The 111,090-nt window shown below is 68.3% G+C and carries 116 protein-coding genes, 2 tRNA genes and 6 pseudogenes (2 of these 124 only partly in view); 62 read left to right on the top strand and 62 right to left on the bottom strand.

What is annotated here, in order from left to right:
• The 3 genes in view from SROS_RS01385 to SROS_RS01375 are tightly spaced (at most 26 nt apart) and all read left to right on the top strand, a layout consistent with a single transcriptional unit that may run on beyond the window.
• Positions 1–552 carry the end of an ABC transporter substrate-binding protein gene (locus SROS_RS01385; RefSeq protein ID WP_012887074.1) on the top strand. 768 nt of this gene lie to the left of the window's left edge, so the window shows 552 of its 1,320 coding nt (coding positions 769–1,320); its start codon lies off the left edge, out of view; the stop codon is at positions 550–552.
• 26 nt (positions 553–578) lie between these two features.
• On the top strand, positions 579–1,481 hold the full coding sequence (locus SROS_RS01380) for a carbohydrate ABC transporter permease (protein WP_012887073.1): 903 nt from the start codon (positions 579–581) through the stop codon (positions 1,479–1,481).
• The gene (locus SROS_RS01375; RefSeq protein ID WP_012887072.1) at positions 1,475–2,311 is read left to right on the top strand and encodes a carbohydrate ABC transporter permease; all 837 of its coding nucleotides are present in this window, start codon (positions 1,475–1,477) and stop codon (positions 2,309–2,311) included. Before SROS_RS01380 ends, SROS_RS01375 begins: the two co-directional genes overlap by 7 nt.
• A gap of 54 nt (positions 2,312–2,365) precedes the next feature.
• On the opposite strand, the gene SROS_RS01370 is transcribed toward SROS_RS01375, so the two are convergent.
• Complete coding sequence (locus tag SROS_RS01370; protein WP_012887071.1) at positions 2,366–3,004, bottom strand: DedA family protein; 639 nt, start codon at positions 3,002–3,004, stop codon at positions 2,366–2,368.
• Between the two features lie 96 nt (positions 3,005–3,100).
• Between SROS_RS01370 and SROS_RS01365 the strand changes: the two genes are divergently transcribed.
• Both SROS_RS01365 and SROS_RS01360 read left to right on the top strand, forming a co-directional pair.
• Complete coding sequence (locus SROS_RS01365) at positions 3,101–3,973, top strand: enoyl-CoA hydratase/isomerase family protein (RefSeq protein WP_012887070.1); 873 nt, start codon at positions 3,101–3,103, stop codon at positions 3,971–3,973.
• 3 nt (positions 3,974–3,976) lie between these two features.
• A complete protein-coding gene (locus tag SROS_RS01360; RefSeq protein WP_012887069.1) occupies positions 3,977–4,615 on the top strand; it encodes a TetR family transcriptional regulator in 639 nt (212 codons plus the stop codon).
• Here SROS_RS01360 and SROS_RS01355 read toward each other — a convergent pair.
• Positions 4,573–5,037: a winged helix-turn-helix transcriptional regulator gene (locus tag SROS_RS01355; protein ID WP_012887068.1), complete on the bottom strand. Its 465-nt coding sequence runs from the start codon at positions 5,035–5,037 to the stop codon at positions 4,573–4,575. The two genes, SROS_RS01360 and SROS_RS01355, sit on opposite strands and share 43 nt — an antisense overlap.
• A 95-nt stretch (positions 5,038–5,132) precedes the next feature.
• Here SROS_RS01355 and SROS_RS01350 point away from each other — a divergent pair, with 95 nt between their 5' ends.
• Positions 5,133–6,014 (top strand): NAD(P)-dependent oxidoreductase, encoded by an 882-nt coding sequence (locus SROS_RS01350; RefSeq protein WP_012887067.1) that lies wholly within the window; start codon positions 5,133–5,135, stop codon positions 6,012–6,014.
• Between the two features lie 68 nt (positions 6,015–6,082).
• On the opposite strand, the gene SROS_RS01345 is transcribed toward SROS_RS01350, so the two are convergent.
• The 3 genes from SROS_RS01345 to SROS_RS01335 all read right to left on the bottom strand — a co-directional run bounded on the left by SROS_RS01345 (position 6,083) and on the right by SROS_RS01335 (position 7,865).
• A complete protein-coding gene (locus SROS_RS01345) occupies positions 6,083–6,520 on the bottom strand; it encodes a hypothetical protein (protein ID WP_012887066.1) in 438 nt (145 codons plus the stop codon).
• Between the two features lie 10 nt (positions 6,521–6,530).
• Complete coding sequence (locus tag SROS_RS01340; protein ID WP_043651113.1) at positions 6,531–7,613, bottom strand: DUF6745 domain-containing protein; 1,083 nt, start codon at positions 7,611–7,613, stop codon at positions 6,531–6,533.
• A 69-nt stretch (positions 7,614–7,682) separates the two neighbouring features.
• Positions 7,683–7,865, bottom strand: coding sequence for a hypothetical protein (locus SROS_RS01335; protein ID WP_012887064.1), 183 nt, complete (start codon positions 7,863–7,865; stop codon positions 7,683–7,685).
• Between the two features lie 387 nt (positions 7,866–8,252).
• Between SROS_RS01335 and SROS_RS01330 the strand changes: the two genes are divergently transcribed.
• A complete protein-coding gene (locus SROS_RS01330) occupies positions 8,253–9,266 on the top strand; it encodes a TerC/Alx family metal homeostasis membrane protein (protein ID WP_012887063.1) in 1,014 nt (337 codons plus the stop codon).
• A 97-nt stretch (positions 9,267–9,363) separates the two neighbouring features.
• Here SROS_RS01330 and SROS_RS01325 read toward each other — a convergent pair whose 3' ends face one another.
• The 4 genes from SROS_RS01325 to SROS_RS01310 all read right to left on the bottom strand — a co-directional run bounded on the left by SROS_RS01325 (position 9,364) and on the right by SROS_RS01310 (position 12,754).
• Positions 9,364–9,735, bottom strand: coding sequence for a DUF4267 domain-containing protein (locus SROS_RS01325; RefSeq protein ID WP_012887062.1), 372 nt, complete (start codon positions 9,733–9,735; stop codon positions 9,364–9,366).
• A 322-nt stretch (positions 9,736–10,057) separates the two neighbouring features.
• Positions 10,058–10,813: a lytic polysaccharide monooxygenase gene (locus SROS_RS01320; protein ID WP_012887061.1), complete on the bottom strand. Its 756-nt coding sequence runs from the start codon at positions 10,811–10,813 to the stop codon at positions 10,058–10,060.
• A gap of 205 nt (positions 10,814–11,018) precedes the next feature.
• Positions 11,019–12,233, bottom strand: coding sequence for a TolB family protein (locus SROS_RS01315; RefSeq protein ID WP_012887060.1), 1,215 nt, complete (start codon positions 12,231–12,233; stop codon positions 11,019–11,021).
• The gene (locus SROS_RS01310) at positions 12,230–12,754 is read right to left on the bottom strand and encodes a SigE family RNA polymerase sigma factor (protein WP_012887059.1); all 525 of its coding nucleotides are present in this window, start codon (positions 12,752–12,754) and stop codon (positions 12,230–12,232) included. The genes SROS_RS01315 and SROS_RS01310 overlap by 4 nt, the downstream gene beginning before the upstream one ends.
• Positions 12,755–12,931: 177 nt before the next feature.
• On the opposite strand from SROS_RS01310, the gene macS reads away from it, so the two are divergent.
• Positions 12,932–14,080: a MacS family sensor histidine kinase gene (gene macS, locus SROS_RS01305; protein ID WP_012887058.1), complete on the top strand. Its 1,149-nt coding sequence runs from the start codon at positions 12,932–12,934 to the stop codon at positions 14,078–14,080.
• A 31-nt stretch (positions 14,081–14,111) separates the two neighbouring features.
• Entirely contained in the window at positions 14,112–14,762 is a 651-nt protein-coding gene (locus tag SROS_RS01300; protein ID WP_012887057.1) for a response regulator, read from the top strand.
• A gap of 19 nt (positions 14,763–14,781) precedes the next feature.
• Here SROS_RS01300 and SROS_RS01295 read toward each other — a convergent pair whose 3' ends face one another.
• From SROS_RS01295 to SROS_RS01270, 6 genes are all read right to left on the bottom strand, one after another.
• Positions 14,782–15,072 carry a YiaA/YiaB family inner membrane protein gene (locus SROS_RS01295; RefSeq protein WP_012887056.1) on the bottom strand — a complete coding sequence of 97 codons (291 nt, stop codon included), beginning with the start codon at positions 15,070–15,072 and terminating at the stop codon, positions 14,782–14,784.
• Positions 15,073–15,155: 83 nt separating this feature from the next.
• Complete coding sequence (locus tag SROS_RS01290; RefSeq protein WP_012887055.1) at positions 15,156–15,800, bottom strand: response regulator; 645 nt, start codon at positions 15,798–15,800, stop codon at positions 15,156–15,158.
• Positions 15,793–16,956, bottom strand: a complete 1,164-nt coding sequence (locus tag SROS_RS01285) for a sensor histidine kinase (protein WP_012887054.1) — start codon at positions 16,954–16,956, stop codon at positions 15,793–15,795. The genes SROS_RS01290 and SROS_RS01285 overlap by 8 nt, the downstream gene beginning before the upstream one ends.
• Positions 16,957–16,959: 3 nt before the next feature.
• Positions 16,960–17,655: an ABC transporter permease gene (locus SROS_RS01280; RefSeq protein ID WP_012887053.1), complete on the bottom strand. Its 696-nt coding sequence runs from the start codon at positions 17,653–17,655 to the stop codon at positions 16,960–16,962.
• 11 nt (positions 17,656–17,666) lie between these two features.
• Positions 17,667–18,578, bottom strand: coding sequence for an ABC transporter ATP-binding protein (locus tag SROS_RS01275; protein ID WP_012887052.1), 912 nt, complete (start codon positions 18,576–18,578; stop codon positions 17,667–17,669).
• A gap of 312 nt (positions 18,579–18,890) precedes the next feature.
• Positions 18,891–19,565 (bottom strand): macro domain-containing protein, encoded by a 675-nt coding sequence (locus tag SROS_RS01270; protein WP_012887051.1) that lies wholly within the window; start codon positions 19,563–19,565, stop codon positions 18,891–18,893.
• 317 nt (positions 19,566–19,882) lie between these two features.
• On the opposite strand from SROS_RS01270, the gene SROS_RS01265 reads away from it, so the two are divergent.
• The 5 genes from SROS_RS01265 to SROS_RS01245 all read left to right on the top strand — a co-directional run bounded on the left by SROS_RS01265 (position 19,883) and on the right by SROS_RS01245 (position 26,207).
• Complete coding sequence (locus tag SROS_RS01265) at positions 19,883–21,496, top strand: ADP-ribosyltransferase domain-containing protein (RefSeq protein ID WP_012887050.1); 1,614 nt, start codon at positions 19,883–19,885, stop codon at positions 21,494–21,496.
• 220 nt (positions 21,497–21,716) lie between these two features.
• The gene (locus SROS_RS01260) at positions 21,717–21,962 is read left to right on the top strand and encodes a hypothetical protein (RefSeq protein WP_012887049.1); all 246 of its coding nucleotides are present in this window, start codon (positions 21,717–21,719) and stop codon (positions 21,960–21,962) included.
• On the top strand, positions 21,959–22,690 hold the full coding sequence (locus tag SROS_RS01255) for an ABC transporter ATP-binding protein (protein ID WP_012887048.1): 732 nt from the start codon (positions 21,959–21,961) through the stop codon (positions 22,688–22,690). The genes SROS_RS01260 and SROS_RS01255 overlap by 4 nt, the downstream gene beginning before the upstream one ends.
• On the top strand, positions 22,687–25,158 hold the full coding sequence (locus SROS_RS01250; RefSeq protein WP_012887047.1) for an FtsX-like permease family protein: 2,472 nt from the start codon (positions 22,687–22,689) through the stop codon (positions 25,156–25,158). Before SROS_RS01255 ends, SROS_RS01250 begins: the two co-directional genes overlap by 4 nt.
• Before the next feature lie 167 nt (positions 25,159–25,325).
• Positions 25,326–26,207 carry a hypothetical protein gene (locus tag SROS_RS01245; protein ID WP_012887046.1) on the top strand — a complete coding sequence of 294 codons (882 nt, stop codon included), beginning with the start codon at positions 25,326–25,328 and terminating at the stop codon, positions 26,205–26,207.
• A gap of 68 nt (positions 26,208–26,275) precedes the next feature.
• Here SROS_RS01245 and SROS_RS01240 read toward each other — a convergent pair whose 3' ends face one another.
• The gene (locus tag SROS_RS01240) at positions 26,276–27,502 is read right to left on the bottom strand and encodes a 5'-nucleotidase C-terminal domain-containing protein (protein ID WP_043651103.1); all 1,227 of its coding nucleotides are present in this window, start codon (positions 27,500–27,502) and stop codon (positions 26,276–26,278) included.
• Between the two features lie 803 nt (positions 27,503–28,305).
• Here SROS_RS01240 and SROS_RS49075 point away from each other — a divergent pair.
• A complete protein-coding gene (locus SROS_RS49075) occupies positions 28,306–28,578 on the top strand; it encodes a hypothetical protein (RefSeq protein WP_148268912.1) in 273 nt (90 codons plus the stop codon).
• A 218-nt stretch (positions 28,579–28,796) separates the two neighbouring features.
• On the opposite strand, the gene SROS_RS01235 is transcribed toward SROS_RS49075, so the two are convergent.
• On the bottom strand, positions 28,797–29,117 hold the full coding sequence (locus tag SROS_RS01235) for a GYD domain-containing protein (protein WP_012887044.1): 321 nt from the start codon (positions 29,115–29,117) through the stop codon (positions 28,797–28,799).
• Positions 29,118–29,694: 577 nt separating this feature from the next.
• On the opposite strand from SROS_RS01235, the gene SROS_RS45570 reads away from it, so the two are divergent.
• Positions 29,695–30,318 (top strand): hypothetical protein, encoded by a 624-nt coding sequence (locus SROS_RS45570; protein ID WP_052316841.1) that lies wholly within the window; start codon positions 29,695–29,697, stop codon positions 30,316–30,318.
• A 62-nt stretch (positions 30,319–30,380) separates the two neighbouring features.
• Here SROS_RS45570 and SROS_RS52600 read toward each other — a convergent pair whose 3' ends face one another.
• Together SROS_RS52600 and SROS_RS45565 are read right to left on the bottom strand one after the other, a co-directional pair.
• Positions 30,381–30,554: a hypothetical protein gene (locus tag SROS_RS52600; RefSeq protein WP_012887042.1), complete on the bottom strand. Its 174-nt coding sequence runs from the start codon at positions 30,552–30,554 to the stop codon at positions 30,381–30,383.
• Between the two features lie 283 nt (positions 30,555–30,837).
• Complete coding sequence (locus SROS_RS45565) at positions 30,838–31,341, bottom strand: hypothetical protein (protein ID WP_012887041.1); 504 nt, start codon at positions 31,339–31,341, stop codon at positions 30,838–30,840.
• Between the two features lie 138 nt (positions 31,342–31,479).
• Between SROS_RS45565 and SROS_RS01220 the strand changes: the two genes are divergently transcribed.
• The 7 genes from SROS_RS01220 to SROS_RS01190 all read left to right on the top strand — a co-directional run bounded on the left by SROS_RS01220 (position 31,480) and on the right by SROS_RS01190 (position 38,016).
• Positions 31,480–32,154: a response regulator transcription factor gene (locus tag SROS_RS01220; protein ID WP_012887040.1), complete on the top strand. Its 675-nt coding sequence runs from the start codon at positions 31,480–31,482 to the stop codon at positions 32,152–32,154.
• A complete protein-coding gene (locus SROS_RS01215) occupies positions 32,151–33,533 on the top strand; it encodes a sensor histidine kinase (protein WP_012887039.1) in 1,383 nt (460 codons plus the stop codon). The genes SROS_RS01220 and SROS_RS01215 overlap by 4 nt, the downstream gene beginning before the upstream one ends.
• Positions 33,534–33,555: 22 nt before the next feature.
• Positions 33,556–34,038, top strand: a complete 483-nt coding sequence (locus SROS_RS01210; RefSeq protein WP_012887038.1) for a GerMN domain-containing protein — start codon at positions 33,556–33,558, stop codon at positions 34,036–34,038.
• A gap of 407 nt (positions 34,039–34,445) precedes the next feature.
• On the top strand, positions 34,446–34,760 hold the full coding sequence (locus SROS_RS01205; RefSeq protein ID WP_081453000.1) for an integrase core domain-containing protein: 315 nt from the start codon (positions 34,446–34,448) through the stop codon (positions 34,758–34,760).
• Between the two features lie 302 nt (positions 34,761–35,062).
• On the top strand, positions 35,063–35,470 hold the full coding sequence (locus SROS_RS01200) for a hypothetical protein (RefSeq protein ID WP_148268911.1): 408 nt from the start codon (positions 35,063–35,065) through the stop codon (positions 35,468–35,470).
• A gap of 510 nt (positions 35,471–35,980) precedes the next feature.
• On the top strand, positions 35,981–36,778 hold the full coding sequence (locus tag SROS_RS01195) for a hypothetical protein (RefSeq protein ID WP_012887036.1): 798 nt from the start codon (positions 35,981–35,983) through the stop codon (positions 36,776–36,778).
• Positions 36,779–37,017: 239 nt separating this feature from the next.
• Positions 37,018–38,016 (top strand): outer membrane protein assembly factor BamB family protein, encoded by a 999-nt coding sequence (locus SROS_RS01190; protein WP_043651099.1) that lies wholly within the window; start codon positions 37,018–37,020, stop codon positions 38,014–38,016.
• Positions 38,017–38,797: 781 nt separating this feature from the next.
• Here SROS_RS01190 and SROS_RS47060 read toward each other — a convergent pair.
• Positions 38,798–39,636 (bottom strand): annotated as a pseudogene (locus SROS_RS47060) (IS5 family transposase).
• A 352-nt stretch (positions 39,637–39,988) separates the two neighbouring features.
• On the opposite strand from SROS_RS47060, the gene SROS_RS01175 reads away from it, so the two are divergent.
• Together SROS_RS01175 and SROS_RS01165 are read left to right on the top strand one after the other, a co-directional pair.
• Positions 39,989–41,125: an MFS transporter gene (locus SROS_RS01175; RefSeq protein WP_218919797.1), complete on the top strand. Its 1,137-nt coding sequence runs from the start codon at positions 39,989–39,991 to the stop codon at positions 41,123–41,125.
• A 401-nt stretch (positions 41,126–41,526) separates the two neighbouring features.
• On the top strand, positions 41,527–42,660 hold the full coding sequence (locus SROS_RS01165; RefSeq protein ID WP_218919796.1) for a PP2C family protein-serine/threonine phosphatase: 1,134 nt from the start codon (positions 41,527–41,529) through the stop codon (positions 42,658–42,660).
• A 284-nt stretch (positions 42,661–42,944) separates the two neighbouring features.
• Here SROS_RS01165 and SROS_RS50660 read toward each other — a convergent pair whose 3' ends face one another.
• The 4 genes and pseudogenes from SROS_RS50660 to SROS_RS51900 all read right to left on the bottom strand — a co-directional run bounded on the left by SROS_RS50660 (position 42,945) and on the right by SROS_RS51900 (position 45,885).
• Positions 42,945–43,121 carry a hypothetical protein gene (locus SROS_RS50660; RefSeq protein ID WP_169369218.1) on the bottom strand — a complete coding sequence of 59 codons (177 nt, stop codon included), beginning with the start codon at positions 43,119–43,121 and terminating at the stop codon, positions 42,945–42,947.
• Positions 43,122–43,618: 497 nt separating this feature from the next.
• Positions 43,619–45,121 (bottom strand): carboxylesterase/lipase family protein, encoded by a 1,503-nt coding sequence (locus SROS_RS01160; protein ID WP_281048020.1) that lies wholly within the window; start codon positions 45,119–45,121, stop codon positions 43,619–43,621.
• A 221-nt stretch (positions 45,122–45,342) separates the two neighbouring features.
• Positions 45,343–45,582 (bottom strand): annotated as a pseudogene (locus SROS_RS51905) (helix-turn-helix domain-containing protein); the annotation flags it as partial.
• 150 nt (positions 45,583–45,732) lie between these two features.
• Positions 45,733–45,885: a hypothetical protein gene (locus SROS_RS51900; RefSeq protein ID WP_218919794.1), complete on the bottom strand. Its 153-nt coding sequence runs from the start codon at positions 45,883–45,885 to the stop codon at positions 45,733–45,735.
• Positions 45,886–46,336: 451 nt separating this feature from the next.
• Between SROS_RS51900 and SROS_RS01150 the strand changes: the two genes are divergently transcribed.
• Positions 46,337–47,164, top strand: coding sequence for a hypothetical protein (locus SROS_RS01150; RefSeq protein WP_012887028.1), 828 nt, complete (start codon positions 46,337–46,339; stop codon positions 47,162–47,164).
• Positions 47,165–47,876: 712 nt separating this feature from the next.
• On the opposite strand, the gene SROS_RS01145 is transcribed toward SROS_RS01150, so the two are convergent.
• The 9 genes and pseudogenes from SROS_RS01145 to SROS_RS01100 form a co-directional block, all read right to left on the bottom strand.
• Positions 47,877–48,545, bottom strand: a complete 669-nt coding sequence (locus SROS_RS01145; RefSeq protein ID WP_012887027.1) for a hypothetical protein — start codon at positions 48,543–48,545, stop codon at positions 47,877–47,879.
• Between the two features lie 449 nt (positions 48,546–48,994).
• Positions 48,995–49,654 (bottom strand): peptide chain release factor H, encoded by a 660-nt coding sequence (gene prfH / locus SROS_RS01140; RefSeq protein WP_012887026.1) that lies wholly within the window; start codon positions 49,652–49,654, stop codon positions 48,995–48,997.
• On the bottom strand, positions 49,651–50,841 hold the full coding sequence (locus SROS_RS01135) for an RNA ligase RtcB family protein (protein WP_012887025.1): 1,191 nt from the start codon (positions 50,839–50,841) through the stop codon (positions 49,651–49,653). Before SROS_RS01135 ends, prfH begins: the two co-directional genes overlap by 4 nt.
• A gap of 335 nt (positions 50,842–51,176) precedes the next feature.
• Positions 51,177–51,731: a transposase gene (locus SROS_RS01130; RefSeq protein WP_012887024.1), complete on the bottom strand. Its 555-nt coding sequence runs from the start codon at positions 51,729–51,731 to the stop codon at positions 51,177–51,179.
• Positions 51,728–52,309 (bottom strand): helix-turn-helix domain-containing protein, encoded by a 582-nt coding sequence (locus SROS_RS01125; RefSeq protein ID WP_012887023.1) that lies wholly within the window; start codon positions 52,307–52,309, stop codon positions 51,728–51,730. Before SROS_RS01125 ends, SROS_RS01130 begins: the two co-directional genes overlap by 4 nt.
• A gap of 99 nt (positions 52,310–52,408) precedes the next feature.
• Positions 52,409–53,425, bottom strand: a pseudogene (locus tag SROS_RS47055) (IS5 family transposase).
• A gap of 128 nt (positions 53,426–53,553) precedes the next feature.
• Entirely contained in the window at positions 53,554–53,940 is a 387-nt protein-coding gene (locus SROS_RS01110; protein WP_012887021.1) for a hypothetical protein, read from the bottom strand.
• 154 nt (positions 53,941–54,094) lie between these two features.
• Positions 54,095–54,167: transfer RNA gene (locus SROS_RS01105), tRNA-Arg, on the bottom strand.
• A gap of 784 nt (positions 54,168–54,951) precedes the next feature.
• Positions 54,952–55,542, bottom strand: coding sequence for a hypothetical protein (locus SROS_RS01100; RefSeq protein WP_012887020.1), 591 nt, complete (start codon positions 55,540–55,542; stop codon positions 54,952–54,954).
• A gap of 143 nt (positions 55,543–55,685) precedes the next feature.
• Here SROS_RS01100 and SROS_RS01095 point away from each other — a divergent pair, with 143 nt between their 5' ends.
• Both SROS_RS01095 and SROS_RS01090 read left to right on the top strand, forming a co-directional pair.
• Complete coding sequence (locus tag SROS_RS01095) at positions 55,686–56,816, top strand: sensor histidine kinase (RefSeq protein WP_148268910.1); 1,131 nt, start codon at positions 55,686–55,688, stop codon at positions 56,814–56,816.
• The gene (locus tag SROS_RS01090; protein WP_012887018.1) at positions 56,813–57,454 is read left to right on the top strand and encodes a response regulator; all 642 of its coding nucleotides are present in this window, start codon (positions 56,813–56,815) and stop codon (positions 57,452–57,454) included. Before SROS_RS01095 ends, SROS_RS01090 begins: the two co-directional genes overlap by 4 nt.
• Here the strand turns inward: SROS_RS01090 and SROS_RS01085 are convergent.
• The 3 genes from SROS_RS01085 to SROS_RS01075 are packed head-to-tail and all read right to left on the bottom strand — an operon-like array spanning position 57,424 to position 59,823.
• A complete protein-coding gene (locus tag SROS_RS01085; RefSeq protein ID WP_012887017.1) occupies positions 57,424–57,894 on the bottom strand; it encodes a MaoC family dehydratase in 471 nt (156 codons plus the stop codon). The two genes, SROS_RS01090 and SROS_RS01085, sit on opposite strands and share 31 nt — an antisense overlap.
• A 10-nt stretch (positions 57,895–57,904) precedes the next feature.
• On the bottom strand, positions 57,905–59,347 hold the full coding sequence (locus SROS_RS01080; protein ID WP_012887016.1) for a hypothetical protein: 1,443 nt from the start codon (positions 59,345–59,347) through the stop codon (positions 57,905–57,907).
• The gene (locus tag SROS_RS01075) at positions 59,347–59,823 is read right to left on the bottom strand and encodes a SigE family RNA polymerase sigma factor (protein ID WP_245564533.1); all 477 of its coding nucleotides are present in this window, start codon (positions 59,821–59,823) and stop codon (positions 59,347–59,349) included. The genes SROS_RS01080 and SROS_RS01075 overlap by 1 nt, the downstream gene beginning before the upstream one ends.
• Positions 59,824–60,088: 265 nt before the next feature.
• Here SROS_RS01075 and SROS_RS01070 point away from each other — a divergent pair, with 265 nt between their 5' ends.
• Positions 60,089–61,273: an esterase-like activity of phytase family protein gene (locus tag SROS_RS01070; protein WP_148268909.1), complete on the top strand. Its 1,185-nt coding sequence runs from the start codon at positions 60,089–60,091 to the stop codon at positions 61,271–61,273.
• Positions 61,274–62,176: 903 nt separating this feature from the next.
• Positions 62,177–62,398, top strand: a complete 222-nt coding sequence (locus SROS_RS50655; protein ID WP_052316838.1) for a hypothetical protein — start codon at positions 62,177–62,179, stop codon at positions 62,396–62,398.
• Positions 62,399–62,428: 30 nt separating this feature from the next.
• On the opposite strand, the gene SROS_RS49065 is transcribed toward SROS_RS50655, so the two are convergent.
• Positions 62,429–62,812 carry a VOC family protein gene (locus tag SROS_RS49065; RefSeq protein ID WP_012887012.1) on the bottom strand — a complete coding sequence of 128 codons (384 nt, stop codon included), beginning with the start codon at positions 62,810–62,812 and terminating at the stop codon, positions 62,429–62,431.
• A gap of 100 nt (positions 62,813–62,912) precedes the next feature.
• Between SROS_RS49065 and SROS_RS01055 the strand changes: the two genes are divergently transcribed.
• From SROS_RS01055 to SROS_RS01045, 3 genes are all read left to right on the top strand, one after another.
• Positions 62,913–63,689: a MerR family transcriptional regulator gene (locus SROS_RS01055; protein WP_043654423.1), complete on the top strand. Its 777-nt coding sequence runs from the start codon at positions 62,913–62,915 to the stop codon at positions 63,687–63,689.
• Positions 63,686–64,198 carry a GyrI-like domain-containing protein gene (locus SROS_RS01050; RefSeq protein ID WP_012887010.1) on the top strand — a complete coding sequence of 171 codons (513 nt, stop codon included), beginning with the start codon at positions 63,686–63,688 and terminating at the stop codon, positions 64,196–64,198. Before SROS_RS01055 ends, SROS_RS01050 begins: the two co-directional genes overlap by 4 nt.
• Positions 64,199–64,534: 336 nt before the next feature.
• Positions 64,535–65,026 carry a GNAT family N-acetyltransferase gene (locus tag SROS_RS01045; protein WP_012887009.1) on the top strand — a complete coding sequence of 164 codons (492 nt, stop codon included), beginning with the start codon at positions 64,535–64,537 and terminating at the stop codon, positions 65,024–65,026.
• A gap of 155 nt (positions 65,027–65,181) precedes the next feature.
• On the opposite strand, the gene SROS_RS01040 is transcribed toward SROS_RS01045, so the two are convergent.
• Together SROS_RS01040 and SROS_RS45555 are read right to left on the bottom strand one after the other, a co-directional pair.
• Entirely contained in the window at positions 65,182–65,718 is a 537-nt protein-coding gene (locus SROS_RS01040) for a hypothetical protein (protein ID WP_043651081.1), read from the bottom strand.
• A 69-nt stretch (positions 65,719–65,787) separates the two neighbouring features.
• The gene (locus SROS_RS45555) at positions 65,788–66,513 is read right to left on the bottom strand and encodes a helix-turn-helix transcriptional regulator (protein ID WP_012887007.1); all 726 of its coding nucleotides are present in this window, start codon (positions 66,511–66,513) and stop codon (positions 65,788–65,790) included.
• A gap of 709 nt (positions 66,514–67,222) precedes the next feature.
• Between SROS_RS45555 and SROS_RS01030 the strand changes: the two genes are divergently transcribed.
• Together SROS_RS01030 and SROS_RS49060 are read left to right on the top strand one after the other, a co-directional pair.
• Positions 67,223–67,696: a GNAT family N-acetyltransferase gene (locus SROS_RS01030; protein ID WP_012887005.1), complete on the top strand. Its 474-nt coding sequence runs from the start codon at positions 67,223–67,225 to the stop codon at positions 67,694–67,696.
• 128 nt (positions 67,697–67,824) lie between these two features.
• Positions 67,825–68,454 (top strand): Tn3 family transposase, encoded by a 630-nt coding sequence (locus SROS_RS49060; protein ID WP_012887004.1) that lies wholly within the window; start codon positions 67,825–67,827, stop codon positions 68,452–68,454.
• Between the two features lie 277 nt (positions 68,455–68,731).
• Here the strand turns inward: SROS_RS49060 and SROS_RS54320 are convergent.
• Positions 68,732–68,953 (bottom strand): annotated as a pseudogene (locus SROS_RS54320) (helix-turn-helix domain-containing protein); the annotation flags it as partial.
• A 222-nt stretch (positions 68,954–69,175) separates the two neighbouring features.
• Here SROS_RS54320 and SROS_RS01020 point away from each other — a divergent pair.
• The 5 genes from SROS_RS01020 to SROS_RS01000 all read left to right on the top strand — a co-directional run bounded on the left by SROS_RS01020 (position 69,176) and on the right by SROS_RS01000 (position 73,350).
• A complete protein-coding gene (locus SROS_RS01020; RefSeq protein ID WP_012887003.1) occupies positions 69,176–69,847 on the top strand; it encodes a DUF4097 family beta strand repeat-containing protein in 672 nt (223 codons plus the stop codon).
• 25 nt (positions 69,848–69,872) lie between these two features.
• Positions 69,873–70,811: a daunorubicin resistance protein DrrA family ABC transporter ATP-binding protein gene (locus tag SROS_RS01015; protein ID WP_012887002.1), complete on the top strand. Its 939-nt coding sequence runs from the start codon at positions 69,873–69,875 to the stop codon at positions 70,809–70,811.
• Complete coding sequence (locus tag SROS_RS01010) at positions 70,808–71,581, top strand: ABC transporter permease (RefSeq protein ID WP_012887001.1); 774 nt, start codon at positions 70,808–70,810, stop codon at positions 71,579–71,581. Before SROS_RS01015 ends, SROS_RS01010 begins: the two co-directional genes overlap by 4 nt.
• A 766-nt stretch (positions 71,582–72,347) precedes the next feature.
• Positions 72,348–72,953 carry a S8 family peptidase gene (locus tag SROS_RS01005; protein WP_043651077.1) on the top strand — a complete coding sequence of 202 codons (606 nt, stop codon included), beginning with the start codon at positions 72,348–72,350 and terminating at the stop codon, positions 72,951–72,953.
• Positions 72,954–73,002: 49 nt separating this feature from the next.
• The gene (locus tag SROS_RS01000; RefSeq protein WP_043651074.1) at positions 73,003–73,350 is read left to right on the top strand and encodes a hypothetical protein; all 348 of its coding nucleotides are present in this window, start codon (positions 73,003–73,005) and stop codon (positions 73,348–73,350) included.
• 16 nt (positions 73,351–73,366) lie between these two features.
• Here SROS_RS01000 and SROS_RS47040 read toward each other — a convergent pair whose 3' ends face one another.
• Positions 73,367–73,507, bottom strand: a complete 141-nt coding sequence (locus SROS_RS47040) for a hypothetical protein (protein WP_081452998.1) — start codon at positions 73,505–73,507, stop codon at positions 73,367–73,369.
• Between SROS_RS47040 and SROS_RS49055 the strand changes: the two genes are divergently transcribed.
• Entirely contained in the window at positions 73,495–73,677 is a 183-nt protein-coding gene (locus SROS_RS49055; RefSeq protein WP_043651070.1) for a hypothetical protein, read from the top strand. The genes SROS_RS47040 and SROS_RS49055 overlap by 13 nt on opposite strands.
• A 519-nt stretch (positions 73,678–74,196) precedes the next feature.
• Here the strand turns inward: SROS_RS49055 and SROS_RS00990 are convergent.
• From SROS_RS00990 to SROS_RS49045, 5 genes and pseudogenes are all read right to left on the bottom strand, one after another.
• Positions 74,197–75,990, bottom strand: coding sequence for a hypothetical protein (locus SROS_RS00990; RefSeq protein ID WP_012886999.1), 1,794 nt, complete (start codon positions 75,988–75,990; stop codon positions 74,197–74,199).
• A gap of 889 nt (positions 75,991–76,879) precedes the next feature.
• The gene (locus tag SROS_RS00980) at positions 76,880–77,203 is read right to left on the bottom strand and encodes a hypothetical protein (protein WP_043651062.1); all 324 of its coding nucleotides are present in this window, start codon (positions 77,201–77,203) and stop codon (positions 76,880–76,882) included.
• 281 nt (positions 77,204–77,484) lie between these two features.
• Positions 77,485–77,970: a hypothetical protein gene (locus SROS_RS00975; protein WP_012886998.1), complete on the bottom strand. Its 486-nt coding sequence runs from the start codon at positions 77,968–77,970 to the stop codon at positions 77,485–77,487.
• Between the two features lie 1,525 nt (positions 77,971–79,495).
• A pseudogene (locus SROS_RS48505) lies at positions 79,496–80,456 on the bottom strand (IS5 family transposase); the annotation flags it as partial.
• 9 nt (positions 80,457–80,465) lie between these two features.
• Positions 80,466–80,714 carry a hypothetical protein gene (locus SROS_RS49045; protein ID WP_012886997.1) on the bottom strand — a complete coding sequence of 83 codons (249 nt, stop codon included), beginning with the start codon at positions 80,712–80,714 and terminating at the stop codon, positions 80,466–80,468.
• Positions 80,715–80,742: 28 nt separating this feature from the next.
• On the opposite strand from SROS_RS49045, the gene SROS_RS50650 reads away from it, so the two are divergent.
• The 4 genes from SROS_RS50650 (at position 80,743) to SROS_RS00950 (ending at position 84,418) form a co-directional block, all read left to right on the top strand.
• Entirely contained in the window at positions 80,743–81,720 is a 978-nt protein-coding gene (locus tag SROS_RS50650; RefSeq protein ID WP_012886996.1) for a hypothetical protein, read from the top strand.
• 8 nt (positions 81,721–81,728) lie between these two features.
• Complete coding sequence (locus SROS_RS50645; RefSeq protein ID WP_169369214.1) at positions 81,729–82,994, top strand: sensor histidine kinase; 1,266 nt, start codon at positions 81,729–81,731, stop codon at positions 82,992–82,994.
• Positions 82,991–83,632: a response regulator transcription factor gene (locus SROS_RS00955; RefSeq protein ID WP_012886994.1), complete on the top strand. Its 642-nt coding sequence runs from the start codon at positions 82,991–82,993 to the stop codon at positions 83,630–83,632. Before SROS_RS50645 ends, SROS_RS00955 begins: the two co-directional genes overlap by 4 nt.
• Positions 83,633–83,833: 201 nt before the next feature.
• Complete coding sequence (locus tag SROS_RS00950; RefSeq protein WP_012886993.1) at positions 83,834–84,418, top strand: SMI1/KNR4 family protein; 585 nt, start codon at positions 83,834–83,836, stop codon at positions 84,416–84,418.
• Positions 84,419–84,454: 36 nt separating this feature from the next.
• Here the strand turns inward: SROS_RS00950 and SROS_RS51805 are convergent, their stop codons facing one another.
• Positions 84,455–84,904 carry a transposase gene (locus tag SROS_RS51805; RefSeq protein WP_218919793.1) on the bottom strand — a complete coding sequence of 150 codons (450 nt, stop codon included), beginning with the start codon at positions 84,902–84,904 and terminating at the stop codon, positions 84,455–84,457.
• Positions 84,901–85,224, bottom strand: coding sequence for a hypothetical protein (locus SROS_RS52585; protein ID WP_245564807.1), 324 nt, complete (start codon positions 85,222–85,224; stop codon positions 84,901–84,903). The genes SROS_RS51805 and SROS_RS52585 overlap by 4 nt, the downstream gene beginning before the upstream one ends.
• Here SROS_RS52585 and SROS_RS54315 point away from each other — a divergent pair.
• Entirely contained in the window at positions 85,189–85,323 is a 135-nt protein-coding gene (locus tag SROS_RS54315) for a hypothetical protein (protein WP_362964092.1), read from the top strand. The two genes, SROS_RS52585 and SROS_RS54315, sit on opposite strands and share 36 nt — an antisense overlap.
• 89 nt (positions 85,324–85,412) lie before the next feature.
• On the opposite strand, the gene SROS_RS00935 is transcribed toward SROS_RS54315, so the two are convergent.
• Together SROS_RS00935 and SROS_RS00930 are read right to left on the bottom strand one after the other, a co-directional pair.
• Positions 85,413–85,502, bottom strand: a tRNA-Ser gene (locus SROS_RS00935).
• A 267-nt stretch (positions 85,503–85,769) separates the two neighbouring features.
• Positions 85,770–86,333, bottom strand: a complete 564-nt coding sequence (locus SROS_RS00930; protein WP_012886991.1) for a YceI family protein — start codon at positions 86,331–86,333, stop codon at positions 85,770–85,772.
• A 101-nt stretch (positions 86,334–86,434) separates the two neighbouring features.
• Here SROS_RS00930 and SROS_RS00925 point away from each other — a divergent pair, with 101 nt between their 5' ends.
• A complete protein-coding gene (locus SROS_RS00925) occupies positions 86,435–86,914 on the top strand; it encodes a MarR family winged helix-turn-helix transcriptional regulator (RefSeq protein WP_245564532.1) in 480 nt (159 codons plus the stop codon).
• Between the two features lie 76 nt (positions 86,915–86,990).
• Here the strand turns inward: SROS_RS00925 and SROS_RS00920 are convergent, their stop codons facing one another.
• The gene (locus SROS_RS00920; protein ID WP_012886989.1) at positions 86,991–87,560 is read right to left on the bottom strand and encodes a SigE family RNA polymerase sigma factor; all 570 of its coding nucleotides are present in this window, start codon (positions 87,558–87,560) and stop codon (positions 86,991–86,993) included.
• 248 nt (positions 87,561–87,808) lie between these two features.
• Here SROS_RS00920 and SROS_RS00915 point away from each other — a divergent pair, with 248 nt between their 5' ends.
• Positions 87,809–88,759, top strand: a complete 951-nt coding sequence (locus SROS_RS00915) for a hypothetical protein (RefSeq protein ID WP_012886988.1) — start codon at positions 87,809–87,811, stop codon at positions 88,757–88,759.
• A 5-nt stretch (positions 88,760–88,764) separates the two neighbouring features.
• A complete protein-coding gene (locus SROS_RS00910) occupies positions 88,765–89,604 on the top strand; it encodes a MauE/DoxX family redox-associated membrane protein (RefSeq protein WP_012886987.1) in 840 nt (279 codons plus the stop codon).
• A 121-nt stretch (positions 89,605–89,725) separates the two neighbouring features.
• On the opposite strand, the gene SROS_RS00905 is transcribed toward SROS_RS00910, so the two are convergent.
• A complete protein-coding gene (locus tag SROS_RS00905) occupies positions 89,726–90,907 on the bottom strand; it encodes an ATP-binding protein (protein ID WP_012886986.1) in 1,182 nt (393 codons plus the stop codon).
• 685 nt (positions 90,908–91,592) lie between these two features.
• Here SROS_RS00905 and SROS_RS00900 point away from each other — a divergent pair.
• The 4 genes from SROS_RS00900 (at position 91,593) to SROS_RS00885 (ending at position 95,401) form a co-directional block, all read left to right on the top strand.
• Complete coding sequence (locus SROS_RS00900; protein WP_012886985.1) at positions 91,593–92,321, top strand: M15 family metallopeptidase; 729 nt, start codon at positions 91,593–91,595, stop codon at positions 92,319–92,321.
• 242 nt (positions 92,322–92,563) lie between these two features.
• Complete coding sequence (locus SROS_RS00895) at positions 92,564–93,427, top strand: NUDIX hydrolase (RefSeq protein ID WP_012886984.1); 864 nt, start codon at positions 92,564–92,566, stop codon at positions 93,425–93,427.
• Positions 93,428–93,470: 43 nt separating this feature from the next.
• The gene (locus tag SROS_RS00890; protein ID WP_012886983.1) at positions 93,471–94,502 is read left to right on the top strand and encodes a permease; all 1,032 of its coding nucleotides are present in this window, start codon (positions 93,471–93,473) and stop codon (positions 94,500–94,502) included.
• Positions 94,503–94,507: 5 nt separating this feature from the next.
• Entirely contained in the window at positions 94,508–95,401 is an 894-nt protein-coding gene (locus SROS_RS00885; protein WP_169369212.1) for a TIGR03943 family putative permease subunit, read from the top strand.
• Positions 95,402–95,530: 129 nt separating this feature from the next.
• On the opposite strand, the gene SROS_RS00880 is transcribed toward SROS_RS00885, so the two are convergent.
• Entirely contained in the window at positions 95,531–96,340 is an 810-nt protein-coding gene (locus SROS_RS00880; RefSeq protein WP_012886981.1) for a PrsW family glutamic-type intramembrane protease, read from the bottom strand.
• A 52-nt stretch (positions 96,341–96,392) separates the two neighbouring features.
• Positions 96,393–96,962: a cadmium resistance transporter gene (locus SROS_RS00875; protein WP_012886980.1), complete on the bottom strand. Its 570-nt coding sequence runs from the start codon at positions 96,960–96,962 to the stop codon at positions 96,393–96,395.
• A 183-nt stretch (positions 96,963–97,145) separates the two neighbouring features.
• On the opposite strand from SROS_RS00875, the gene SROS_RS51800 reads away from it, so the two are divergent.
• Entirely contained in the window at positions 97,146–97,871 is a 726-nt protein-coding gene (locus SROS_RS51800; RefSeq protein ID WP_012886979.1) for a chromosomal replication initiator protein DnaA, read from the top strand.
• A gap of 168 nt (positions 97,872–98,039) precedes the next feature.
• On the opposite strand, the gene SROS_RS00865 is transcribed toward SROS_RS51800, so the two are convergent.
• Complete coding sequence (locus tag SROS_RS00865) at positions 98,040–98,657, bottom strand: LysE family translocator (RefSeq protein WP_012886978.1); 618 nt, start codon at positions 98,655–98,657, stop codon at positions 98,040–98,042.
• A 137-nt stretch (positions 98,658–98,794) separates the two neighbouring features.
• Between SROS_RS00865 and SROS_RS00860 the strand changes: the two genes are divergently transcribed.
• The 3 genes from SROS_RS00860 to SROS_RS00855 all read left to right on the top strand — a co-directional run bounded on the left by SROS_RS00860 (position 98,795) and on the right by SROS_RS00855 (position 100,395).
• A complete protein-coding gene (locus SROS_RS00860; RefSeq protein WP_012886977.1) occupies positions 98,795–99,247 on the top strand; it encodes an Lrp/AsnC family transcriptional regulator in 453 nt (150 codons plus the stop codon).
• Between the two features lie 335 nt (positions 99,248–99,582).
• Positions 99,583–100,005 carry a hypothetical protein gene (locus tag SROS_RS49030; RefSeq protein ID WP_148268907.1) on the top strand — a complete coding sequence of 141 codons (423 nt, stop codon included), beginning with the start codon at positions 99,583–99,585 and terminating at the stop codon, positions 100,003–100,005.
• A 3-nt stretch (positions 100,006–100,008) separates the two neighbouring features.
• Positions 100,009–100,395: a hypothetical protein gene (locus SROS_RS00855; protein WP_012886975.1), complete on the top strand. Its 387-nt coding sequence runs from the start codon at positions 100,009–100,011 to the stop codon at positions 100,393–100,395.
• Positions 100,396–100,492: 97 nt separating this feature from the next.
• On the opposite strand, the gene SROS_RS00850 is transcribed toward SROS_RS00855, so the two are convergent.
• Positions 100,493–100,816, bottom strand: a complete 324-nt coding sequence (locus tag SROS_RS00850) for a hypothetical protein (RefSeq protein WP_012886974.1) — start codon at positions 100,814–100,816, stop codon at positions 100,493–100,495.
• A gap of 336 nt (positions 100,817–101,152) precedes the next feature.
• Between SROS_RS00850 and SROS_RS00845 the strand changes: the two genes are divergently transcribed.
• Positions 101,153–102,013, top strand: coding sequence for a hypothetical protein (locus tag SROS_RS00845; protein WP_012886972.1), 861 nt, complete (start codon positions 101,153–101,155; stop codon positions 102,011–102,013).
• 119 nt (positions 102,014–102,132) lie between these two features.
• On the opposite strand, the gene SROS_RS00840 is transcribed toward SROS_RS00845, so the two are convergent.
• Positions 102,133–102,378, bottom strand: a complete 246-nt coding sequence (locus tag SROS_RS00840) for a hypothetical protein (RefSeq protein ID WP_043651052.1) — start codon at positions 102,376–102,378, stop codon at positions 102,133–102,135.
• A gap of 151 nt (positions 102,379–102,529) precedes the next feature.
• On the opposite strand from SROS_RS00840, the gene SROS_RS00835 reads away from it, so the two are divergent.
• Positions 102,530–103,183: a class I SAM-dependent DNA methyltransferase gene (locus tag SROS_RS00835; protein WP_012886971.1), complete on the top strand. Its 654-nt coding sequence runs from the start codon at positions 102,530–102,532 to the stop codon at positions 103,181–103,183.
• Positions 103,184–103,330: 147 nt separating this feature from the next.
• Here the strand turns inward: SROS_RS00835 and SROS_RS00830 are convergent, their stop codons facing one another.
• Entirely contained in the window at positions 103,331–103,723 is a 393-nt protein-coding gene (locus SROS_RS00830) for a Cpe/LpqF family protein (RefSeq protein WP_012886970.1), read from the bottom strand.
• Positions 103,724–104,302: 579 nt separating this feature from the next.
• Between SROS_RS00830 and SROS_RS00825 the strand changes: the two genes are divergently transcribed.
• From SROS_RS00825 to SROS_RS53665, 3 genes and pseudogenes are all read left to right on the top strand, one after another.
• On the top strand, positions 104,303–104,875 hold the full coding sequence (locus SROS_RS00825; protein WP_012886969.1) for a YceI family protein: 573 nt from the start codon (positions 104,303–104,305) through the stop codon (positions 104,873–104,875).
• Between the two features lie 40 nt (positions 104,876–104,915).
• Entirely contained in the window at positions 104,916–106,118 is a 1,203-nt protein-coding gene (locus SROS_RS00820; protein ID WP_012886968.1) for a hypothetical protein, read from the top strand.
• A 62-nt stretch (positions 106,119–106,180) separates the two neighbouring features.
• A pseudogene (locus SROS_RS53665) lies at positions 106,181–106,462 on the top strand (hypothetical protein); the annotation flags it as partial.
• On the opposite strand, the gene SROS_RS00815 reads toward SROS_RS53665, so the two are convergent.
• The 4 genes in view from SROS_RS00815 to SROS_RS00800 are tightly spaced (each overlapping or abutting the next) and all read right to left on the bottom strand, a layout consistent with a single transcriptional unit that may run on beyond the window.
• The gene (locus SROS_RS00815) at positions 106,424–106,822 is read right to left on the bottom strand and encodes a hypothetical protein (protein WP_012886967.1); all 399 of its coding nucleotides are present in this window, start codon (positions 106,820–106,822) and stop codon (positions 106,424–106,426) included. The pseudogene SROS_RS53665 and the gene SROS_RS00815 sit on opposite strands and share 39 nt — an antisense overlap.
• Positions 106,819–108,900, bottom strand: a complete 2,082-nt coding sequence (locus tag SROS_RS00810; protein ID WP_012886966.1) for a hypothetical protein — start codon at positions 108,898–108,900, stop codon at positions 106,819–106,821. Before SROS_RS00810 ends, SROS_RS00815 begins: the two co-directional genes overlap by 4 nt.
• Positions 108,897–110,786 (bottom strand): hypothetical protein, encoded by a 1,890-nt coding sequence (locus tag SROS_RS00805; RefSeq protein WP_012886965.1) that lies wholly within the window; start codon positions 110,784–110,786, stop codon positions 108,897–108,899. The genes SROS_RS00810 and SROS_RS00805 overlap by 4 nt, the downstream gene beginning before the upstream one ends.
• Positions 110,783–111,090 carry the 3' portion of a tyrosine-type recombinase/integrase gene (locus SROS_RS00800; RefSeq protein WP_012886964.1) on the bottom strand. The gene runs 1,117 nt beyond the window's last position, so only the last 308 of its 1,425 coding nucleotides appear in the window; the start codon falls outside the window, past its right edge — the gene reads right to left on this strand; its stop codon occupies positions 110,783–110,785. Before SROS_RS00800 ends, SROS_RS00805 begins: the two co-directional genes overlap by 4 nt.

Genomic DNA, 111,090 nt, shown 5'->3' with positions numbered 1-111,090 from the left:
ACCGACACCGGCGACGGCACCAACGGCGTGCTCTACACCTCGGCGCAGGAGGCGTTCTCCAGGGGCAAGGCGGCGATGTACTACCAGGAGGTCCTGGAGTTCGACAACGCGACCGCCGGGCGGGGGCTCTCCCCCGACGACTTCGGCATCTTCCCGCTGCCCGTCCCCGGGGGCGCCGGCGGCAACCCCAAGGCGATCGAGGGGGCACCCGAGGGATACCTCGTCAACGCCCGGTCGCCGCGCGCGGCACTCGCCGTCGACTTCATGAAGTTCGTCACGGGATCTGAGAACGCGGAGAAGCTCTCCTCGCCCCCGTACGGCCAGCCCAGCACGGTCATCGGCGCCGTCACGCCCAAGACCTCCAGCAAGGCCGTGTTCGAGGGCATCGAGATGGTCAACCGCGCGCCGCAGCTGGCCAGCTGGCTCGACATGGTGACGGTGCCCGAGGTCGCCGACGCGTGGCTGGCCGGCGGGGAGGCCGTCATCAGCGGTGACACGACCCCCGAGAAGGTGCTCGAAAGCGTGCGCCGGGCCTCGGCGTCGGCCAAGTAGCCCGCACGGCGAAGGAGAGCATGCCGGTGCGCACCATCTTCCGAAGGGCACCCTTCCAAAGGGCACTCGGGCTCGCGTGGGTCATCCCCGCCCTCGCGCTGGTCGGGGTGTTCGTCTACCTGCCGCTCGTGCAGAACTTCGGGTTCAGCACGCTCAAGTGGGACATCTACAGCGGCAGCCAGGAGTACGTCGGGCTCGGGAACTACCGCAAGCTCGTCGACGACCCGGTCTTCTGGTCGTCGTTCGGCAACAACCTGCTGTACGCGGTGGTCTCGATCGCGTTCCAGGTGTTCGGCGCGCTCCTGCTGGCCGCGCTCGTCGAGAGCATCCGCAGCGAGCGGTGGCGGCGCGGCCTGCGGGCGATCTACTTCATCCCCTCGGCGATCTCGCTGACCGTCGCGGGCCTGCTCTTCTACTTCGTCTACGAGCCCAACCTGGGCCTGCTCAACCACGCGCTCGAAGCGGTGGGGCTGGGGCGGTTCGGCCAGTCCTGGCTGGGCCAGGGGGACACCGCGATGTTCGCGATCATCGCGATGAGCCAGTGGCAGGGTTTCGGGTACTCCACCCTGCTGTTCGCCGTCGCGATCCAGCGCATCCCCTCCGAGATCTACGGCGCCGCGGCCATCGACGGCACCGGGCCGATCCGCCGCTTCGTCCACGTGACGGTCCCCCTGGTGCGCGAGATGACCGGCCTCATGATGATGGTCACCATCTCGGGCGCGTTCCAGGTGTTCAACGAGGTCATGGTGATGACCGGCGGCGGTCCCGACAACTCGACCCAGGTGCTGGGGACCTGGCTGTACCGCAGCGGTTTCGTACGCAACAACTTCGGCTATGCCGCCGCGATCGCGACAGTACTCTTCGTGATCACGCTCGGCATCGCCATGGCGCAGCTGTGGGTCACCCGCAGGAGAAGGGTGGAATGGTGAGTCGCCTGGGCTTCCTCGGCGTGATCGCGCGCCTGTTCATGTGGGTCTTCCTCCTCGGCCTCGCGGTGGTCGTGCTCTACCCGCTGCTGTGGATGGCGCTCAACGGGTTCAAGACCAACGCCGAACTCTTCGGCAACCCCTTCGCCCTCCCCGTCGACTGGAGTTTCGAGAACTACCGGAAAGCGTGGAACCGGGGGGTGAGCGACTACCTCACCACCAGCGTGCTCGTCACGGTGACGTCGACAATCGCCACCGTGTTCGTCAGCGCCTGGGCCGCCTACGGCCTCACCCGTGTGAACATCCCGTTCAGCAAGGCGATCACCGCGGTGATCCTCGGCGGGCTCATGCTCGCCCCCACCGTGGCGCTCGTGCCCCTGGTGAAGATGTTCCAGGCGATGGGCCTGTACAACAGCTTCTGGGCACTGCTCATCCTGTACACGGCCTTCCGCGTCCCCTTCACCACCTTCCTCATCCGCGCCTACATGCTCGATCTGCCGCGCGAGATCGACGAGGCCGCCGACGTGGACGGCGCCGGCCGCTGGACGGCCTTCTGGCGGATCATCCTGCCCATGTGCAAGCCGATCATCACCTCGACGGTCCTGCTGCACATCCTCTTCGCCTGGAACGAGTATCTCTTCGCGATGGTCTTCACCAGCGGCAGCGGCGTGCAGACCCTCCCGGTGGGCCTGACGAGCCTGATGAGCAAGCACGGCACCGACTTCCCCGTCGTCTTCGCCGGCATGGTGATCGCGGCCGTCCCGGTGGTGCTGCTGTTCTTCTTCGGCCAGCGTTACATCGTCAAAGGCCTCGCCGACGGAATCGGAAAGTGACCGCCGCCCACCTCGCGCGGCGGGCACCGCCCGCCCCGGGTGGTGGTGCCGCCCTCAGTCCTCCGGGACCGCACGATCGTCCCCGCCGCCGGACGCCCCCGGGCGGCGTTGTGCGTACCGGGCGACCTCGCCGATCGTGATCACTACGGCCACGAGGGCGAGGGCGACGAGCAGTCCCTTCGCCGGCGAGTCCTGGAAGGCGGCGCCGGCGAAGTAGCCCAGGAGCGCGCCCGAGACACCCCACATCAGTGCGCCGACCGCGTCGAAGAGCGCGAAGGCGCGCAGCGGGTAGGCGGTCGCTCCGGCGGTCAGCGTGGTGATCGACCGCATGCCGGGGAGGAACCGGCCGACGACGACGATGACGCCACCGCGACGGCCGAGCAGTTCGGACAGCCACCTGGCGGCGGTGTGGCGTTTCGTGCCGGGACGCAGGCGGCGCAGGACGGGCGGCCCGAGGCGTCGCCCGATCAGGTAGCAGATGTGGTCGCCGGCGAGGGCGCCGGAGGCCGCGGCGAGGGCCACCAGCACGATGTCGGGACGTCCGGTGGCGGCGAACGCTCCCGCCAGCAGCAGCACGCCTTCGCTGGGCAGGAGGGGCAGGAACCCGTCCAGCAGCGCACACAGGAACACCACCAGGTAGAGCCAGGGAGAGCCCGCCAGGCCACCGGCCAGGTCGAGTACGTCGTCAGTCAAGCTTCCTCCATACTGATACTAGTCTCAAATGAGACTAGTATCAGTATGGAGATGACGGAGACCGCGACGAGCGGTCCGATCAGTCAGGAGCAGCGCATGCCGGAACGACTGTCGCCGTGGGACGGCCGCGTCAAGCCGACGCCGTTCGAGGAGTACTCCAGGAAGTACGAGGAGTTCTTCGTGATGACTCGCCGGGAGGGGATCATCGAGCTGCGGATGCACACCGACGGCGGGCCGTTCAGGCACAGCTGGATCGGCCACAACGCCTGGCACCAGGCGTGGGCCGAGGTCGGCAACGACCCGGAGAACGAGGTCCTGATCATCACCGGGACCGGTGATCGGTGGCACACCGGCGATCCGGCCGAACTGTGGCACACGCCGTTCCCGCAGTGGAGCACCGACAGCCAGCTCAAGATGTACGGCGACATGGTCAAGCTGCTGGAGAACTTCGTGTCCGCCCTGGACATCCCCACCATCGCCGCGGTCAACGGACCGGGCACGCACTGCGAGTTCGCCACCGCGTGCGACATCACCCTCTGCGTGGAGGACGCCGACTTCTTCGACCCGCACTTCCTGGGCGGCGGAGTGCCGGGAGACGGGATGGGCCTGACCCTGCAGCACACGATCGGCACCAAGCGCGCGTCGTACTACATGTACACCGGCGAACCGATCGACGGGCCGACCGCGCTCCGGCTCGGCCTGGTCAACGAGGTGCTGCCACGCGAGCGCCTGCTGCCGAGGGCGTGGGAGATCGCTGAGATGATGATGGCGCGACCGCGCGCCTCACGACTGCTCACCCACGCGATCGCCAGCAGGCCGTGGAAGCGCGCGTTCCTCGACGACCTCGGCTTCCACGCCGCCCACCAGCTCTGGGGGATGGCCATCGGTGAAGCGGGACAGCTCGACAGACTACGACAGATGACCGAACGGTTCCGCGGCCCGCAGGCGGGCGAATCCAGCCGGGAGTGAACGATGGCAAGACGACGGTCGGCTGACGAGACCAGCCACATACCGCTGCGGGAGCGCAAGAAGGCCAGAGCCCAGGCCTCGATCCAGCGCGAGGCGATGCGCCTGTTCGCCGAGAACGGCTACGAGGCCACCACGGTCGACGAGATCTCCGAAGCCGCGGAGGTCTCACGGGCGACGTTCTTCCGCTACTTCCCGACCAAGGCCGACCTCGTCCTGCATGACATCGCCGATCTGATGGTGATCGACGCGCTCCCCGAGCATCTCGACGGAACCAACCTCATCGGTGCGTTGCGCGGTGCCGTCACCACCCTCGTCGACACGGCCACCGCCGAACAGCACGAGCTCAACCGGCAACGTGAAGAACTGCTGTGCAGCGTCCCCGACCTGCGGGCCCGGGTCCCCGGCCACATCGCCGCGGCGCTGCCGCTCCTGACCGAAGCCCTCGCCCGGCGGCTCGGCCGCCCCACCGACGACCTCCATCTCCTCACCGTCTCGGGCGCGGTCATCGGGGTCGCCATCGCCGCCTGGAACGCCGCCGCGAACGATCTGTCAGAGGGCTTCGCCCAACGCCGGCGGCGGCTGCTCGACGACGCGCTGGCTCACCTCGAATCCGGCCTGCCCCCCTGGAGCACCAGAGGATGAGCCGCTCCCCCGGCGTACTCGCCCCTGTTCTCCGCGACCCCGTCCGGTGACGCGGGGGAGAATCCCTGGCGGCGGACATGCCGGGCGTCCTCGACACCGCCGATCACGTGCTCCCGCCCCCATGCGCCGAGCGGCGCGAGCGCCTCGTTGAGCAGGACACCGAGCGGGGTCAGCGAGTATTCGACGCGGGGCGGCACCTCGTCGTACACCTCGCGGTGCACGATGCCGTCCTCCTCCAGCTCCCGGAGGTGGGAGGCGAGCACCTTCTCGGTCACTCCCGACACCTGCCTGCGCAGCTCGCCGAAGCGGCACGTCCGTTCGTCGAGCGCCCAGAGGATCAGCACCTTCCACTTCCCGCCGATCACGTCCATCGCCGCGTCGATCCCGCAGTGGTACGCCCCCGGTCTCCTCACGGTCGCCATGTCCCCTCCTCCTGGCTGCTCACTCACCTCAGGGTAACCGCCCACTTCAAGGTGCGTACTTGATCGTTTCGAGATCTACGACAAGCCTGGTCGGCATGGATGACAACACTTTTGGGAAAACTCGGCTCACTCTCCTCGGGCTCGGCGCCATGGGTACCGCGCTCGCCCGTACCTGGCTCGCCGCCGGGCATCCGCTGACCGTCTGGAACCGCACCCCCAGCCGGGCCGATCCGCTCGCCGCCGAGGGCGCGACGGTCGCCGGGACGGCCGCCGAGGCGGTCGCCGCGAGCGATCTCGTGGTGCTCTGCCTGCTCGACGACGCCTCGGTCGGCGAGGCCCTGGCCGATGCCGACCTGACGGGCAAGGACCTGGTCAACCTCACCACCGGTACTCCCGCCCAGGCCCGCGCCCGCGCCGAGTGGGCCGAGGAGCGCGGCGCCCGCTTCCTGGACGGTGGGATCATGGCCGTCCCGCCGATGATCGGCGTGCCGGAGACCGGCGGCTACGTCTTCTACAGCGGCTCTCGCACCCTCTTCGACGCCCACCTCAGCACGTTGGCCGTACCGGCCGGCACCACGTACGTCGGTGAGGACCCCGGCTTCGCCGCCCTCCACGACGTGGCGCTGCTGAGCGCGATGACCGGGATGTTCGCCGGGCTCTCGCACGCCTTCGCGCTGATCCGCAAGGAGGACGTCGCGCCGGGGGACCTCGCCCCCCTGCTCGTCAACTGGCTCACCGCCATGGCCCCCTCCGCGTACGAGCTCGCCGACCAGCTGGAGAGCGGTGACTACACCAAGGGCGTGGTCTCCAACCTCGCCATGATGGTCGAGGGCAACTCGACGATGCTGCGCACGGCCGAGGATCAGAGGGTCAGCGCCGAGCTGCTGACCCCGTTCATGGCCCTGATGGAGCGCCGCCTCGCCGACGGCCACGGCGACGAGGGCACCGCGGGCGTGGTCGACCTGCTCACCCGCTGAGCGGCGACGGATGACGGCAGGCGGGCGAGCGGGACCTGCCACCGTCCCGGCGTCCGCGCGCTCCGGGATCAGTCCGCGACGAGGCGCGCCCTGTGCCCTTCGCGCTCGCGCTGCCGCCGGATGACGTAGGCACCCGGCGTGCATCCCGTGGCCCCGTGCTCGGGATGGAGCAGATAGGCGACGGCCGAGGTCTCGAAGATGCCGATCGCCAGTCCGTCGGAGTCCGACACGTCGGTCGTCCACCGGCAGGTGCCCGGATCGGCGACGAGCGTGTGCGGGTTGCCCCCGGCCGCGCCGCGGAGCAGTTCGACCCCCTCGACGGGCACGTCCGTCCAGCCGGCCCCGGGCCGGGGCCGCACGGACGGCGCGACGACGGGGAGCGGGATGACGATGAGGTCGCCCTGGGCCTGGAGGCCGTCGACGACGGGGATGCTCACCGACTGCTCAAGGTGGTCGAGCACGGCGAGTCCGGTCTGCTGGGAGAGCGAAGCGAGGGTCACAGTCATGGAAGTCACCTCAGGTTCGGCGGACGAGAAGGGAGTACTGCTCGGCGGACAGCCCGTAGGTCCAGCCGGCGGCGGCGATCGGATCGTCGAGGGAGCCCGGCACGGTCAGGCCGTACTGACGGCGGCGCCCGTCGCGTTCGACGGACCCGTTGACCGCGAGGAGCACTCTGGTCTCCCCGCGCATGTCGAAGAGCCGCAGCTCCGAGCCGGGGTTGCCGGGGTCCGGCGCGGCGGCGACCAGCCGCAGCCCGGCCCGGTCGATGTAGGACGCCCAGCCGATGTGCTCGATCGCGCACCGCCTGACCTCGACGTTGGCCTCCCCCGCGATCCGCGGAACGCTCGGATCCGTGATCACCCAGGAGGGCACCCGCGTCCCGTGCCAGGCGTACGCCTCCCACCCGTCCGTGTAGCGCACCGCCGGACCGTCCGCACGGTGCAGCCGTACCTCGCCGTCGTCGCCCCACACCTCCGTGTGCATGGCGACGGGCCGCTCGGACAGGACGCACACGCCGTCGTGAGGCCACCACGAGCCGCACGACCGGGCCGCTGCCGCCCACAGCTCGAACCGCCGGGTCTGCTCGGGGGTGAAGACCACGCCGGCCACTCGGCGGAGGGCGTCGTAATGGGCGACCCAGGAGACGCACTGCGTCCCGTACCAGGCGTCTCCCGGGCGGTGCCGCGAGTCGTGCGCCGCCCGGAGCGGTATGAGGAGCGAACCGGTGGTGGATTGCGAGAGCGAGCCGCGGACCACCTGGCGAATCATCTGGTCCATCGGCTGATGGACCCATCTGACCTGGGCGTCGAGCTCGCGGCACAGCTCCCTCATGAGCGAGGAGAACCGAGGTGGCAGAGCCCATTCGGAGATGCGGTCGCCGGCCTCCGAAGAGGCCAGACGCACCCCCGGCGGGACGGTCGCCAGGGCCGCGACCGGCGAGGAGACCCAGTGGAAACGCGGTGGGGGGAGCCCGATCAGGCGGTACAGCCCGGAGATGGCGGCCTCTGCGGCCGGACGGTCGGCGGGCAGCGTCGACAACGCACGGCCCAGCCATTCTTCGCGGATTTCAGCAGCTTCCCGCTGCACAAGAACGCTCACCGGATGAAGGTGGCGTCATCCTTTCCAACGATCATGTCGGAAATAGTGACAGATCGGCGCGGCGCGTGTCTACCGCCCGGCCATGTTCCGGCGCCTCCCGCCGGTCACCGGCGGACGGCGCGGAGGAGGTGGTTCGGGAGCGGACGGCAGCCGGGGCCGTGGTCTCCCCGGCCACAGGACGGCGGCGGTGACGATCGCGGAGATCGTCAGCAGGACGCCCAGCAGAAGTTCGGCAAGCGCGGCGGTCGACATCGAACCCTCCTTCGACCTCGCTGTGGACATGTGGCCACGAGGACGAAGGTCTCCCCACACCCCCCATGTCGCAGGAGGGCCACCCCGCCGGATCTCCCTGTGCCGGGGACCGTGATGACGATCGGGGTGTCGGACGGTGGGTACTCCCCTCCGCACTGATTCCACTATCCGCGCAGCTCAGAGCCTAGTCAAATGCCCGCGACCGCTCCCGGCCACCACCCCGGGGGTGGAACACCGCCCGGGGACTGACCTACCCTGGGACGACGAGGGGAGTACTTCCCAAGAGCCGACCCGGTCAGTACGGACGTTCAGAACGTCCCCGGGCGGCCGCCCGCACGGCGCGGGTGAAGGAGACCTCGAACAGCCAAGCGCGTTCGAGGAGGTTTCATGCCCACTGAGGCAACCCTGTCGATGGCCAATCTTGAAACGATCGGTTCACCGAAACTGTGGACGATCACCGTGGCCGGCCTGCTGCTGCTGCTGGCCGTGGACTTCATGCTGACGCGGCGCCCGCACGATGTGCGGATGCGCGAGGCGGTGGGCTGGTCGATCTTCTACCTGGCACTTCCCCTGATCTTCGGCGCCTACCTGTGGGGGGCCTTCGGGACCGGCGTGGCAGTGGAGTTCTTCACCGGCTACGTGGTGGAGAAGTCGCTGTCGGTGGACAACCTGTTCGTGTTCATGCTCCTGCTGGCCGCCTTCGCAGTCCCGACCGCGCTGGCCCAGCGGGTCCTGCTGTACGGCATCATCGGGGCACTGGTGCTGCGCGCGATCTTCATCGCGCTGGGGGCGGCCGTCCTGCAGAGCGGGACCTGGGCGTTCCTGCTGTTCGGCGGGATACTGATCGTCACCGCTGGGAAGATCCTCAAGGACGCGCTGAGCGGGGAGGAGCAGAAGGTCGACATCTCCTCCATGCGCACGATCCGCCTGCTGCGGCGTTTCATACCGGTCACCGAGGACTACCGCGGCTCCCACCTGGTCGTTCGCGAGGGCGGCCGCCGCGCCCTGACCCCGCTGGCGCTGGCCACCGTGGCCGTCTTCGCCACCGACATCGTCTTCGCCGTCGACTCGGTGCCCGCGGTGTACGGCGTGACGGAAGACCCCTTCCTCGTCTTCGCCACCAACGCCTTCGCGCTGCTGGGCCTGCGGGCGCTCTACTTCGTGCTCCAGGGCGTCCTGGCGAAGCTGCGGCACCTGAACCACGGACTCGGCATCATCCTGGCCTTCATCGGGATCAAGCTCGTCCTGCACTGGGCGCACGGCATCTGGACCTGGGTCCCGGAGATTCCCACCCTGCTCTCGCTGGGGGTCATCATCGTGGTCCTGGCCACCGTCACGATCACGAGCGTGTACGCCAACCGCCGCGACGCGGAGCCCGCCTCCTCACCCACCGAACGCTGACCCCGCTCACAGCCGGCGCCGGGTTGATCCCGGACGGAGCCCGGACAGGTCCCGGCCGTCAGCGCGGGGTCAGCCGGGCCCGTGAGCGCCGGGACTCTCAGACGGCGAACAGGAGGGCGGCATTGATGAGCACGATCACGGCGGTGGCGAAGTGGATGCCGAAGGCGGTCGCCTTGGTGCCGCCGTGGCGCAGGACGATGACGGTGTCGCCGAGGGGGACGAGGGCGACGGCCAGCATGTACCAGGCCTCGGCCTGGGGGCCCACGAAGGCGAGGAGGGCGAGGCCGACGACGCCGTAGCTGAAGTCGCGCAGACCCTTGATGGCCAGATAGGCGGCGTCCCCGTCCTTCTTGGCGGGGACGCCGTAGCCGGCGGCCGCGGCGTGGGGCACCAGGAGGAACCGGAGGCCGATGAAGATGATGAAGAGGTTGAGCAGGATGGCCAGTCCGTAGGCAATGGGGGAGAGCATGATCTTTTCCTTTTGCTAGCAGCGCTAGAACCAAGAGCGAAACTAACATATCTTCGACAGGAGTGCTAGCGCCGCTAGCATGCCGGGCTGCGCCGGCCCACGAGGTTGTGGTCGCCGCCACTGCCGGCTCCGGTGCGGCCCGTCGGGGGATGCGCGACAGGCGCGGCACCCCGCACCGCTTTCCGTCCAGCTCTTTCCGGGACAGGATCGGCCCGCTTGCGACCGGCGCCTCCTGCGCGACCTCACCGGAGTGGATCAAACGAAAACCCGTGCTCCTCCGGGAAGGAGCACGGGTGCTTCACTACCGCCGGACGTCACCGGCTCACTGGCGCCGCCAGAGGGCCGGGACGTAGGGCGGCTCCCAGCCGGGCAGTGCGGTGTGCTGCTGGAGGCACTGGTAGGTGACGCCGTTGTAGATCGCCTGAGCACCGGCCGCGTAGGCGGTGCCCGCGGTCCAGGGGCCGGCGGGTCCCTGAGTGGGCGAAGCGGTGGGAGTCGGCGTGGGCGAGACGGTGGGAGTCGGCGTGGGGGTCGGGGTCGGCGTGGGAGTCGGGGTCGGGTCCGGGCCGCCGCCGACCTTGACGTCGACGCAGTTGTAGAAGGCCATCGCGGTGTCGGCGATGTTCCAGATGGCGAGCACCTTGAGGCGGCCGGTCCGGCCTCCCAGGTTCACCGCGTGCGAGACCGTGGCGCCCGGCAGCTTGCCTCGGTCGTCGAACACCGCGATGCGGGTGCCGCCGACGAAGTACTCCCACGTGCTGGTGGCGTGACGGGCCTCGATCCGCCAGTTGAAGGTGACCGAGTCACCGACGTTGGTGACCGGCCACGCCTTGCTGTCGTCGTCGAGCGGGGCCCAGCGAGCATCGCCGCCGCTGCAGTTCCGCTGCCCCTTGGGGCCCTCGACGCTGGCCGGCTCCCAGATGATCTGGCCGCAGTTGGCGACCTTCCCCTGGGCGCAGAGGGCCTGCCTGCTCGGAGGGGAGGTGATGTAACCGTGTGCCAGGGCGGGTGAGGCGACGACCACCACGGACGCGACCGCGATGATCGTCGCCGCTAAGACTGTGATCAATTTGCGCATGTCATGCTTCCTTTGCTGGGGGGTTGGACCAAATATAAAGGAAACTTTACTAACAGTAAATATCCATCCAACCCCGCCGCATCCGGCCTGTCAGGGGGGACGCGACCCCGGCACGGTCGGCCCGCTCGCCGCCGGCATGAGCCGGCGCCCCGCCGATCCGTCGAAGGGACCCGCGAGCCGTGGCGCGTCACCCCCGTCGCCGCGGCTACGGGATCCTGGACAGGTCGATCACGTAGCGATCGTTCTTGAGCCGGTAGGTCATGAGCCGGCCGGCTCGGTCCGCGACGGGAACCTCGCCGCGGGTCGCCGCCTCCTCCCGGATGCCCAGGTCGGCGAAGGTACCGGTGGTCAGGTCGTAGAGCCCGAGCCCCGGACCGTCGCTCTTGAGGTTGCGCACGTGGAAACGGCTCTGCGTCGGTGGTTCCGGGATCAGGTAGCCGACGGGAATGTCCTTCTGCTGTGAGCCGTCACGCAGCCGGGTGAAGGCTCTGCCGTCGGCCGTCATCCCCGTACAGGACCGCACGCCGCAGGCGTACACCTGCTCGCCCTGGTGGACGGCGGCCGTACTGGTCTGCCCGGTCTCCAGGTTGACCAGCTTGCTGAAGGGCGGCCGGCCGGGCGGGCCGCCGGTGCCCGGCGAACCGGCCCACGGCCAGGACAGCAGGTGCAGACCGGCACCTGCCTGGACCGGCGTCACCGGCCCCCCGGCCAGCGGAACGCTGAACACCCCGCCCGCCGACAGGGAGAACACGACATTGCCGTCCGCCACGCCGAGGCCGTCGAGAGGGGAGACGTCGTCGCCCTCGGTTTTCCGGTCGGCCACCAGCCGAGCCTCTCCGCCGTCCAGCGGGGCGGCCCAGATGTGCGTGACGCCCTTCGTGGTGGTCCACCAGGCCACCTGCCCGTCGCCGAAGCTGAAGTCCGAGGCGAACCGCACGGTCCCCTTCGGCGCCGGCACGTCCGCGATCTTCCGCAGGTTCCGGCCGGCCAGATCGTAGGCGTAGACCACCTCGGTCCTGTCGAAGGTGCGCCAGGCCTTGACCAGCAGCGTCCGGTCGTCGATCAGCGCGACCGGCTGCAGCTCCCGGCCGTCCGCCCCCTTCGCGGGCATCTTCCACACGGCCTGTGGCCACACCTTCTCGATCGGCTCGGGCGCGGCCTCCGGGAGGGTGACCACCACGGAAGGGACGTCGGACGGGTTGACGGCCGGCGGCGCCGCCCCCCCACCACCCGCACGCAGACCCACCCCGGCCCCTCCCGCGACCACTACCACGGCCGCCGCCGCGAGCAGCGCCTGGAAGCGCCGCCTGCGCCGCCGGTAACCGATCTCCAGTTGCCCCGCCGCCGCGCCGGGCAGCCGAGGCGCCCGTTCCGCCGCGTGCCCCAAGGACCTGCGCAACGCGTCCTCGAAATCGCTCATCGCCGCCCCCCGTGCTCCGACCTGACACCTTCAGAAATGCCGTGACTGCCCGCCGGTACGGCGGAGCGAAGCTTGTCGAGCGCCCGTGACGCCTGGCTCCGCACGGTTCCCCGGGAGATCCCCAGGGTCGCCGCGATCTCCGCGTCGCTGAACCCTTCGTAGTACCGCAACACCACCACCACCCGCTGCTTGCGCGGCAGCCCGGCCAGCGCCTCCCACATCGCCTGCTCGTCACCGCTGGGCAGCGCGTCGTGGTAGCCGTGTTCGGGCAACTCCCAGCTGAGCAGCTCGCGACGCCGCAACCGCCAGGTGGCCGTGTGCAGCCTGGCCATGATGGTCCGCACGTAGCTTTCGGGATTCTCTTTGGCCAGGAGCCTCGGCCAGGCGGCGCGGAGCTTCAGCAGCGCCTCCTGCACCAAGTCCGCAGCGTCATGCGGGTTTCCGGCCAGCACGTAGCCGTATCGCAGCAGCGCATCACCTCGCTCGGCGACGAACTCCGCGAACCGCGGATCTGCTTCCAACTGCCTCCGCCTTCCGTCGTCTCTGTCACCTCCCAGATGGAATTACCGGGCAAAGTGTTGCATCCCACGACGAAAGGCCTGAGGAAGGCGGGCCCACGCGGCGCGACGCGCATCCGGCGCGGGTCACCTTATAGTCGGGTCACCAGGAACAGCGCCGATCGAGCGTGATGGGGCCACATGGGGATCGAGGGGTCGTTCTGGCGTGCCATCGCGGTCTACCGCATCGCCTCCCTGGGCTACGCCGCACTGTTGCTGGCAGGCGCCGGCGGCTACCAGCGCCCCGTCGCGGGCTGGCTCGTCCTCGGCGTGATGACGGTCTGGACCGCGGCCACCACCGTCGCGTACTCGACCGCGAGAAGCCGCCCTCTGCTGGTCCTGGACGTTCTTGTCACTCTCGGCTGCATGCTGGCTTCGCCGTACGTCCAGGGACCTGATGCCGGGCCGGCAGGCGTGATGCCGGTCACGGCGACCTGGATCGGGGGGCCTGTCCTCGCCTGGGCCGTGTACGGCGGGCGGCGGGCGGGCGGGGTCGCAGCGGTCGTGCTGTCGCTCGGCGACCTGTGGCTGCGCGGTCTGCATGGATTCGATCTCTCCGTCCCCGTCAACGGAGTCGTGCTGCTGATCCTCGCCGGAACCGTCGTCGGCCACGTGGCCCGGCTCACCGGACAGGCGGAGGAACGACTGCAACGGGCCGTCGAGATAGAGGCGGCCGGCCGGGAACGCGAGCGGCTCGCTCGCGGCATCCACGACTCCGTTCTTCAGGTGCTGGCGCTGGTGCAGCGCCGCGGGCTGGAGATCGGCGGGGAGGCCGCCGAACTGGGGCGGCTCGCCGGAGAGCAGGAAGCGGCACTGCGCGAGATGATCCGTAGCGGGCCGGCCATGGCGGAGCAGGACGGCGCAGGCCTCGTCGATGTGGGGGCCCGTCTACGCCGGTACACCACGGCGACGGTGACCGTGTCGACACCCGCGACCCCTCTGCCGCTCCCCGCCGGTCAGGCTCACGAGGTCGTCGCGGCCGTGGGCGCGGCGCTCGACAACGTCCGGCGGCACTGCGGCGAAGACGCGAGGGCCTGGGTCTTCGCCGAGAACGACGACGTCTCCATGACCGTCACGGTGCGCGACGAGGGTCCGGGCATCCCCGCGGGACGCCTTCCGGAGGCGGAGGCGGAGGGCAGGCTCGGCATCGCGCAGTCCATCCGGGGCCGGATCGCCGGCCTTGGCGGCACCGCCGGCTTCACATCCGTGCCCGGCCAGGGAACCGAGGTCGAGCTGATCATCCCCGTCCCCGCACGGCCCGCTGCCCACGAGCAGGCCCGTACCGCCTAGGCGGGAACGCGGGCCGGTTTACAGTTACGGCATGACCAGCGCTCTGCGGGTGATGGTGGTGGACGACCACCCGATGTGGCGGGACGCGGTCGCCCGCGACCTGGAGAACGCCATGTACGAGGTGGTGGCGGCCGTGGGCGAGGGCCGCCAGGCGCTCCGCGTCGCCGCCGCCGTACGCCCCGATGTGGTCATCCTCGACCTGCGGCTACCCGACCTGCCCGGCGTGGAGGTGGCCAGAGGGCTGGCCGCGTCCTCCCATCCGCCCCGCGTGCTGGTGCTGTCGGCGAGCGGCGAGCACGAGGACGTGCTCGAGGCGGTCAAGGCCGGGGCCTCCGGCTACCTGGTCAAGTCGGCGAGCCGGGAGGAGTTCCTCGACGCCGTCCGGCGCACGGCCGAAGGGGAACCGGTCTTCACCCCCGGCCTGGCCGGACTGGTGCTCGGCGAGTACCGCCGCCTCGCCACGCAGAGACCTGCCGACGACGGGCCGCGCCTCACCGACCGGGAGACCGAGGTGCTGCGCCTCGTCGCCAAGGGACTGTCCTACAGACAGGTCGCCGAACGGCTGGTGCTCAGCCACCGGACCGTGCAGAACCACGTGCAGAACACCTTGAACAAGCTCCAGCTCCACAACCGGGCCGAGCTCGTCCGTTACGCGATCGAGCGAGGACTCGACGAGGCGTAGGGCGGGCCGGAGGGGCGGCTCAGAGACCGTCGACCTTGTAGGGGTCGTGCTCGGAGAGCAGTTTGTCGAGGCGCGCCTGGTCGACGCGGCTCGACACGCTGACGACTTCCTGCCGGTCGCGCACGCACTTGGCCAGGCCGAAGGCCGACGTCACCGTGTACAGCACGGCGACCGCGAGGAACGCGCGGAGCCAGGGGTCGATCGGCAGGAAGACGATGCCGAGCGCCACGCTGCCGAGCGCCACGCCGAAGGAGATGACGGACTGCGCGTAATAGGCGGCGGTCATGACGGGCTGGAGTGGTTTGCTCATGCCGTCAAGGGTCGGGCACCAGCCGGCCGGGCGCCTGAGTACGCGTACCCACCCTGTCTGAGTACGTGAACCGGGGTGATCCGTCAGCCGTCGTTCCCCAGATCGAGCAGCCCGCGCCGGAAGGCGACGGCGACGGCCGCCGCGCGGTCGTTGACGCCGAGTTTCGTGTAGATGTGCAGCAGGTGGCTCTTGACCGTGGCCTCGCTGATGAACAGGCGCGCGGCCACTTCGCGGTTGGTGGTGCCCTGAGCGATGAGTTCCAGGACCTCCAGTTCCCGCGCGCTCAGCGGGTCGGCGGGAGCGCGCACCTGCCCGAGGAGGCGGGTGGCGACCGACGGGGAGAGCACGGCTTCGCCCCGCGCCGCCGTACGGACGGCCCGGATGAGATCGTCGCGCTGGGTGTCCTTGAGGAGGTAGCCGGTGGCCCCGGCCTCGACGGCGGGCAGGACGTCCTTGTCGGTGTCGTAGGTGGTCAGGACGAGCACGCGTGCCGCGACCCCGAGCCTGGCGAGTTCCTTGATGGCCATGACGCCGTCCATCTTCGGCATGCGGAGGTCCATGAGGATCACGTCCGGGTTCAGTGCCCGTGCGAGCTCGACGGCCTGCGCGCCGTCCCCGGCCTCGGCCAGCACCTCGAAGCCCGGGTCACCGGCGAACATGCCGCGGATGCCGTCGCGGACGATGGGATGATCGTCGGCGATCAGCAGCCGGATCGGGGCCTCAGCCACGTGCCACCGCCGGAACGCTGGCGGAGACCGCGGTGCCGCCGCCGGGTTCCGACTCGATCTCCAGGGTGCCCGCCAGACGGCTGACGCGCTTGCCCATCGACGTCAGGCCGAAGCCGCCGCCGTCTCGGACGCGCTCGGGATCGAATCCGGCACCGTCGTCGCGCACGTCCAGGGTGACCACGTCCTCCATGTAGGAGAGGGTCAGCCCGACTCGGGACGCGCCCGCGTGCTTGGCCGCGTTGGCCAGGGCCTCCTGCGCTGTGCGGAGCAAGGTCTCCTCCACCTCCGGATGCATGGGACGGACCGTACCAGTCGTGGTGAAGTCGGCACGCACCCCGTTGAACTCGCTCCACCGGGCCACGACCTCCCGCAGCGCCTCGGGCAGCGGCGCCGCCTCCAGCTGGCCGGGTCCGACCGCGTGGACGGAGCGGCGGGCTTCGGCGAGGCTCTCCCGTGCCAGCCGTACGGCATTGTCCATGTGGCGCCGCCAGTCCTCGGCCTGCTGTGCCGCCTGGAGCTGGGTGATGATGCCGGTCAGGCCCTGGGCGAGGGTGTCGTGGATCTCGGCCGCCATGCGCTGCCGCTCGTCCAGCACACCCGCCTCCCGCGCCTGTACCAGCAGCTGAGCGTGGAGACCGGCGTTCTCCCGCATCGCCTTCTCAAGCTGCGCCACCATCCGCTTCCGCTCGGCGCTGCGCTCGGTCGTGATCTCGCCGACGAAGCTGAACACGCCGACCACGGCCACGATGGCGGCGGTGAAGAACAGATAGGTGAAGATCGCGGACGGGGTGGGGTCGGGCAGCCCGCCGTTGTAGGCCGCGACGCTGATCGCCGCCGTGGCGGTGACCCCGGCGAACCGCCACGTCCCTTTCAGGTACTGCCACGAGTGAAGGTAGCCGGTGAAGCCGAAGAAACTGGCGAACCACATCCCCCGCGTGCAGAGCACCCCGATCAGGACCACCAGCCCGGCCACGTAGAGCCCGCCTCGCGGCACCAGCCGGATCCAGGCTGCGGCCACCGCGACCAGCGTGACCGTCAGCCATGAGCGGCCGTCGATGAGGAGGGAGAGCACCATGGAGATCACCAGCAAGACGTACGGCGCAGCCGCCATCTGGCGCTCCAGAAGCCTCTCCCACCGGTCGAGCTGCCCGGTCATGTCTCACTCCCAGCGGAAGAACCTGGCCGCGGCGATGCTGATGACCAGCGCGTACGCGGCCATCACCACCAGCAGCAGCGGATCGGGGGCACCACCCGCCCAGACGTCCTGCAGGCTCTGCCGGAAAGCGCCCAGAGGGGTGTATTTGCCAACATGAGCCAAGATAACGGGCATTTGATCCGTGGGCTGGATCAGCCCGGCGAGGAAGGCCATCGGGAAGTACAGCAGGACACCCACCCCGTTGGCGGCCCGCCCGTTCGGAGCCAGGGCCGCGATGAGCAGCCCGATGGCGAACATCCCCGCCGTGCCGAGCAGGAAGGTCACCGCGATCAGCAGCCCCCGGGAGGGCAGCTGAGCACCCAGTACGGTGCCCGCGACAGTCAGCAGCAGGCCGCAGGCGACCATCGCGAGGACGAACTGCAGGACCAGCTGCACCACCAGCATGCTCGCGGGACGCACCGGGGTGGTCGAGAGCCTGCGCAGGATGCCCCTCTCCCGATAGGTGGCCATGGTGGTGGGCAGCATGTACAGCCCCACGAGCCCCACGGCGATCGCCAGCGCCATCGGCAGGAGCACGGTGTCACCCGGCTCGATCGAGCTTCCGAAGATCACCAAAATGAACAGCGGGATGAGAAGCGAGAACATCGCCCCGGGCTCCCTGGTCAGCAGCTTCAGTTCGACGACGGCGAGCTTGGTCATGGTTTCCTCTGTCAGTGGGTGGAGTCGAACGAACGGCCGGTCAGGGCGACGAACGCGTCGTCGAGGGTGCGCTTGTCGATGCGCAGGTCGCTGACCAGGATGTGATGCCGGGCGAGCTGAGCGGTGACAGCCGTGGCGAAATCCCCCCGGCCCCTGACGACCACCCGGTTCCCGTCCCTGCTCACCCCGGTCACGCCGGGCAGCTCACCCAGCTCGACCAGGTCGCCGCTCATCAGCGTGAACCTCATGTGGTGCTCGGCGTCGATCCCGTCGATCAGCCCGGCCGGGGTGTCGATCGCGACGACGCGGCCGCGGTCGAAAACGGCGACCCTGTCGCAGAGCTCCTCCACCTCGTCCATGAAATGGCTGACCAGCACCACCGTCACGCCACTCGCACGGACCCGCTTGATCAGCTCCCAGGTGGTACGGCGGGCCTGCGGGTCGAGCCCCGTGGTCAGCTCGTCGAGGAAGGCCACCCGCGGATCGCCGACCAGCGCCAGGGCGATGAACAGCCGCTGCTTCTGGCCACCCGACAGCTTCCCGAAGCGGGCGTCGCGCTTGCCGGCCAGTCCCCACTCCTCCAGCAGCTCCCGCCAGTCGCGCGGCTTGGCGTAGAAGGAGGCGTAGAGGTCCAGCGCCTCCCACACCTTGATGTTCTCCGGCAACTGCGTGTGCTGGAGCTGCACGCCGATCTGCTCGCGCAGCTCCCGCCCGTCCTTGACCGGGTCGAGCCCCAGCACCCTGATCGACCCGCCGTCGGGCCGCCGCAGCCCCTCCACGCACTCCACGGCGGTGGTCTTGCCGGTGCCGTTGGGCCCGAGGATGCCGAAGATCTCGCCCTCCTCCACGGAGAACGACACCCCGTCCAGAACCGTCAGATCCGCGTACCTCTTGCGGAGGCCGGTGACTTCGATGACTGCCATGGATCAAGCATCTTCCGCCCGCTCCTCAGGCGAATCGACCTGCCGGCCAGGATCCTCCCCGTATGCGACTGACCGGAAAATCCACCGATCGGTTGATGTCCGCCGAGACACCGGCGTGCCAGGTGCGCGGACCGGCATCGGTCCTCCGATCACCTCACACGCCTGCGACCCGCCTCGTAGCGGCAGCGGGCCGGGGCACGGGAAGCCGCTCGATCAGGTCGCGTCCGCCTCGTCAACCGCGGGAAACCGCTCGATCAGACCGCGCGCACCTCGTCAACCACGGGAAGCCGCTCGATCAGACCGCGCACCTCGTCAACCGCGGGCCCGGTCGGTGGGCGGACTGATCCGCACCCGCTCATCCTCGGGGCGGCTGCCGATGTCGTCGAGCTGCTCGCGGATCGTCTTCCGCAGGTCGTCGTAGTCCCGGAAGTAGTAGTCGTTGAACAGGGTGTAGCCGGTCCACATCAGGTTGGCGCACACCCGCGGCGGCACCCCGCCCGTCGCCGCGCCCATGCCGACCAGCGCCACCGACTCGATGCTGCCCGGCTCCGCCTCGTTCTGCATGTGGATGGCCTGGAACGCGGCGGCGCACGCCAGAGCCACGTTCAGCGTCTCGCTCACGTCCTGCACCGACTCCACCATCGTCGGCGTCGAGATCAGGAACTTCGGGTTGGTCGCCCCGGACGGTACGCACACGGCACTTCCCACCGGCAACGACCCGCCGAACCGATCGCGGATCGCCCGCTGGACGCGCAACTGGATCCCAGCCCCGAGGTGCCGCTTGATGGCCGCGTCGACCCCGCCGTCCATCCGCCCGCGGGAGTTGGTCGGGCTGACCCAGGCATCGACGTGCCGGGTGAGGATCGACCCCTTGTGGATCTCGACCTCGGGGGTGTCGGCGAACGCCGCCCGCCCCGCCTGCACCACCTTCGCGTTGACGTCCACCAGCACCACCTTGAGCGGCGGCTTCACATGCTTGATGGTCATGGCTCACTCCGGGCGTGGGGAGGGGGTTTCCAACAGCCACGAAGATATCGCGCCACACGGACAAAACGGGATCTTGGTCGGGGGTTCGGGAACGATCTCCGCGCTCGCGAGCGCGCCGGCTCCGGGCCGCCCTGCCTGAACCCTCCACTGACCAGGCCTTACGGCGAACCGCCCGTCGCGGCCGGAGAGCCCGCCCACTCCGGCGGACGGGCTCTCCGGTTCCCCGACATCGCATACGGGATCTTCACGCGGCACAATTCCCCCACCTCAATCACCCGTGCCGTCACCGATACGGCTCGCCTATCCGGGAGCTCACGATGAGCGACGTCGACGCCGCCACCCCGCCCGACCCGAATGACCCGCTGGCCCTCGCCGAACTCTTCAAGGGCGGCGGCGAGCCGTGGCTGCCACTCCTGAAGCCGGTCATCGAGGCGCAGCCGGCCGCGGCCACGTTCATCGGCCCGGGCCGCAGCCCCCAGGTCGTGCCCGTCCGGGAGCTGACCTTCCAGGCGCTCAAGCCCAACCCGCCGCACAAGTGGAAGGTCGTCGTCTTCGGCCAGAACCCGTACCCGCGGGCTGAGAGCGCCACCGGCATCGCCATGTTCGACAACACCTTCCACGACTGGGACGACAGCCAGTTCGGCAAGGTCATCACCATCCGCTGCATCATCAAGGCGGCGGCGATGTGGAAGCACGGCATCCCCAAGAAGACGCCGATCGCCGACATCCGCGCACTCCTGAAGAAGCACGACACCGTCCAGCCGCCGGAGTGGTTCCAGGCGATGCTCACGCAGGGCGTCCTGCTTCTGAACGCGGCGCTCACCGCCAGCGGCGACAAGGCGATGGCCACCGACCGGCACACCGCGTTCTGGCGACCGGTCGTCGAGAAGCTCGTCGAGGAGATCCTGAAGGCCAAGCAGAACGCCGACGAGAAGGACCGGGGCGTGGTGTTCGCGTGGTGGGGAGCGCACGCCCGCAGCCTGAAAGAGGTCGTCCTCCGGCTCCAGCAGAAGTATCCCGAGGTGGAGGTCTGGCACATCGACCACCCCAACCCCGCGGCACAGGGCGACATCTTCTGCGACGGGAACCACTTCGCCGCCGTGAACACGGCACTCAAGGCGCTCGGGACCGACGAGATCGACTGGCTGCCCGGCAAGGGATGGAACAAGCTCGCGGCGCGGACCGACGGGGCGGACGCGGACGCGGCCGACCGGATGGGGGCGTTCATCGCCTCCACGATGGAGTTGCACAAGCTCTACCTCGAACGGCTCGCCGGCGTCAAGGACGAGGGGCTGGAGCTTCCGGCGATCACCGGCGTGTTCGACACCCCGCTCATGGACTTCCGCGAGGCCGTGGCCCCGGTGGCCAAGCTGCTGTCGGGTCTCGACTGGCACATGGAGCAGTCGCACCGGTTCGGCCGGCAGCAGGCGGACGGCGCGGCCGACGGCCTGTCCGCCGACGAGATCGCGGCCCTCTACCTCTATACCTGCGAGTCTGCGTTCTACCGGAAGATCAACGCCATCCTGCGCGACCCGGACCGCACCCGGATCGTCCCGTACCGGTCGTACCTGCGGCTCCTGTTCTCCGCCGTGTCGCGCCTGCCGGCCCGCAAGGAACCGTTGTGGCGCGGAGTATCGCTGGACCTGCGGGCGCAGTACCCACTCGGCCGCACCGTGACGTGGTGGGGCGTGTCCTCGTGTACGTCGAAGCTCAGCGTGGCCCAGGCGTTCCTCGGCCGCGGCAAGCGGACGCTCTTCGAGGTGCTCCCCATGCGGGCCGTGGGCATCCGCGGTTTCTCCGCGTTCACCGGCGAGGAGGAGTTCATCCTCGCCCCCGGCACTCAGCTCAAGGTGACCGACGTGAAGGCCGAACGCGGCGGCCTGTACACCGTGAAGCTGACCGAACTGGCCGAGCAGCACCTGGTGGCGTGAGCAGCGGAGGACGTCTCCGGCGATGAAGCTCCGGCGGCCCGGCGGCGACGCCCCGGGCCGCCGGAGCCACCCGCCAGGCGTTCAAGCGCCTCGAAGGCGTCACGGGGCACCCCGTCACCTCAGGGTGGGCATACGGGGGACATCATTCCGGCCTGCACTACCAAGCCTTGGGTAGCTGGCGGGATTTCCGCAGGTGGGACGGGTTTCTAGGGTGATCGGTATGAACGATCCCCACCGCCTCGATCTGTCAGGCCGTCCACCCGCACCCGTCTCCGGGCCGCGTGGCGGCGGCACCGCGCTTCGCGCGCTGCTGTGGATCGTCCTCATCGTGAGCGCCTCGATCAACATCGTCCTGAACACCTTCGGAAGTGCGACCGCCACCGTGCCCGGCACGGCCGCCGGAATCGTCGCCGTCGCCTGCATCGCCGGCCTCGTCACCCACCATTTCCGCCGGCGGCGGTCATGAGTGGAGTCGTCACCCTGACCGACGTCGTCAAGAAGCACGGTGAGCTCGTCGCGCTCGACAACGTGTCGCTCGCCTTCCCACGCGGCCGGTTCGTCGCCGTCATGGGACCGTCGGGCTCGGGCAAGAGCACGTTGCTGAACTGCGCGGCCGGGCTCGACACGCCCACCTCGGGCGCGGTCACCATCGGCGGCGTGGACGTCACCCGGCTCAACGAGACCAAGCGCACCGAGCTGCGCAGGAAGCACATCGGCTTCGTCTTCCAGTCCTACAACCTGCTGCCCGCCGTCAGCGTCGAGCACAACATCACGCTGCCGCTCCGCCTGGCCGGACTCCGCCCCGACCCGGCCTGGCTGCGCGAACTGGTCGAGCGGGTCGGCCTCGGCGGACGGCTGCGGCACCGGCCGGCGGAACTCTCCGGCGGTCAGCAGCAGCGCGCCGCGATCGTGCGCGCGCTCGCCGCCCGTCCCGACGTGGTCTTCGCAGACGAGCCCACGGGCGCTCTCGACCTGCGCAGCGCCTCCCAGGTGCTGGACCTGCTGCGCGAGCTGGTCGACGACCTCGGTCAGACCGTGGTCATGGTCACGCACGACCCCGCTGCCGCGGCGAGGGCACACGACACGCTCGTCATGGCCGACGGCAGGGTGGTGGACCTGCTGTCCGCCCCCACGGCCAGTGATCTGGCGCAGCGACTCACGCAGCTCACCGCCGTACCGGAGGGAGCCAGGTGATCAGGACAGCACTCTCCCTGGCCGGGCTCAGCGGCCTCGTCGTGGCCTTTCTCGCCGTGTTCGGCGGGATGGCGCTGCTCACCGGCTCCGGTGTGATCATCGAGTCGGGCCTGCGGTCGAGCGTCTCCACCCAGCGCCTGCCCGGCGCCGACGTGATCGTCTCGGCCAGGCAGTCCATTCCGCAGAAGGAGGACCTGCCGGCCGCGCTGCCCGAGCGGGCCGTGGTGCCCGGCTCTCTGGTCGCTCAGCTCGCCGCCGTGCCGGGCGTCGCGGCCGCCGTCGGCGACCTCAGCTTTCCCGCCGCCGTCCTTCCCGTCACGGCGAGCACGTCCGGCCCCGTCACGGCGAGCATGTCCGGCCACGGCTGGTCCTCTGCCGCGCTGGCCGGCGCGGGCAGGAAGGTGACCGGCACCCCGCCGAACACGGGCGACGAGATCGCCCTGCCGTACAGCATGGAAAGAGCACGGATCGGGCAGACGGTGCGTGTCATCGCGGGCGGGACGGCGGGCGACTACCGCGTCACCGCGCTCGTCGACGCGCCCGGCCTGTACTTCAGCGACGAGGCCGCGGCCAAGCTGGCCGCCAGGGATGCCGGGCCGCGGGCGAAGACCGTGGACCTCGTCGCGCTCAGGGCCGAGGACGGCGTCACCGCGGCCGCGCTCGCCGACGAGCTCGCCGAGCGGCTCGGCGACCGGTACGAGATCTCCACCGGCCGGGCCAGGGGGGACGCCGAAGCCCCCGGTACGGCCGCCGCCCGCGGCATGCTCATCGCGCTGCCCGCCTCCATCAGCGGGATCAGCCTGATGGTCGTCGGGTTCGTGGTCGCCGGCGGGCTGGCTCTGTCGATCAACAGGCAGCGGCGCGACCTGGCGCTGCTGCGTGCGGCCGGTGCCACGCCGCGCCAGGTGCGGAAGCTGGTCGCCGTGCAGGGAACCGCGGCCGCGCTGGCGGCGATGGCACCGGGAGCGGCGCTCGGCTACTATCTGGCCGCCCGGTTCGGCGAGTTGCTGGTGTCGGTCGGCACGCTGCCCGGCGATCTCCCGCTCTCCTACAGCCCGCTGCCCGCCGTGGCCGCCGCGCTGCTGCTGTCCGGTGTGGTCAGGATGTCGACGTGGGGCGCGTCCCTGCGCGCGTCGCGGATGCCGGCGGTGGCCGCCGTCGCGGAGTCGGCCGGCGAGCCGCGCACGCCCTCCCGCATTCGCACGAACGGCGGGCTGCTGCTCATACTGGCCTCGGTCGTGCTCTCCACGGCCCCGCTGCTGATCCGCACCGAGATGGCCGCCGTCGGCCCGGCCACCGCGGCGCTGCTGGCCGTGATCGGGCTCGCCATGGCCGGCCCCTGGCTGGTCCAGCGGGCGACGGGCCTGCTCGCCAGGCGGCTGCCGCCCGGTCTGTCCGCGCCCGCCTGGCTCGCGGTGAGCAACACCCACGGCTACGCGCTCAGGACCGCGGGCGCCATCGCCGCCCTCGGCATGGTCGTCACCCTGTCGCTCAGCGTCGTGCTGACCCAGACCACGATCGCGAAGGCCTCCGGCGACGAGGCGGCCCAGGGCATCCGCGCCGACGCCACGATCACCGCGCCGCTCCTCGGCGGCATCCCGCACGGCCTGCTCTCCGACATACGCGCCACCCGGGGCGTCACCGCCGCCACCGCGTTCACCACGACCACCGTGCTGACCCGCTCCCTGGCCCTCGGCGACGACTCCCGTCGGCTCGAACCCCGGCCGGCCATGGTGCTCGGCCCCGACGCCGAAGGCCTGGTGGATCTGGGCATCGTAGGCGGCAGCCTGGCCGCGCTCAAGGGCGACACGATCGCCGTCGACGAACGCGCCGGAAAGCTCGGCGATCACGTCGACCTCACCCTGGGCGACGGCACCGCGGTGACGGCCCGCGTGGTCGCCACCTACACCCGCGCGCTCGGCTTCGGGCCCGTCGCCGTCTCCCGCGACCTCGCTTCCGGGCACACCACCACAGGTCTGGACTCCACGATCCTTGTACGGCTCGCGCCGGGTCCGTCGCCCCTTCCCGCGCTCCTGAAGCAGTGGCCGGGTACCGTCCTGTCCGGCGACCCCGCCGCCCCGGAGATGGGCAGGCCCTCGGGCGAGATCCTCGTGAACATCGCGGTCCTCGCCGTACTCCTGGGCTACGTCCTGGTCGCGGTCGTCAACCGCCTGGTCGCCACCACCACCGCGCGGTCCGCCGAGCTGACCGCCCTGCGCGACCTGGGCGCCACTCCCCGCCAGCTCCGCACCATGATCCGCTGGGAGGCCCTGGTCATCGCCGCCGCGGCCGCCGGATCCGGGCTGCTCCTGTCCACCGCCCCGCTGACCATGCTGAGCATCGGCTTTCTCTCCCGGCCCTGGCCGGCGGGTCCTGTCTGGCTCGCGCCGGCCGTCGTCCTCACCATCACCGTGGTCGTCTGGCTGGCCCTGGCCATCCCTTCCCGGCAGATGATCCGCCGCGCCTGATGGCTCCGAGAAGACCTCCTCGGCCGGACAGCCGGCCACGGAGTGGAGCACGGGGCCGAATTCCCGAGCGGACAAAGACACCGATGGAATGCGCCAGTTACCATCGCATTTGAGCTCACCTTTCCGTTGACTGCCCCAAAAGCTCAACAAGAAGGACAAATACCCCCATGAGACGATGGGCTGCTCTGGCGCTCGCCGTACTGATCGCGTCCGTACCGGTTGCCACGAGTCCCGCCGCCGCGCAGGCGGGTGCTCCCGATCCGGCGCACGCGCTCAAGCGGCAGCTCCGAAACGAGCATGGCGTTCGGATTTCCGAGACCAACCGCTACTTCTTCGGCACGAAGTCGACGGTCTCCGGGAGCGGGACCCGGAGCAGCGGCAGCCTCCAGCTGGCCCCATCGGGTCCAGTGGCTGCGGATTTCACCTGGTGGGACCTTCCCCGGCCGACGGGTGGAGGGGCCCCGGCCGAGAAGCCGGGCCCCTACCGTGTGATCCGCGTCGGTAAAGACGTGTACGACGACAGCGACCAGTACCCCGGGCCGGTTCCGGATGGCAAGAAGTGGATCCGGTTCCCGAACAAGCACAGGGGACAGATGGCCCGGGACATGGCCCGGGACGCCAGCCTGCAGCCGCTCAACGTGTACGACCCGTCCATGATGAAGGCCGTGCTGAAGTGCTCGGCGGGCAAGCCCGTCTCCGGCGGCTTCCTCTACCGGGGCACGATGAGTTACAAGGAACTGCGCAAGATTTCCAAGGACACCTTGATCAACTGGGCCTCGGGTAAGCCCATCGGCGAGAAGACCAAGGGCAAGATCTCCTGGCAGCTCTGGGCCGACCGTGACGGTCTGCTCAAGCGCCTGGTCACCACCGACACCGTGGGAGCGGGGAAAGATCCGCTGGTCAAGCGGAGCGACACGCGCTACACCAGGTGGGGGTTCCGCCTCGTCATCACCGCCCCGCCCGCGGACGAGGTCATCGACGAAGATGATCTGCTGGAGTACATCCGCATCCAGAACACACCCATTCCCCCGGACGACAAGAACACCTGACCACGCACGGGAAAATCCGTGATCCGGCCCGGCCGGGCGGCGTCATGCCGCCCGGCCGGCCGGGTCACTCATCGAATAGTGACGCGGTCCCCCTTCGGCGCCCTGACCGGCGAGTTCTTCACGATGTAGGACGCCAGCGCTCCCGTGTCGTCCGGCCCGCCGTGGTAGACGCTGGTGCTCCCCTCCCACCTCGGGAAGCCCTGCCAGCCGCCCATCAGTATGTAGTTGGCCGCGATCTTGATCACTTGAGTGTCGGTCACCGGAGTACCGTTCAGCGTGATCTCGGTCACCGCCCCGCCCTGCAACGTGTAACGGAGCGAGGACGAGGGGGTCAGCACCCAGCCCGAGGGGTTCGGGTGCGCCAGCAGCTTCTTGAGCTGTGCGCCGGTCATCGCGTTCACGTCGACGGCGAGCCCGGCGGGCTGGGTGGCCCACAGTTCCTCGTAGGTGACCGGACCCGCGTTCAGTTCCGCGCGGAACCCGTACCTGCTGACGAGGGCGACCTGTGCGCCGGAGACGGCCTGGACCGCGTCCAGGTAGGCGTCGGCGACCAGTTCGACGAGCGGGCCGCCGGCGGCGGTCAGCGTGATCTTCTCGGCGGTGGCGCCGAAGCTCTCCTTGTCGCTCGGCGGACCGCACTTGAAGTAGTAGAGGGTGTTGGACATGAGGCCGTCCGGCTGCCTGATCTGGATCTGCACCGAGGTCTGGTCCGTCTCCCAGTCCCAGTTGAACGTCTCCAGCACGGTGGTGAAGACGGCGCCGTGGTCGGCCGGCACGTTGACGGTCTTCCACTCCTGAGTGCCGACGAGGCGATACTGAACTGCCTGCGCGCCGGCGGGAAGCCCCTCGAAGTGGCCGTGGATCTTGAAGGTCACCGGGCACTTCGAGGCGGTGGTCCGCTCGAAGACGATGGTGGCCTTCCGCACCAGGTTCTGAGCGGGCTTGTCGTCGTCCTGCCCGGCAGGAGGCGGCGTAGCCGAGACATCCGGCGTCTCGGACCCCTCAGCGGAGGTGGCCACGCTGTCCCACACGTCGCCCGTACTCTCCGTGTCACCGGCGCAGGTGACGGCGAACGAGGCTTTCCCGGAGGTCTTCTTCACCGGGCTGACCAGGCGAACCGCGCCCCAGCCACGAGCATCACCGGTGACCTTGATCGACGTGGACAGCCGAACGGTCTTGAGGCCCTTGCCGCCGACCTTGTAGGTCTTGGCGCGGCTCCTGTCTCCATCGCTGAAGGTCCACGCGTACTTCAGCGCCACCGGCGCCTTGACCTTCACGGTGGTGGACAGCGTCACGGTCGCCGGGCAGGCACCGGTATGAGCCTTTGGTGAAGCGGAAGCCGTGCCGAAAACAACCGGATTCGGGGCGGCCTGCGCTCCTGAAACAAAGGCTCCGGATGCCATGGCAATAACGGCCACCAGCACCCCGATTCGGCGCCCAACGCTACCTGATAATCCCACGATATTCCTCTCCTGCGATCTGCGACGACAGATCTGGACGTGCAAGGAACAACGGATTAGCCCGTTCCCTTGGAGGAGCAGATGCTAGCCAGGCCGGCCGACAATTCCGCGAGGGCCGAATCGCGGGTGAACTCAGGAGGAGGCCGCCAGGACGCCAGGGCGAGGCGTCAGGACTCCGATCCCGTGTTCACCATGAGGAACGGGTCCCCTGTCGAGCCGCGCAACTTCCACAGGTTTTTCGAGCGCTACTACGAGAGGGCCGGTGTCCCCCATTGCAGTTCGACTGCCGCCCCGATGAGGAGGTCAGCAGACAACAGGCTTCCGGCGGGCCCGAAAACTGCTTGGAGCACCATGATGACCTGGGCGCTTTTCATCCCAGGCGACGTGCTCTGCGTCTTCTCCGACTCGGCCACGGGACCTCTTGCGGTAGGGATCACCGATAGCCCGACAAACATACAAGCCGGACAATCGTATGCGCCGAGGCTGGCCGCACTGGTGTACCCTGCATTTTCCGGACACCTGCTCCACGGTTGATTCACGCTGCGAACTGCTGGTTCGGATGCTCGTCATGGACTTGTTGCGGGGTCACTGCCCGGAGGATTCGGGGCATCTCACGCGCCCATCACGATGCCGCCGGCGTGGTTGTCGACGAGAAGGTCCTCACCGCCCTGGAGAAGGCGGCGGACGACCGGCGCCGCCACATCAAGGGAGTTATCCCGGAAAAGAGCGGCCGAGCGGCCAACCGCAAGAAGAAGGGCTCACGCGGAGGCCGCCCCGTCAGCTACGACACCGATCTGTGCAAGGAACGCGCCACGGTCGAGTCTGTACAAGGAACGCCCCACGGTCGGGCGCTGCATCAACAAGATCAAAGCCTGGCGCGGGCCGGCACTCCACGCCGAACAGTTCGATGAGACGACCCGTGGTCACCAGCGAGCCCGCCGCGGCCTCGGCGATCCTTCAGCCTGCGGAGAGACCAGCCAGTCGATGACCAATTGCCGGCGATGGCCTTCGAGCACGGGACCGAGGGAGATGAGAACCTCCGCCATCGCGAACGGAGACGACGACGCCTGGTCTCATCCCGGCAGAAGCCGCACAAGCCATAGTCCAGGTGCTCGCAATCACCCGGCTGTCACGCGCCAGGGGCCCGGTATGCCACCTCCATCCGCGCGGCGTCGTCGATCTCCTCTGGCGTCAGCAGGACAGCCGTCTTCGTTCGTACCGCTCCAGAGGCCGATATCGTGAGACCCACAGCGGCCGAAGCCGCATTGCTCGGCAGGTCGACGATCACATACGTGTCTGTCTCGCCGAACGCGAAATACATCTGCTCGACCCGCCCGCCGACGCTTTCCGCCATGCGCTCCACCGCTTGCCGGCGTCCGGTGCCGCCATCGTGCAACACTCCTTTGAGGCCATCCGCGGTGTAGGTCGCCTGAATCAGATACTTGGGCATGGTCGAGTCCCTCTTCTCGTGCCGCCACCCTGCGCTGGGGCGGCCATTGCGGTCACAGGGTCGAAGTTCTCGGCTTAGGGTGACGGTAACCCCACCCGCTGTACTGGTTTTCCCCTGTCGCGGCCTTACGCTGCGAAGCCTGCAGCGCACCCTGTTCGATCAGCAGGGTCTGCTGTCTTCACGGAGCCGGTCAGGCGATTCAGTCTCTGGGCCTGGTCGAGAAGCGCGACAAGCGAAGGAACATTCCGGCCCCCATACAGGCGGCGCTCCGGGCGCCTGGTAACGGATGATGCTATGCCACAGATTGCCCCTTTTATGGTGGTTTTCGAGGTCAGGCCTGATGTCTGCAAGGAGAATGCCCAGATCTCTCATGTCTGCGGTGTGCAACCTGGATCCGCGCGTCATCGCCCCTGCCGTGCTCCCGAAAAGGAGCAGAAAAGGGATTTCTTGCGCAATCTAATACTTCTATGCCTGCAGCGGTTTTACAGCCCGTGACCGTTACGGTCACTGCCGGCGGCCAAGCATTGTGATCGTCTGGGACAGCCGCCAGTGTTCTGGATCTGTCTACCCTGTCATCGTGGGCACCGATATATACGGCTTCATCGAGACTCGTCACCCGCGCGCTGACGAGGACTGGTACGAAGGCGACGCATGGGCGCTGTCCATACCCCTCTATCCGCTCTATGACGACCGGGACTACGAGTCGTTCGGCTGCCTCTTCGGCGTTCGTAACTGGCTCGGCTGGACCCCTACCGCGGCCGGTCGTGGCCTACCGGCCGACGTGTCGGAACCGGTCCGTACCGACCATGCGAACTCCGCGCGAATCGATGCCGCCGTACATGGCTGCACGTGGGTTTCATGGGCGGAGCTCCGTGATCTGGACATGACCGTTCGTCCCGCCGCTCGTGGGGTGCTTCAGATTCAGTCGGGACAAGACTCGTCGATCCGCCGGTATCGGATCGACGACCAGTGGCCCGATGAGCTTGTGAAGCTGTATCGCATGCCGCCCGTGGGCACCTCGCCCGTCGGGGCTCCCGCGAGTCGATGGGAGGCTTCTGGAGCGACGCTCGAGTACGGCCCACTGACGCGACTGGATGTGCTGGGACCGGGCACCGGGTGGGAACACGTCTTCGGGGTGATGCAGGCGTTGGCGCGGCGGTTCGGGCCTGACGGCGTGCGATTGGTCGTCTGGTTCGACTGACGGCACCCCAACGGGATGAAGAGCTCAAGGTTTCTGATCGAAAGCCCTCGGTACTCGGACAGTCACGCCTTGAGGAGCGTGCAGATACGGACCATCCGTTCTGTCAACTTGGGAATTGCCACGACCTTCGCCACATCCACGCCACGACGCCGCTCCTGGCCGGCGCCTCCGTCCATGTCGTCGCCGCCCGGCCCGGCCACGCCGATCCGTCCATCACGCTCCGCGTCTACGCCCATGTGATCAGGGCAATCGAGAAACGCGAGCCGAGCGGCCCGCTGCGTAACTACGGACGTTCCACAGCCCGGTCCGGGCGTCGAACTCGACCGCCGGACCCGATCCGGGGCCCGTGCAGCCAGAAGTGCTGTTTGGGGATGTCATACCGCTCTGCACAGCCCTGTCAGGAGTGCTCGGCCGGCCCCGGTTCCTGACGCGAGGAGCCGGGACCGGCCCGTGTTCCCGCCAACCCTCCCCTCGTCCCCGTGGAGGGAAAGGCATGGCCTGGCGAGAGCGCGCGGGTGGCTAGTCCTCCTCGTACGGCGCGGGCGGCTGCAGGGAGGCGCACCCGTCGAAGACCCGCTTCTCGGCAGCCGAGCCGGGCTTGACCTGTTTGAACCCGGCCGGCTTCTCCTCGTCCTTGTCGATGGGCTGCCAGACGCCGCCCTTACGCAGGCACTCGGCCCACACGGCGAACTTGGCGTCGTCCTCGGGTGAGGACGGCTCGGCGCTGCCGAGAAGCACCGAGTCCCACTCCTTGCACGCCTTCATGCCGGCGTCGAGCTTGGCCTGGGTGACCTTGGTGACGGCGCTGGTGTCGATGTCCTGGCCCTTGACCGGGTCCGGGATGTCGATCCCGTTCTGCCGCATGCACCCGGCGAACTTCACCGCGGTCTCGTGCCAGCTGGGCTTGGCGGAGTCGGGAGCGGGGCTCGACGCGCTGGCGAAGCTCTGGGCTCCACACGCCGCGCTCAGCGCCAGGGTGGGAAGGGCGGCCAGGACGGCGAGGCGTCGCTTGGTGATCAACACGGTTCTCTCCAATGGGTCGGCTGGCTGCCCAACACCCTGGTCCGCCCCTGTGAGCGGACTGTCCGCGCCATGTCATAAACGTGTAATAGCTTCCAAGTCCGAACAAACCGCAAGCCAGAGCCGCCGATACTGGAACGCATGGCCCGCGTGTTGCTGATCGAGGATGACCCGAGCGTCAGAAACGCTCTGACGCTCGCCCTCAAGGGCAGGGATCACGAGGTCGAATCGGCGGCATCCGGGGAGGATGGGCTGGAGCGGCTGGCACGCTTCGCCGCCGACGTGGTCGTGCTCGACCTCATGCTGCCCGGCATCGACGGATTCGAGGTCTGCCGGCGCATCCGTGCGGCCTCCTCCACCTCGATCGTGATGCTGAGCGCGCGGGGCGACGACTTCGACGTGGTCGGCGGGCTGGAGGCCGGCGCGGACGACTACGTGGTCAAGCCGGTGCGGCCGCAGGTGCTGGAGGCCCGGATCAGGGCGGTGCTGCGCCGTACCGACGGTGTGCCCTCGCCCGTGGAGACCTACGGCGCGCTGTGCGTGGACCGCGCCTCCCTGACCGTGAGCAGGGGCGGACGGCAGATCGCGCTGCCGCCGATAGAGTTGCGGCTGCTGCTGTATCTGTCGGCCGCGCCCGGGCAGGTCTTCAGCAGGCAGCAGTTGCTGGAGTCGGTGTGGGAGCACGACTACCTGGGCGACTCGCGGCTGGTGGACGCGTGCGTGCAGCGGCTGCGCGCCAAGATCGAGGACGTGCCGGCCGAGCCGAAGTACGTGCAGACCGTGCGCGGATTCGGTTACCGCTTCGGGCCGGTATGACCTGGCTGCGGGGATTGCGGGCCCGGCTGGTGATCACGTTCGTGCTGGTGGGCGGGCTGAGCGCGGTGGGGGCCGCCGGGCTGACCTACTACAAGGCGCAGGGCAACCTGCTGGCCGGGGTGCAGAACCGGTTGCTGAAGGACTTCAAGAACCGGGTGCTGCTGCTGTCGCGCGACGTCGCGCTGCCCGCCGGCGACGCGGAGCTCGCCCTGCTGGCCGAGGACCTCGAGGTGGGCGACCGCGAGGTGTACGTGGTCAGGGACGGCGCCATCCCCAGCGACGCCCGCATCACCGCCGAACTGCGCGCGAGAGTCCTGCGGCGGCCGGAGCTGGCCTGGCAGCGGGTGACCCGCGACGGCGTGCCGTACCTCGTGGGCGGCAGCAGGGTCATGCTCCTCGCGGGCGGCACGCCGTCGGGGATCACCGTCTATCTCGTCGAATCGCTCGCGCAGGCCGCCTCCGACGAGGCGGCCGTGCTGCGCGCCGCGCAGGCGGCGGCCCTGCCCGCCGTGCTGCTGGCGGTGTTGGCCGGGCTGCTGGCCGCGCGCGGCGTGCTGCGCCCGGTCGCCGACCTGGACCTCGCGGCCCGGCGGCTGGGCGAAGGGCGACTGGAGACCCGCCTGCCCGTACGCGGCGGCGACGAGCTTGCACGGCTGGCGGGACGGTTCAACGAGACCGCCGCCGCGCTGGAACGCTCGGTCGGCGAGTTGCGCGAGATGGAGACCAAGTCACGGCGGTTCGTCGCCGACGTCTCCCATGAGCTGCGCACTCCGCTGGCCGCCGCCATCGCCGTCACCGACGTCCTCGAAGCCGGCGCCGACCGGCTGGACGCCGACGCCGGGACCGCCGCCCGGCTGGTCACCGCCGAGATCGCCCGGCTCACCAAGCTCGTCGACGACCTGATGGAGATCTCCCGCTTCGACGCCGGAGCCGCCGTGCTCAACCTCAACGACGTGGACGTCGGCGCCGCCGTCGCCGCCTGCCTGCGCTCACGCGGCTGGAGTTCCGGCGTCACCACGGATCTGCCGCCGGACATCCGTGTTCCCCTCGACCCGCGCCGCCTGGACGTCATCGTCGCCAACCTCGTCGGCAACGCGCTGCGGCACGGCGCACCGCCCGTCACGGTCCGGGTGCGCGCCACCGGCCAGGCCGTCGCCGTCGAGGTCGCCGACCATGGGCCGGGCCTGCCCGCCGACGTCCTCCCGCACGTCTTCGAGCGCTTCTACAAGGCCGACGCCGCCCGCGCCCGCTCCGAAGGCAGCGGCCTGGGTTTGGCCATCGCCCGCGAGAACGCCCTCCTGCACGGGGGCGACCTGACCGTCGCCCCCGGCCCCGGAGCCGTCTTCACTCTCACCCTGCCGGGGAACCGCCCGTCATGACCCCCCTACCGGGGAACCGCCCGTGAGAACCTGGCCCTTCGCCCTGCTCCTGGCAGCCTGTACGGCCTGCGGAGTCGGCCCCACCGACGTGATCGACGCCGGAGAGCCCGCCCGCGGCTTCATCCAGGGCACCCGCCTGTACTTCGTGCAGGACGACCGCCTCGTCTCCGTCGGCCGCCCCGAGGGCCCGCTGGAGGCCGCCGAAGCCGTCGAGCTGCTGGCCGGCGGGCCCACCTCGAAGGAGAGCGAGCGCTCCTTCGTCACCCGCCTGCCCAAGAACATGGCCGTCCGGGTGAACGACGACGGGTTCGCGCTGGACAAGAGCGTCTCGATGCTGGTGGGCGGCCGATGGCTGCCGCCGGTCTCCCGCCTGTCGCGGATGGCGACCGGGCAACTCGTCTGCACGATCGCCGCCGCCACTGCCGCCAAGCGCGGCGTGGACGTGGACGACGTGCGGGTGACCGTACCGGACCGGGGACAGGTGCGCTGTGAGGACTTCAAATGAGTTGCCCGGGGCGGCCGGTGTCTGGCCTCAGTGGAACCACTCACTCCTTGAACGAGATGAGGTGAAACCTCGCGGCGCAACCACGCGGCGAGGCCTCGCCTCTCCTCCCTGGAGCAGGATCACCCGTGGTGTGAACACGCAGCCGGCGCCCGTAAGCGTTGCGCTTCGCGTGGCGGCGTGAAGCAGGTGCCCGAATCGATCCAGGCGACGATGCCAGTGGATTCACCGGCGCCGGCAAGGGGGTTGCAACGCCCCCTTGAAACCGCCACCGGTGTCCGGTGAGGGCCTCTGAGCTGGAGCCGCCTTGGGGAATCGAACCCCAGACCCCTTCATTACGAGTTAGAACTCGATCGTCCATCGCTGTCTTCCGAGCCTGGTGGGGTGGGACCTGCGAGATTCCTCAGCCCATGGTTGTCCAGAACCTTCCAGACCTGTCGGATCGCGGTTGCCGACACAGCAGCAGTGCCTTCGCCGAGCCGGCCGGGCGGTTGGGGGTGCGGTTGCCGGTCGGCCGGACCGGCCAGTGCTGGGACAGCGCCCTGGCCGAGTCGTCCTTCCCCGCACTGGAGAGCGGGCTGCTCAGTGATCGCCCTTGGCTCCGCCGGGCTGCCGCCCACAGCGCGATCTTCGAGTTCATCGAGGGCTGGTACAACCTGCATCGGCTGCACAGCGGCCTCGGACACCGTAGTCCCACCGCCTACGAGGCCACCTGCGCGGCCTGACCACCACACCAATGGTGTCCGCCAAGGCGGAACAAGCTCAACCAGCAACCCTCCAGTGTCGCCCCCCCGCACGGCCCTGCCACGGTTGGAAGGCAATCTGATCACGGTCCGCGAAAGAGCCGCTGACCTTCGCTTAACGTACGCATATGCGGCGCTTGTGTGGGCTCGGACTGCTAGTCATCGGGATCATGAGCATTACGGGTTGCTCGCCCCCCATAGCCGGGGCGACCGGAGTCAGCGTCGACGCAGAGGGGCATCCGATCATCGTCTTGGCATGGTGCGAGGGAGCGACTCCTGAGGGTGTGGACATCTCTCACTATGAAGACACCTCGGGCTCGTGGAGTACCATGCCTGGCCCTTCGTCGGCCGCAACGGTCATGGACGACGTGGACTTCGTTGCACCGCCCCTGGACGGGCAGAGCGCATCCGTCCGGCTGGATGCCCCCGATGATGGTTGGACGGTAGAGCCGAAACCGTTCGTGTTGCGCCCAGGGGTGCTCTATCACGCGTTCGGTTATCAGGGGAGAGGCTCCAACCAGGTCAACACCAACGACGTCAGCTTCTCCGCCGACAGTGTGGCAAAGCTCAAGCCAGGATTGGTGCTGGTCCAGCGGTACGACGAGAGACAGTCACCGTCCGGTTGGGTCGATGTCGTGATCACACAGGAAGAGTTCGACCGCCAAGGCCAGGATCCGACCGACTGTCAGTGATCACTCCCTCATTTCGACATCTGGACGCCTGGAGCGTGGGAACGCATTGGGAAGGATCAACCATCGCCGCTCGGTGACGACCGGACACAGCCGGACATCAGAACTGATCGCAGGAACGAAAAAGCCCAGGTCATCGTGGTGATGATCTGGGCCTTCGCGCTGTGCGGCCGGAGGTACTCGAAACCCCGACCTTCTGATCCGCAGCCAGTTCGAGAACGTCCACCGGCGTCCACGGGTGTCAGAAGCACCTGCTCAGCGACTTCTTCAGCTTGATCGACTTCCAGGGGCGTACACCGGTGTCCAGGGACGTTGTTAGCAACGGCGTTAGCAGATTCACCGGGTTGATGCCCCCTCGTGGCGGCACGTCAGCAAGAGCCACCGTTTCCCGAATGCCTCGTCCGAGCCGTTCGGCTTGCCTCCTTCATGATCCGGTGATCGAAAAGAGACCTCGGGACGAGAAGATCAACGGCGCCTTCTCGGGGTGAGAAGAATCAAGAGAGGACAGCTCGGATGAGGCGATGGATCGCCACGATGGCCGTCGCGGTGACCGTGTCCGTCGCGGTCACCGGGCTCGGTACCGCTGTGGATGCTCAGACGGCCCCGATCAGCCCGGCCGACGCGCTCAGGCGTCAGCTCGTCGAGAACCGGGGCGTGACCATGTCGGAGGTCATCACCTGGGGGAGAGACGGGGGGAAAAACAGGTCTAGGCAGAAGACCCGCGCCGAGTTCGGCAAGGGCACGGTGACGGCCATCGATTTCAGAGACGTCCCCAGATCCAATGCCTCCGAGCCTCCTGTACGGTTCCTCAGGTTCAAGGGTCGTACATACTGCCAGGGCTGGATCTGTCCCGCTCCCGAGGGGAAAACCTGGGTCCTGTTCTACGAGGACGAAAAGTCCCGTCCCTTCCTGAAGTCCGGTGAGATCGATCTCGGTGATCCGGCCGCGTTGCAGGCGGTGCTGGCCACGACCGAGGCCAAGCGTCCGGGAGGCGTCTATGACGGCACCCGCACCACGATCCACCAGGGGACGATCACCTACGCCCAGCTCTACAAGGCCTCTCCCGCGTTCCGCGACCAGTACGGCAGGAAGCCACCCACCGGAAGAAATACAAAGGTCAAGGTCTCGTGGCGGCTCTGGCTCGGCAAGGATCAGCTGGTGCGCAGGGTCCAGACCACTTGGACCGAGTTGGTCGTCAACGGCACCAGTGTCGAGGGTTTCCATGTCATCGACGCTCGCCTTACCGGCTGGGGCGCCGAGACCGACATCCCTGTCCCTTCCGCCGACGAGACAGCGAGGCGGGACGACTGAAGGGATTCCCCGAGCAGCGCTCTCTCCTGAACCTGGCTGTCGAGGGGTGAAGTACCACTCCGGTGACCGACCCGCCGTGAATCTTCATGAGCCGGCTCGGCAGCGGTGACCGCCTCATGCACAGCAAGAGCTCGGTTGCCGACCCCGGAGGGCGCCTCTCCTTTCCTCGCTTCGGCCGATGTGACCTCCAGCTCTTGACGTGGTTGGTGCGACCGGCACTTGCCTGCTGAACTTGGCAAGTGATCGGGAAGACACTGTGGGAGCGACAGCTCCATCAGAGGGGTTCCGCTTCGGCGGTGGCGGTGACGGAAGATCGCGTCGTCGTCCATGAGCGCCATACTCGGCTTGTCTGCCTGGATCGCTACGACGGCTCGGTCCGCTGGGACGTTCCGATAGGAACCTGGCCACGCGCCGTCGTAGTCGCCGGCGATCGTTGCCTGGTTCTGGCGCATGACACCGATCAACTGTCCTGCCTCGATCTCACGACAGGGGCTGTGGTGTGGCGTGCCGGGTTGCCGCCATTTTCGGGGCATGTCGTGGCTACCGCGGAGACGGTCATCGTCGGTGGCTGGCGTGGTTACACCCCCATGGCCGCCTTCAACCTGAAGGACGGTCGGCCTCTGTGGCGGACACAGCAGCCTACGGCCACGGTGCTTCCTCTGTCCTGGGACGGCGGTGTGCTGTCGGGGAGCGGTTCGGAAGCGTGGCTGATCGATCCACATGATGGCAGGGAACTGGGCCGCTGGCGGTTGCCGGAGCCATTGGCGGACACCGACCATCGGCCGGCGTTCACCCTGGTCGACCCTGACCGCTGCTTGATGCCGTGCGGCCCGCGGTCCGTGGTGGCCATTCAATTGTCATCGGGTCTCGTCGATCAGTTCTTCCGTCACGATTCCGACCTCTTGGCCTCGGCTGCCGAGTTCACCGGTGGCGTGGTGTGGTTAAGCGAGCGGCGGGCCGGTTATCTCGCCGTCGACCCCGGCGACGGATCGAAATTGTGGAATGTGGAGGTCAGGCAGCCGCTCGTCAGCGGGGTGGTTCGAGACGGCGAGGGATTCGTGGTGGTCAGCGAAGGCGGTGTGCTCTTTCGCCTGCGGTCTGATGGACATGTTTTGGAACGGTGCTCGTCGGTTACCGGAGTTGTCGCACTGCGAGACCTTGGAGCGGGAGAGATGATCATGGTGACCAAGGGAACTCTGAGAGTGATCACCGTCAAACCGCACTCCGATGCCCTATAGGAGGAGGCGCAGGCATGACCCAAATGACAGACTGCATCGCATGATCCGGCTGGTTGCCCAAGATAGGAATGCCGTACTCACCGAACAAGAGGCCATGAGGGTCCGGTTTTGGGTTCTTGAGGTTCTACCTGCAACTCGCTGCGAGGTACTTCATGGGCCCGGTATTGAGATCATTGTTCCCGAGCGAGAGCCGGGTGACTTATCCCCGGGTGTCCTTCACCGGCTTGAAGAGATTGCGGGGAGCCCGTTCCACCTGATTGGGTGATGAGCTCATTGGCACCTGATGACTTGAATACCTCATAAGAACAATTCGGCAATTATCTGTGTGACAGCACACCGCGGCGCTGTCCGCCGAAGCTACTTGCCACACGCGAGGGCTTACAGGCAGGTAACAGCAGCGATGATCTGCGCCGCTCACGCCATAACCCGGCCGACGGACCGAGGACTGTACCGCGGCGTGCCGCTACTGCAATCCCTGGAGCGTGGCAACGCATCGGGAAGGATCAACCATCGCCGCTCGGTGACGACCGGGCACAGCCGGACATCAGAACTGATCGCAGGCACGAAAAAGCCCATGTCATCGTGGTGATGACCTGGGCCTTCGCGCTGTGCGGCCGGAGATACTCGAAACCCCGACCTTCTGATCCGCAGCCAGCTCGAGAACGTCCACGGCGCCCACCACCATCAGAAGCACATGCTCATTGATGCCTTCGCCGTGATCACTTTCTACGAACGTCCATCAGTATCCAGACATGTTGTTACTGAGACCGAATTCCCGGAGTTAAGGCCTGTCTGACAATTCGAAGTGGCGGAGCCAGAGCATGATGGATGCCAGGGTGACGCCTGCAAGATAGCGGTCGGCGAGCTTGTCGAAGCGCGTGGCGATGGCCCGCCCCTGCTTGAGCTTGGCGAAGCATCGTTCCACAAGGTTGCGGCCTTTGTCGAAGACGGGAGGGCGGCCGCCCTGGCTGCCCTTGCGCGTGCGGTTGGCGATCTGGTCCCTGCGTTCGGGAATGACCGCCTGAATGCCGCGCCGCCGCAAGCACAGGCGGATCTTCTTGGAGGATTAGCCCTTGTCACCCAGCAGGCGATCCGATCGGGTACGAGGCCGGCCGATGCGGCGGCGCAGCCGGAATTTGGCCATGACCGCTTCGAAGGCGGTACAGCCCACGACGCTGCCGCCGGTCAGGTGAAGTTTGGTGGTCAGTCCACCGCGGGAGCGTCCGAGGTCTTGTCGCCTTTGGGATTGTTTCGCGTCGACCGTCCGGCCGTCGTCCCCCTTTTTCGCGCGCCGGCGGCGTGCTGGTGGGCGCGGGCGATGGTCGAGTCGATGCTGACGGTCAGTTCGACCGTACCGATGGAGTCGTCCTTGACCTGCAGATCTTCCAGGATCCTGGCCCAAGTGCCGTCCTCGTCCCAGCGTTTGAACCGCTCGTAGCACGTCCGCCAGGGGCCGTACCGTTCGGGGATGTCCCGCCAAGATGCTCCGGTGCGCAGCCGCCACAGAATCCCGTTGATGACCTCGCGATGGTCGCGCCAAGGGTGTCCCCTGCCATCCGTCGCGGGCAGCAGGGGCCCGATTCGTTGCCAGGCCTTGTCGGTCAGTTCACCTCGTCGCACCACGAACGATCATCTAACCGCATCCACCGTGATCGTTTATCAGACAGGCCTTAGGGGTTGTCCGGCGGCCATCGCCCGGGCGATGGCTTGCCGGGTGGCGCGGTAGCCCAGCGCCGAGGGAAGTTCGTCGAAGGGCCCTGATCACAGTCGGGGGAGGCGAGACAGGCCCGGGCCACCCGCCGGCGGCCGCTTTCGGTGCCGGTGAATTCGATTGCACCGGGACTGCTGAACTTGGTGGGGTATCTGCATGAATGGTGCCACTGAGCAGGTGCAACGGGCGAGAACAGGAAGAGACCGTACGATCACGCGACGTCCGGCTCCATGGCACAGGCTGGCGGTGCTCGGGGCTCTGATGCTGGCCGCCCTCACCTTCAACACCGCGGAGAACCTGCCGGTCGGCCTCCTGAGGCTCATGTCCGAAGACCTACGGGTGTCCCTGTCAGCGGTGGGTCTCCTGGTCACCGGCTACGGCGTTGCGGTGGCCATCGCATCTGTGCCGATTGCCCACGTCGTGCGGGCCGTGCCCCGACGTTATGTGCTCACAGGACTGCTGGCCGCACTCGTGGTGTCCAGTCTCGTTGCCGCGCTGACCCCCTCTTACTGGCTGCTCCTCGTGGCGCGGCTGCTGACCGCGCTCGCCCAGGCGCTGTTCTGGGCCGTGATGGGGCCGGTCGCGGTGGGCCTGTTCGCGCCCGAGGTCCGGGGGCGTGTGGTCGGGGCGCTGTCCGTGGCTGGTTCGCTCGCCCTGGTGCTCGGTGTTCCCGCTGGGACCTGGCTGGGCCGGCAGAGCACCTGGCAGGTGCCCATCGCCATGCTGGCGGCTCTGGGGCTGGTCTCTTTGGTGACGATCGCCGTTCTGCTGCCGACGTCGCGTCCGGAAGAAGAGCCTGCCGCCTACGCGACCAGTCCCGACGTGTGGCGGTTCGGGACGGTGCTGGCGGCCGGAGCCTTGTCCGCCGCCGGGGCGTTCACGGGATACACCTACATCGTGACGTTCCTGGGCGACGTGAGCGGGTTCTCCCCCAGCGCAGTCAGCGTCCTGTTCGTGGTTTTCGGTGTCGCGTGTCTGGCCGGGGTGAGCATCACCGGGGCGTTCCTGGACCGCTTTCCGCAGTCCGCGCTGGCCACCGCCGTGGCCACGCAGGCGGTGGGCATGCTAGGCCTGTACGCGTTCGGCGCTCATCCGGTGGCGGCGGTGATGTCCCTTACGCTGATGGGTGGCGCACTCGGCCCGGTGTTCATGACCACGCAGAACACGATGCTGCACTGCGCGCCGGGCCGCACGGACATTGCCTTCGCGGCGAACTCCGGTGCTTACAATGCCGGCATCGCGGCGGGTGCCGCGCTTGGGGGACTGGTCCTGTCGCTCGCCGATGTACGGAGCACCTTCCTCGCCGGCGGGCTGCTGACCGTCGGGTCCTGCGCGGTCCTGCTCGGAGGCCACCTGCTGCATGGGCGCCGTCGTCCAGAACGCTCAACACTTCGATGAGGGACGCCAGCTCGGATCCGCCGACCATAACAGGGTGTGCCTGAAGGCTGAAGGTGAAGCCGCCCATCACCGATCACGATTGCTGCGGCCGGTGCCGGCGCGGCTGGGACTGCCTGAGCGCCGCGCAACGCGATTACGACGGTCCCGGCAACTTCGCTCACACCTACTTCGCAGAGATGTTCCTCAACCCCCGAGGCGCGGTCCGTGAGGTTTCTCAGGCCGTGGACTCCGCCGACGCCGCTCTGTGCCAGGTCTGACAGCGCCGGTGGATGCGGCCGAGAGCGAACCGCGCGACTCTGCCTGATCCGGCCACCGCCCGCCTGCCGACGCCTTGCCGCAGCCGCCCCAGACAGCCGGATTCAATCACGTAGGGTAAAGGCTAGTCACCCTACGATGCTTAGGTGAACCGTTCCAGTCGATTGTGGCGTCGCGCGGACATTCTCTGGGAGGAGCCGATGCTCCTGGCGCCCCTGGCGCTGACCGCCGTCGTCACCGTGGTGGCCGTTCTGACTCCGAGTCACCTCTACTTCAGCCGCTTTCTCGTGGTTGCCCCCGCTCTCGCCGCCTCGATGTGGCCGGTGGTCGAAACGGTGGCCCTCGGCCTGCTGGCCCTGGCCATCGACGTCCTGATCGCCGTAACCATCGGCCAGCCGGAGGAGTCGCACACCCACCTGTTCACCATCGCGGTGATCGCGGGTGTGACCGTCGCGGCCGCCTCCGCCAGCCATGTGCGCCAGCAGCGGGAGGAGACCCTCGCCCAGGTCCGCTCCGTCGCCGAGACGACGCAGAAGGTCCTGCTGCGCCCTATGCCCCACCGCCTCGGCCGGTTGGACATCGACGCGCTCTACCTCGCTGCCGCGGCCCAGGCCCATGTCGGCGGTGACTTCTACGAAGCGCTGGAGACGCCCCACGGCGTCCGCCTGATCATCGGCGACGTTCGCGGCAAAGGACTCCCTGCGGTCGGCGTGGCCTCGGCGATCGTCGGATGCTTCCGGGAGGCCGCGTACGACGAGCCGGACCTGGCGCGGCTGGCCCGCCGACTGGACGTGAGCATGAACCGCTACACCACGCTGTTGTTCGGCGACGACCTGGAGTACTTCGCCACGGCCCTGCTCGCCGAGTTCCCCGACAACGGATCGGTGGTCGAAATCGTCAACTGCGGCCACCCCTCGCCGCTGCTGCTCCGCGCGGGAGCGGTCCGCGAGGTCACTCCCACGGCTCCCTCGCCGCCCATCAACATGGGCGCCCTGCTCGGGCAGGAGTATCACATCGACCCCCTCCCCTTCGCCGCCGGTGACCAACTGCTGCTGTACACCGACGGCGTCACCGAGACCCGCGACCACACTGGCGCGTTCTTCCCGCTGACGCAGCACGCGGGCCAGTGGGACGCGGACTCCCCTTCCCGGCTGCTCGAGCAGCTGCACAGGGACCTGGTCCACTACAGCCACGGCCGACTCGACGACGACATCGCTGCCGTCGCCGTCCGCGCGACGGACGACCGGCCGGGCGGCCCGTCCTCGCCGGGCCGCCGGTGACGGGGTGTCGGTAAGGCTCGATCCACCAGCCGTAAACAACCGTGTCTGCCCAGGTGAGGGGTAGCCGTAGTTGCCGCCGAAAATCGGGCGGATATCGCTGGCCGGCGATGATGCGGCCGATTGGCCGTGCCGATCAGGTGCACGCTGGGGTTCACCTGCAGAATGCTGATTCCGTCCCGCCAGTCCGGCTCGCTGACCTGGGTTAACGCAATCGCGTGCACCTGCTGACAGCTTCGTTACCGACACCCCGAGAAGAAGCGCCCGTAACCGGTGTGCTGGCTGAACTACGACTGCGCCATCGAGGTGATCGCCGCGGCGTACGCGCGCAAGCTGCCCTCCATTGGCGAGGCCCTGGCCGCCGCCGACCTGATGGCCACAACCGGCTCCGCCGACCTGACCGCCGCGATCGGCACCAGCACCGGCGAGCTCGCCGAGCACAGCCTGCGCCGCCTCAACGGCACTCAGGTCACCCGCCGCATGGCGATGCGCGCCCTGGCCGACCTATCTGCACCTGGCACCGGGATGCTCGAACGCTGGATACGCGCCAGCGCCCGCCAGGGCCGCCTGCTACGCGCCCTGGCCGACATGCGCACCGCCGGCGCACCACCATCGGTGCCCCCTGACAGGCCGCCAGACGTCGCCAAGGGCGCGCCCCTGAACCTCTGGGGCGCGCCCTTCGTCATGCCGCACTGGCTCACTCCCCCGAACCAGAGCACGAAGCCTCAACCAGAACAGGAACCAGGCCGAACGATCCAGAAGGCGAACCACAACCAACAAGATCACCAAAGAAGAGAGCCACCGAGCACGACTGTCCCTTCCACGCGAAGTTGTCGCAAGGGACACGTACTGACCTGCGGAACGGCATCTTCTTCTGGACGGTTTGACTCGAGTTGTTCAGGCCTACCTATCGGCGGGCCGACCATGTCGACCACGCCGGCCCGGATGGGTGTCCGGCAGGTCAGCGGTCGGCCAGGCGGTCCCAGAAGGCCAGCTTGTGGAGGGCGTCCTGATCGTAGATGCCGACGCCACCGGGGCCCGGAGCCAGGCGATGGACATGCCCGGTGCGCACGGGACTCCAGCGCGGCAGGCCAGGAGCGTTGGGGTCGCCGGTCGCCGCGAAGCGGGACCAGTACGTGATCATCGTGTCGCCGAGCTTCCGCTGCTCGCGGGTGAGCGCAGCCCCGGGGAACAGGAACGACAGTTCCGATCCGTGCGAGGCGAGCGGCTCCACGCCACCGGGAAGGGGGAAGATCGGCGGCGCGGTACGGTCGGCGAACCCGTAGGAGTAGACCGGGGTGTGCTCACTGAGCATTCGGTCACTGGCACGACCGGCCCACGCCCAGTCGAGATCGCTCAGGATTGCTGCGGCGGCCTGCACCGGCCGCCCACGGGACGGATACTCCGCCGCGATCGCCGTGGCCTTGTCACCGAAGAAGCGACGCAGGCCCTCCTGGTACCCCTGCTCGGTGAGACCGGGGAACATCAGCGCGGCGAATAGGGTCCCCTCGTCACGGGTGATGCCGGTGAGGATCGGCACACGGTGGAAGCGGCCCTGCGCGAAGACGGTCTCGGGATCGGCGGGCAGCACGGTGTTGCCGTAGCTCGGCAGGGCGAGCGGCTCCTGCGCGAGGAGCTTGGAGACGGGCTTGCCGCGCAGACAGGTGACGGCTGTCTCCGGATCGGTGCAGCCGAGCGCGGTGGCGATGGTGGCCCCGTGCGCCTCGTGAGCGGCCTTGGGAACCCACATCGGGATGTCCAGGAGCGGCCTCAGGCCGCTGCGGGTGAAGGCGGCCTGCGAACACGGCGTGCTCTGGAGGATCGCCCGGCGGAACAGCCCTGCAGCGGTGGGCGACGCCAGGTGGGAGCACGCCGAGTGCGCCCCGGCGGATTCCCCGAACAACGTGACGTTGCGGTGGTCGCCGCCGAAGGCCGCCACGTTGCGCTGGACCCAGCGCAGAGCGGCCTGCTGGTCCTCCAGCCCGTAGGCCCCGCCGTCCGCCAGTCCGGGATGCCCGAAGAAGCCGAACACGCCCAGCCGGTAGTTGACGGTGACCACCACGACGTCGCCGCGCGTGGCCAGGCGGGTGGCGTCGTAGTCGCTGCCGGCCCCCTTCGTCAGGCTGCCGCCGTGCAACCAGACCATCACGGGCCGGGGGCGGCTCGGAGTGGCCGAGCGCGGGACGGTCACGTTGAGGTACAGGCAGTCCTCGCTGTCGCTGGCCGGCAACCCCCACAGATCCGCGGACTGGGCACACCTGTTACCGGGGCGTGTCGCGTCGCGGACGCCATGCCAGGGAGTCACCGGCCGGGGCGACTGCCAGCGCAGGTTACCCACGGGAGAAGCGGCGTAGGGGATGCCCTGGAAGATCCGGTGGTCCCGGGCGATCTCGCCGCGCACCCAACCCGCATCGGTCCGTACGGCATTCCGCGGGGCCGCGTCCGCCGGCGCGGCCCCTGCCATGACGATTACCAAGCTCACAACCGCTGAGTTGAGAGTACGGATGAATGTCATGCGGCGAGCCTAGGAACGGCGCGGCGAGGAGGGAATGGCGCAGGCTACCGCCATGGGGTGCACCTAGATGCACCCCATGTCAGAGGTCAGGCTTGGTCCGGATAACGGAGGACGGTAAGGACGCGGCGGTGGGTGTCCTCAAAGTGACCAGGTCCGGCCTCGGGGCGGTCTCAAGATCTGGCCGGCTTCGTCCTCGAAGCAGATCCAGCCGTCTTGAGCCGCCGCCGTCTTTTTATCCGCTGCCACTGCTCGGTCTTCCACCAGGTGATCACCACCTCGTCGCGTTCCGCGGCCCGATGGACGCTCACCTGCGGCGACCAGCCCATCCGGTGCAGCAACAGCGAAACCCCGCGCAGGCTGCAGGGGATCCGAAACAGCCGGGCGATCAGATCCGCCACTCGGGCCAGTGTCCAGCGCTGATCACTTCAGCCGTGTGCGGCCGGACCGGCCTCCAGTTCGGCTTCCAGCCGGGTGCGTTGTTCCTCATTGAGCCGGCAGGGCCATCCGGCCGCTCCCTTGGAGGCCATCGCCGCAACTCCACCGACTTTCCAGGCCCGATGTCAGCGGCTGGCCGACATCGCCGGGACGCGTAGCCGCCGGGCCACCTCGGCCTGAGACACGTCTTGGGCGAACATCTCCGCCGCGCGCAGCCGTACCGCTTCGCGTCGCGCCCGGTCTTTGGCGGTCAGCCCGCCACCTTCCGGATACCTCATAATTCCGGCATACCGAATGCATGACCATCTAACGGTCATGAATCACGCATGATGATCTAACTTCCGAGCTTCAGCCTCAGTAGCAACCGCGTTGGCAAGACTGGCCATCATCGGCGTCATCGTGGTGCGCACTCTCCAGCAGAGCGCGCAGGCGGCGGAGCTTGGCCAACAAACGCGGGACATCGGACCGCGCGTGCACGATGAACGCCGTCAACGGGGCGGCATGCTCCTTCTGCTCTTCAGCCTACAGAGGAGGGCAGGGTCGGCTCGTGGGGCGGACCGGGCTAATCCGAAAATACGAGAGCGGACGCAAGGACTACCCCGCCTTCATCGAGGGCTATCACCACTTGGGATCACCGGCCTGCACAGGATTGTTACAAGACATTCCTTATCGCGCCAACACCACTCTCTTACCCTTTTCCCTGCTATATCCCCCCAAGCAAGGACGCTGATGAAGCTCTTCTTCGCAGGCCTCGTGGCAACGGCCGCGGTCGTGTGCGCGGTGGCCGTACCCGCTCAGGCGGCATCCGTCGCATCCGTGCAGGCCGCTCCAGTGAACCCGGTGAAAGCCCTGAAGGCCCAGCTGGTCCCGGGCAAAGGCGTAAAGATCACCGAAACAAGCGGCATCACCCTCGATTTCACCGCCGACGATCGGGCCATGCAGGTACAGGTGAGCACCCGCACGGTCGGCACCCTGGCTTTCGACAAAGGCAACGTAGCGGCTGCCGACCTCCGTGTCCGCATGTCCTCACGCCCGAAAGGGCCCAACCCGCCCTACCGGATCATCGCTGAGGGCAGAAACGCCTACGTGACCAACGCCGGCATCGCCAAGGCGCTGCCTTCCGGTCGTTCCTGGATCCAGTCGAAGGCCAGTGGGCGCGAAAACGCTGTCCTCGACATGGGCGTCACTCCAGCGCAACTGCAGTTCATGCTGGACAACGCATCAGAAGTAGCGACCGGCCAATATCAGGGCACCGCCACACTCGCTGACTTCCAGCACGACAAGTCCGCCGGGGAAGGCAACGTCGAGTTTCACCTGTACTTCGATGAACACAACCTGCTCACCCGCACGGTCGTCGACACGACGGCCTACCCGGACGGCGACACCGCGGCCTATGACCAGATGGTCTTCCACACCGATACCAAGTATTCGGACTGGGGCGCCAAAGTGAAGATCGCTGCACCTGCGGCCGGCAAGGTCATCAGCGAGAAGAAACTCAACGCGAAGATCCGCAAGGCCGTCATAAAGGCTGGCTATCCGGAGAGCGGCCCCTTCTGACCTGCGCCAAGAAGGAACCGACGTCGGCGGGCGAACCCGTGGACATCTTTCCCGCCTGAGCGGCGTCCCCTTCAGATGGGCAGGGGAACTAATCAGGAGGCACTGAGCCTTTTCATCCGTGGCTGAGCTGGCCAAGAGCACATTCCTGCGAATCTGGCGAAGGCCCGTGAGACGGCTCGGAGCGCCGAGGACCACACCTCACCGCCTGCCGCTCCACGTGGCTCAACGCGTGCGTTCCGCCGAAGCAGGTCCGAGTGGGCAGGCAACGGCGTGGAGGTTCTCCACAGGGCCTATGAGAAATGCCTCATGGGGGTCAAGACGAGCTCGCCAAGCGGCGAATCAGCGAGGCCCTGAGCTCCGGAGTGTGGGGCCGTATTGGGGACGATCAGCCGGCATCGCCCGACAGCCGCCGGACCCCGAAACATGATCTACAAGCGAAAAGCCCTGGTCATCGCTGGGATGACCAGGGCTTCCGTTACGCACGGCCGAGAGGACCCGAACCCCTGACCTTCTGATCCGTAGTGGAAGGGCAGACGCCTCGTCAGAGGCGTTCCCCCTGCTCAGGCGGTGGATGTGGGCCGGCAGCGTGTGATCGTGTAAGGCGGTGTTGCTGTACGCCGCTGCTGTACGGCACTCCGCTCGGCGTGCGCCGGTGCTGCTGCCACCAGATGCACCGCTTGGGCGGGAAGGATCGGCAGCGGTCTCTGGCCTCTCAATCGGCGGCAGACGGATACCGGGATGCCGCAAGGTCTTCGGCAAGATCCCTCAAGGTGAGGTCGGCGTTCAGCGCGGTGACCACCGCCTGCGTCAGCGGACGCAGGGCATGGACGTGCCGCACCGCGTCGAGGTCCACGGGCACTTCGTAGTAGTCCTCGGCGAACCGCCGGAACGCCTCCGCGGGCGGATCGACGAGCAGCCCGAACAGATGCGCCGCTCCGTCGGGATCGCTCTCACAGTCCGGATACTCGATCTCACCCGCCCGCCGGCGGTCGTCGCCGGCCTCGCGCCACAGGCAGGCGGTCACGATCGGCATGCCGTCCTCGTCGCAGAACGCAGGCTCTTCGACGCAGTGGCGGAAGACGCCGGGGACCGAGTCGAGCACCCCCGGCCACGGCCCGTCGTTGGCGTACGGACTCATCACCGACTCGTGATCGAAGCCGCGGATGTACGCACCCATCGCTGAGAAGACTACGGAGTATTCATCTCCCGAGCCGTTGCGCATGGAGGCCATCTCCTCCCTCGGGCTCCAAGCCGCGTCGAAGGAGTGGTAGCGGCTCTCCCACTCCGGGCTCAGGATGGCCTCCAGCACCGCCATGGACCGGCACAGGTCGCGGAGCATCGGGACACCGGGCAGCAGACGGGCCACATCCTGAGCAGTCATACGCCCATCCAATCGAACGCCAGTGACTGAATCGTTCCGGATTTCGGGGACCTTGCTGTGTCCTGAGGAGGACTACAGCGAGATCACCGCGGTTCAGGAGCCTGGCAGCTCAGAACATCGAGATCTGATCCGCCATGGTGACCGACCTGCGGTGATCTCTTAGAAGGCGTTCTGAGCTGGACTTTTGGCGTTCACTGGTTCGCATCGTTCCGCACTGCTTCTTGTGCCCCTGTGCCCTGTGCCCTGTGCCCTGTGCCCTGTGCCCTGTGCTCCAGGCTTGGGGGCCTCCACAGTTGCGTCCACTCTCGGTGAGCTTCCTTGGGCTGCTCACGGCGCCGGGGTACCGCGATCGTGCCGGCAGGTCCTTACCGTGCGTGCTTTTGCGCTGGCGATTCTCATACTGTCGGGTGCGATTCTCCTTCCGCGGCAGGGCATGGTCGGGCGGACTGTCACGGTCGTCGGCGCGTCTGTCCCTGCGAAGCCAGGTCCTGCTCCGGCATTTCCGGACGTTCGATACGGGTGGGGTTGCCGCGTACGAGCTCATCGTGGACGCGCCAGCGAGCGGTGGTGACGGCACGCCCTGCCGTCGCGTCGCCGTCCTCGATGCGCTGTCGCAGCAGCCGCATGGCGATGCGGCGGTTGAGGCTGAACTGCCGCTCGGTGTCGACCACGACGACGATCCCCGAGGGCCGGTGGGTCGCCCGTACCGCCGTGCTGGCCTTGTTTCGATGCTGACCGCCGGGGCCGCCGGTGCGGCAGGCGACGATGTCGACGTCCGCCTCCGCGAACGTCGTGCGCGGGGTGTCGACCTGGCACGGTTGGGCGATGACGTACCAGTTCTTCCGGCCTGTGCCAGCCCGGTATGGGCTGGGGGCCTGCCAGCACAGGGTTCCGGTCCACGAGGCGGCGAACGCCTCGGCACCGGCTCCCGATATCTGGATCAGGACCGATCGGTAGGTATCGGGCCGGTCGCCGGGAACGGTCTGGGCCCGGTGGGTTTCCAGGTTCTGCCGGGTGGCATCGGCTTCCAGGCGGCGCAGCAGCCGGGCCAGCGCCCAGGCGCACTCCTGCGGGCCGCGCCCGGCTGACAGGAGCAGGTGGACGCTCACTGCCGGCCTCGCTTGCGGCGCTGGTCCCGCTGGGGTGCGGATCCGAGATCGGGTGTCTTGTAGGTGACCAGAGGGACCGTGGTGGCCACGGGCGTGGCCAGGTCATGGTCGACGAGGTCGGCGATCACCTGCTCGATGCGCTTGTAGGCCGTCGGCGCCTCCTCGAAGAGCAGCTGGCGGTCTCCGCACACCACCAGCGAGCCCACCGGCGTGCGGCGCAGTTCCTCGACCGTGTGCTTGGCCCGGCCCCGGCGCAGGGCGTCCGCACGCGACATCTTGCGGCCCGCGCCGTGCGCGACGGAATGATTGGCGTCCGGCCCGGCGTGGGCGGCCACGAGATAGGAGGGGGTGCCTCGCGTACCGGCAATGAGCACGTCGCGGCCGTCACCCGGCGCCGCTCCCTTGCGGTGCAGGTAGACCCCGTCGCGGACCTCGACCAGGTTGTGGCACTGGTCGACGAGCGGCTCGGCGGGCTCGGCCCCCAGGGCATGGGCGACCCGGGCGGCCATCAACCGCCGGTTGAGCGATCCCCAGCGTACGGCGTCGTCATGCATCGCCAGGTAGGCGCCGGGATCAGGGGCGGGGCCCGCACCGTGGACCGCGGTATGCGCCCGCAGGATCCGTTCGCCCAGCCCCCGGGAACCGCTGTGGACGATGAGAACCAGGTCGCCGTCGGCGAGTCCGAGACGGCTCGCGTGGCCCGGCTCGAAGACGGTCCCGATCCGCGCCAGCTCGACGAAATGATTGCCCCGGCCGACCGTCCCGAGGCCCTCGACGTGACCGGCGGGGATATCGCCCTTCACAACGTCCCAGGCCGGGTCGTCGGCATCCTGCTCGGGATCCAGCGCGCGATCGAGGTCGGGGAAGCGGGCGGCGAGCTTCTCGGGTACGGCGCGCTTGAGCTTCATGGGGAACACGGCGATGCCGCAACCGATGTCGGAGCCCACCAGGAACGGGTACAGCACGGTCGATGCCATGGCGGCGCCGATGGGGGCGCCCTTGCCAGGGTGCAGGTCCGGCATGGCGGCGACGTGCATCATGCCGTCGAGGGCGGCCACCTGGTGGCACTGCGCGAGGGCGTCGGACTCGATCCAGCTCGCGGGGGAGGCGAACACGGCGACGGTGGCCGGACCCATGGCCGTGGTGGACGGCAGCGAGGACTCCTGCCGGGAGTGTTGCTGAGACAAAAAGGCTCTCTTCCCTTAAAAGGGTACGGGCTGACAGCTAAAGGGGTATGGGCTGACAGCGTTGCGGGGCGCGTCGGCACCGTGGCATCTCGGAGTGGCGGGGTGCTGTCCGTCAGAGCGTCATGGACACCACGTTCCCTGAGCCCACCACGCGAGGCAAGCGGTTTTCGGTCGTATGGGCCTGTATGCCTGCACTCACCGCCATCTCATGACGTGTGCATTGCTGCGGTCGACACGCTGGAGAACACAGCGGATGCGTGCACTCTCATGCCGTGGCCTCATGGTTAACTCGCGCCGGCGGAAGGCGTCGACCCGTACCGCTAGTGCTTCGTTCCTTAAAGCAGGTAGACGAACTTATGCCGGAGGATTCGGGGCTGCGGGGATGGCCGTCCCCAGATCCAGGGCTGGGCGTGGGCGTTGAGTTGGGCGGTGGCGAGGGCGACCGCGTAGGCGATCTCGGTGGCGTCGGCGAAGGTCTGCCCGGCGAACGCGGCCCGGCGCAGTAGTCGCCACCAGCCCTCGGCCAGGTTCAGCCAGCAGGCCCTGACCGGGATGAACACCTGGCGGATCCGCGGATGACGGGCCAGCCATTGCCGGACCCGCCAGCTGAAATGGCTGGACAGATTGTCGGTGATGACGACGATCGGGCCACGCCGGTTGGCGGTGGCGATCTGCTGAAGCAGCTGGATCCAGCCGTCGCTGTTGCGCGAGGGCGCGCAGAAGGTGAGCTCGGTGCCGTCGCGGATGCGCAGCGCGCCGTAGACCCAGGTCTTGTCGGTGCCGCGTGAATACTCCAGCCGGTCCTTGATCCGATGCCCGCCGACCGACCAGCCGGGTGCGGGCGGGAAGGTGCGCGGGGTCACCGGTCCCAGCTCGTCGGCGCAGATCACCGTGGTGCCGGGCGGCGGGTGGGTGTAGAGGCCGATGATTTCGGCCCTTTTGGGGTGAACTGCGGATCGGTCGATTCGCTCCAGGAGCGGGTGTGCCGCCAGCGGACCTTCTCTGTGAGTAGGATCCGGCGGACCTGGCTGCGGGCGATGACGATGCCCTGCGCGCGGGCGGCGGCGGTCAGGCTGTCCAGAGTCCACTGCGCGGGACCGCTCTCGTCGTCGGCGACCAGGTCGCCAGCCCCTTCGCGAACCGGTCGTCCGGGCGGGGCCGAGCGCGCCAGGGCGATGACACACCCGCGTTCGATCTCGGTGAGCCGGGGTTTACGGCCCGCCCCGGGCCGATCGCCGAGCCCGGCCAGGCCTTCGGCGTTGAAGCGCTCGATCCGCTCGCGCACGGTCTGCATGTGACAGCCCAGCCTGGCCGCGATGGCGCTGGTGCGCTGCCCCTGCCAGCTGAAGGCGATCATCTGCGCCCGCGTGATCCAGTCGGCCGGGGCATGGCGGGCCCCGGCCAGTTTGCGGATCTGCCGCTCTTCTTCGGCGTCCGCCGGCGGACGCGCGTACAGCAGTTTCGGCATGACAATACCCCTGAGACCATCATCTCCCCAGGTCGGCGGGCAGGGATGTACGGCCGCATTCAGGAACGTCGCACTAGGGCCTGTACGGACTTCTGATCTTCAGAGGGGCTGAAGGCTTCGGACCCACAAGATGGCTCCGCGTAGATGAAGGCCCGCGAGGTAGCTGTCGGCCGTCGTGTCGAAGCGGAAGGCCGGCCCGCGCCACTCTTTGATGCGATTGATGCACCGGTCCGCCATGTTGTGCTGCTTGTAGAGATATGGATCGTGACTGACCGGGCAGCCGCCGCGGGAGCCACGTTTCTTGCGGTTGGCCGCCTGGTCGGTCTTTTCGGGGATGACGGCCCCGATGTGGCGCCTGCACAGATAACAGATAGAGGCGGTTGGCGCGACAGGAGTAGGCCTTGTCGGCTGCCACCGCGTCCTGGCGGGTGCGCGGGCGACCGGCGGGCAGCCGGATCTCGATGCGGGCCAGGACGGCACGAAACTGTGGGCTGTCTCCAGCCTGACCCGGGGTCAGGACGAAGGACAGTGGACGGCATCGCAGGTCGGCCGACAGGTGGACCTTGCTGGTCAGCCCACCTCGCGAGCGGCCCAGCCCGGCCGCCGTCAGCCGTATTCGGCGCCGCCGTTGTAGCCGCCGGCGTTCATCCCCGTCCCTGTCCCTGTCCCTGTCTTCGCCGGGTTCGCCGGCCTGGGCGTTGTACCCCTTTGGCGCAGCCCCTTTTCCTGCTCAGCGGCCTCCTCCAACGCCTTGACCACCGCACCGTCCACGACCATTGCGGCGGCGTGGCAGTGGGCACGGACCGTGGTGGAGTCCGCGCTGACCAGGTCAAGGTCGGCCTGCCCGCGGGCAGCGGCCTCGGAGATCACGGCCTGCATCAACCGCCCGAAGACGCCGGCCGTGGTCCACGACCGGAACCGGTCGTAGAGGGGGGACCAGGGCCCGTACTCGGCGAGCAGGTCCCGCCACGGGCTGCCGGTACGAAACCGCCACATCACACCGTTGAACTACCGGCTGAACTACCGGCGCAGGTCCGGGATCAGACCTCGCTCACCCAAGGGCAGGTGAGGATCGATCAAAGACCATTCGTCATCGGTGAGATCTCCACGCGCCATGGCGATGGCCTACCAGGACGGCAGACCACCGCGCAGGTGAATCCCTCTGATCTCAACTCCGTACAAGGTCCTAAGGCCCTCCAGGATGCGCCGCTCCTGGAGGGTCTTTCGCAGCATGTCTCGCGGATTCACCACTCGGGGAGCTCCTGTGCGTCGGGATAGAGCGTGACGATCTTTTCCAACAGCTCAGGACTGTCCGTCTGCACATCCCAGTGGCCGCTGTCGAACGCTCGGATCTTCACCTCCGGCGCCGATGGGCTGTCGCCGTGTCCGACAAGCTCTCCATCGATGAGCTGACACTCCACGCTGAACAGTTCGATGAGACGACCCGTGGTCACCAGCGAGCCCGCCGTGGCCTCGGTGATCGCTTCAAGCTCGGGGGAGACGAGCCAGTCGATGGTCAACCGCCAGCGGTGGCCGTCGATCGGGGCACCCAGAGAGGTGAGAACCTCCGCCAGGCCGACATAGCGGCCCCCTCGCCAGGCTTTGAACGAGAGAATGCGGGTCCCGGTCACATTCTTCCTCTCCTCCACGACGGATGCCTCTCACGCGGAGCATGCCCAAGGCACTCGATCAGTGGCGGATGGCAGACGCCGTTGCTGTAAATCGCTGCTGTACGGATACGAAAAAGGCCCTCCGGGATGATCCCGGAGGGCCTTTGACCTGCTGTGCGGCCGGAGGTACTCGAAACCCCAACCTTCTGATCCGTAGTCAGATGCTCTATCCATTGAGCTACGGCCGCTCGCTGCGTAAGTAATCATAGCGGGTCTTGAGCCGTGCCTCGAACCACTTAACGGACGCGTCCCTGACGGGCTCGTCGATCTCCGCGTTCTCCGGTGTGGGCGAGCGGACGTCCCCTGCTCATGGGATCGGAGGACCGGGGTGATCACGCAGGTGGGACAGGGGCGGTGTGGAGGATCGAGGGAGCGCTCTCGGGCAGCGGGTCGCTGTCTCGGCCAGGCGGAGTCCGGTGCGGTGGAAGCTGCCTTCGGGGGCGACGCGGAGGGGACGGTCTCGCGGAGGATCTTCAGGTGAAGGCCCCGGCGGTCGCGCCGCGATCCGCGATCCGCGATCCACGAACTGCGATCCACGAACTGCGAACTGCGAACTGCGAACTGCGAACCTGCGGGCAGGTCGGCGCGTTCCGCTCGATCGGGTCTGCGGTCTGGAGGTTCATGCCGGCCGGGTGTGCCTGTTCGCAGGGCCGGACATGGCTGGGGTCGCTCTGCATGGAACGGGAGGGACCGAGGTTCTCTGCGTGCCGTGCGGGTCCTCTGTGCATACCGTGCGAGTCTTCTGCATACTGCGCGGGTTCCCTACATGCCACACGAGTCACATGCCCTACGCATGGCGCACGAGTCACATGCCCCACGAGTCACATGTCTCACGCATGCCGCACGAGTCACATGCCACACGAATCCTCTGCATAACCGTGTGGCTCCTCTGCATACCGCACGCGCAGGCTATGTAGGTGGTCTCCGCCCTGGAGTACACAATTCAGACGGGCCCCAAGCCTGTGGAGGAGGTCATGCGCTGGAGTCGCTGGTGACCTTCCCGCCGCCGTCCCGATCGTCGGCGGCCTCCTTCGGCGTCTTCTTCGGGAACAGGGTGTAGCTCACCGGCCAGAGCGCCGCGATCAGCGGGACCTTGAGCAGGCTGCCCATGAAGGCGGTCAGAGCGGCCGTCCGCGAGGGGTCGTCGACGATGCGGATCAGGCCGAACAGCAGTGCGCAGGTGATGCCGTACGCGATGACGATGCGGATCCACACGCCCCATTCGTAGCGGGCCCTGGCCATGCCGCCGGGCGGGGGTTTCTGCGGTGCGGGGCCTCCGGCGAAGCGGTGGGCGAACGCGGCGTCGGCCCATTTGACGGTCCGGTGGCCGAAGACGATCGAGTAGCCGAGGTAGGCGGCGGCCAGGCCGTGGTGCCAGGCCGCCTGCGCCCCGCCGCGCATGTCGATGACGGCGGCGGTGAGCAGGACCACGTCGAGCAGTGGCACCGAGACCAGCAGGACCGTGCTGAGCCGCCGCATGCCCCAGAGATAGCGCGAGGCGAGCCCCAGCCCGAGGAGGACCCAGAATCCAATCTCGCAACCGATGATAACCGCCAGAATCATGGTCCCAGGATCACCGATCGCCCCCCGGCCGGACATCGTCGAGGGTGATGAACCGGCCTACATCCTTGTGTGTACGACATGTGTACGGCAGCCCCTTCCCCAGCCGGATCAATCGTCCCGCCGGAGGTGATGGGATGGAGGGCATGAGACGGGACGACGCGCTGTGGGCGGTGGCGTGCTTCGCCGGCGGCCTCGTCCTGCTGGCCGCCCACGCCTACCCGCACCGGGCGACGCCCGCCTACCTGCTCGTCGGACCGCTGCTGGTCAGCTGCCTGGGCGTCGCGGTACGGCGGAGCTCGCCGATGGCCGCCCTCTGGCTGGGCCTCGTGGCCATCGTCGCGGACGGCTTCCTGGGGCCCTCCATGGGCACGATCCTGGTCTTCACCGACAACCTCTACGCGGCCGTCCGGTACGGCCCGGCCAGGCTGGGCAAGTGGATGCTCGGCATCACCTCGGTCTTCGCCGTCGTCGGCGGGACGGCGGCCTGGTTCTTCTCGCGCGATCTGAGCCTTCTCGCCGTAGCCGTCGTTCAGCTCGGCCTCATCGGGGTCACCCCGGTCTCCACTGGGATGATCATAAAGCAGCTCCACGACCGGGCCGAGTCCGAACGGTCCAGGGCCGAGCAGGTCGCGCGGCTGGCGGAGCTGGACCGGCAGGCGGCGGTGGACTCCGAACGGGCCCGGATGGCCAGGGAGCTGCACGACATGATCGCCAACCACTTCAGCGCGATCGCCATCCAGTCCACGGCCGTGCTCTCCCGTAAGGACCTGAACGCGGAGGCCGTACGGAACGTCATGGAGTCCATCCGGGAGAACAGCGTCCAGGGCATGGCCGAGATGCGCACCATGATCGGGCTGCTCCGGCAGGACGGCGAGGAGGCCGAGGCCACCCGGCGGCGGGTGGCCGAGGTGGAGGATCTGGCCGAACGGGCGCGGGAGGCGGGGCTGGAGGTGCGGTTCCGGGTGGACGGCGACGCCCGGGATCTGCCCGCCTCGGTGGACCTCGCCGGATACCGGATCGTCCAGGAGTCGCTGACCAACGCGCTCAAGCACGGCGGCAAGGTCGCCGACCTGGTGATCGGCTACCGGCCCGGCCTGCTCACCCTGACCGTGGACAACCCGGTCGACGGCGCCGGGCGGGCGCTTCCCGGCGCGGGCGCGGGACTCATCGGGATGCGGGAGCGGGCCGTCCTCGTCGGCGGCTCCATCGAGGCCGGACCACACGACGACGGCTGGCGTGTCCGCGCCGAGCTGCCCACCGGGGAGATCTCATGACCATCCGAGTCCTTGTCGCCGACGACCACGCGGCGGTCCGCGCCGGGATCGTCCTCATCCTCGAAGGCCAGGAGGACATCGAGGTCGTCGGCCAGGCCTCGGACGGGGAGCAGGCCGTCGCCATGGCCCTCGGACTGCGGCCCGACGTGGTGCTGATGGACATCCGGATGCCGAAGCTGGACGGGATCTCCGCGACGCGCGAGCTGAGCGGGATCGCCGACGTCCTGATCCTGACCACGTTCGACATCGACGAATACATCTTCGGGGCGCTGCGGGCGGGGGCCGCCGGGTTCCTGCTCAAGAACACCGACGCCGACGCGCTGGTGGAGGCCGTTCGGGTGGTGGCCCGGGGGGACGGGCTCATCTCACCGTCGGTCACCCGGCGGCTGATCTCGGCCTTCGGCACGGCCGTCCCGGAGCGCAGGCCGCAGGAGGTCGGCGGCCTGACCCCGCGCGAGCGGGAGGTGCTGGCCTGCATCGGGCGGGGCATGTCGAACGCGGAGATCTCCGTCGAGCTGGACATGGCGGAGGCAACCACGAAGACCCATGTCAGCAGGTTGCTGAACAAGCTGGGTCTCCGCAGCCGCGTCCAGGCGGCGATCCTGGCTCAGGAGCTCTCGTCGGGGACCGGGACGTAGAGGGAGAGGGTCTCGGCGATGCAGACCGGCCTCTTCTGTCCCTCGGCCTCGATGGTCAGCCGCATGTTCGACAGGTAACCCGAGGGGGTTCCCTTGACGTCGACGAGCTCCGCCCCCGCCCGGATCAGCGCGCCGACCGGGACCGGCGCGGGGAAACGGACCTTGTTGAGCCCGTAGTTGATCCCCATGGCCAGGCCGTCCACCCGGACCAGCTCCGTCATGAATGACGGCAGCAGCGACAGGCTCAGGTAGCCGTGGGCGATGGTCCCCCCGAACGGTCCTTCCTTCGCCTTGTCGACGTCCACGTGGATCCACTGGTGGTCGTCGGTCGCGTCGGCGAACAGGTTGACCCGTTCCTGGGTGATCCGGCGCCATTCGGTGTAGCCGAGATGCTCGCCGACGGCCGCCTTGAGCTCCCTGACATTGTTGAAGATCCTCATACCTGGAACTTTATTCCGACGGAGGGACTGCGAGAAGGTTCACGACCGTGTACTCCTTGCCGCCGCCTTCCACGGTCGTCGTGCACGACGTGACCTTCCCCGTGGGGACAGGCTCTCCCGGCGGTCGGGGGACGGAGGTGGCGTCGACCTTCCTGCACTTCTCCACCTGCCGCTGCCCCTCGTCCCAGTAGAGGACCGACGTGGGCGAGGAGGAGGTGCCGGTTCCGTAGCCCCCTCCACCGGACGGGTCCCGCTTGCCGATTCCGGCCGTGGTCCCGGTGACCGGGTCGTACACCGCGGCCAACGGCGCCTGCGCGTCCTCGATCTCCTCGCCCCGCGCGTCCCGGCCCACGACCCCGGAGACCTGGAAGAGTCCGAACCCGCGGGCGAGGTGATGCCCCCCGCCCCAGGCGCTCAGGTCCGGCGGGCTCTTGCGGTCCGAACCGTCCACCCGCTGCACCACGCTTGCGTTGTTCTCCTGGTCCTTCTCCTTCCCGAAGCACCAGACCGGGCCGCAGCGGAGCCCCTGGACACCGTCCGGGACGTTCACCTCGGTCGTCTGCCCCGTCTCCAGGTTGACCACCTTGGTCTGGTTCTTCTGCTCGCCCTCGCCCTCTCTCCCGTTGGCGACGTCAACCGCCCATGGCCAGGACATCAGGTGGAGGCCGTCCGTCCCCGCGATCTTCTCCGGGGAGCCTCCGGCCAGGGGCATGCGGTAGATCCCCCCGCCGGCCGCCGACCAGACGACGGAGTCCGCGGTGACGCCGATCCGCTCCACCTCGGAGAGGTCTCCGGTGACCTGCCCGACCTGCTTCGCCGTGCCGCCGGCCCGGGGCACCACCCAGAAATCGGCCCATTTGTCGGAGTTGTTGGGAGTCTCCCCCCACCACGCGATGTACTCCGATCCCACCTCGACGGCCTGCACGAAATAGCCCTTGACCCCCTCGGGGGCAGGCGTGTCGGTGAGCACGGTGCTCCGGCGGGCCGCGGTGTCATATGCCTCCAGCCGCCCGGCCTTCTCGAAGGAGGACTCGGCGACCAACAGCAGCTCGGTGGCGCTCAGCCCGGCGACCGGCCGGTATCTCCAGCCGTCCGCCGTCTTGATGGGAATCTTGGTCACCGCCGCGGGCCACACCTCGGCCGCGGGCCGTATCGCGATCTTGCCGGTGCCGGTGCCGGTCGGCCCGACGGACGTCGTGGCCGTGGCCGTGGCGTCGGCGAGGATCCGTCCTTCTCCGCCCCCGCTGGAGAAGGTCCCCCTGGCCACCGCCGTACCACCGCCGATCACCGCGATCACCCCGGCGACCGCGAGCGCGGACTGCACCCGCCTGCGCGTGCGCCGCCCGCGCCGCCGGTGAACCGCCGTGAGCAGGTCGCCCACCGGTGGAGGCGCGGCGTCGGCCGCGCCGGCCAGCGTGCGGGCCAGCTCCGCCTCGCTCCTGTCGTACGTCATCACACTCGCCCCGTTTCGAGATCGGTGATCCGGATCCTGAGTTTGTCCAGCGCGCGGGCCGCCTGGCTGCGCACCGTGCCGCGCGAGATGCCGAGGAGCTCGGCGATCTCCTGGTCCGGCAGGTCCTCGTAGTAGCGCAGGACCAGCACCGCCCGCTGTTTGGGCGGCAGGCCCTCCAGCTCTTTCCACAGGCCGACGTCGCCGTCGAGGCGATCGTCGGTGTAGGTCACCTCGGGAACCGCCTCGACCAGCCGTTCCCTGCGCAGCCGCCGCCAGAGACTGATGTGCAGGCGGGCCATGGTCGTGCGGACGTACCCCTCTGGATCATCTTTTTTCCGGATCCTGGACCATGCGTCCCCCAAGCGCATCAGCGCCTCCTGGGTCAGGTCGGCCGCATCCTCGGCGTTACCGGTGAGGACGTAGCCGTACCGGTACAGCGCGTTCCCCCGCGCGGCGACGAAATCGGTGAACTCCACGACCCAAGGACGCGGGGGACCTCCGTTCTGTTGCATCCCTCGCCTCACCGCCCTCTCCCCGCTGAGTCCACTTCACCTCCCCGCAGAGTCCACTTCACGACTTCACCGCCTCCGTGGACCTCGCGGGCTTCGCGGGCTTCGTCGTTACTCGCCTATATCTCCTCCCGATCGCCTTATGTGATGTCTTCTCCGTTTTGCCAGGTGTTCCGCTGTACGGCCCGCAGCGCAACATCAGCCGTTCACATGGACTCCCTAGCGTGCCGCCATGAGACGACGCATGACGATCACCCTTGGCGCGGCCGTACTGGCACTGGCGATGGCCGCGCCCGCGGTGGCCGACCCCTGGCGCCCCGGGTTCGACCGCGCCACGCTGACCGGGTTCGCCTCCCTGCCCGCCCAGACGTTCGTGCCCGGAAGCGAGCCGTCGGGGGCCCAGCTCGGAACGGCGCCGGTCAACGGGGTGACCCCGCCCTTCGCCGGGCAGCCGGTGCAGGGCTTCAGCGGCATCGTACGGCGGCACGACGGCACCTTCGACGCGCTGTCCGACAACGGCTACGGCGCCAAGGCCAACAGCGCCGACTTCCTGCTGCGGGTGCATCGGATCAGGCCCGACTTCCGGCGGGGCAAGGTCGAGGTGCTCGGCGGGTTCGACCTGAGCGACCCCGACGGTCACGTGACCTGGCCGCTGACCCGGACCGACCGGAAGCTGACCGGCGCCGACTTCGACGTGGAGTCGATCGTGCGGACCCTCGACGGCACCTACTGGATCGGCGACGAGTTCGGCCCGTTCCTGCTGCACTTCTCGCCTACCGGCAGGCTGCTTGAGGCCCCCGTCTCGCTGCCCGACGTGAAGGCCCCGGAGAACCCGTTCCTCGACGGCGGCCAGCCCAACCTGGGCCGGAGCAAGGGATTCGAGGGCATGGCCCGCTCGGTCGACGGCCGCAGGCTGTATCCGCTGCTGGAGGGCACCGTGACCGGCGACCCGTCCGGATCGCTGCGGATGCACGAGTTCGACCTGCGCAGGCGGGCCTACACCGGCAAGCGCTGGACCTACCGGCTGGACAGCTCGGACAACGCGATCGGCGACATGATCGCCGTCGACCGGAACCGGTTCCTGGTCATCGAGCGTGACAACCTCCAGGGGGACGCGGCCAGGACCAAGCGCATCTACCTGGTGGACACCCGCGACCGGGACCTGCGCAAGACCCTCGTCGCCGACCTGCTCGACCTGGCCAACCCGCGCGGCCTGGGCGGGTTCGGGGAGACCTTCCGCTTCCCGTTCCAGACCATCGAGGACATCGTGATCCTCGACGACCGGACGCTGGGCGTGCTGGACGACAACAACTTCCCGTTCTCCGCCGGCCGTACGCCGGACCGGCCCGACGACAACGAGTTCATCACCATACGGCTGTCGCGCCCGCTCCTGGCGGACCCCCGCGTCTACCTGTGACGGCTGCGGACCCCCGCGTCCGCCTGTGACGTCACGGTCCGCCTGTGACCCTCTGAGGGGCTCTCCCGGCCTGACGGGAGAGCCCCTCAGGCGATGAAGCGGGGCCGGTCGCCCCCCGGAGTCGCGGGCTCCGCGTCGACGCCCCGCGGCGGGCCGCGATCCCCCGAATCCCGGCCATGCGCCCTCATCGTAAATTAATTCCGTCTAATTCGATGATTCGGACCGAAGTCGTAATCCGGCCCGGAAAGCGAACCGCCGGAAGTGGTGGATGAGAATACTTTTCCCGCGCCGCGACACCCATTTAATCTCCGTTAACCGCATCGACGCACCGTCACCCCTACCGTTGGATATCTCCCGGCTGTCACCGCCATGGTGATTTCATATGAGCCCGATCCAGCGGAACCACCGACGATACGGAATGAAATGACCTCTAACGGCAACAGGAGTGCTCTCTCTCCACAGCCCGGCAGGCGGGTTCGGGCGTGGATCGTCGCGACGACAGTAATCAGCGCGTTCCTGGCGGGATCACACCAGGCGCCGGCCGGAGCCGCCGCGGAGAAGCCGGACACCAGCCTCCCCTACCCGGTCTCCCGTAATGGCGGGACGGCTCTGATCAGCCATTTCGGCGGCCCTTCCGGAAATTCGACGTTCCTCACACCGGGAGGCTGCAAAAACGCATACGGCAAGCAGTCCAAATGTCTGCGTGGCCCCCAGGGTCCCCAGGGCCTCCAGGGAGTCCGGGGACCTCAGGGAGCTCAGGGACCTCAGGGACTGCCAGGTCCGCAGGGCCCGCAGGGGCCGCAGGGCTCCAGCGCGAGCCTCGCCACGGCGTTCCAGGGCAGCCTCACGTTCATCGGAGCCGCCAGGAGCGACGGGGCGACACTGATCCGGGATCTGCGAACGGTGCCCCGATGGGTCGACATCTCGTCGCTGGCGAACTATCCGGGCAGCGTGGTCGCCGTCTCCCTGGCGAGCATGGGCAACGACATCCATGTCACGGTGCGGAGCGCGATCGGCGAGATCGCTCACACACGGTGCACCGTGCAGCCCACGCCCGGCACACCCGGGAATCCCGCGTGGCCGGGGAACTGCACCGCCTTCGTCGACCTGACCCCACCGAACTGAGCGCCGCCGGAACGCGCACCGGCTCCGGGATCAGGCAGTCGTCGCGGCGCGGTCGGACTCGCTGCGCAGGACGCAGAACTCGTTGCCTTCGGGATCGGCGAGGACGGCCCAGCCTGAGCCGTCCGGTTTCCGGTGGTCAGCGACCAGGGTCGCGCCGAAACCCAGCAACCGCTCGACCTCCGCCTCCCGCGAGGTCTCCGGACGCAGGCACAGGTGGATCCGGTTCTTGATCGTCTTCGCCTCCGGCACCTGGTTGAAGTGCAGCAACGGGCCCTCCGGCAGCATCACTTGGACCTCGGGGTCACCCGGTCCGTCCTCCGGATGCAGCGGATGGCCGGTCACCCCGCTCCAGAACCGGGCCAGCTCATAGGCATCCGCACAGTCGATCGCCACGTTCTGCACCACCAAGGCCATGAGCAGGATCGTGCCTGAGCGCCGGCCCGTCCGCCACCGAATTTCGGCGCGGACCCCGGGGTTGGACTCTCCCCTCGGGGCAGACCCCATGCTGAAGGGCATGGACGGAGATCTGCTGCCGATCGGGCAGTTCGCCAGGCTCGGCCGCCTCAGCGTCAAGCAGCTACGCCGTTACGACGAGCTGGGGCTGCTGGTGCCCGCCTACGTGGACGAGCAGACCGGCTACCGCTACTACCGGCCGGCGCAGGCGCGCGAGGCCTTGTCGATCGGGTTGCTCCGCTCCCTGGACGTGCCGCTCGCGGTCATCGGTCAAGTCCTGTCGGGTACCGCGGGCGTCCTCGCGGGGGTGCGCGATGACCTGGAGGCGGAACTGGCCAGGCGGCGCCGGACCATCAGGACCCTGGAACGGGTGATGGCCGAGGGACTCCCGTCGACACAGATCCGTCTCGTCACCGAACCGGCGCGCAGAGTCGCGATCGTCAGGGAGAGCGCGGCGGGACCGCAGGACATCGGCCGCGCCACGTCGGCGGCCGTCGCCCGGCTGGGGACCGGCGCGCCCGGTCTCCCCGTGCAGCTGATCGGGCTGTTCCCGATCGATCTGGGCGATCCGGTTCCGGTCGACGTCGCCCTGGTCACCGGCGAGCCGGTGTCAGGGGCCGAGCTGGACATGCTGCCAGGCGGCGTCTTCGCCTGCGCCACCCACATCGGCCCCTACGACCAGATCCCGCTCACCACCCACGCCCTGCTGAGCTGGTGCGCGGAGCACGGCCACCCCGTACACGGTCCGATCCGTGAGGTGTACGTGTCGGATCCCGCCACCACGGCACCCGAACAGCTCGTCACCCACCTGATGATTCCCCTGGAGGAGCAGTCATGACCCCACAGCTTGTCGACCGCGGCCCTGTGACCTGCCTGAGCGTCACCGGGCGCGGTGAACCCGGTGGCACCGAACACGTCTCGGCGATCCGGGCCCTCCATACGGTCGCCGCCGTGCTGAACGTCCAGGTGGGTCCCTTGGAGGGCCTCTGGTGGGTGGAGGATGAGCAGCACTGGACAGAGGCGCCGCGCGACCAGTGGCGCTGGCATCTGCTGCTGTCGCTGCCCGGCGCGCCGGAGCCGGGAGCGGCCGACGCCGCCAGGGAGACGGCGCGCGTCTCCGGCGCGGCGGTCGACCGGGTACAGGTGGTCACCTTCACCGAAGGACAGTGCGTGGAGCTGCTGCACGAAGGCCCCTACAGCGAGGAGCACGTGTCGCTGAAGGTGATGGACGATTTCATGGCCGCCCGCGGCCTTGTCCGCAACGGCCTGCATCACGAGGTGTATCTGTCGGACTTCGACGACCCTGCCCCGCGCACCCTTCTCAGGCAACCTGTAGCGCTCGCCTGAGCACCGCCGTACAGCCATCGTGGAAGGTCGGCTTCCAGACGTGCCCCCGCTGTGGCACTACGCCTAATCCCCGCCCCCATGGGGATGTCCGATGCGCCTGCCAGACCCCGGCCAGCTACGCTGCCGCCTGCACCCACCGATGACCGGCTCTCGTCAGTTCACGGGATCACGCCGGTTGCAGGAGGCGACGATGAGCCACGAAACCACCCCATCGCACGTTGCCGAGGCCGCGATCAACGCCTACGAGCACTACCGCGTCGAGGTCGAGGGCGTGCCGGTGCACTTCATGCGCAAGCCCGGGGCCGGCGCCCCTTCCCTTCCGAACGGTGAGACCAGATGCAACCTCAGTATCAGCCGGCCACGGGCCGGGACTCCGGCAGTGGCCTCGTCCCCGACGACTTCACCGTCCCCCCGGACCTGGCCACCTCACAGTTCCGCCTGGAACCCCTGGGACCCCGGCACAACGCTGCCGACCACGCCGCCTGGACCGGCAGCATCGAGCACATCCGCGCGACCCCGGGCTTCCAGGAGCGAGGATGGCCTCCCGCAGCCGGGATGCCCCTGGAGGCGAACCTCACCGACCTGCGGCGTCACGCGGACGACTTCGCTCGGCGCCGCGGATTCACCTACACCGTCCTGGAGCCGGCCGGCGACGAGGTGATCGGCTGCGTCTACATCTATCCCTCCCGCAGCGACGGCTACGACACCGACGTGGCTTCCTGGGTGAGGGCCGACCGGGCCGAGCTGGACGCACCCCTGTACGGAGCCGTGACGGCCTGGCTGTCCGGACACTGGCCCCTCGGGCGGCTCAACTATCACCCGCGTTGAGACCACATCCCTCCCGCAGGGGCCGGACAGGCCGGCCCCTGCGTGACATCTCGCGTTAAAGCCCCCGAATGCGCCATCCCGGTGGATCGTTCCGGACATATTCGGACCATGAATCGATCTCCGCTTTCAACCTGGGCGACACGGCCGCGTCCCGGCTAGGCCGTCCGAGCCGTCATGGCGCGCCAGCCGAAGGTGACGGTGCCGGTCAGGAGCACCACCCCGGACAGCACGCCGCTGACGAACGGTACCCAGGCGATGGCGGCCGTCGACACCATGACAAGACCGGCGACGCCGAGCAGGGTGAGAACCACCCCGGGGATGGCGATACTCCAGTCCTTCCAGATGGGCGCGAACGCGATGAAGTGCACGCCGACCACGAACGCCACCCAGGCCACGTTGGTCTGCTCAGGACGTTCCCAGGCGGTGAGCACCCGGATTCCGCCGAAGAGCAGGATCACCTCGGCGAAGACGACGATCAGGTAGCCACGGCCGAACATGTTCCGCTGCGGGCCCGCGGTGGGCCGCTCCTTCCGGGCTGAGGCGAACCACATGGCGAGGACACTCGCGGCCCCCAGGCAGGCGGCCACCCGCAGGATGTTCACGGCCACGGTGTTCAGCGGGCTCTGCGCGTTGACGACGACGAAGACCGCGCCGAAGACCGCGCCAACCAGTAATCCAGTCATTCGTTGCATGACGTCATTGAAGTCCGTACCGGATTCCGTCTGCACGGGGGCTGGGGCGAGGATGAGGTCGGCCTGGCACTACCTCGCCGCCCCGCGCAGATAGGCGAGCACCGCCAGCACCCGCCGGTTGTCGTCCTTGGTCGCGGGTAGCTCAAGCTTGACGAACACGCTGGCCACGTGTTTACCGACGGCCGCCTCCGTGATCGACAACGCGTGGGCGATGGCGCTGTTGGACCGCCCTTCGGCGATCAGAGCGAGCACCTCGCGCTCGCGCGGGGTCAGCCGGTGCGTCGGCTCGGTGACCTCCCTGCCCTTGGCCCAGGTCCGCTCGAACAGGTCGATGAGGATGGTGATCAGACTCTGCTGCCTGATCGCCAGGGCGCCCGGCGAGTAGGCGACGGGGGTGATCCGGAGGAACGCCACCGTGCGGTCGAAGACGAGCAGTTGCTGGATCGGCTCGTCGACGACCCGGTGCAGGTTACCGGCAGCATGCAGCTCGCTGATCCGGGCCGCCTTACGGGGGTCGTCCAACACGCTCGCGTGAACGATCGTGCGCATCGCCATGCCGCGCCGCAGCTCGTCGAGCACGCTGCGCCTGCTCTTCTGCTCCTGGCGGCCCTGCTCCCGCGAGCCCACCGGATGCATGGCGCGCAGCTCGCTCGCCGACTGGGTGGCCTGCGCGATCTGCTGCCGGACGAGCTCGCTGTCCCCCAGCCGCTCGACGTCGACAGGGATGCCGCGTAGCTCACCGACCACCTCTTCCAGCCGATGGGCAAGCTGGGCCAACGACACGCTCTCGTCCACACGCCTCCTTCACCGACCGCGCCACCCCTCACACCTGACGCGGACCCTGCTGGCAGATTCTGACCAGTGTGATCCATACGGTGCCGGCGGATGACGTCCGGATCCTCCGCAAGACGCTTGTCAGCCGCCCCAGAGATGCTCCCCGAGACGGTCGAAGAACGCCAACCGGCCCGCCTTGGCCCGCCCGGCCGGTTCAGCAGGGGAGAGGCGGCGTGCCTTTCTGCTCCTGCGTGCCGGACCGCGTTCGTTTATACGGGCCTGGATCGCTCTCCATACGAGCCGAGGTGCGTGGTCAAGGAGGCCGAGGACGCAGAGGGCAACCTCGAAGTCTGGTTCGACCCGGAGTCGGAGGACACCTCCTACATAGTGAGTGCGTCCACCTGGCCCTGCTGAGGCGATCACGGCCGGGTCATCTCATGGAGCCTTTCCCAGCCTGTCGCCGCAGCTCAGCCGGGAGGCCTCCGCCGCGACGAGGCGAGAACCTGCACCGGGCAGACCGTCCTGCGCTCGGGCCGGCGTTCTCAGCTGTTCCATGCTCACGATCAGGCTGAACAGCTTCGACCATCCGCCCAGGGCAGGAGATCGTTCCGCGGGTATCCCGTACGGTGAGTTCAGGGCATGGGCACCGAGTCAGGCTCAGCGGTGCGTCGCTCGCGCCGGGGGCGCTGTCTGCACGAGGCCCTGCGTAACCAGCCCATATGGTTCTCATATGCCTAAAAGTCTCCGCCTTGCGCCCATTACCCCCGCCAATATCGAGACGGCTATCGCCGTGAAAGTCCGCCCCGACCAAGAACACTTCGTCTCACCGGTGGCGAAGTCGCTGGCCGAGGCTTACGTCCACCCAGGGGTGGCCTGGCCACGCCTCATCTTCGACGGCGACCATCCCGTGGGCTTCCTCATGGCCTTCCTCGATATCGACTGGGACGGTAAGGGGATCGATTTCCGGTCCGGCTTGTGGCGGCTCAATGTGACACCCGACGCGCAGGGACGTGGAGTCGGTCGCTTCGCCTTCGAATCAGTGGCCGCCGAAGTCAGGCGGCGCGGTGGCACGCACATGTATGTCACGTGGGAGCCGGGAGAGGGCGGCCCCGAGGGCTTCTACCAGAAGCTCGGGTTCCAGCTCACAGGCGAGAAGAGCGGAGGCCAGACGGTCGGGGTGCTGGATCTGACGGACCCCTCGTAACGGCGAGCATCGTGGTTCGGTGGGCTGGGGCGCGCATAGCGGCGATGTCGCCGAGCAACTCGCGAACGGCGTGATCGGTGTGGGGTGCCGAAGCCGTCTCCACAGTGGCGAGAAGCTCCAGCCCCCAGGTGGATTCGCTGCGCTGGGCGGACTCCAGGGAGCGGCGCGCAGGTGATTCCTTCGGCGATGTCGCCGATCCGGAGTTGGGGCTGGGCGATGTCGGCGTAAACGATCGCGGCCTTCTCGCGGTCGTTCTCCTGGGCAGCAGCGGACAGGGCGGTCCGGCCGGCTTCGATGACGTGGTGCTCATCGCCAGGTCGCACGTAGGTGGAGAGCTGGAAGGCGGCCATGCGGCCGGGGTCCAGGAAGCGAGTCCGGGCGCGTTCGCGGTGCGGGCGGGCTCAGCCGGCCACCTCGCCGACGAACAACTCAGGCGGGAGGTCAACAGCGGCCTGCAGGTCGCCGAGAACCGGAACTCCGCCAACGACAAGATCTTCTACGGGCGGGAAGGCGTCCTCAGCGGCGCCGACCACGAGCACGCCGAAGTCTCCATGCTCGCCCTCCGCCTGCTCCGATCCTCGCCGGTGTTCATCAACACCCAGCTCCTGCAAGCCGTCCTCCGCGCCCCGGCCTGGGCGAACAAGCTCGCCGCCGAAGACCGGCGCGCCCTGACCTCGCTGTTCTGGGCACACGTCATCCCCTACGGCCGGTTCCACCTCGCCATGGACAGCCGTCTCGACCTCGGAACCGCCGTGTAACGACCATGAGGGGTGCCACCGGAACACGGCGGAGCCGGGCCACACTCTTGATCACTGGTCGTTGGGCTCGTGGGCTTCGACTTTCGTGTGGAGGACCTCGCGGGCCTGCTCCGCGGCACGGGCGATGCTCTCGGAGACGGAGTCGACGAAGCGGGCGATGTTCTCCAGGCTGGCGGCCCTCGGGGCGCGAGGGCCTGCGCCGGGGGGCGTTCGGTGGTGCGGTAGGCGGCCTGCGCCGGGGGAGCGGCGTTCGGTGGCGCGGGGGGCCTGCGCTGGGGGGCGTTCGGTGGCGCGGGGGCCTGCGCCGGGGGCGGCGTTCGGTGGCGCGCTGGGCCAGGTCGGCGCGGTAGGCGGTGGGACCGCCGTTGCGCATCACCTCACGCGTGATCGTCAAGGCCGGACGGTCGAGGCGTCTGGCGATCTCCGCGCAGGCGAGGCCGCCGGCCGGCCCCAGCACGATCTGCCGGCGCTCCCGCCGGGCGAGGCCGCCCGCCGGCATCGCGGTCCCCTCCGTGACCCCCGATGCCGCCACGATAGCGTTCACTCTCGATCCATTGCAACGCGCAAAGACATCGCTGTTGCATTACATTCAAAGCCAGTGCAACGATTTTCCGGCTCTGACCTGCATTAACTCTGATTGAGCGCAACGAACCTGTTGCGTCATTCTGGAATGCAACGTAGCGTTTCCAACATCAGAAACAACGAGCCGCAGGAGAGCACGATGCAGAAGTTCGACACCCCCACCCCGGTGACCGCCATCCTGAACATCCCCGCCGGCCGCATCCGGTTCATCGCCGCCGACCGGGCCGACACCGTAATCGAGGTCCTCCCCGCGAACGCCTCGAAGAGCCGCGACGTGAAGGCGGCCGAGCAGACCGAGGTCGCATACGGCGACGGCGTCCTGCGGATCAAGGCCCCGGAGGCGAAGAACCAGATCCTCGGCGCCTCCGGATCCATCGAAGTCACCGTCCAGCTGCCCGCCGGCTCCCGCATCGAAGCGCAGGCGGCCGGCGCCGAGCTCCGGGGCGTCGGACGGCTCGGCGACGTCGCCTTCGAGGCCGCGCAGGGCTCGGTCAAGCTCGACGAGACCGCGAGCGCCCGCCTCACCCTCCTCGCCGGCGACGTCTCGGTCGGCCGCCTGGGCGGCCCCGCGCAGATCAGCACCCAGAAGGGCGACCTCCGCATCACCGAGGCCGTGCGCGGCACGGTCACACTGCGCACCGAGGCCGGCGAGATCTCCATCGGCGCCGCCCGCGGAGTCTCGGCCTCCCTGGACGCCGGCACCTCCTACGGCCGGATCCACAACGCGCTCAAGAACACCGACGGCGCCGACGCCGCCCTGACCATCCACGCGACCACCGCCTACGGCGACATCACCGCCCGCAGCCTCTGACCCGCACCCTCCGAGGAGCACCACCATGACGAACCTGGCCATCGCGGCGAACGGGCTGCGCAAGTCCTACGGCGACAAGGCCGTGCTCGACGGCGTCGACCTGGCCGTCCCCGAAGGAACGATCTTCTCCCTGCTCGGCCCGAACGGTGCCGGCAAGACCACCACCGTCCAGATCCTGTCCACCCTGATCCCGGCCGACGGCGGCACCGTCCAGGTCGCCGGCCATGACCTGGTCCGCAGGCCGGACGACGTGCGCGGCGCGATCGGCGTCACCGGCCAGTACTCTGCCGTCGACAAGCTGCTCACCGGCGAGGAGAACCTGCTCCTCATGGCCGACCTCAAGCATCTGCCCCGCAGGGACGGCAAGCGCAAGGCCGCCGAACTGCTCGACCGCTTCGACCTGGTCGACTCGGCGCGCAAACCGGCCGGAACTTACTCCGGTGGCATGCAACGCCGGCTCGACCTGGCGATGACCCTGGTCGGCGACCCCCGCCTGATCTTCCTGGACGAGCCCACCACCGGCCTCGACCCGCGCAGCCGCCGCTCCATGTGGCAGATCGTGCGTGAGCTCGTCGCGAGCGGCGTCACCATCTTCCTCACCACCCAGTACCTGGAGGAGGCCGACGAGCTCGCCGACCGCATCGCCCTCCTCGACCACGGCCGGCTGATCGCCGAAGGCACCGCCGAAGAGCTCAAGCGGCGCATCCCTGGCGGCCATATCGAGCTCACCTTCGCCGACACGCACCTGCTCGACACCGCTCGCCACCTCCTCGGCGCGGGGATCGCCGATCCCGAGGCGCTCACCCTGCAGGTGCCGAGCGACGGCGGCGTCCGCGCGATCCGCGAACTGCTCGCCCTCCTGGACGAACGCTCGATCGACATCGACGACATGAGCGTCCACACCCCCGACCTCGACGACGTTTTCCTCACCCTCACCGGCCAGCAGAAGGAGGCCACCCGATGAGCACCCTCACCTTCGCCATGCGCGACTCCTCCACCATGGTCCGGCGCCAGCTCAAGCGCCTGCTCCGCTACCCGTCCATGACCGTGCAGCTGATCGCCACGCCCGTCATCATCCTGTTCCTGTTCGTCTACGTCCTCGGCGGCACCCTCGGCGACGGACTCGGCGGCGGCCGCAGCACCTACGTCAACTACGTCGTCCCCGGCATCCTGCTCATGGCGGCGGCCACCGCCGCGACCGGAACCGCCGTCATGGTCGCCACCGACATGACCGAAGGCATCATCGCCCGCTTCCGCACCATGCGGATCTCCCGGGCCTCGGTCCTCACCGGCCACGTCGTCGGCAGCGTCGTCCAGCAGCTCCTCGGCATGGCCGTCCTCATCGGCATCGCCCTGGCGATCGGCTTCCGCCCGAACGCCACCGCCGCCGAATGGCTGGCCGCCACCGGAATGCTCACCCTGTTCGCCGTGGCCATCACCTGGCTGTCGGTCGCCCTCGGTCTGAAGTCCCCGACCCCCGAGGCCGCCGGCAACGCCCCGATGCCCCTGATCCTGCTGCCCTTTCTCGGCAGCGGCTTCGTCCCCACCGACTCCATGCCCACCGCCCTGCGCTGGTTCGCCGAATACCAGCCCTTCACCCCGATCATGGAAACCGTCCGCGGCCTCCTCCTCGGCACCCCGATCGGCAACAGCGCCGCCATCGCCACCGCCTGGTGCGTCGGCATCGCCGCTGTCTCCTACCTCTGGGCCAAGAACATCTTCAACAAGGCCTGACCATGAACCGGCCGACCAGGGCCGTCAGACCACGGGTCTGACGGCCCTGAGCCTTTCCACCCGTCGCATCGACCGGATCGCAGCGAGTGCTCGACGTAAGACATCCCGTCCGGAGATCCTCGCCGACTGCCGTCAGGCCGATATCGACGCCTGGTGTGCCGACGCCTACACCCGACGCCGGAACACCCACCCGTTCCTGTGCTGGGCCGCGAACGACGAGACGCTGCCCGTTGTCACGATCCCGCACCTGCCACCACGGACCCCGCCCCAGCCAAATCGTCGACCGGTTCCCACGGTTGCGGCACGTGTGGGCTGACCAGGGCTTTCGCGGGAACCGGTTCATCGGCTGGGCCGAGGATGCGCTCGGAGTGACGGTACGGATCGTGGTGCGCCGCGACGGCGGCATGGGCTCCACCTGGAGCCAGGAACGACGCACCGCCGCGCGAGGTGCCCCGCATCGGGGTGATCCCGCGCCGCCGGGTCGTGGAGTGGACCTGTGCCCGGTTTCGGGTGTCCGAAAAATCGGATAACGGGACCACTTCTTTCTCGTCAACCTTGATGATCGTTGACTACTCTTGGTCTTCGCTTTTACCAAACATGAGGACATTTCAGGACTTCGGCAACAGGGGCGGCGAGTAGCTGAGCTTCCGCAGTTCCAGCCCCTTCCGCCCCCGATGGCTTCCCCTCCCTCAGCCCGTCCAGCTCAGGACGGTCCGCTCCCCTCGGAGGACCAGTGAGACTACGGTCTCTACTGGCGAGCACCGCTGTGCTCGCCATCACCGCGACGGCCGCGCTGGCCGTCGGGTCACCAGCTCAGGCAACCACCGACGACCCCACTGTGGCCAAGAGCCTCGCGGCCGAGGTGCAGAAGGGCGGGAAGGTACGCGCGATCATCGAGATCGAGCACGGCCAGAGCCTTGCGGATGTGGCCAGGACCGCCGAAGCGGCCTCAAGCGAGACCAAGGTCATCAGCAAGGCCGGCTCCGACGGGTTCCTCGTCGCAACCATCGACAAGCCGACCCTCGCCGAACTCAAGACCGACAGCCGGGTGAAGGCCATCTACAAGGACGAAGTGAGCAAGCCGACGCTCGACGTCAGCACCAAGCTGATCGGTTCGGACAAGGCCAACCAGGCGGGCTGGACCGGCAAGGGCTCCACCATCGCGATCCTCGACACCGGCATCGATCGGGATCACCCGTTCTTCGCCGGGCGGATCGTGGGCGAGGCCTGCTTCTCCAGCTCTGATTTCGACCCGTACTACCTGGCCGTCTTGGTATGCCCCAACGGCGCCGACGCGAAGCCAGGCACCCGGCCCCTCCGACCTCAGCACGGCCACCGACCCTCTGCCGGTCCCGGTCCCGGACACGTGTAAGCGGGGCAAGGGCACCAAACCACTGAACGCCAAGCGGTGGGCGGCCGAGATGCTCTGCGGAAAGGGGACGCTGGACGACAGGACCCTCGTCTGCTACCTGTCGCTCGCGCAGAACGGCAGCAAGGTCTTCCCCGAGGTGACCGACGCCGGCTCCCTCGGCAAGGCCTACAAGGTCCTTGCCCCCAAGAGCAAGACCGCCAAGGCTTTGCTCGACCGTGAACTGCTGGCCGCCTGGCTCAACTACGCCCACGGTGTCCACAACGGCTCCACCAAGGTCCACGGCAGCACCACGCTGACGAAGGCCATCGGCATCGCCGAACGGTACCGCACCGCCAACGGCACGTCCGCCCAGCTCAAGAAGACGACCGGCTACCTGTACAAGCACGTCAACAAGTAGAGGACGGCTGAAAAAATCATGGTCGGGGCGCTCCGAGACGGTGCAGGAGCAGCATGCGGGTCACGGCACAGATGACGCTTTCCGAGGTCGTGATCAGGTACTCGCAGTCTCGCGACAGGCGTCGATAGCGGCCCAGCCAGGCATATGTCCGCTCCACGCCCCAGCGACTCGGCGGTCTCGCTCTTGCTGAACGCCGGGGTGCACACGCCGGAGATCGCCAAGCGAACCGGGCACGGGGTGGGCGTGCTGCTCAAGGCCTACGCCAGGTGCATCGACGGACAGCACGAGATGGCGAACAGGCGGATCCTGGAAGCGCTCGCGACGTGAGACCCCTGACAGTGCGACACGAAGGACCCCGGGCATCCCCTCGGGGTCCTTCGTCGTATCGGCCCCGGTGTCCCCGGCAGCGTTCCGCGAACCTCCGGAACCTCCAACGCCACCTGGAAAACGTCGCCGATTCCATTCCGTGCATGTTCCGCGAACAGTGGCGCGGGGTCGCGTCCGGCTGCACGTGCCGGGAGAGATCAGCAGGAACGGAGACCCGGCTCAGAGCCTTGATTCCCGGTCGGAAGTGCTAGAGCGCCTGGCCCCGACCCCGGAAACTACGGACCAAAAGCTCGGACGATCATGTTTCCAGACAGTTCGATGCAGATCGTTGATCATTCCGAACATCATCCGAATCATGAAGTGAGTAGCCTCGTGCTCTTTCCCGGCCGATCATCCCGTCGCCGCCGTCCCACCTCTCTGGGAGCAGGCCAGGGACAGGAGTCAAGGTGAAGCACCCTACGTCCGAACGACCTTGACCCCTGCCCCTGTCATCCGCCGACAGTGCTGATCACACCGTGATCATGCGGGCCGGTCATTGACCGTTGCGCAACTCACGTTCGCGCTCTCACGCTTGCCGTTCTGGTTCTTGAGCACCCATATGCCCTTTTCATTGAAGCGGATCCATGCATCGTCATCGCTAAGTCCCCGTATCCAGCCGGCGGACACACCACCGAATATCCGCACGCCCTTGTCCTGGTCCAGGAACTGGATATACCCCTTGCCTTCGCCTGATCCGTGGATCTCGTTGGTGATCACGCTGTTCACGTCGGCCTTGTCGGCAAACACGGTTCCCCAGGCTTGTCCGGCCCCCTTGCGTACGTTCAGGCCTTCCTTGGGGAAGCTGATCCATCCGTCGTCGGTGCTTCTTCCTTGCACCCACTCGGTGTTGACGCCGTTGAGATCGGCCGTGTCGGCGTGCACGGTTCCCCATGCTCCGCTTCCCTGGCGGACGTCGAGCCCGTCCTGGGGGAAGGTGATCTTCCCGTCGTCGGTGCTTCTTCCCTGCACCCACTCGGTGTTGACGCCGTTGAGATCGGCCGTGTCGGCGTGCACGGTTCCCCATGCTCCGCTTCCCTGGCGGACGTCGAGCCCGTCCTGGGGGAAGGTGATCTTCCCGTCGTCGGTGCTTCTTCCCTGCACCCACTCGGTGTTGACGCCGTTGAGATCGGCCGTGTCGGCGTGCACGGTTCCCCATGCTCCGCTTCCCTGGCGGACGTCGAGCCCGTCCTGGGGGAAGGTGATCTTCCCGTCGTCGGTGCTTCTTCCCTGCACCCACTCGGTGTTGACGCCGTTGAGATCGGCCTTGTCGGCGTGCACGGTTCCCCATGCTCCGCTTCCCTGGCGGACGTCGAGCCCGTCCTGGGGGAAGGTGATCTTCCCGTCGTCGGTGCTTCTTCCCTGCACCCACTCGGTGTTGACGCCGTTGAGATCGGCCTTGTCGGCCGTCACAGTCCCCAGCCCACCGGAGTTGTTGAAGATCTCCACCCCTGTGCCGGTGAAGGTGACGCGCCCCTTGTTCGCCGTCCCCTGGACCCAGGGGGTGTCGATGCCAGTCGTGGCGGTGAGGGTTTCCAGGACGGGATAGCGCACCTGAACGGTCGTGGTGAGGAAGTGCTGCTTCTGAGTGGTGGGGTCGGTGGCGACCAAGATGTAGGTGGTAGCCCGCTTCGGGGCTTCGGCCGGCGACCAGGTATGCGTGCCCTGGGCGATGTCCGCACGCCCGCCGGGGAACCGGATCTCGTAGCTGAAGTCGTCGGACCCATCCCAGCTCAGCGCGAGGTCTTCTCCGGCGTCCAGCATGGCCTTGTCCGGGCGGAAGTCGCGCGGTGCCGGAATCTCCTTGGGAGCGGCCTTCACCACCGGCACCGCCGCCTGGCTGGTCTGCCACCCTTTATTGGTTTTGATGATCTCGGTCACCATCAGCACGGCCACCCCGGCAGTGGGAGCGACGGTGACGTTCTCCAGTGTCAGCACCATGTAGTCACCAGGCGCGAAACCTTCTATGCGACCGCTCTGGGAGGTGACCTGGAAGACGTTGGCGCCTTGCGGCTGGACAATCACCGGCTGGGTGTCCGCCTGGGGGTTTGACTGGGTGTCGGTGTACTCGCCCCTCGGCTTGATCGTGCTGATGTCCCGGGTGAGATGGCCGGCGCCGTCACCGACGGGCACCTTCACCTCGATCCTCAACCAGGGAACCGTCCGTCTGGTGTTGGTGACCATCAGATACATCGTCCCCGTGGACGGAGACCGCCCGTCCACTGACGCCTCCAGGGATGTCGGGTCGGTAAGGATGGTGTAGGTCAGCGCAGTCAAGGTCACGACTCCTTCACTTGGCAGACAGCACAGGTCGATGCCCTACGCACTACGAGAGAACCGGGCCGGGCAGAACAGGCGGCGGCACGGGTGAGGCGTCTGGAACCCCCGCTTGTGACGCACCACAGAAGAGCACCCTCCAGATCCAAACGCCAGGATGAGAGCCCAGCAAGAGCACTCAAGGGGGCCATAACGAGGCGCTTCGGCAATATCCTCAGCGTCTTGACAAGCATTCGGACCATGCCCCACTGGCAGCGCTGCGAACGCCTGCCAGCCGTGACAAGCGCGGTGATTGAGTCCGTGCTGGAACGATGACTGGCCTATCCACGACGTTCGGTGGGCCGGGGCTGAGACATCCGTTGGGCGGAAAGGCGGCCATGCGGCCAGGGTCGAGGAAACGGGTCCGGGCGCGTTCCCGATGAGCTCTCGCTCGGCCGTAGGTCTCTTCGGCCTGGGCAGCAGGTCACCCACTTGGGCCGTCACCGGGGGCGGCCAGTTCCTCGGCTTCGCGGCTGAGTAGCCATGTCCGGGTGGCGTCGTCGCCCTGGTCGGGGAGGAGCTGCCGGGCGCTACTCAAGGCGCACCGCAAGCTCCAGGCCGCGGAGCGTCCAAAGGCGGGGATCGCTGGGAGGATCACGATCTCGTCCACCAGTGGGTTTCAAGAGGGCTACTTTCCAATCAGTGATAGGGCTTCTCGCCAGGGCGGAAGCACCCTTCCCGGTCATGATCACAGAAGATCATCCCGCATATATCACGCGAGGTTGAACACGACACGATCGACCTTGGGCTGTTCCGGATGCGCAAGGTCGACCAGAGAACGTGTGGTCTATCCTGAACGGCTCTGTATTGCAACTCTTCCGCCCTCGGTGGGTCGAGGCCCTGGGGCAGATCAGTCGACGGAGTAGAAAATCAAGCAAACGAGCAGCGCCATCAGGATCACGCTGGCGAGAAATATCCCCAATATGATCCCGAAGAGTCTGCCACCAGGTCCCTGAAACCTCAGGAAGGCTCCGACGAGAGCCCCGAGCGCAGGCAATCCGACCAAGATCAGTACCGGAATAAACGCCGGAGTAACCGGTTGCCGCAGCCCGGGCTCACTCATCTTGATCACGACGTGGATCGGCATGACCATAAAGATGGAGCTGAACAAGATGAGGATGAAGGCTAGAGGCTTGTAGTTTTGCTCGTTCGGATTTGAGGAGTCGACAGTCATAGTGGCTGGATGCTGCCATCGCTGTGGCGCAGCGTCAAGATCAACAACTGTTGGAGTTGAGGCGAGTGATGGAAGCAAATCTGTGCTGTCAGCTTGGGAAGCCTCTATCGCGACTGGGCACTGACCTGATGAAACGTTGACCTTCGGGGGAGCGGGTCGAGCGACCGTGATTCCCCGTGAGTCTCTCTTGTTCTTCCTCCTGACGGGCACGCGACGGGCACGACATCCGGACTCGGAGTGCTCTGCGGTAGATCCGCCCCTGTCCCTCTTGTGACTGCCAGTCAGCTCCCCTGCTGAAGGATCGGCCGCCAGAACTGGAACTTGTAGATATCGGCTCGGTAGATGTCGCGAGGAAAGTCGGTCTCCCGATCATTCTCCAATGTCTTGTGCTGTGCCCGAACGAGCCAGGTGGCATCCCGGTGACCCAGGTCAAAAACCTCGTGCACGCCCCACTCCCCGTTGTAGAACCCCCTGAGCTGGATCTTTCCCGACCGAAGGAAGATCTCGCCGGTCCATGAGTGGTCCCAAGCCGACTCAGGTGCGGGAGGTTGATCACTCCATAGTTCAAGCCGGACATCCGCTGTGATGTCCCGGGGAGTATCACAGACCAGGGCATTGGGGCCGACCTCGATCCAGTCCTCATACCGCCCCCATTCCTGCTCCCACGGGGCCATCTCCTCGCCGTTGATGGCCGCACCGTCGACCACCATCCAACGCCCGGGATCGTCATGGACCTTCTCCAGCAGATACGTAATGAGTTCTCCCATCAGCCTCAGCCTCTTCTCGGTTTGATTCGTGTGGATCTATCGGTATATCTCAACGTGGATTGAAGCAGGCAGGGACGACAACTCCTGATCATCGATACGCGAGCCCGTACCGCCAGAGGATGAGGTATTCGGTGGGTCGGGACTGAGGAACGAGGTCCCGGGCCGTCGATCGCCCCCAGCCCTCTACGGAGATCAGCCACCGCCAGGCGATCGTAAGGGCGGTAGTCCAACGGGCCGAGTCTGGAGATCCTCTTCCCCGCGTGCGATCATCAGCTCATGACGTTGATCAGAAAGGGCCATGCCGCGTAGGCGCCCTTCGGAGGTCCGCGCACGGGGATCGATGTGCGGAACCCACAGAGCTTCGATCCATCAGGTTCCGGGGCTCGGACGTCGCCCCATGGCGGCAGTGATCGCGCTGGAGCACACGCAGATGCGGCCGGGCACGGTGGCCGGGGCACTGCTGGCCTGGACGCAGGCGGTTCTTCCCGGAAGTGTCGACCGGATCGGTCCCGGGTGCATCTGTCCTGAGTGCTGCGGAGACGCACCACGTTGGCGGCTGGAACAGGCGCTCATCGCCTTACCCCCCTGGGCCAGACCGTACCTCTACAGCCTGGTACTCCCCATCGACAGAAGCTTTCTCGCCCGGACATCGCCGGACCTTCGTGCCTCACCTGACTGGCCGTGGTGGCAGCAACGGCGACGTCCGTACTTCAGGGAAGACACAGGCTGACCGAACGGCGGTGCGGCCTCGGTACGGCGGCTGAGGTTGCGTCCACGGATGTGGTGTACGGGTTCCGCCGGTGGCGGGCAGCGACAGCAGTGCCCGTTCACCTCCGTTCCGGCTCAGGGGTGTCCATCCGCGCGGCGCCGTACGGGATGAAAGGTCAAAAGCGCAGCGAGGGTGGGTGGGGTGGCCGGGGCCGACCCATCTCTGCGGCGCCGTACCGGGTGGAAGGTCAAAAGCGCAGCGAGAGGTGGGTGGAGTTGCCGGGGCCGCCCTTTCGTGCGGCGCCGTACGGAGTGCTCCCCGCTGCGCGGGCCGGGGAGGGGCGGTGCAGGGGTTTTCCTTGATCTGTTGGGATTAGCGGCGCCATGGACCGCCAATCCCAACAGATCAAGGAAAACTCCTGACCACTACCGCTCCCGGGGCTCATCGGCGCCCGCTCTGCCTCGCCCGATCCACCACCGACCCCCTCACCAGGCCTTCCCACCCGCCCATCGGCCGGCTCCTCCTGAGCACCGCCCCCCGGACCACGAGACACCGGCTCGCGCGGATGAAGCGGCCTCCGGCCACCCCACCTGCCCTCGTTGCGCTTTTGACCTTCCACCCGGTACGGCGCCGCACGAAAGGGCGGCCCCGGCAACTCCACCCACCTCTCGCTGCGCTTTTGACCTTCGACCCCAATACGGCGCCGCGCCGTTTGACGGCGAACGACCCCGACGCCACCCCCGACCCCGATCCCGGCATCACCCTCGGCCCAGCCCCGGCACCGGATACTCGTACACCACGCCACTGGACGTGACCCCACAAGATGGCTCCGCGTAGATGAAGGCCCGCGAGACAGCTCTCGGGAGTCTTGTCGAAGCGGAAGGCCAGTCCGCGCCACTCTTTGATGCGATTGATGCACCGTTCCGCCGTGTTGCGCTGCTTGTAGAGGTCTCGATCATGGTTGACCGGGCGGCCGCCGCGGGAGCCACGTTTCTTGCGGTTGGCCGCCTGATCGGTCTTCTCGGGGATGACGGCCGTGATGTGGCGTCTGCGCAGGTAGCCGCGGTTGGCGCGGGAGGAGTAGGCCTTGTCGGCGGCCACCGCGTCCGGGCGGGTACGTAGTCGGCCGACGGGCAGGCGGATCTTGATGCGGGCCAGGACGGCGCGAAACTGCGGGCTGTCTCCGGCTTGGCCCGGGGGCAGCCCGAAGGACAGCGGACGGCAGCGCCGGTCGGCCGACAGGTGGACCTTGCTGCTCAGTCCACCCCGAGAGCGGCCCGGCTTGGCTGCCGTCAGCCGTGTTCGGCGCCGTCGTCGTAACCGCCGGCGTTCGTCTTCGTCCCCGTCTCCACCGGGTTCACCGTTCTGGGTGTTTTGCCCCTTGGGTATAGCCCCTTTTCCTGTTCGGCGGCCTACTTCAGCGCCTTGAGCAGCTCACCGTCCAGGACCATTCCGGCGGCGTGGTGGTAGGCGCGGGCGCTGGTGGAGTCCACGCTGCCCAGGTCAAGGCCGGCCTGCCCACGCGCAGCGGCCTCAGCGATCATGGCCTGCATCAGCTGCTCGAAGACGCCGGCCGTGGCCCACGACCGGAACCGGTCGTAGACGGTGGACCAGGGCCCATACTGCCCGGGCAGATCCCGCCACGGGCTGCCGGTACGAAACCGCCACATCACGGCGTTGAACCGCTGCCGCAGGTCCGGGATCGAGCCACGCTCACCCAAGGGCAGGTGAGGATCGACAAAGCCCATTCATCATCGGTGAGCTCTCCACGCGCCATGGCGATGGCCTACCAGGACAGCGAACCACCGCGCAGGCGAATCTTTCTGATCTCAACTCCGTACAGGCCCTGACAGAACGTGGCGGCCGCATTGTCGGTGAGGCAGGGACTCAGAACGCGGGCCTGCAATCCGGCGGCGATGCGCGGTGTGAGGTCCTCCTCTGGGACGACGCCGTCGCGACCTCCGGAGGAGCCGGCCGAGACCCGGTGACGATGTGCGGGGCACCGCCGCGACGGCAGATTGGGCAGGGTGAACACCTCTCCTCCAAGAAGCCGCCGTACGATCGTGCCGGTCCTGATCATCGTCGTCTGGTCGGCGAGTTATCTGGCCCTCGGCCTGCTCTGGGCTTTCGGAGGGCCCGGATATCCGTTCGACGCCAGCCGTGCGGGCGCGGGCAACACCCTGCTCGATCCTCTTCCGGCGGCGGCCGGCGGGGGCGTGCTGGCGATGTCGGCGCTGGTGGCCGGCGTCGTCGCCGTGCTCGCCGCCAGAGGCCCGCTCAACCGGGCCCCCGCCGTCGTGGCCGTCGTGGCCGGCGTCGGCCTGGCGGTGCTCCTGCCCGACGTGCGCATCATGATGACCGCCGGGTACCTGCCGGTGATGCTGGCTGCCGCGCTCGTCGGCCAGGCCGAGTTCTCGATGATCGCGACCATGCTGACGTGGCCGAGCGTCAACCTGCTCATCCTGATGGCGGCCGGCGTCAGCCTGATGCTCTTGGGGACGCGCGCGCTGATCGGAGGGCCCGGACGGCCCGGCAGCGCCGCCGGCGCGCTACGGATCGGGCGGTATGCGACCGCTGTCGCGGTCGCCGTCCCCGTCGTCTACGCCGTCACCCGCTTCGGCTGGCTCCTGGGCGTGCCCGTCGGCATCAGCGACCAGTTCCTGGCCTACATCTCCGAGATCACTTCGATCGGCGCCGGTCTCAGCACGCTCGGTCTCGTCGGCGCGGTCCTGACCGTCGGCTTGGTCCGGCCGTGGGGCGAGATCTGGCCGCGCTGGGTGCCGTTCCTGCGCGGGCGGCCGATTCCGGCGCGATTGCCGGCCTACTCGGCTCTGGCCGTCTCCCTCCCCATCACCTCCGCCGGACTGATGTACGTCCGCAAGAAGCTCACCGGCGAGCAGGTTGGCCCGGCGGGGGCGGCCGACGAGCTGGGCGCCTGGCTGCCGGAGATGTTGTGGCCGCTGTGGGGTGTGGCCCTGGCGGTGGCCGCGCTGGCGTACCTCTCCCGCCGCCGGCACCTCGCTCACGCACGCCGACCATAATGGTAGGCGTGCGAGAGTCCCCGTCCCCTGCCGGCGCCGTGATGGACTCGTTTCTCAACCGGCATCAGGTGAGCACCGATGCCATGCTCGCCGTCCTGCTCGTCCTGCCGCTCGGCCTGGTCTCGTTGAGCCTGCTCCGGGCCTCGGACAGTCCCCTGTCGCTCCGCCTGCTCGCGGGTCTCGGCCTGCTGGTGCTGCATGGTTGCGTCGTTCCGCGTCGGCTGCGCCCGCTGGCGGCGTACGGACTGGCCGCCGTGGCGATGCTGCTGCTGGTGGCGCTGCCGCCCCTGCACGACCCGGACGGCGCCTACTATCCGGCGGTGCTGCTGCCGAGCACGCTGGTCTTCGGGCTGCTGCTCTACACGGCGTCCGGCCGGCTCGGCCTGCTGCCCAGCTTGGTCTGCCTGGCCGTCGCCCTGATGGGTGTGGTCCTGGTCCTGGCGCGTCTGTGGAATCCGGCCTCGTGGGGCGGCTCTTCGGGCTCCTACGAACTGGTCGCGTGGCGGATCGGGCTGTCGGTCGGCCTGTTCGCCGCAGCGGCGTGCCTATGGTCGCTGGGCCGCCTCAGCCGGATCCGGATGTTGTTCCTGTCCGAGCTCAGAGCGAAGGCCGAGCGCGCAGAGGCCGACCGTGCGCGGGAGCGGCAAGAGGCGGCGCGGGCGGAGCGCGACCGCATCAGCCGCGAGATGCACGACGTGGTGTCCCACTCGCTCGCCGTCATGGTCAGCCAGGCGGAGGGTGGCAGGCTGTCCGACCCCGGCTCGCCCGGGGCGGGTGTGTTCGCCACCATCGCCGGGGTCGGGCGCGAGGCCCTGCGCGACATGCGCGGGCTCCTGGGCGTGCTACGCGCCGACGGCGGCACCACTCCGCAACCGGGCCTCGGCGACCTCTCCGACCTGCTCGACCAGGTGCGCGATACGGGCGTACGGCTCGCCGTACAGGAGGTCGGGGACGCTCTGCCGCTGCGCCCCGCCGTCGACCTGACCGCCTATCGCGTCATCCAAGAGGGGCTGACCAACGTGATCAAACACGCGGGGGCGACGGCCGCGGCCGACATGACGCTGGCCTGGCGCGCGGACAGACTGCACATCACCATCACGAACGACGGTGCCGGGCCGCCCGCCGGAGAGGCCGGCGTCGGGCTGACCGGGATGCGCGAACGTCTCAGCATGGTGGGAGGCACCCTGGAGGCCGGCAGACGCCTCGGCGCCGGCTTTGAACTGTCGGCCACCCTGCCCTATGAGCCGAGGAGTCTCCCATCATCCGGATCATGATCGTCGACGATCAGGAGCTGCTGCGCAACGGCCTGACCATGGTCGTCAGGTCCCAGCCCGACATGGAGGTGGTCGCCGAGGCCGCTGACGGCCTGGCGGCCCTGAAGGCGTTGGAGTCGCGGCGCGTCGACGTGGTGGTGATGGACATCCGTATGCCCCGAATGGACGGTGTCATCGCCACCAGGGAGATCCAGCGGCTGGACGGCCCGCCGAAGGTGCTGGTGTTGACCACCTTCGATCTCGACGAGCACGCCCTGGCCGCGCTGCGCGCCGGTGCGAGCGGGTTCATGCTGAAGGACGCGCCAGGTGAGGAGATCATCGCTGCGATCCGGCACGTGCACCGGGGTGACTCGATCATCGCGCCCGCCACGACCCGGCGGCTCATCGGGCGGCTCGTCGCGAAGGCCGACACCGACCCGGACGCCGTGCTCAAGGTGCTCACGGAGCGCGAGCGTGAAGTCTTCCTCAGCCTGGCCCGAGGCGCGTCCAACGCCGAGATCGGGGTCGAGCTGTTCTTGTCGGAGACCACGGTCAAGACTCACGTGGGGCGCATCCTGACAAAGCTCGGGCTGCGCGACCGGGTCCAGGCGGTGGTCCTAGCGTACGAATCCGGCGTTGTCACTCCGGGCGAGCGTTAGGCACTGGCACCGATCAAAGCGCCGCCGCGTGACTGCTGCCACGACCAAACCTCTCCTGGTTCGGTCTCCACGTTACGAGGGGAAGTGCACTAGAGCCTGTTGCGAAAGTGCTGGTCACAGTCGCTGGTGTATCTGACCCCGTTGCGGCGTTGTGTCGGTGCGACCTCGTACACTCCCGGCCACGTCGTCGAAGGGATTGCCGTGGAAGACCCGACGGGTATCGCAGCGCTGACCGAGATCCTTCCTGCGGATCTCGGCGCGGATGAGGAGATCGACTGGTCGGCAGCAGAGGCGCGGTGGGGCACGCGGTTCCCGCGTGACTACATGGCCTTCATGTCCGTCTATGGCGCCGGCTCGTTCGACGAGGTCGTCATCCTCATGCCGTTGCCCAAGGAGTACATCCAGTGGGATCCCGGGACCTTCGAGGAGGAGACGGAGAACGCCCGTTACACCTGGGAGATGCTGGGTGGTCAAGAAGGCCTCGACATCGACCCGGACCACATTCTCGCCTGGGGCGTCACCTCAGGCTCCGACATCCTGTGCTGGCTGACCACCGACCCCGACCCCGACCAGTGGCCCGTCCTGGTCTGCGGCCGACACACCCGCGAGGACTTCACACTCTTCCCCTGCGGCATGGTCGAATTCCTCCGCAGGCTGCTTCTGGACGAGTACGACCCCTACCCCCTCAGCATCGACCTGCGTGCCGCCTCGCCGCGCTACGTGCACTGGCTCGAAGAACAAAAGCGCTGGAAGGCGGGATTGGACCCTGCCTCCGGTTTGCCATGATCAGCCGACCCTGAGGGTCTGTCGCGAGAGTGCTGGTCACAGCCACTCGTTGGTGGCAGCGACCAGCGCGGTCACCTCATAGCGGACGGCCGACTTGTCGTATCTCGTGGCCACGGCTCGGTGCCTCTTCAGCCGGTTGATCCCGCACTCCACCGCATGGCGCTCGCGGTAGTCGAACTTCGGCGGCCGGCCACCTCGCGAACCGCGCTTCTTGCGGTTGCGGACTTGATCGGCCTTCTCCGGGATCGTGCAGCCGATGCCGCGTCTGCTCAGATAGGCACGGTTCTCGCGGGAGCCGTAGGCCTTATCAGCTCGGACCTTGTCCGGCCGGGTCCGCGGTCGGCCGGGACCGATCCGAGGCACCCGGATGGCCTCCAGGACTGGCTGGAACTGCGGGCTGTCGTGCCGGTGGCCGGCGGGCGACCAGGCGGGCGCGGGTGGGCAGGTGCGCGGGGTCACCGGCCCCAGCTCGTCGGCGCAGATCACCGTGGTCGTGGCCGGCGGGTGGGTGTAGAGGCCGATGATCGCGGCCCTTTTGGGGCGAAGTCCGGATCGGCCGAGGTGGCCCAGGAACGGGTGTGGCGCCGGCGAACCTTCTCCGCCCGCAGGATCCGGCGGACCTGGCTGCGGGCGATGAGGATGCCCGCCGCGCGGGCGGCGGCGGTCAGGCTGTCCAGCGTCCACTGCGGCGGGGCGCCTTCATCGGCCGCGATCAGGTCGCCGGTCTCGTCGCGGGCCAGGCGGCCGCGACGCTGCTCATCGAGCAGGGTGTGAACATCCGCGTCGTTCAGGAGGTCCTCGGACACACGAGGGTGACCACAACCGAGCGATACACACACGTGTCCACACCCCTCATGCGCGATGCCGGAGAGCGGCTGGCCTCGGCACTCTGGGGAAAACTCTGAGCCCCCGTTACAACTAGGACTGCAACTACGACGCCTTCAGGGATCAGAAAGGCCCTCTCCCAAGATTCTGGGAGAGGGCCTCTGACCTGCGGAGGCTCGGGGATTTGAACCCCGGATGGGCTGTAGACCCAAACCGCATTAGCAGTGCGGCGCCATAGACCTGACTAGGCGAAGCCTCCTGGTTGCCGTGTGGCTCAGCACAGAGTACCGGCCATCTGCCAAGGCAGCAAAGCGATTGCCGGTCGCGTCGCCGAGAACAGAAACAGCTGAGTTATCCACCATCTGTGGATAACTTGCTCCACACCTGTGGACAAGGTCCACATCTTGCAGGTGGGAGCGGTGGAGAACCTGGGGATTCTTGCGATGCAAGACGTAAAATCTCAACCAGCGGACATGATGAAGACTCCCTCCCTGCCCGGGGAGGGAGTCCGAGTAGATCATGAAAATCAGGCGGCGGGGTTGGCTTCGCCCTCGATCTCGATCTTTACCTTCTTGCCGACCAGGACGCCGCCGGTCTCCAGGGCCTGGTTCCAGGTCAGGCCGAACTCCTCGCGGTCGATCTCGGTCGTGATGGAGAAACCCCAGACCTCCTGGCCCCACGGGTTGGTGCCGGCGCCGCCGTACTCGACGGTGAGCTCGACCTGCTTGGTGACGTCACGGATGGTGAGGTCACCCAGGACGGTGAACTCGCCGCTGGAGTAGCCGACCACGCGGGTGGTGTGGAAGGTGATCTCGGGGAACTTCTCCACCGCGAGGAAGTCCTCGCTGCGCAGGTGGCCGTCACGGTCGGCGGAGCCGGTGGTGATGCTCTCCGTCCTGATCGCGATCTCGGCGGAGGAGTCCAGGGGGTTCTCGGCGATCGCGACGGTCCCGGAGAAGTCGGTGAAACTGCCGCGGACCTTGCTCACCATCATGTGCTTGGCCATGAAGCCGATCCGGGTGTGGGCGACGTCGAGGGCGAAGGTGCCGGGGGCGGGGAGCTGAAGGTCTTCCCAGGTCCGAGTGATCATGTCTACTCCCGATGAAGTGCTTGCCGTACGGATGTTTGCGACAACAGATTTCTACACGAGGAATATTCCGCGCGTCAACTATCGTCGGATACAGTGTGAACGTGATCCCCTCTGATGACTCCCGGCTGACGGCGATGGGTCTTCTGGCCGAGGCCTACACCGGCCTGTCTGCGAAGATGCATCTGTCCTTCACCGCGGTCGGGCTCTCGGACATCGACTTCGAGACGCTGATCCGGCTGGCGCGCTCGCCCGGTCAGCGCCTGCGCATGAGCGACCTGGCCGCGCAGACCAGCCTGTCCACCAGCGGGGTGACCAGGGTCGTGGACCGGCTGGAGCGCGAGGGGCTGGTCGTACGGCAGGCGTGTGCCAGCGACCGCCGGGCGTCCTACGCGGCCATCACCGACGCGGGCACCGACCGGCTGGGCGCGGTGCTCCCCCAGCACCTGGCGGACATCGAGACCTGGTTCACCGGCCTTCTCTCCGCCGAGCAGCTCGACACCCTCCTCGACACGCTCAGGATCATCCGCGACGCCGTACGGCCATGCGCCACGGCGGGGGCCGAGCTCACGCCGTCCGAATGACGGAGAGCCCTCCCTCGACCGCATCGAGCGCGGCCGGGCCCGAACCGATCACCGGGCGGACGCGCCGAGGGCCGTTCTAGGCCTGCGGCTCCAGTTGCCGCTGTTCCGGGATCGTGAGGTCACCGCGGAGCTTGGCCATCGCCCGCGAGACCGTGCTCTTGACCGTGCCGACGCTGATCCCCAGCGCCTTGGCGATCTCCGGTTCGGTCATGTCCTCGTAGTAGCGCAGCATGATCGCGGCCCGCATGCGCGTGGGCAGCCGATCAAGGGCCTGCTCCACCCGTTCGGGCAGGTAGCCGTAGCCGCCCGTGAGAACCGGCTCGGGGAGTTCCTCCGACGGGTACTCCTCCAGCTTGCGCCGCCGCCACCAGGAGATGTTGATGTTGACCATCGCCCGGCGCACGTAGGCGTCCATGGCCGCGCGCTCCTGGATCCGGTCCCAGGCGAGGTACGTCTTGACCAGCGCCGCCTGGAGCAGGTCCTCGGCGTCGCTGGGATGCCCGGTGAGCTGGTAGGCGGCGCGCAGCAGCGTGGGACCGCGAGCAACGACGTACTCGCGGAACTCCTCGTGCGTCCCGCCGGTCACCGCGATCACCAACCTGTGGTCAGGGTGCGTCTCGTGGCCAGAATCGCAGCCGGAGCCCATAATTCGGCTGAACCGGAACCTATATTTCGTCCCCTCAACGGCAAAAACCGGCGCAGCCTCGTGATCACAGATGGGCGGGGTACTGAGTACGGGTCTGTCCTGAAGTGGGAGGCAACGCGTTGTATCAGGGGTGGGAATTTTGCTACAGGGTCGGACACCTGCCGGAGTTATTGCCGCAAGCGAACAGCGAGACCCCGGCAAGCGTGTGACGCTAACGGGGAAACCTCACCGAAATATGGGGAGTGGCGATGCCGTACCGCAGCGTTGACCGCCGCCGCGTTCTGGCGGCGGCCGCGCTTGGCCGGACCCTCGACGAGCCGGGGGCGGTCTCCAGCGACGGCGAGCTCCTCCAGTCGGTCACCGGCGAGATCCTCGACGTCAGCCCGCACCTGATAGTCATCGACACCCCCGATGGCCGCGAGGAACGGCTCGTCATCGCGCCGTGGGCGACAGCATGGCGCGGCGAGGCCGTCGCCCCGGCGGACCTGCCGCTGGGCGCCCAGGTGATCATCCGGGCACTGCGGTCGGGCCGGGTGGTGGACCGGATCTGGGCGGACATCACCCGGATCACCGGAGTGATCCAGTCCGTCGGCTCCGGCGCCGGGGACCGCACCATGGAGCTGTACTGCGGACCGCACCGGGGGCGGCGTACGGTCGTCATCCCCTACCGCGCCTCGGGCCGGTTGAGGGTCCGGCACCCGCAGTTCGAGCCCGGCTACCTGTTCGACGCCATCGGGGTCCGCGAGAACGGCGTGGCCCAGGCCCGGCTGCCGGCGACCTCGCAACCGCCCTACCGGTGGACGGCCGTCCCCGAACCGCCCCCCGGCTACAGCGGCGCGCAGTCACGGATCTCGGGCACCGCCACCTGGTCGGACGCCTTCGACCACGACGAGCAGGGAGCGGCCTACCCCATGTTGGAGCGCTCCGACACCGACTGCGAGGACGCCGGGGTGTCGTGCACGGGCCTGCCCTATCTCGCGCTGGGCTCGGTGCTCAACGTGCGCAACGTGTGCGCCGGGCGCACCTCGGTCCTGCCCATCGTGGCGTGCGGCTGCCTGGCCGGCCGGTTCTGCGACCGGTGCCTGGAGTGCGGCACCTCGCCACGGGGCCGGATCGTGGAGCTGTCGGCGACCGCCTTCGTGGAGCTCGGCGGGGACCTGACCAAGGGGTGTTTCAACGCCCGGGTCGGATTGGGGTGACAGGGATGCTGACGACGATCGCCGCCGCGCAGTTGCCGGCGCTGGGCGCGCTGCTGGCCGCGGGCGCGCTCGCCAAGGTGCGGACGGCCATGAACGAGTCCGAACCGAACGCGCTGAGCAGGCTCGGACCGGCGGCGCTGGTGGTCGACCACTGGCGCGTGCCCGCCCTGCTCGGCTGTGCGGCCGGAGAGGTGATCCTGCTGGTCGGCCTGATGGCGACCGGCCACTCCCTGTTCCGGTGGGGAGCGGCCACGTTCTTCGCGGTGTCGACCTACGTCCTGTGGGAGCTGCGCCGCCGCCGGCCGGATGTGGGCTGCGGCTGCTTCGGCGAGGTCAGCGCCATCCCGGTGGGGCTGCGCTCGCTGGGTCGCACCATGGTGCTGACCGCCATGTCCGTGGGAACGGTCTGGGCTCCGCCGGTCCCCGGCTGGACGATGGTGGCCGGTCTCACCTGGTCCCAGCTACCGGCCGTGGCCGGCGGGCTGCTGCTGCTCGCCGCGCTCTCTCCGGAGATCGAGGAGGCCGCCGCCCGGCTCCGGCACCGCGCTCCCTGCGAGCAGCGCCCGCTGGACCCGGCGACCGCGCTCAGCCGCCTGCGTTCGAGCGCCGCCTGGCGGTCGCACGAGAGGCTTCTGTCGAGCACGGACCCGGTCGACAGCTGGCGGGAGCTCTGCTGGCGGTTCTTCGTCTATCCGGGGCACAGTCACGCGGGCGCCCCGGCGGACGTGGTCTTCGCGATCTACCTGAGCGGCCGGCATCCGGCGGTGCGGGTGGCGATGGTCGACGCCGCCGGACGGCCGATCGAGATCGGGCCTCTGCAGGAATCTATCCCTGTATCGGCATGACGCTAGAGACCCGTAGATTTTTCTAGCACGCAGGATTCGGCTCTATATGGCTCTCTAGCTTCCCCACTAGAGAGCCATATAGAGGTCTAGGAGACTCTCACACACTATATCGAACATGTGTTCAGACGGGCTGGGAACGCAGAAACTTTCCGAAGTGTGGGACGGTGAACGCGATCAGCCCGCGCTCGGCGCTGTAGATCAGGCCCTTCTTGATGAGACTGTCGCGGGCCGGGGAGAGGCTGGACGGTTTGCGGCCGAGCCCCTCGGCCACCTCGGCGGTCGCCACCGGCTCGTCGCCGATGGTGGCCATCGCGTGCATGTAGTCGCGCTCGGCGGGGGTGGCGCGCTCGTAACGGCTGCCGAAGAACCCGACCGCGAGCTCCTCCTCGGCCTCCGGCGCGGAGACCCGGATGTCGTCGACGGTGATCGGGCTGCGCAGCGCCAGGTCCCAGGCGACCTTCCCGTAGGCCTGGACGAAGTAGGGGTAGCCGTCGGCGGCCTCGTAGAGCGCGTCGAGGGCCTCCTGGGTGAACGCCACCCCCTCGCTCTCGGCCGGGGCGATGAGGGCCAGGTCTGCCGCCTCGCGGTCGAGCCGGTCGATCCTGGCGTAGCGGAAAAGCCGCTCGGAGTAGCTCTTGCTGGCCGACAGGACACTGGGCAGATGGGGCAGGCCGGCACCGACCACGATCAGCGGGCCGCCGCTCTGCGAGAGCTCGTGGCAGGCCGCGCAGAGCGCCGAGACGTCGGGGGTCTGCACGTCCTGCATCTCGTCGATGAAAAGGGCGATGCCGACGCCGAGGTCGGTGGCCACCCCGGCCGCGTCGACGAACAGCTCGGTGAGGTCGATCTCCAGGTCGCCGGAGTCGGCCCGGCCCCGGGAGGCGGGCACGTCGATCCCGGGCGACCAGTGCGAGGTGCCCTTGGCCGCGGCCGGGTCGCGCATCGCGAACGCCTTGAGCACGCCGAGGAACTCCTCGATGCGCTCGGGCGCCCGGTGCCTCGGCGCCAGCTCACGGATCGCCAGGTGCAGGGCGGCGGCCACCGGACGCCGGATCGACTGGTCGGGCCGGGCCTCGATCTTGCCCGTCCCCCACAGCCGCTGCATGGCCATCGACTTGAAGGTGTTGAGGAGGACGGTCTTGCCGACGCCGCGCAGGCCGGTGACGACCATGCTGCGCTCCGGGCGGCCACGTGCCACCCTCTCCAGGACGATTTCGAACTGCTGAAGCTCACGGTCGCGCCCGGCGAGCTCTGGGGGACGCTGCCCCGCACCGGGGGCGTAGGGATTGCGCACGGGGTCCACGCTCTCGGACTTTATGACGGGATATAGCGGCCGACGTAGATTTCCGTAGAAAGCGCTACGGCGTGTCGCATGCCGGCGGCCGGAAGTCCTCGGAGCGGGGGCGTGTGCCGTCGGCCGCGTCGCGAGCATCGCCATGACACACCCCTCACCTGGGAAGACCTGGCCCGAACCCGTGTTCGATCCAATGCCCCCGACTGTAGCGCGGCTTCGAACACAGGCGCGAGATTTTTCGAAGAAAGCCCAGCTAAAGAATGTCGGCGCACTTGCCAATGTGGTTTAAATACGGGCGAAAGCCGTACGAGAACGGTTCGGCGATAAAGGTCTCTGAAGATCGGAGAGGTGCCGAGCCACACGGACCGGCGGGCCGGCGGTGTGGCGGCTCGTCGTGGCGCCGACCGGCGACCGGCACGCGGCGCCCGACCGGCGGTTGGCACGCGCCGACCGGCGGCCGGCACGCGGCGGCCGGCCGACGGGAATCGGCAGTGCGTCGCCCGGCGGGAATCGGCGGCGCGCCGACCGGCCGCCTGGACCCGCGGCCCTCCACGACCGGGCCGTCTCATCACTTCGGGTAGCCGGTCAAATACAATGGAGGCTTGTCCTTTTGTCGGTCGTGGGGTGGCGACAGGTGAGCAGCTCTCCTTTGGTGACACGCATCCGGGCTACCGTCGCGGCGGCCGTCGGTTGTATGGCGGCGGCCGCGTGCGGCGCGACCGCCACGTCACAGCCCGCACAGCCCGCACAGCCCGCCTCGCCCTCGGCGGCGCCCTCGTCGGCTCCCGCGACGTCGCCCCCCGCGACCGGCGCGCCCACCCCGGGCCCCACCGCGAGCCCGTCTCCCACCACCCCGCCGAAGTTCTCCGCCGAGGTGACCAAGGTCGCCCGCGACCGGCTCCGATACTCCTGGCGGCCCGGATGCCCGGTCCCGGTCGGCGACCTGCGGCTGATCACGATGACCTACTGGGGCTTCGACGACAAGCCCCACACCGGCGAGATGGTCGTGAACAAGAACGCGGCCGACGACATCGTCACGGTCTTCCGGCGCCTGTACGACTGGCGCTGGCCGATCCGCAAGATGGAGCTCGTCGACGTCTACAAGGGCGACGACTTCGACTCCATCGACGCGGACAACACCTCGGCCTTCAACTGCCGCCCGGCGACCGGGTCCAGCAGCTGGTCGCAGCACGCGTACGGCAGGGCCGTCGACATCAATCCCCGGGAGAACCCCTACCTGTCCGCCGACGGCTCGGTGGCGCACAAGAACGCCCGCAAGTTCGCCAGGCGCCCCCTGGACGAACCCGGCGTGATCAACCCCGGCGACCGGGTGGTCAGGGCCTTCGAGAGGGTCGACTGGGAGTGGGGCGGCTACTGGTCGGGCATCAAGGACTACCAGCACTTCAGCAAGGGCGGCGGCTGAGATCCGGGCCGTCAGGCCTGTGCGGGCGCCCGCCCGGGACGGTGCTTCCGGCCGGCTCGACCCGCCGCACCGGTCCGGTCCGACCACCGGCCGGGGTCCACGCAGAGCGAGGGATGAGGACCACGCAGAGCGAAGGGTGAGGACCACGCAGAGCGAGAGATCGCAGGAAATACCGACATACCAATTTTTAGCGGTACGGCCCGCCCCCGAGAAGCCGATACCTCGTGGTGCATCATTGATCCATGGCGGCCAAGGACGGCGATGGATGGGCCCACTGTGAGCGCGGGCATCGGCACTGGGGCGTGCACGGCGCGTCCGGCCTGCTCGCCGTCCACCACGACGCCGCCGGAACGCCCCACGTCCTGATGCAGGAACGCGCCGTGTGGAGCCACCACGGCGGCACCTGGGGTCTGCCCGGCGGTGCGCTCGACAGCCACGAGGACCCCATCACGGGCGCGCTCCGCGAGGCCGGAGAGGAGGCGGCCCTGACCGGCGACGGCCTCCGGGTCCAGGGCGTCTACCTCGACGACCACGGCGGCTGGTCCTTCTCGACCGTGATCGCCGAGGCCGCCGCTCTGCTGGACGCGGCCCCGGCCAACAGCGAGAGCGCCGACCTGCGCTGGCTCACTCCCGAGCAGATCGCCGCCAAGAACCTGCATCCCGGCTTCGCCGAGACCTGGCCCGCGATCAGCCGGGCGCTCAGCCCCCTGGTGGTCGTCCTCGACGTCGCCAACATCGTCGGCGCCCGATCCGAGCACGGATGGTGGAAGGACCGCGCCGGAGCCGCCGCCAAGCTGGTCGCCGAGGTGCGCGCCCTCGCCACCGGCGGCCTGCGCGACCTGCCCGGCGAGATCCCGGACCTGGAGCGGTGGTTCCCCCGCTTCGTCATGGTCGTCGAAGGGGCCGCCCGCGGCGTCTCGCCGCTCCCCGGCGTCTCCGTCGTCTCCGCCCCCGGGCTCGGCGACGACGCCGTCGTGCAGGCCGTACGGGATGTCCCGCCCGGCGAGCGCGTCCTGGTCGTCACCGCCGACCGGGGCCTGCGCGAGCGGGTCACCGCCCTGGGCGCCATGGTCACCGGCCCCAGGTGGCTGCTGTCCCAGCTGTGATGTTCCACGTGGAACATCCCATGAATCTGCCACGATATGGGGCATGTCCGAGCTTCGAGCCGATCCGCGGAGCCCCTGGGCCGATGAGGACGAGACCGTCCCCCCGGACTCCTGGGGACGCCGCAACGGGCCGAAACACACTCTGCCGTGGGGATTCGCGCTCGTCGTCGTCCTGCTGGTCGTGGGGCGGTTCACCCTCGCTCCGCATCTGACGGCCCCGGCACTCCAGACCTGGGCCACGATCTTCGTGGCGATCTGCGTGCAGGCGCTGCCGTTCCTGGTCTTCGGGGTGGCGCTGTCCGCCGCGATCACGGCTTTCGTCCCGGCGTCGTTCTGGACCAGAGCGCTCCCCAGGCACCCGGCCGCCGCCGTACCCGTCGCGGGGATGGCGGGCGCGGTGCTGCCCGGCTGCGAGTGCGCGTCCGTCCCGGTCGCGTCCGGCCTGATGGCCCGGGGGGTGCCACCGGCCGCGGCACTGGCCTTCCTGCTCGCCTCTCCCGCGATCAACCCGATCGTCCTGGTCGCGACCGCCGTCGCCTTCCCCGGGCAGCCGCTGATGGTCGTGTCCAGGTTCGGCGCGTCGCTGGCGGTGGCGGTCCTGGTCGGCTGGCTCTGGCTGCGGTTCGGCCGGAGCGAGTGGCTGCCGATCCCCTCCCGCCCGCACGGGGACGGGCCGAAGTGGGCGCGGTTCGGCGAGGCGATGCGACATGACCTGCTGCACGCGGGCGGGTTCCTCATCGTCGGCGGCCTGGCCGCCGCCACGCTCAACGTCATGGTCCCCCGCGAGTGGCTGGCCGCGCTGGCCGAGGTCCCGTGGCTGGCCGTCGTGGTCATGGCCCTGCTGGCGGTGCTGCTGTCGATCTGCTCGGAGGCCGACGCGTTCGTGGCGGCCTCGATGACCGCGTTCTCACCGACTGCGAAGCTGGCCTTCCTGGTGGTCGGGCCGATGGTGGACCTGAAGCTCATCGCGCTGCAGGCCGGCACGTTCGGCAGGGCGTTCGCGCTCAGGTTCGTCCCGCTGACCTTCGTGCTCGCCGTCCTGGTGAGCGCCCTCTTCGGATGGCTGCTGCTGTGAACCGTGTGACCCAGAACCTGGTCCTGATCATGCTCGGCTGCGCCGTGCTCCGGATCTCGGCGTTCTCCACGACCTATCTGAACTATGTGAAGCCCGGTTTCCGGCCGTTCCTGATCGGCGCCGGGGCGGTGCTGATGATCCTCGGCGTCGCCGGACTGATCCAGGCCTGGCGGCCGGGGAAGGGCTCCTCCGGCGCCGGGGCGCACGGCGGCTCGCCGGAGCACCACGCTCACTCAGGGGACGGCTCACCGGACTCCCGTGACCTCTCCGCGGAGCCCGGCCGTACGCCTTCACCGGAGCCGGAGCCGGAGCTGGAACTGGAGCCGGTGCACGACCGGGGCCGGGAGCGCGTGCGGCACCCGCGGGACCAGGGGCACGGGAACGGGCACGACCACGCGCATGGGGGTCCCCGGGTGGCCTGGCTGATGTGCCTGCCGGTGTTCGCGATCTTCATGATCGCCCCGCCCGCCCTGGGCTCGTTCGCCGCGGCCCGGTCCGAGACGCCGCCGCCGCGCGACCAGGCCCTCACCGCCTTCACCCCTCTGAGTGGCGACGGACCGGTGGACATGCCGGTCGGCGAGTTCATCGGCCGGGCCTGGGACGACGACAGCAGGTCCCTCACCGGCCGCGCGGTCAGGCTGACGGGCTTCGTCGTCCCGTCGAAGAAGAAGGGCCAGTGGTACGTCACCCGCATGCAGATCGCCTGCTGCGCCGCGGACGCGTTCCCGCTGAAGGTCGCGGTCAAGGGGATCCAGGCGCCGCCGCCGGACACCTGGGTCGAGGTCACCGGCACCTGGATCCCGCAGACGTTCGGCAAGATGCCCAACGGGGTCGTCTATCCGCAGTTGTCCGGCACGGATCTCGTGAAGGTCGACACCCCGGACGAGCCCTACGAGTAGGCCGGGCCCCCTCCCGGCTCCCGGCCGGCCTTCCTCCTCCGCCCGCACGGCCGCGGCCCGCCGCCCGTCCATACGGTCGCCGTCCTTCCATACGGACGCCGCCCGTCCGTACGGCGCTCGCGCGGGAGGTCAGGCACGGGACGGCGCCGGCTCCAGGACCGGCGCCGGGGTCAGGTCGCGGGTGGCCCGGTGGAACAGCCAGTAGCTCTCCGCCGCGACGACGAGGAAGAGCAGGCGGGCGGGGCCGGGGATGTCGAGGGTGAGCAGGCCGTCGTTGAGCGAGTGCAGTACGGCCGCCATCGCGAAGGCCCCGACGACCGAGAAGGTGATGACGATCCGTCCCCTGGCCTGCCAGACGCCGAAAGCGACCGCGCAGATCAGGCCGGTCCAGACGAGATGGCTGAACGGGGTGGCGAGGCCGCGCATGAACAGCACCATGCCCGCGTTGACGGCGCCCGTGTCGTCGACGCTCTTCCATGCGTAGGACATCGATTCCATGATCGCGAACCCGGTCGCGCAGGAGAGTCCCAGCGCCACACCGGCGGCCTTGGTCAGGTAGCGGCCGGTGAGCGCGACCAGGAGAAGGGGGACGCATTTGGCCGATTCCTCGATCCATCCGACCTGCAGGATCGAGGGGCCGTGCTTGTCGGGGATGAGCAGGGCGTCGAAGTATCCGCCGAGCAGAAGGGCGACGCCCCCGCCGAAGAGGAACATCCCCATCAGCGTGAGCCCCGGGACGCTGGCGCCGATCCTGGTCCGGTCGTGGATGGCGACCAGGAGTCCGACCGGACCGGCCGCCGCTCCGTAGAAGAAGGCCGCGGGCATGACCGCGCGGTTGCCGACCGCCTCTGTCATGGCGATGAGCGCGGCTGACAGTGCCGCCATGGCGATCCACACTTTGAACCACCGGTGCCGGTAGAACCTAAAATGTTCACGCATGCGAAGTAAATCCCCATTTGGGGTGTCGTAAATTCGGGCGAATCGCCCATCTTTACCTAAAGGCCGACTCCACCACGATGACCGCGCCGATCACCATGAACACCATCGGGACGAGCCATCTCCCCGAGCGCTCGACCAAGCCGATGATCTTCTTGTGCGACCCGAGCCAGGAGGCCGCCGCGCACCAGACCGCGACCAGCAGGGCGAACACCGCGATGGTGACAAGGCTGGCCGACGGGCCGATCGTGCGGAACATCGGCGTGTAGACCGAGATGTTGTCGGCACCGTTGGCGAGCGTCACGCCGGCGACCGAGACCACGCCCGAGGCCACCGGCCCCGCCTCGCCGCCGTCGTCCTTCCTGACCAGCCCCCACACCCCCATCCCGAACGGCACCAGCCCGAGCAGCCCGGCCCACCGGTCCGGCACCACGGTCAGCCCGAGCGCCGCCACGGCCGAGACGGCCACCAGGATGGCGATACCGGCGTACTGACCGGCGACGATCTGCCAGGGACGGGGGACGCCACCCGCCCGGGATGCCAGGAACAGCACCGTCAGGATGACGATGTCGTCCACGTTGGTCCCGGCGAAGACGGCGGCGGCCGTGCCGATCGATTCACCCACGGGCGCATTATGGGGCCTGCCGGGCCATGAGGCGTTCCGGGCTTCCCTCTCCGGCGCCCCAGCGGCCGTCCGCCGCCCGCCCGCCTGTCCAGGACCGGACGTCCGACGATCACCGTGGCCAGCCGTAGGTGACGGGCATTACGATCACGTTCATCCGTTCCCGCCAGCCCCCGGAGGCCTCGCGTGGGCTATCCGCCGCCGTACGGCCGGCCGCCGAAAGGCGAGACGGGCCGAGGGCTGGCCGTAATCGTGATCATGATCGTCGGCCTGCTCATCGGGGCGGCCCTGTCCGTGACGACGGTGCTCGACCCGGCGGCCTCGTCGAAGAGCCCTCCCGCGGCCCGGGACTCCGAGCATTCGGAGACCACGGTCCGCCAGGCCGCCCAGGTGGGGCTCGACGCCTATTCCGGCGGGTCCTACGGGGACTTCTGGGACCTGTGGAGCGCGCAGGCGCAGGCAGCGGTCGCGCGCGAGGAGTACGTCAGGTTGTTCCAGCTGTGCCCGCAGCCCGTGCCGGACGTCCGGTTCGCCATCACCACCGTCACGGTCACCGGCGACGACGCCCGCGTTCAGGCGGCCCGGTCCGGTGCCACGACCGACTTCGCCTTCCGCTACGAGGGCGGTTCGTGGCGGTACGTACCGCCACCGGAAGAGCTGCAGGAGTATCGGACCCAGGGCGTCGACCAGCTTGCCCGGCTACGACAGGCCGCGGGGACCTGCGGCACCGCCGCCTCCACCCCGCCCACCTCCGCTCCGTCCGTTCCCGACCCGTCCGCTTCCGCTCCGTCCGTTCCCGGCCCCGCCACTTCTGCCCCGTCCGTTCCCGACCCATCCGCTTCCGTGCCTGCCGTTCCCGATCCGTCCGCTTCCGATCCCGCCGTTCCCGACCCGGCCACTCCGCCGGCATGAGCCGCCCGGCCCCGGGAGAGCTGGAGGAGTCGAAACCGGCCCGGATGCGCGCCCGCACTGCGGGGCCGGCCTGCCGGCGCTGTCTCCGGTCGTCCACGGCCCTCCCCGTTCCCGCGCCGAGCCTCCCCGGCCTCGCACGAGCCCGTCGCGGCCTACGGGGTAGGTCCCCTACGTGATCAGTTGCCCGGCCAGCAGCACCCCGCCGAGCGAAATCATCACGGCACCGGAGACGCGGCTCACCACCCGCGCCGCCGCGGGCCGCGCCCGCAGCACCCGCCGCGCCCCCATACCCACCCCCGTGTAGACCACGGCGCAGCTGGCCACATGCGCCAGGCCCAGTGCCATGATCTGTACCGGGAGCGGCCAGGCCGCGTCCGGGTCGGTGAACTGCGGCAGCAGCGCCAAGAACAGCAGGAACACCTTCGGGTTGAGCCCGCTGACGCCCGCGCCTCTGACCGCCTGCCGCAGCCACGAGCCGGCCGCCTGCTCCGTGCCGGCCTGCGGGGCCGGCGGGCGGGTGAGCATGCCCACGCCCATCCACACCAGATAGGCCGCGCCCACCGCGGTCAGCGCGGTCAGCACCAGCGGCGTGCGGGCCACCAGCGCGGCCACCCCGGCCGCCACCACCGCGGTGGCCGCCAGATGCCCGGCCAGCAGCCCGCCGACCGCGGGCAGCACCGTACGGTGCCGCAGCCCGGCGGCGATCGCGTACGCCCAGTCCGCCCCCGGCGTGACCACGAACATCAACGACACCGCCCAGAACGCGGTGAGGGTGGCGATCGCCATGACCTGACTTCTCCTTCGCTCGCCGAGCCCGGAACCTCAGGGCCCACACATCCCCGAAGAGAAGGTTATGACTGTATGTCCGAAATGTGTTTCCAAGTTTTCCTCGCCCTAGGGGCCTTTAGGGAAGGATTGTTCGCATGGACGACGTAGACCGGAAAATCCTTGCCGAGCTCCAGCAGGACGGGCGCCTGACCCTCACCGAACTGGCCGAGCGCGTCCGCCTCAGCCTCTCGCCCTGCCACCGCCGCCTGCGCGCCCTGGAAAGCTCCGGCGCGATCAGCGGTTACCACGCCACCCTGGACGCGCACGCCCTCGGCCTGACCTTCGAGGCGCTGGTCTTCGTCACCATGCGCGCCGCCGACCGCGCCACCGTCGACGCCTTCGAACAGGCCGTCGCCGCCGTCCCCCACGTCCTGCAGGCCCAGCGGCTCTTCGGCGACCCCGACTATCTCCTGCGGGTCATCACCCGCGACCTGCCCGCCTTCCAGCGGCTCTACGACGAGCGCCTGGCCACCCTGCCCGGCGTCCAGCGCCTCAGCTCCACCCTCGTCATGAAGAGCGTCGTCGAAAACCGGCCCTTGCCCCTATGAGCCGCACACGCCGGAATCCACCCGGAAGAACCTGGCGTGCGTGCAGGAACCTCACCGTCACATCTCAGGTGACGGCAGGGATGTCCGACCTACGGCGCCCCCCCTTTCCGGCGGACTTCGGCCTGCCCCCTGCCGGCTCGGACGACCGGGAAACCCAATGTCATGGCTCAGGCCGAATGAGAATGGCTCGCTTCCACCGAGAAGGGACAGGAAGGCGTCCGGCGATTCTTAAGTGATCTCTCAATCCTCTGCCGCCTCTCTCCGGGATATCGACTGATCGCCAAAGTCACGGAAAGGTACTGCCGGCTCCGGAATTCACGGCTACTGTCAGAGGTATGGCCCACCCCCTGCCGGCCTGGCGAGACGGCGCAGGTCCGGAAGCACCGGAATCGACTGATCAGGAAGCCGCCGTGCAGGAGCCGGCTCCCGTCCCCCTGTGGCTGGCACATCTCCAGCCCAGAGAGGGACTGGAAGGAATCAGCACACCCGCCCCCGACACCTCCATCACCATAGAGCTGGATAAAGCAGACTTTGAGGCGCTTTCTCGTAAGGCGCGATCGACGGGCAGCAGGATCACCGATGTGATCCACGCCGCCGTCCAGCGGGAGATCGGCAACAAGCCCCACGTCATCACCTTGATGCACCGCTGGAGCCTGCACCGTGAAGACCTCGACATGGCGGCCGGCGCTCTCGGTGTCGCCCCGCTCTCCGAGGCGGAATGGGGCCAGATCGGCAGCCGCCGGGGCCGGAGGGCCTGAAGCATGCTTCCCGGCCGGGTGCTCGACGTCAGCGCCCTGATCGACATCGCGGTGGCGAAGACCGAATACTCGCGGAGCATCGCCGCCATGTGCCTTTTCCGTGGCGGCGGGATATGCATTCCGGCGACCGGTCTGGCGGCCGTCCTGTCCATCTCCCCGATATCCACCCAGGTGGAGTTGTTCGAGCTCGTCACGACACCCGGCGTGAAGATCGACGATTTCACCCACGGAAAGGTCGGAGAGATCGCGGAGATTCTCGACGGATCACGGGACATCACCGCGGGACACGTCGTCTGGTGTGCCCGGAGCACCAAATGGCCCATCTTGACAGACCGCGGCGGAGAGCTCGTCCAGTACGACCAGCACATCACGATCGACCCGTTGCCCTAGGGTCCGGGGGGCGCCCCTCTGCGCGCCGCGGGGCCTGCGCGCTGCGGTCTGTATGCCGCGGGGCCTGTGTGCCGCGGGGCCTGCGCGCTGCGGGCGGCTATCCCGCGCAGCTGCCGAAGCCCTCGCCGTAGCCGGCCACGTAGCCGCGATCCCAGGACGCGCCGCCGAGGTTGTAGTCGTGCCGATAGCTGTTGCCGTCCACGCAGTCGGCGAAACCGTCACTGAACCCCCGTCCGTAGCCTTGCCGGCAGGCCTTGTCACAGGGGCTGGGCTGCTCTGCGGCCATCGTCGCCGCTCCCTGGGAGGCACCGGCCACCGCGGCCTTCACGGAGTCGGCGAGCACGGGGGCTCCGGCCGGCCCGAGCACGAGGGTGGCGAGGAGCGCCGAACCGAGCAGCGACAGGCATCGCTTGCCGTACATACCTGCCTCCTTCCCATCGGGGCGGCCTACGGCGATCGTTTGGCGGCCGGGGCGGCCCTGACCTTTGCCTTCACGTCCCATCCTGACCGGCCCCGTGCGACCGCGCCGTGACGCGGGCGTGACGCGGGCGTGAGCCCGAACGGCCGGCCCTCCACAACGCCCTTCAGCACGCCGTGGACGTGGAGGAGCTGCCCCTCCTGCCTCATCGACAAGTGGAGGGCCTGAAGGCCCCGAAGTCCGGGAGGTCTTGGCGAGGCGTGTAGAGGTCGGCCCCGCCCAGACGGGGACGTTCGGGCTGCCTGCCGGACATCACCGGCCCGCGCATACCATTCAGCGATGGAGGTTTTGGAGCCGGAGACGTGGCGGGCCCGGACGGAGGCTCACCGGCAGCGGGTCGAGGTGTGGACGGCGCCACACCTGGCGCGCAGGGCGCGAGGTGAGACCCATCCCATCGAGGACTTCCTGTTCACCTACTACGGATACCGGCCGACGCGGCTGCGGCAGTGGCATCCGGGCACCGGGGTGGTGCTGAAGGGGGCGCACGACTTCGGCCGCGACTACCTCGACACCCCCGGGGGAGCCACGCTCGACACCACGGCACTGATGGACAGGCGCAGGCCCGCCGTCGAGTGGATCGCGCGGCTGCTGGCCGCCACCGCGGCACGGCCGGCGTATTTCGGCTGCTTCGGCCTGCACGAGTGGGCGATGGTCTACAAGACCGCGGAAGTACGGCACGGCGCCTGGCCGCTACGGCTCAGCGGGGAAGAGATCGCAGGGGTCGTGGAGCAGCGAGGCGTGCGGTGCGGTCATTTTGACGCGTTCCGCTTCTTCACCCCTGAGGCGCGTCCGCTCAACGCGCTGCAGCCGACGCGGCAACAGCAGCAGGAGCTGGAACAGCCTGGTTGCCTGCACGCCAACATGGACCTGTACAAGTGGGCGTACAAGCTGTCCCCCCTGGTGAGCAGTGAGCTGGTCGCCGACTGCTTCATGCTGGCCCGTGACATCCGCGCCGTGGACATGCGGGCCAGCCCGTACGACCTGAGCTCGCTCGGCTATCGGGCGATTCGGGTCGAGACGGCCGAAGGGCGGGCTGAGTACGCCGCCGAGCAGCGGGGATTCAGCGAGCGGGCGCGGCCACAGCGGCAACGCCTGCTCGACGCCTGCGAACGGCTGCTCGCCGGCACTCGCTCCCCCTGACCCCCGACGGCAGGTCCGGGCCTCAGGCGGTGGAGCGATCCCCATCGGGACCTACTGCCGGGCATGCCTTCACCCTGCTGTCAGTCGCCGCATCCTCCGGGCACTCCCATATGCGGAGGTCACTCAGCAGGCTGATGTCGTCTTTTCCCGACCTTCCGCACCAACCGCGCGACGAAGACCGCGAATCCCAGCAGGGCCAGCAGGGCCAGCAGGCCGATGACGCGGGGGACGGAGCTGGTAGCCAGCACGTCCACCAGCCAGGGCAGACCGAACAGTGCGGACATTCCGAAGATCACACCGAATCCGACCAACCCCAGGACCAGCGCGAAGGTGAACTCTGTGGCTGCTTCCCGCAGGCGGCGCATCCGGCACCTTTCATCGTTTACCCCGATTCTGTCTGGTAACAGGCGAAGGTGAATGACAGTCGGTAATCAGGTTCACGGCCGGAACCGGACGGGAGTGGTGACCCGGCCGGGTTTTACGACGCGCGCCGGGCAGCGGGCTACGGTGATCCGTATGCCCGAACCCTCCTACCTGACCGCCACGCGGGCGTCCTACGACACCGTCGCCGTCGACTACGCGGAGCGCTACGGGAACGCACTCGTGTCAATGCCGTTGACCCGCGCGATGCTGGCCGCGTTCGCCGAACTCGTACAGGCCGCCGGAGACGGGCCGGTCGCCGATATCGGGTGCGGGCCCGGCCATGTGGCGGCGCACCTGAACGCGCTGGGAGTGCCGGTGTTCGGCGTCGACCTGTCGCCCAAGATGGTTGAGGTGGCCCGGCAGAGGTACCCGGACCTGCGATTCCAGGAGGGGTCGATGACCGCGCTGGATCTCAGGGACGGCGAACTGGGCGGCGTCGTCGCCTGGTATTCGACCCATCACACCCCGCCGGAGCAGCTGCCGGCGGTGTTCGCCGAGTTCCACCGGACGCTGGCACCGGGCGGCCACCTGTTGCTGGGGACTCATGTCGGCGATGAGCGCCTGCATTTCCAGCAGGCATACGGCCACCCGGTGTCCTTCGGCGCCTATCTGCTGCCGCCCGACCGCATCACCGAGCTGCTCGCCGAGGCCGGGCTCATCGTCAGCGCGCGACTGCTGGAGGAGCCCGGCGAGGGGCGGAAAAGGCCGCATGTCTGCCTTCTGGCCCGCAAGTCCGGACCGTCGTAACAGGCAAGTGAGCCCATCGGCGATCGGCGCGCACCTCCGCCGGAGCCACCGGCCACACCCGCCCCGGCCAGGTAACCACCGCCTGCGGACGCGGCCAGGCGCGACACGACCGCGCGGCCCTGTGGTGCAGCCGTCACTCCCGTGTCGCTACTTGGGCTCGAAGAGCAAGTAGTCGATCTTTCCGTCAGTGCCGACAGAGATCTTCGTGTCGTATTTCTGTCCCAGGGGAATGGATGCCAGCCCAGTCAGCGCTGCCGGTTCGGTTTTGCTCAGTTCATCCACCGTCAGCCCTTTCAGGCCCTGGGCGATCTCATTGAACTTCTGCGGAGGAATTTCCTTGAGGAAATCTTGGCTTAGGTGCTCGTTCAGCTCGCTCTCAGCGATCGGAGTGCGATTCACGGCGTCCAGATACCACCGCAACTGTTTGCCAACCGGACTGTCGGGGATCGCGATCCCCTTACCGCCGTCAGCACTTGCGCATCCTGCCAGAAGGACAGCGAGCAGGACGAGAAGACCAGCCAATGTCCGGGACGGTCGCACCCACGACTCCTTACGATCAGATACTTGGGGCGAAATGCTATCAATCAATCAATCTTGGTCGGCACATGAACATCTTCTACCGCCTGCCGTACCTCTCCCTCCTCTGACGGCTGTCGAAATCGGCGACCTGCGGGCCAAAGGATCGGCCTTGGTTGTTCCGGACACTTCAATGCAGGTCAGCGGATACGGTCGGTCCATCACGGCGGACCCGGTAAAAGGTGCCTGAAAAGCGGCAGGTCGCTGCTCGGGCAAAACGGCGGAGCAGGGTGTGGGGGCCATCGCCGGGTAGATGGTTTTCTCGGATACGAGATGCCCTGTCCGAACGCCCAGCCGACATGTACGAGATGCCCTGTCCGAACGCCCGGCCGGCATGGGAGTCAACCAGGCCGACCCCGCCGAACCCGGGGTCCACCGGGTGTACCTAACTACACCCGGGGTGTGCGCGTAGCCGGATTCCGGTAGTGAGCCGGATTTTCTACCGTTGTCTTCAGAGGCAACAGGCGTTCGCAGACGCTCCTCAGGCCACGTGACGGTGGAAACCATGCCGTCCGCCATCGACAGAAGGAAGCAGTCGGCGTGATGGAGGATTCAGATGGCATGCACCGGCGCGGGACATCGCCAGGCGTTTACCGCATAGATCCGGATGCGACGACGGTCCGATTCACGACACGTGCGGTGTTCGGCCTGCTGCCTGTACAAGGATTTTTCACAGTTGATCACGGCCGGATCCTGATCACCGAGAACATCGGCGACTCCGCCGTGGATGTAGTGATCCGGGCGACCAGCTTCGAAAGCGGTAACCCGCAGCGCGATGAGCATGTCCGGTCCTTGGACTACCTCGACGCAGCTGCGCACCCTGAGATCGTCTTCCGCAGCCGGGATGTCGAACGATCCGCTGAAGGCGCCAGTGTGCAGGGATCGCTGACCGTGCGGGGCGTGACTCGGCCGACGGCCCTGACACTCGGCCCTGTCATCACCGATGATCAGCGCTTGAGAGCCCAGGCCGCGACCCGCATCGACAGGTACGCCTTCGGCCTGACAAAGGCGAGGGGCATGATTATTCGGGGTGTTGAGGATCGTCCGCTGTCCGCTCCTGAGACTGGTGGATCACCCCTTAACAAAATGATCGGCCTCCGAGGAGGCCGACTTTGACAGCGTTGACAAGGGGTGATCTTGGACATACGTTCCATGCATGCCCAGTCGGTTACTGGCTTCACTGATCGTCCTGTTGCTCTGCTCGTGCTCGACAGCGACGCCTGGAGGGCCCGCGCCAGCTGCGGCCACAACCGCGCCTGCAGGACGCGCCTACGAGGGCCCCGCTCTGCCGGGACTCGCGACGGAGCAGGCGTGGACGCTGCCCCTCGGCTCCATCCGTGACGCCGTCGCCGTCGGCAAGTCCTTCGCCGTACTTGGGCGGGCCGCCGACACCTTCGCCCTCCAGGTGATCGATGCCGCCACGGGCAAAGAGCTCAAGAGCATTCCGATCGAAGACGAGGACGCGACCCTGCGCGCGGACACTGATCACGGCAAACCGGTGGCAGTGGTACGGCATCGGCGGCAACTGGCCGCATCGGGGCTGACCGCCGAGTCCAGCCAGGTGTCCGACCTGGTGATCGACGAGACAGGCTCGGAGGTCTGGCGCTCGCCAGAGGACGGCGACGGCAGACAGGGCACCTTCTTCATCGGTGGCTACGCCGCCGAAGGCGAGGCGGACGGAGCCGGTCTCAGCAACGTGTCCAAACTGTCCACCCTCGCAGGCGAACAGGCCGTCGCCCTGCCGATCGGCGCCGAGGAAGAAAACTCCTTGCTCGGCGTCATCAAGGACAAGGCGGTGTACTGGCCGAGGGGGATGCTCCTGGACGAGGAGGCGGCGGTCGTTCATGGCTTTGACCTGTCCAAGGGCGGGAGCTTGGCCTGGCGGCTACCGCGAGATGTGCAGGGCCGAACCATCGTCGGCGACTTTCTGCTCACCTGGCAGTCGGACGGGATGTCCTCCACTCACTCGCTCTACGACCTGATGGCGGGTGAGCGGGTGGGCGGGTTCGAGGTTTCGAACTCGGTGGGGGTGCGATGCGCGACGTCCGCCTTCGACGCCGACAGCGATACCGTGCTGTGCGACGAGCCACTGACGCTGATCGATTCCAGGACTGGCAAGCTCCTCGTCCCCACTGTGGAAAACCAGCGTGAGGTGTCGGTCGAGTCGGCCTTCGGTGGAATCGCCTACCTCAAGGTCAAGCAAGAGCAGGGAGCCGAGCCTCTCTACCTGGCCTTGGACGACAGGACGGGCAAGGTACTCGGCGACAATCTGCCCGCGGCACCGCTGGCGGTCAGCACTGATGACTACGCGCTGATCTGGCACAAGCTCCATGCCTTCGGGTTCAAGCGGACTGCCTGACACGGTGTCAGCGGGAAGGCAGCTGACCACGGTAACGAAGAAGTCGTCGACACGTCCGGCTCACCCTGGAGATCGTCAAACGCAGCGACGATGTCAGCGGCTTCGTGGTCCTGCCTCGCAGGTGGGTGGTGGAGAGGACGCTGTCGTGGATCTCCCAGCGCAGGCGGTGCGTACGTGACTATGAACGGTTATCCGAGTACCACGAGGCCATGGTCCTGTGGGCGATGATCATCCTCATGGGACGACGGCTCGCGCGATCCGCCTCTCCCGAGTCGCCTGACGATCAGTTTGTACACGGGCACTTACTAGTCCCTGCGAGTCGGCAGAGTAGTGATCTTGGCTGAGGCATTAAGGGCTGCGTGGAGTTCGTCTCTGTTGAGGGTGAGCTGGCGGATGGACTCGGCGTAGATCTTCAGGAGGCGGCGGAGGTCTTCGTTGTCACGGCGGAGCCGCTGAAGGGTTTCCTCTGGATCGGTGCGGGGCCTGTTCGGCTCGGTGTGCGCGGAGGCGAGGTGTTGTGCGCGGGCTTGCTGCTGGAACTGGTCGATGAGTTGTCGGTAGTTGCGGTCGAAGGTTGCGTGGGGGATGTCGAGGGCGCGCTCAACCGCGGCGATGGTGGCGTGACGGCCGTTCTTCGCGGACTCGGCGAGAACTCGGTCCATCTCGGCAGCGACCTGGGCATCGGTGGGCAGTTGCCGTCTCACGTGGTCTCCCGTGCTGGCGCTGAGGTGTATTTATCGAGGAAGGCGCCAATTTCGGCGTGCTGTTGTTCGAGCCGATGCCGAAGGTATGGGGCGGTGAGCCCGCCTCGGCCGAGTGCGCGCTCCAGGCGGGCGCGGTGGTGCCGGAGTGCGTCGAGGTTGTCGGTGCTGAGAGTGACGTTCCGGCAGGCCAGGGGCTGGCAGTCGGGTAGCGACGGTCCTTCGGCAGGGTCGTCGCGGCGGCAGAGGGCGCGATCGGCGTTGTAGACGCAGGTCACGTGTTGGCCGGGGTAGATGTGCGGATCGTGCCGGTCCATCACCCGTTTGAGCCGCCGCGGCTCGGTGATGATCTTTCCTTCGAAGGTGACGTGGCGTTGAAAGTCCAGGAGCCGGGTTTCGGCTTCCGCTGCGGCGGGGCCGGTAAGAGGGTGGTAGTCGTGGTTGACGACCAGGTCACAGAGGTGCTCGCCGCGGGCGATGGCTTCTTCGGCTTCGACTTCGGCGCGGAATCCCGAGGCGGAGGTGCCGGCGTAGCCTTCGAACATCTGGAGGCGATGGTGCCGGTAAGCCATGGCTCCGGCGATGACACCACCGGGCTGGCGAGCGATGAACCAGGCGAGGGTGCGACGGAACTGGCTGGTGGTAAGGTTCCAACGCTGCCCGTTGACCAGGGGAATCCCGTCACGCCGCTGACGCTGGTGGCAGAAGTCGTTGATCCAGTCGGTGAAAGCGGCGAGGTCGTTGTTGGTCTGCTGGGTGCTCTTGGCGCCGGTGGCGTTGGTGCGCAGGTGGCCGCGGGAGCCGGGCAGGATGGCGAAGAGCTGGTCTTGGTGGCGAGGCTGGAGCTGTTCCAGGAGCTGGATGGCGCGTTCGACGGGCTGGCCGACGATCCAGGTCGCGGGAACTCCGACCGGGTCGTCTTCGCCCTTGAAGGCCAAGCTGTTGATCTTCCGCCGGTAGATGTGGCCATCCTCAGTCCGGCTGACCTCCAGGCAACCGCGCTTGAGGTGCTTCACTTCGGAGTCCCGCATGCCGGAGAGATAGGCGATGGTGATCCAGGCTGCGGTCTGGAGCATCCGGCCGAGTTCTTCCATGGCCGCGTAGGGGATCTGCTCGATCCATGGCTCTCCGTCGAGGAAGGCGGCGGCGGGGGTGCGTAGGTAGGCGGTGTCGGCGACTCCGAGTTCGGCGGCGGCCTTGGTGAGAAGTTCCTGACAGCCCTTCGCGATGAGCGCCCCAGGGGTGCATCCGATCTCCCTGGCCAGGTGACTGTGCATCGGCTGGCCCTTCTTGCCCCCAGGCAAGGGACGGCCTTCGATCCGATAGCGGCGGAGCACAACCCCGAGCTGCGCGGCGATGCCTGTGGTGCGGGGGGCGTTGCGGCGCCTGCGGTTAAGCCGGGTGTTGGCGTGCAGGGGACGCCATTCGGCCGCCGCCGCCAGGACGTCGTCGGCGAGCTCGTTGATCCAGATCAACGCCCAGGTGAGCAGGGGCGAGATGACCTGCTCGGGGATGCGCGGTGTGGCGTTCTCCGGCGGTCGGTTCCTCGTCGCCACCTGTCTCCAGGAGTCGACGATGCCTGGGTCGAGGGCGAGTGAGTCCGTTGGGAGTTTGGAGGAGTAGGTCCAGAGCAGCCGGACCGCGTAGCGGAGCTGGGCAGCCCAGCTGGAAGATCGGCCGGTAGTCAGAATGTGGTCGTTGTAGGCGTCCAGGTCGACGGCGGTGATGGAGGCCAGGGTGGGGATGCCGCGGCTGTCGACCCAGGTGAGGAACTGGCTGACCCCGGCGTGATAGCCGCGGATCGTCTCGACGTTGCTCACCCGTTCGCCGGGCGGCAAGTCAAGGGATAGCAGCGCGTAACACAGCTCCTTGGCGGTGATGCGGAACCGTTCGGGAACGGTGGTGAAGTTCAGGATCAGCGCGTTCTTGTGCCGCTGGAGTATCGCCGGGGTGAGAGTCCAGATGTCGTCGTGGAACCGTGAGGTCTCCGCCCTCCGGGTGCCGCGGCGGACCTGGCGTTTGGTGAGCACGTAGGGGTTGGCATCCCAGAGGTGCAGGCGTGCTGCGGCTGCGGTGTTCACGCTTCCTCCTTCGGGCCGTCTAGCAGAGCCAGCAGGTCGAGCGCAGTCTGATCGGGGAGGGTCTGTCGGGCGGCATCGCGCTGGGCGGGGCTGAAACGCGGGAGGATGAGCCGGGTGATGATCAGCCAGATGACGCCGTGGCGCCTGCACCATTCCTGGACGCTCATCTGGTCGAGCCGGGTCTGCAAGTGGTCGAGCAGGAGATAGAGCATCGGCAGGTGCCGCTCCAGGACAAGCGCGTTGGGGCAGCGCAGGCAGGTGAGGAAGGAGACCTCGCAGTGACCGCCGGTGTCGGGGTTGTGGTAGATGTCCAGGCAGGACGCCACTAGCGTGTCCAGATTCCCGGCCAGAGCGTCAGCGACCTTGGCCGCGGTAGTACCGAGTTCCCGCGCGACCGTCTCGGAGTCAGCGAGGAATCGGTCGCGAAAGTCGACTCCGAGTATTCGCAGGTGGAAGGTTCGGGAGGATTGCTCCGCGTCGGCCAGGGCGGCGTCGATGATGTCCTCTGCCCATGCCTGGATCACCGGGTCGTTGCGCAGGTAGTGGAGGTAGGACACGTCCATCGTGTTGGTTGTGGCGGTTGAGGGCATGTGCCCGCCGGTCGCCTTGGCGCGACGGACCTCGGCAGCGGTCTTGAGCCGGTCCAGCCGAAGCTGCAGGGGGATGGGGCCAGCCCCTTCGGGGGCATCGGCGGTGAGCCCCTCAGCGGCGGCCCATCGGCTGAGGAACATCACGCGCCCCAGGCTCTTGTCGAACGCTCCGATGTGCCCGCCGGTGTGGGACCACACAGCCCAAAGACTCGCGGTGCCGCTGAGCGCTCGACTGCGGGCGGTCAGCTCATGGATCAGCAGGTAGAGGCCGCCGGGGGTGTGCAGTCTGCGGCTGTCCGTGCCAATCTCCCAGTGCAAGGTCATCCGGGACAAGGCCTTCCCGCGGCGGCGTTTGACCGTGGCGACGGCCACGGCCCGCTCCTCCAGGACTCGATGCTGGGCTGGCAACTCCTTGACGGTCTCGGGGTTGCGTTCGGTCAGCGCCACCATCAGCACCAGCGGGGGAAGAAGATCCTCCGAGGTGAGGAACAGCCGCTTGGCCGCTTGGAGTTTCGCGGTGGCATCGACCAGGTTCGTCCTGGGCCAGCCGCCGTCCCTGCGGCGGCTGGGGACCTCGCCGGTGCGCGCCATCTCGGCCAGCCAGCGGGCTTCGTCCCGCTCCTCGGCTGTCAACTCTTCCGGAGTGGTCTGGGCGAGCGCCACCAGTCTTTCGCCCGCCCGAATCCGATCGCGGATCTCTGCAACTCTGCTCCGGGCTGCGCGCATGATCTGACCGAACTCCCGGTCGGAGTAGCCAGGCAGGCCGCCGTCCTGGCCGTGCTCGCGCTGGTGATGACCCCGCTGGTGCGTGAACGCCCTCACCTCGGGACGAAGGCGAGCTGGATCGGCCTTCTGCAGGATCTGCAGTACCTCGACCATCGTGTTGATCGCCGAGCGTTCTTGATGGGTCAGGCGCAGGTGCCTGCGTAGTCGTTCCAGATGGGAGCGCCGCAGCGCGGGAAGATCACACGGCGGATACGGCAAGCCGTCCAGGAAGGTCAGAACGGTTCTGACGGCTTGCCAGGCGATGTTGGCGCTGGCCAGGGTGCGCCGTCCACCGGTTGATCCGGTCCGCAGCGCGAACGCCGCTGCCAGGTCCTCGTGCATCCCTGGCAGCGGCAGCTTGCCAAACTTATAGGTCCGGCCGCGGCCGTCCTCCCCGGTGAATGGCACTCGCACGCCGCCCTGGACCAGGACGGAACCGGTGATCCATGCCGGTTCGTAGAGGCCGTCGGGCCGTGCTGTGGGCCTGCCTCTGCCGGTCTTGGGCAGCGGGCTCTGGTCGACGAAGGTCACGCGTGCTCCTCAGCACCGTCAGTGGGCGGATCGTCGAGTTGGGCAGGATCGACGCCCGTGCGCTCCCACCAGTCCGGGATCAGCGCCATGCGTGTTTCCATCTCCAGCTCCTGCAGCGTGTGCAGATAGATCGCGGAGGTCTCGATCGACCGGTGCCCGAGCCTGCAGCTGACCCAGAGCAGCGGATCGCCATAGACACGCTGGTAGGTCATCCGTGCCTGTGGGTTGGTCTCCTGGAGCTGCTCCAGATGGCCCCGCCAGAGGTGTTCCAGCTCGATCACCGCGAAGCTGTGTCGCAGCCCGT

This window comes from Streptosporangium roseum DSM 43021 (genome assembly GCF_000024865.1).
GTDB classification, from domain to species: Bacteria; Actinomycetota; Actinomycetes; order Streptosporangiales; family Streptosporangiaceae; genus Streptosporangium; species Streptosporangium roseum.
The sequence above is the reverse complement of the archived record's forward strand: the minus strand, read 5'-3'. Positions and strand labels throughout refer to the sequence as shown.

Excerpts from the sequence above, each read along its gene's own strand:
- SROS_RS01070 (WP_148268909.1), top strand. The coding sequence starts at position 60,089 with ATGAGACGACGCATGACGATCACCCTTGGCGCGGCCGTACTGGCACTG.
- SROS_RS01265 (WP_012887050.1), top strand. The coding sequence starts at position 19,883 with ATGAGCGACGTCGACGCCGCCACCCCGCCCGACCCGAATGACCCGCTG.
- SROS_RS01300 (WP_012887057.1), top strand. The coding sequence starts at position 14,112 with ATGACCAGCGCTCTGCGGGTGATGGTGGTGGACGACCACCCGATGTGG.
- SROS_RS00855 (WP_012886975.1), top strand. The coding sequence starts at position 100,009 with ATGCTTCCCGGCCGGGTGCTCGACGTCAGCGCCCTGATCGACATCGCG.
- SROS_RS00820 (WP_012886968.1), top strand. The coding sequence starts at position 104,916 with ATGCCCAGTCGGTTACTGGCTTCACTGATCGTCCTGTTGCTCTGCTCG.
- SROS_RS00845 (WP_012886972.1), top strand. The coding sequence starts at position 101,153 with ATGGAGGTTTTGGAGCCGGAGACGTGGCGGGCCCGGACGGAGGCTCAC.
- SROS_RS01085 (WP_012887017.1), bottom strand. The coding sequence starts at position 57,894 with ATGAGGATCTTCAACAATGTCAGGGAGCTCAAGGCGGCCGTCGGCGAG.
- SROS_RS01315 (WP_012887060.1), bottom strand. The coding sequence starts at position 12,233 with ATGAGCGATTTCGAGGACGCGTTGCGCAGGTCCTTGGGGCACGCGGCG.
- SROS_RS01020 (WP_012887003.1), top strand. The coding sequence starts at position 69,176 with ATGCAGAAGTTCGACACCCCCACCCCGGTGACCGCCATCCTGAACATC.
- SROS_RS00890 (WP_012886983.1), top strand. The coding sequence starts at position 93,471 with ATGTCCGAGCTTCGAGCCGATCCGCGGAGCCCCTGGGCCGATGAGGAC.
- SROS_RS01350 (WP_012887067.1), top strand. The coding sequence starts at position 5,133 with ATGGATGACAACACTTTTGGGAAAACTCGGCTCACTCTCCTCGGGCTC.
- SROS_RS00865 (WP_012886978.1), bottom strand. The coding sequence starts at position 98,657 with ATGGCGATCGCCACCCTCACCGCGTTCTGGGCGGTGTCGTTGATGTTC.
- SROS_RS01255 (WP_012887048.1), top strand. The coding sequence starts at position 21,959 with ATGAGTGGAGTCGTCACCCTGACCGACGTCGTCAAGAAGCACGGTGAG.
- SROS_RS01345 (WP_012887066.1), bottom strand. The coding sequence starts at position 6,520 with ATGACTGTGACCCTCGCTTCGCTCTCCCAGCAGACCGGACTCGCCGTG.
- SROS_RS01095 (WP_148268910.1), top strand. The coding sequence starts at position 55,686 with ATGAGACGGGACGACGCGCTGTGGGCGGTGGCGTGCTTCGCCGGCGGC.
- SROS_RS01335 (WP_012887064.1), bottom strand. The coding sequence starts at position 7,865 with ATGTCGACCGCCGCGCTTGCCGAACTTCTGCTGGGCGTCCTGCTGACG.
- SROS_RS01055 (WP_043654423.1), top strand. The coding sequence starts at position 62,913 with ATGGACGGAGATCTGCTGCCGATCGGGCAGTTCGCCAGGCTCGGCCGC.
- SROS_RS01050 (WP_012887010.1), top strand. The coding sequence starts at position 63,686 with ATGACCCCACAGCTTGTCGACCGCGGCCCTGTGACCTGCCTGAGCGTC.
- SROS_RS00860 (WP_012886977.1), top strand. The coding sequence starts at position 98,795 with ATGGACGACGTAGACCGGAAAATCCTTGCCGAGCTCCAGCAGGACGGG.
- SROS_RS00920 (WP_012886989.1), bottom strand. The coding sequence starts at position 87,560 with ATGGGCTCCGGCTGCGATTCTGGCCACGAGACGCACCCTGACCACAGG.
- SROS_RS01260 (WP_012887049.1), top strand. The coding sequence starts at position 21,717 with ATGAACGATCCCCACCGCCTCGATCTGTCAGGCCGTCCACCCGCACCC.
- SROS_RS49055 (WP_043651070.1), top strand. The coding sequence starts at position 73,495 with ATGTCCGCTCCACGCCCCAGCGACTCGGCGGTCTCGCTCTTGCTGAAC.
- SROS_RS01000 (WP_043651074.1), top strand. The coding sequence starts at position 73,003 with ATGCTCTGCGGAAAGGGGACGCTGGACGACAGGACCCTCGTCTGCTAC.
- SROS_RS01015 (WP_012887002.1), top strand. The coding sequence starts at position 69,873 with ATGACGAACCTGGCCATCGCGGCGAACGGGCTGCGCAAGTCCTACGGC.
- SROS_RS01150 (WP_012887028.1), top strand. The coding sequence starts at position 46,337 with ATGAAGCTCTTCTTCGCAGGCCTCGTGGCAACGGCCGCGGTCGTGTGC.
- SROS_RS01235 (WP_012887044.1), bottom strand. The coding sequence starts at position 29,117 with ATGCCCAAGTATCTGATTCAGGCGACCTACACCGCGGATGGCCTCAAA.
- SROS_RS49065 (WP_012887012.1), bottom strand. The coding sequence starts at position 62,812 with ATGGCCTTGGTGGTGCAGAACGTGGCGATCGACTGTGCGGATGCCTAT.
- SROS_RS01330 (WP_012887063.1), top strand. The coding sequence starts at position 8,253 with ATGCCCACTGAGGCAACCCTGTCGATGGCCAATCTTGAAACGATCGGT.
- SROS_RS01080 (WP_012887016.1), bottom strand. The coding sequence starts at position 59,347 with ATGACGTACGACAGGAGCGAGGCGGAGCTGGCCCGCACGCTGGCCGGC.
- SROS_RS01360 (WP_012887069.1), top strand. The coding sequence starts at position 3,977 with ATGGCAAGACGACGGTCGGCTGACGAGACCAGCCACATACCGCTGCGG.
- SROS_RS01215 (WP_012887039.1), top strand. The coding sequence starts at position 32,151 with ATGACCTGGCTGCGGGGATTGCGGGCCCGGCTGGTGATCACGTTCGTG.
- SROS_RS00895 (WP_012886984.1), top strand. The coding sequence starts at position 92,564 with ATGGCGGCCAAGGACGGCGATGGATGGGCCCACTGTGAGCGCGGGCAT.
- SROS_RS00900 (WP_012886985.1), top strand. The coding sequence starts at position 91,593 with ATGGCGGCGGCCGCGTGCGGCGCGACCGCCACGTCACAGCCCGCACAG.
- SROS_RS01285 (WP_012887054.1), bottom strand. The coding sequence starts at position 16,956 with ATGACCGGGCAGCTCGACCGGTGGGAGAGGCTTCTGGAGCGCCAGATG.
- SROS_RS00840 (WP_043651052.1), bottom strand. The coding sequence starts at position 102,378 with ATGCGCCGCCTGCGGGAAGCAGCCACAGAGTTCACCTTCGCGCTGGTC.
- SROS_RS01295 (WP_012887056.1), bottom strand. The coding sequence starts at position 15,072 with ATGAGCAAACCACTCCAGCCCGTCATGACCGCCGCCTATTACGCGCAG.
- SROS_RS01320 (WP_012887061.1), bottom strand. The coding sequence starts at position 10,813 with ATGCGCAAATTGATCACAGTCTTAGCGGCGACGATCATCGCGGTCGCG.
- SROS_RS52600 (WP_012887042.1), bottom strand. The coding sequence starts at position 30,554 with ATGGGCGTAGACGCGGAGCGTGATGGACGGATCGGCGTGGCCGGGCCG.
- SROS_RS01375 (WP_012887072.1), top strand. The coding sequence starts at position 1,475 with ATGGTGAGTCGCCTGGGCTTCCTCGGCGTGATCGCGCGCCTGTTCATG.
- SROS_RS01195 (WP_012887036.1), top strand. The coding sequence starts at position 35,981 with ATGAGGCGATGGATCGCCACGATGGCCGTCGCGGTGACCGTGTCCGTC.
- macS (WP_012887058.1), top strand. The coding sequence starts at position 12,932 with ATGGGGATCGAGGGGTCGTTCTGGCGTGCCATCGCGGTCTACCGCATC.
- SROS_RS01275 (WP_012887052.1), bottom strand. The coding sequence starts at position 18,578 with ATGGCAGTCATCGAAGTCACCGGCCTCCGCAAGAGGTACGCGGATCTG.
- SROS_RS01245 (WP_012887046.1), top strand. The coding sequence starts at position 25,326 with ATGAGACGATGGGCTGCTCTGGCGCTCGCCGTACTGATCGCGTCCGTA.
- SROS_RS01125 (WP_012887023.1), bottom strand. The coding sequence starts at position 52,309 with ATGCCGAAACTGCTGTACGCGCGTCCGCCGGCGGACGCCGAAGAAGAG.
- SROS_RS00825 (WP_012886969.1), top strand. The coding sequence starts at position 104,303 with ATGGAGGATTCAGATGGCATGCACCGGCGCGGGACATCGCCAGGCGTT.
- SROS_RS01325 (WP_012887062.1), bottom strand. The coding sequence starts at position 9,735 with ATGCTCTCCCCCATTGCCTACGGACTGGCCATCCTGCTCAACCTCTTC.
- SROS_RS01175 (WP_218919797.1), top strand. The coding sequence starts at position 39,989 with ATGCTGGCCGCCCTCACCTTCAACACCGCGGAGAACCTGCCGGTCGGC.
- SROS_RS01220 (WP_012887040.1), top strand. The coding sequence starts at position 31,480 with ATGGCCCGCGTGTTGCTGATCGAGGATGACCCGAGCGTCAGAAACGCT.
- SROS_RS49030 (WP_148268907.1), top strand. The coding sequence starts at position 99,583 with ATGGCCCACCCCCTGCCGGCCTGGCGAGACGGCGCAGGTCCGGAAGCA.
- SROS_RS00955 (WP_012886994.1), top strand. The coding sequence starts at position 82,991 with ATGATCGTCGACGATCAGGAGCTGCTGCGCAACGGCCTGACCATGGTC.
- SROS_RS01030 (WP_012887005.1), top strand. The coding sequence starts at position 67,223 with ATGCCTAAAAGTCTCCGCCTTGCGCCCATTACCCCCGCCAATATCGAG.
- SROS_RS01355 (WP_012887068.1), bottom strand. The coding sequence starts at position 5,037 with ATGGCGACCGTGAGGAGACCGGGGGCGTACCACTGCGGGATCGACGCG.
- SROS_RS01365 (WP_012887070.1), top strand. The coding sequence starts at position 3,101 with ATGCCGGAACGACTGTCGCCGTGGGACGGCCGCGTCAAGCCGACGCCG.
- SROS_RS01205 (WP_081453000.1), top strand. The coding sequence starts at position 34,446 with ATGGTTGTCCAGAACCTTCCAGACCTGTCGGATCGCGGTTGCCGACAC.
- SROS_RS01040 (WP_043651081.1), bottom strand. The coding sequence starts at position 65,718 with ATGCAACGAATGACTGGATTACTGGTTGGCGCGGTCTTCGGCGCGGTC.
- SROS_RS01090 (WP_012887018.1), top strand. The coding sequence starts at position 56,813 with ATGACCATCCGAGTCCTTGTCGCCGACGACCACGCGGCGGTCCGCGCC.
- SROS_RS01160 (WP_281048020.1), bottom strand. The coding sequence starts at position 45,121 with ATGGCAGGGGCCGCGCCGGCGGACGCGGCCCCGCGGAATGCCGTACGG.
- SROS_RS51900 (WP_218919794.1), bottom strand. The coding sequence starts at position 45,885 with ATGAGGTATCCGGAAGGTGGCGGGCTGACCGCCAAAGACCGGGCGCGA.
- SROS_RS00915 (WP_012886988.1), top strand. The coding sequence starts at position 87,809 with ATGCCGTACCGCAGCGTTGACCGCCGCCGCGTTCTGGCGGCGGCCGCG.
- SROS_RS00980 (WP_043651062.1), bottom strand. The coding sequence starts at position 77,203 with ATGACTGTCGACTCCTCAAATCCGAACGAGCAAAACTACAAGCCTCTA.
- SROS_RS00880 (WP_012886981.1), bottom strand. The coding sequence starts at position 96,340 with ATGCGTGAACATTTTAGGTTCTACCGGCACCGGTGGTTCAAAGTGTGG.
- SROS_RS01045 (WP_012887009.1), top strand. The coding sequence starts at position 64,535 with ATGCAACCTCAGTATCAGCCGGCCACGGGCCGGGACTCCGGCAGTGGC.
- SROS_RS00835 (WP_012886971.1), top strand. The coding sequence starts at position 102,530 with ATGCCCGAACCCTCCTACCTGACCGCCACGCGGGCGTCCTACGACACC.
- SROS_RS01270 (WP_012887051.1), bottom strand. The coding sequence starts at position 19,565 with ATGACCATCAAGCATGTGAAGCCGCCGCTCAAGGTGGTGCTGGTGGAC.
- SROS_RS01100 (WP_012887020.1), bottom strand. The coding sequence starts at position 55,542 with ATGATTCTGGCGGTTATCATCGGTTGCGAGATTGGATTCTGGGTCCTC.
- SROS_RS00850 (WP_012886974.1), bottom strand. The coding sequence starts at position 100,816 with ATGTACGGCAAGCGATGCCTGTCGCTGCTCGGTTCGGCGCTCCTCGCC.
- SROS_RS01010 (WP_012887001.1), top strand. The coding sequence starts at position 70,808 with ATGAGCACCCTCACCTTCGCCATGCGCGACTCCTCCACCATGGTCCGG.
- SROS_RS00975 (WP_012886998.1), bottom strand. The coding sequence starts at position 77,970 with ATGGGAGAACTCATTACGTATCTGCTGGAGAAGGTCCATGACGATCCC.
- SROS_RS00930 (WP_012886991.1), bottom strand. The coding sequence starts at position 86,333 with ATGATCACTCGGACCTGGGAAGACCTTCAGCTCCCCGCCCCCGGCACC.
- SROS_RS01280 (WP_012887053.1), bottom strand. The coding sequence starts at position 17,655 with ATGACCAAGCTCGCCGTCGTCGAACTGAAGCTGCTGACCAGGGAGCCC.
- SROS_RS00910 (WP_012886987.1), top strand. The coding sequence starts at position 88,765 with ATGCTGACGACGATCGCCGCCGCGCAGTTGCCGGCGCTGGGCGCGCTG.
- SROS_RS01145 (WP_012887027.1), bottom strand. The coding sequence starts at position 48,545 with ATGACTGCTCAGGATGTGGCCCGTCTGCTGCCCGGTGTCCCGATGCTC.